The 114078-nt window shown below is 58.8% G+C and carries 104 protein-coding genes, 1 tRNA gene and 21 pseudogenes (2 of these 126 running past the window's edge); 79 read left to right on the top strand and 47 right to left on the bottom strand.

The window, feature by feature from the left end:
• A protein-coding gene (gene recA, locus C8024_RS01275) for a recombinase RecA (protein ID WP_173202670.1) crosses the window boundary here: on the top strand, nt 1-1027 show its 3' portion. 62 nt of this gene lie to the left of the window's left edge; only the last 1027 of its 1089 coding nucleotides appear in the window; the start codon falls outside the window, past its left edge; the stop codon is at nt 1025-1027.
• 12 nt (nt 1028-1039) lie between these two features.
• Here recA and C8024_RS22445 read toward each other — a convergent pair whose 3' ends face one another.
• A complete protein-coding gene (locus tag C8024_RS22445; RefSeq protein ID WP_302051569.1) occupies nt 1040-1171 on the bottom strand; it encodes a hypothetical protein in 132 nt (43 codons plus the stop codon).
• A 171-nt stretch (nt 1172-1342) separates the two neighbouring features.
• Here C8024_RS22445 and C8024_RS01280 point away from each other — a divergent pair.
• Both C8024_RS01280 and alaS read left to right on the top strand, forming a co-directional pair.
• Nucleotides 1343-1968 (top strand): annotated as a pseudogene (locus C8024_RS01280) (glutathione S-transferase family protein).
• A gap of 54 nt (nt 1969-2022) precedes the next feature.
• Nucleotides 2023-4671 (top strand): alanine--tRNA ligase, encoded by a 2649-nt coding sequence (gene alaS, locus C8024_RS01285; protein ID WP_173202671.1) that lies wholly within the window; start codon nt 2023-2025, stop codon nt 4669-4671.
• Here alaS and C8024_RS01290 read toward each other — a convergent pair.
• Nucleotides 4649-6476 (bottom strand): annotated as a pseudogene (locus C8024_RS01290) (cation:proton antiporter). The gene alaS and the pseudogene C8024_RS01290 sit on opposite strands and share 23 nt — an antisense overlap.
• A 110-nt stretch (nt 6477-6586) precedes the next feature.
• Between C8024_RS01290 and C8024_RS01295 the strand changes: the two are divergent.
• A complete protein-coding gene (locus C8024_RS01295) occupies nt 6587-7762 on the top strand; it encodes an FAD-dependent oxidoreductase (RefSeq protein WP_173202672.1) in 1176 nt (391 codons plus the stop codon).
• On the opposite strand, the pseudogene C8024_RS01300 reads toward C8024_RS01295, so the two are convergent.
• Nucleotides 7757-8982: pseudogene (locus C8024_RS01300) on the bottom strand (NADP-dependent isocitrate dehydrogenase). The gene C8024_RS01295 and the pseudogene C8024_RS01300 sit on opposite strands and share 6 nt — an antisense overlap.
• 192 nt (nt 8983-9174) lie before the next feature.
• Here C8024_RS01300 and C8024_RS01305 point away from each other — a divergent pair.
• The 16 genes and pseudogenes from C8024_RS01305 (at nt 9175) to rpmE (ending at nt 25099) form a co-directional block, all read left to right on the top strand.
• A pseudogene (locus C8024_RS01305) lies at nt 9175-9907 on the top strand (phosphatidylserine decarboxylase).
• 37 nt (nt 9908-9944) lie between these two features.
• Nucleotides 9945-10737, top strand: a pseudogene (locus C8024_RS01310) (phosphatidylcholine/phosphatidylserine synthase).
• 391 nt (nt 10738-11128) lie between these two features.
• Nucleotides 11129-13399, top strand: a complete 2271-nt coding sequence (locus C8024_RS01315) for a PAS domain S-box protein (RefSeq protein WP_217271912.1) — start codon at nt 11129-11131, stop codon at nt 13397-13399.
• 241 nt (nt 13400-13640) lie between these two features.
• Nucleotides 13641-14504: a 30S ribosomal protein S2 gene (rpsB, locus tag C8024_RS01320; RefSeq protein ID WP_100095233.1), complete on the top strand. Its 864-nt coding sequence runs from the start codon at nt 13641-13643 to the stop codon at nt 14502-14504.
• 108 nt (nt 14505-14612) lie between these two features.
• Complete coding sequence (tsf, locus tag C8024_RS01325; RefSeq protein WP_367947093.1) at nt 14613-15539, top strand: translation elongation factor Ts; 927 nt, start codon at nt 14613-14615, stop codon at nt 15537-15539.
• A 118-nt stretch (nt 15540-15657) separates the two neighbouring features.
• Entirely contained in the window at nt 15658-16380 is a 723-nt protein-coding gene (gene pyrH / locus C8024_RS01330) for a UMP kinase (protein ID WP_100095231.1), read from the top strand.
• A 23-nt stretch (nt 16381-16403) separates the two neighbouring features.
• A pseudogene (gene frr / locus C8024_RS01335) lies at nt 16404-16960 on the top strand (ribosome recycling factor).
• Nucleotides 16961-17013: 53 nt separating this feature from the next.
• Entirely contained in the window at nt 17014-17724 is a 711-nt protein-coding gene (locus C8024_RS01340; RefSeq protein ID WP_173202737.1) for an isoprenyl transferase, read from the top strand.
• Between the two features lie 2 nt (nt 17725-17726).
• Nucleotides 17727-18530, top strand: coding sequence for a phosphatidate cytidylyltransferase (locus C8024_RS01345; RefSeq protein ID WP_173202677.1), 804 nt, complete (start codon nt 17727-17729; stop codon nt 18528-18530).
• Complete coding sequence (locus C8024_RS01350; RefSeq protein ID WP_173202678.1) at nt 18527-19687, top strand: 1-deoxy-D-xylulose-5-phosphate reductoisomerase; 1161 nt, start codon at nt 18527-18529, stop codon at nt 19685-19687. Before C8024_RS01345 ends, C8024_RS01350 begins: the two co-directional genes overlap by 4 nt.
• 73 nt (nt 19688-19760) lie before the next feature.
• Nucleotides 19761-20806 (top strand): annotated as a pseudogene (gene rseP, locus C8024_RS01355) (RIP metalloprotease RseP).
• 140 nt (nt 20807-20946) lie between these two features.
• A complete protein-coding gene (bamA, locus tag C8024_RS01360; RefSeq protein WP_173202738.1) occupies nt 20947-23598 on the top strand; it encodes an outer membrane protein assembly factor BamA in 2652 nt (883 codons plus the stop codon).
• Nucleotides 23598-23981 carry a hypothetical protein gene (locus C8024_RS01365; RefSeq protein WP_173202679.1) on the top strand — a complete coding sequence of 128 codons (384 nt, stop codon included), beginning with the start codon at nt 23598-23600 and terminating at the stop codon, nt 23979-23981. Before bamA ends, C8024_RS01365 begins: the two co-directional genes overlap by 1 nt.
• Entirely contained in the window at nt 23960-24289 is a 330-nt protein-coding gene (locus C8024_RS01370) for a hypothetical protein (protein WP_367947085.1), read from the top strand. The genes C8024_RS01365 and C8024_RS01370 overlap by 22 nt, the downstream gene beginning before the upstream one ends.
• A gap of 10 nt (nt 24290-24299) precedes the next feature.
• Nucleotides 24300-24758 (top strand): 3-hydroxyacyl-ACP dehydratase FabZ, encoded by a 459-nt coding sequence (gene fabZ / locus C8024_RS01375; RefSeq protein WP_100095224.1) that lies wholly within the window; start codon nt 24300-24302, stop codon nt 24756-24758.
• A 110-nt stretch (nt 24759-24868) separates the two neighbouring features.
• On the top strand, nt 24869-25099 hold the full coding sequence (gene rpmE / locus C8024_RS01380; RefSeq protein WP_100095223.1) for a 50S ribosomal protein L31: 231 nt from the start codon (nt 24869-24871) through the stop codon (nt 25097-25099).
• Between the two features lie 33 nt (nt 25100-25132).
• Here rpmE and C8024_RS01385 read toward each other — a convergent pair whose 3' ends face one another.
• From C8024_RS01385 to C8024_RS01410, 6 genes and pseudogenes are all read right to left on the bottom strand, one after another.
• A complete protein-coding gene (locus C8024_RS01385) occupies nt 25133-26080 on the bottom strand; it encodes a biotin-dependent carboxyltransferase family protein (RefSeq protein WP_173202681.1) in 948 nt (315 codons plus the stop codon).
• Complete coding sequence (locus C8024_RS01390; protein ID WP_173202682.1) at nt 26077-26220, bottom strand: hypothetical protein; 144 nt, start codon at nt 26218-26220, stop codon at nt 26077-26079. The genes C8024_RS01385 and C8024_RS01390 overlap by 4 nt, the downstream gene beginning before the upstream one ends.
• Nucleotides 26221-26225: 5 nt before the next feature.
• A pseudogene (locus C8024_RS22700) lies at nt 26226-26747 on the bottom strand (allophanate hydrolase subunit 1); the annotation flags it as partial.
• The gene (pxpA, locus tag C8024_RS01400; RefSeq protein WP_173202683.1) at nt 26744-27502 is read right to left on the bottom strand and encodes a 5-oxoprolinase subunit PxpA; all 759 of its coding nucleotides are present in this window, start codon (nt 27500-27502) and stop codon (nt 26744-26746) included. The gene pxpA and the pseudogene C8024_RS22700, both read right to left, overlap by 4 nt.
• Entirely contained in the window at nt 27499-28677 is a 1179-nt protein-coding gene (locus C8024_RS01405; RefSeq protein WP_254305454.1) for an NRAMP family divalent metal transporter, read from the bottom strand. Before C8024_RS01405 ends, pxpA begins: the two co-directional genes overlap by 4 nt.
• Nucleotides 28678-28729: 52 nt before the next feature.
• On the bottom strand, nt 28730-29371 hold the full coding sequence (locus C8024_RS01410) for a 2OG-Fe(II) oxygenase (RefSeq protein WP_173202684.1): 642 nt from the start codon (nt 29369-29371) through the stop codon (nt 28730-28732).
• A 107-nt stretch (nt 29372-29478) separates the two neighbouring features.
• Here C8024_RS01410 and gspJ point away from each other — a divergent pair, with 107 nt between their 5' ends.
• From gspJ to C8024_RS01425, 4 genes and pseudogenes are all read left to right on the top strand, one after another.
• Nucleotides 29479-30093 carry a type II secretion system minor pseudopilin GspJ gene (gene gspJ, locus C8024_RS20700; protein WP_254305455.1) on the top strand — a complete coding sequence of 205 codons (615 nt, stop codon included), beginning with the start codon at nt 29479-29481 and terminating at the stop codon, nt 30091-30093.
• Nucleotides 30090-30887 carry a type II secretion system minor pseudopilin GspK gene (gene gspK / locus C8024_RS01415; protein WP_367947086.1) on the top strand — a complete coding sequence of 266 codons (798 nt, stop codon included), beginning with the start codon at nt 30090-30092 and terminating at the stop codon, nt 30885-30887. Before gspJ ends, gspK begins: the two co-directional genes overlap by 4 nt.
• A 286-nt stretch (nt 30888-31173) precedes the next feature.
• A tRNA-His gene (locus tag C8024_RS01420) sits at nt 31174-31250 on the top strand.
• Between the two features lie 129 nt (nt 31251-31379).
• Nucleotides 31380-32430: pseudogene (locus C8024_RS01425) on the top strand (Leu/Phe/Val dehydrogenase).
• Nucleotides 32431-32740: 310 nt separating this feature from the next.
• On the opposite strand, the gene C8024_RS01430 reads toward C8024_RS01425, so the two are convergent.
• The 3 genes from C8024_RS01430 to C8024_RS01440 form a co-directional block, all read right to left on the bottom strand.
• Complete coding sequence (locus tag C8024_RS01430) at nt 32741-33784, bottom strand: phytase (RefSeq protein ID WP_173202685.1); 1044 nt, start codon at nt 33782-33784, stop codon at nt 32741-32743.
• Nucleotides 33784-36621, bottom strand: a complete 2838-nt coding sequence (locus C8024_RS01435) for a TonB-dependent receptor (RefSeq protein WP_173202686.1) — start codon at nt 36619-36621, stop codon at nt 33784-33786. The genes C8024_RS01430 and C8024_RS01435 overlap by 1 nt, the downstream gene beginning before the upstream one ends.
• A gap of 297 nt (nt 36622-36918) precedes the next feature.
• Nucleotides 36919-37296: a DUF983 domain-containing protein gene (locus C8024_RS01440; RefSeq protein ID WP_367947087.1), complete on the bottom strand. Its 378-nt coding sequence runs from the start codon at nt 37294-37296 to the stop codon at nt 36919-36921.
• 124 nt (nt 37297-37420) lie between these two features.
• On the opposite strand from C8024_RS01440, the gene C8024_RS01445 reads away from it, so the two are divergent.
• The 14 genes and pseudogenes from C8024_RS01445 to C8024_RS01510 all read left to right on the top strand — a co-directional run bounded on the left by C8024_RS01445 (nt 37421) and on the right by C8024_RS01510 (nt 49733).
• Nucleotides 37421-37741, top strand: a complete 321-nt coding sequence (locus C8024_RS01445; protein ID WP_100095213.1) for a transcriptional regulator — start codon at nt 37421-37423, stop codon at nt 37739-37741.
• 11 nt (nt 37742-37752) lie between these two features.
• Complete coding sequence (locus tag C8024_RS01450) at nt 37753-39417, top strand: SulP family inorganic anion transporter (protein ID WP_173202687.1); 1665 nt, start codon at nt 37753-37755, stop codon at nt 39415-39417.
• 171 nt (nt 39418-39588) lie between these two features.
• A pseudogene (gene ccmC / locus C8024_RS01455) lies at nt 39589-40307 on the top strand (heme ABC transporter permease CcmC).
• Nucleotides 40304-40435 (top strand): heme exporter protein CcmD, encoded by a 132-nt coding sequence (gene ccmD, locus C8024_RS01460; RefSeq protein ID WP_123906359.1) that lies wholly within the window; start codon nt 40304-40306, stop codon nt 40433-40435. Before ccmC ends, ccmD begins: the two are co-directional and overlap by 4 nt.
• Entirely contained in the window at nt 40432-40881 is a 450-nt protein-coding gene (gene ccmE / locus C8024_RS01465) for a cytochrome c maturation protein CcmE (protein WP_173202688.1), read from the top strand. Before ccmD ends, ccmE begins: the two co-directional genes overlap by 4 nt.
• Nucleotides 40878-42815, top strand: coding sequence for a heme lyase CcmF/NrfE family subunit (locus tag C8024_RS01470; protein WP_173202689.1), 1938 nt, complete (start codon nt 40878-40880; stop codon nt 42813-42815). The genes ccmE and C8024_RS01470 overlap by 4 nt, the downstream gene beginning before the upstream one ends.
• Entirely contained in the window at nt 42812-43339 is a 528-nt protein-coding gene (locus tag C8024_RS01475; RefSeq protein ID WP_173202690.1) for a DsbE family thiol:disulfide interchange protein, read from the top strand. The genes C8024_RS01470 and C8024_RS01475 overlap by 4 nt, the downstream gene beginning before the upstream one ends.
• The gene (locus C8024_RS01480; RefSeq protein WP_173202691.1) at nt 43336-43752 is read left to right on the top strand and encodes a cytochrome c-type biogenesis protein; all 417 of its coding nucleotides are present in this window, start codon (nt 43336-43338) and stop codon (nt 43750-43752) included. Before C8024_RS01475 ends, C8024_RS01480 begins: the two co-directional genes overlap by 4 nt.
• Complete coding sequence (locus C8024_RS01485; RefSeq protein WP_100095206.1) at nt 43752-44405, top strand: tetratricopeptide repeat protein; 654 nt, start codon at nt 43752-43754, stop codon at nt 44403-44405. Before C8024_RS01480 ends, C8024_RS01485 begins: the two co-directional genes overlap by 1 nt.
• A gap of 153 nt (nt 44406-44558) precedes the next feature.
• A pseudogene (locus C8024_RS01490) lies at nt 44559-46498 on the top strand (potassium transporter Kup).
• Between the two features lie 214 nt (nt 46499-46712).
• Nucleotides 46713-47165 carry a ribose 5-phosphate isomerase B gene (rpiB, locus tag C8024_RS01495; RefSeq protein ID WP_173202692.1) on the top strand — a complete coding sequence of 151 codons (453 nt, stop codon included), beginning with the start codon at nt 46713-46715 and terminating at the stop codon, nt 47163-47165.
• Nucleotides 47162-48468, top strand: a pseudogene (gene glyA, locus C8024_RS01500) (serine hydroxymethyltransferase). The gene rpiB and the pseudogene glyA overlap by 4 nt, the downstream one beginning before the upstream one ends.
• Before the next feature lie 15 nt (nt 48469-48483).
• Nucleotides 48484-48945, top strand: coding sequence for a transcriptional regulator NrdR (gene nrdR / locus C8024_RS01505; RefSeq protein ID WP_100095202.1), 462 nt, complete (start codon nt 48484-48486; stop codon nt 48943-48945).
• Nucleotides 48942-49733: an RNA methyltransferase gene (locus tag C8024_RS01510; RefSeq protein ID WP_367947088.1), complete on the top strand. Its 792-nt coding sequence runs from the start codon at nt 48942-48944 to the stop codon at nt 49731-49733. Before nrdR ends, C8024_RS01510 begins: the two co-directional genes overlap by 4 nt.
• On the opposite strand, the gene C8024_RS22450 is transcribed toward C8024_RS01510, so the two are convergent.
• Nucleotides 49697-49825 (bottom strand): hypothetical protein, encoded by a 129-nt coding sequence (locus C8024_RS22450; protein WP_302051570.1) that lies wholly within the window; start codon nt 49823-49825, stop codon nt 49697-49699. The genes C8024_RS01510 and C8024_RS22450 overlap by 37 nt on opposite strands.
• The gene (locus tag C8024_RS20710) at nt 49813-50007 is read right to left on the bottom strand and encodes a chorismate mutase (RefSeq protein ID WP_254305456.1); all 195 of its coding nucleotides are present in this window, start codon (nt 50005-50007) and stop codon (nt 49813-49815) included. The genes C8024_RS22450 and C8024_RS20710 overlap by 13 nt, the downstream gene beginning before the upstream one ends.
• Nucleotides 50008-50092: 85 nt before the next feature.
• Here C8024_RS20710 and C8024_RS01520 point away from each other — a divergent pair, with 85 nt between their 5' ends.
• The 10 genes and pseudogenes from C8024_RS01520 to C8024_RS01555 all read left to right on the top strand — a co-directional run bounded on the left by C8024_RS01520 (nt 50093) and on the right by C8024_RS01555 (nt 58402).
• On the top strand, nt 50093-50362 hold the full coding sequence (locus C8024_RS01520) for a hypothetical protein (RefSeq protein ID WP_123906358.1): 270 nt from the start codon (nt 50093-50095) through the stop codon (nt 50360-50362).
• Nucleotides 50363-50563: 201 nt separating this feature from the next.
• On the top strand, nt 50564-51178 hold the full coding sequence (gene rpsD / locus C8024_RS01525; protein ID WP_100095198.1) for a 30S ribosomal protein S4: 615 nt from the start codon (nt 50564-50566) through the stop codon (nt 51176-51178).
• A 191-nt stretch (nt 51179-51369) separates the two neighbouring features.
• Nucleotides 51370-53044, top strand: a pseudogene (locus C8024_RS01530) (M28 family metallopeptidase).
• Between the two features lie 15 nt (nt 53045-53059).
• The gene (locus C8024_RS01535) at nt 53060-54043 is read left to right on the top strand and encodes an agmatine deiminase family protein (protein WP_173202693.1); all 984 of its coding nucleotides are present in this window, start codon (nt 53060-53062) and stop codon (nt 54041-54043) included.
• A 78-nt stretch (nt 54044-54121) separates the two neighbouring features.
• The gene (locus C8024_RS20715) at nt 54122-54574 is read left to right on the top strand and encodes a hypothetical protein (protein ID WP_254305457.1); all 453 of its coding nucleotides are present in this window, start codon (nt 54122-54124) and stop codon (nt 54572-54574) included.
• Nucleotides 54571-54867: a glutamate synthase-related protein gene (locus C8024_RS20720; RefSeq protein WP_254305458.1), complete on the top strand. Its 297-nt coding sequence runs from the start codon at nt 54571-54573 to the stop codon at nt 54865-54867. The genes C8024_RS20715 and C8024_RS20720 overlap by 4 nt, the downstream gene beginning before the upstream one ends.
• A pseudogene (locus C8024_RS20725) lies at nt 54798-55639 on the top strand (glutamate synthase-related protein). Before C8024_RS20720 ends, C8024_RS20725 begins: the two are co-directional and overlap by 70 nt.
• Nucleotides 55640-55717: 78 nt before the next feature.
• Nucleotides 55718-56572, top strand: a complete 855-nt coding sequence (locus C8024_RS01545; protein ID WP_173202694.1) for a class I SAM-dependent methyltransferase — start codon at nt 55718-55720, stop codon at nt 56570-56572.
• Between the two features lie 18 nt (nt 56573-56590).
• A pseudogene (aguB, locus tag C8024_RS01550) lies at nt 56591-57438 on the top strand (N-carbamoylputrescine amidase).
• A gap of 37 nt (nt 57439-57475) precedes the next feature.
• Nucleotides 57476-58402, top strand: coding sequence for an SRPBCC family protein (locus C8024_RS01555; protein WP_173202695.1), 927 nt, complete (start codon nt 57476-57478; stop codon nt 58400-58402).
• On the opposite strand, the gene C8024_RS01560 is transcribed toward C8024_RS01555, so the two are convergent.
• A complete protein-coding gene (locus C8024_RS01560) occupies nt 58397-58984 on the bottom strand; it encodes a uracil-DNA glycosylase (protein ID WP_173202741.1) in 588 nt (195 codons plus the stop codon). The genes C8024_RS01555 and C8024_RS01560 overlap by 6 nt on opposite strands.
• Before the next feature lie 117 nt (nt 58985-59101).
• Nucleotides 59102-59455: a DUF3597 domain-containing protein gene (locus C8024_RS01565; protein WP_173202742.1), complete on the bottom strand. Its 354-nt coding sequence runs from the start codon at nt 59453-59455 to the stop codon at nt 59102-59104.
• 264 nt (nt 59456-59719) lie between these two features.
• On the opposite strand from C8024_RS01565, the gene C8024_RS01570 reads away from it, so the two are divergent.
• On the top strand, nt 59720-60304 hold the full coding sequence (locus C8024_RS01570; protein ID WP_173202696.1) for a DUF937 domain-containing protein: 585 nt from the start codon (nt 59720-59722) through the stop codon (nt 60302-60304).
• Here the strand turns inward: C8024_RS01570 and C8024_RS20730 are convergent.
• Both C8024_RS20730 and C8024_RS01585 read right to left on the bottom strand, forming a co-directional pair.
• Nucleotides 60301-61179 carry an NfeD family protein gene (locus C8024_RS20730; RefSeq protein WP_254305459.1) on the bottom strand — a complete coding sequence of 293 codons (879 nt, stop codon included), beginning with the start codon at nt 61177-61179 and terminating at the stop codon, nt 60301-60303. The two genes, C8024_RS01570 and C8024_RS20730, sit on opposite strands and share 4 nt — an antisense overlap.
• Nucleotides 61180-61205: 26 nt before the next feature.
• A complete protein-coding gene (locus tag C8024_RS01585) occupies nt 61206-62171 on the bottom strand; it encodes an SPFH domain-containing protein (RefSeq protein WP_173202698.1) in 966 nt (321 codons plus the stop codon).
• Nucleotides 62172-62273: 102 nt separating this feature from the next.
• Here C8024_RS01585 and C8024_RS01590 point away from each other — a divergent pair, with 102 nt between their 5' ends.
• The 6 genes and pseudogenes from C8024_RS01590 to C8024_RS20740 all read left to right on the top strand — a co-directional run bounded on the left by C8024_RS01590 (nt 62274) and on the right by C8024_RS20740 (nt 67306).
• On the top strand, nt 62274-63776 hold the full coding sequence (locus tag C8024_RS01590) for a M28 family peptidase (protein WP_173202699.1): 1503 nt from the start codon (nt 62274-62276) through the stop codon (nt 63774-63776).
• A 50-nt stretch (nt 63777-63826) separates the two neighbouring features.
• Nucleotides 63827-65304: pseudogene (gene guaB, locus C8024_RS01595) on the top strand (IMP dehydrogenase).
• A gap of 18 nt (nt 65305-65322) precedes the next feature.
• Nucleotides 65323-65532 (top strand): hypothetical protein, encoded by a 210-nt coding sequence (locus tag C8024_RS01600; protein WP_173202700.1) that lies wholly within the window; start codon nt 65323-65325, stop codon nt 65530-65532.
• On the top strand, nt 65529-66707 hold the full coding sequence (locus tag C8024_RS01605) for an RsmB/NOP family class I SAM-dependent RNA methyltransferase (RefSeq protein WP_173202701.1): 1179 nt from the start codon (nt 65529-65531) through the stop codon (nt 66705-66707). Before C8024_RS01600 ends, C8024_RS01605 begins: the two co-directional genes overlap by 4 nt.
• Nucleotides 66708-66776: 69 nt before the next feature.
• Nucleotides 66777-67112: a tetratricopeptide repeat protein gene (locus tag C8024_RS20735; protein ID WP_254305460.1), complete on the top strand. Its 336-nt coding sequence runs from the start codon at nt 66777-66779 to the stop codon at nt 67110-67112.
• A 29-nt stretch (nt 67113-67141) separates the two neighbouring features.
• Complete coding sequence (locus tag C8024_RS20740; RefSeq protein ID WP_254305461.1) at nt 67142-67306, top strand: hypothetical protein; 165 nt, start codon at nt 67142-67144, stop codon at nt 67304-67306.
• Between the two features lie 19 nt (nt 67307-67325).
• Here C8024_RS20740 and C8024_RS01615 read toward each other — a convergent pair whose 3' ends face one another.
• From C8024_RS01615 to C8024_RS01625, 3 genes are all read right to left on the bottom strand, one after another.
• Nucleotides 67326-68276 (bottom strand): YdiY family protein, encoded by a 951-nt coding sequence (locus tag C8024_RS01615; protein WP_173202702.1) that lies wholly within the window; start codon nt 68274-68276, stop codon nt 67326-67328.
• Between the two features lie 22 nt (nt 68277-68298).
• A complete protein-coding gene (locus C8024_RS01620; RefSeq protein WP_367947094.1) occupies nt 68299-68784 on the bottom strand; it encodes an RNA pyrophosphohydrolase in 486 nt (161 codons plus the stop codon).
• A 215-nt stretch (nt 68785-68999) separates the two neighbouring features.
• Nucleotides 69000-69950 (bottom strand): alpha/beta hydrolase, encoded by a 951-nt coding sequence (locus C8024_RS01625; RefSeq protein WP_173202704.1) that lies wholly within the window; start codon nt 69948-69950, stop codon nt 69000-69002.
• 180 nt (nt 69951-70130) lie between these two features.
• Between C8024_RS01625 and C8024_RS01630 the strand changes: the two genes are divergently transcribed.
• From C8024_RS01630 to C8024_RS01665, 8 genes are all read left to right on the top strand, one after another.
• The gene (locus C8024_RS01630; RefSeq protein WP_173202705.1) at nt 70131-72020 is read left to right on the top strand and encodes a 2-oxoacid:acceptor oxidoreductase subunit alpha; all 1890 of its coding nucleotides are present in this window, start codon (nt 70131-70133) and stop codon (nt 72018-72020) included.
• On the top strand, nt 72017-73048 hold the full coding sequence (locus C8024_RS01635) for a 2-oxoacid:ferredoxin oxidoreductase subunit beta (protein WP_173202706.1): 1032 nt from the start codon (nt 72017-72019) through the stop codon (nt 73046-73048). Before C8024_RS01630 ends, C8024_RS01635 begins: the two co-directional genes overlap by 4 nt.
• Before the next feature lie 45 nt (nt 73049-73093).
• Nucleotides 73094-73483: a GxxExxY protein gene (locus C8024_RS01640; protein WP_173202707.1), complete on the top strand. Its 390-nt coding sequence runs from the start codon at nt 73094-73096 to the stop codon at nt 73481-73483.
• Between the two features lie 45 nt (nt 73484-73528).
• Complete coding sequence (locus C8024_RS01645; protein ID WP_173202708.1) at nt 73529-74509, top strand: metal-dependent hydrolase; 981 nt, start codon at nt 73529-73531, stop codon at nt 74507-74509.
• Nucleotides 74510-74523: 14 nt separating this feature from the next.
• The gene (locus C8024_RS01650; RefSeq protein ID WP_173202709.1) at nt 74524-75918 is read left to right on the top strand and encodes a deoxyribodipyrimidine photo-lyase; all 1395 of its coding nucleotides are present in this window, start codon (nt 74524-74526) and stop codon (nt 75916-75918) included.
• Between the two features lie 157 nt (nt 75919-76075).
• Nucleotides 76076-76858: an SDR family oxidoreductase gene (locus C8024_RS01655; RefSeq protein ID WP_173202710.1), complete on the top strand. Its 783-nt coding sequence runs from the start codon at nt 76076-76078 to the stop codon at nt 76856-76858.
• Between the two features lie 55 nt (nt 76859-76913).
• Nucleotides 76914-78164 (top strand): cyclopropane-fatty-acyl-phospholipid synthase family protein, encoded by a 1251-nt coding sequence (locus tag C8024_RS01660; RefSeq protein ID WP_173202711.1) that lies wholly within the window; start codon nt 76914-76916, stop codon nt 78162-78164.
• A 19-nt stretch (nt 78165-78183) separates the two neighbouring features.
• Nucleotides 78184-79476: a serine hydrolase gene (locus C8024_RS01665; protein ID WP_254305462.1), complete on the top strand. Its 1293-nt coding sequence runs from the start codon at nt 78184-78186 to the stop codon at nt 79474-79476.
• On the opposite strand, the gene C8024_RS01670 is transcribed toward C8024_RS01665, so the two are convergent.
• Together C8024_RS01670 and purF are read right to left on the bottom strand one after the other, a co-directional pair.
• The gene (locus tag C8024_RS01670; RefSeq protein WP_173202712.1) at nt 79396-80097 is read right to left on the bottom strand and encodes an SDR family oxidoreductase; all 702 of its coding nucleotides are present in this window, start codon (nt 80095-80097) and stop codon (nt 79396-79398) included. The two genes, C8024_RS01665 and C8024_RS01670, sit on opposite strands and share 81 nt — an antisense overlap.
• 2 nt (nt 80098-80099) lie before the next feature.
• Nucleotides 80100-81623 carry an amidophosphoribosyltransferase gene (gene purF / locus C8024_RS01675; protein WP_173202713.1) on the bottom strand — a complete coding sequence of 508 codons (1524 nt, stop codon included), beginning with the start codon at nt 81621-81623 and terminating at the stop codon, nt 80100-80102.
• A 186-nt stretch (nt 81624-81809) separates the two neighbouring features.
• Between purF and hisI the strand changes: the two genes are divergently transcribed.
• The 4 genes from hisI to C8024_RS01695 all read left to right on the top strand — a co-directional run bounded on the left by hisI (nt 81810) and on the right by C8024_RS01695 (nt 85024).
• Nucleotides 81810-82172 carry a phosphoribosyl-AMP cyclohydrolase gene (hisI, locus tag C8024_RS01680; protein WP_173202744.1) on the top strand — a complete coding sequence of 121 codons (363 nt, stop codon included), beginning with the start codon at nt 81810-81812 and terminating at the stop codon, nt 82170-82172.
• Nucleotides 82169-82693 carry a hypothetical protein gene (locus C8024_RS01685; RefSeq protein WP_100095170.1) on the top strand — a complete coding sequence of 175 codons (525 nt, stop codon included), beginning with the start codon at nt 82169-82171 and terminating at the stop codon, nt 82691-82693. Before hisI ends, C8024_RS01685 begins: the two co-directional genes overlap by 4 nt.
• Before the next feature lie 111 nt (nt 82694-82804).
• The gene (locus tag C8024_RS01690; RefSeq protein ID WP_367947095.1) at nt 82805-83167 is read left to right on the top strand and encodes a MerR family DNA-binding transcriptional regulator; all 363 of its coding nucleotides are present in this window, start codon (nt 82805-82807) and stop codon (nt 83165-83167) included.
• A gap of 54 nt (nt 83168-83221) precedes the next feature.
• Nucleotides 83222-85024 carry an acyl-CoA dehydrogenase C-terminal domain-containing protein gene (locus C8024_RS01695; RefSeq protein ID WP_173202714.1) on the top strand — a complete coding sequence of 601 codons (1803 nt, stop codon included), beginning with the start codon at nt 83222-83224 and terminating at the stop codon, nt 85022-85024.
• A gap of 9 nt (nt 85025-85033) precedes the next feature.
• Here the strand turns inward: C8024_RS01695 and C8024_RS01700 are convergent, their stop codons facing one another.
• Complete coding sequence (locus C8024_RS01700) at nt 85034-85813, bottom strand: aspartyl/asparaginyl beta-hydroxylase domain-containing protein (protein WP_173202715.1); 780 nt, start codon at nt 85811-85813, stop codon at nt 85034-85036.
• 272 nt (nt 85814-86085) lie between these two features.
• Here C8024_RS01700 and C8024_RS01705 point away from each other — a divergent pair, with 272 nt between their 5' ends.
• Nucleotides 86086-86358 (top strand): hypothetical protein, encoded by a 273-nt coding sequence (locus C8024_RS01705; RefSeq protein WP_100095167.1) that lies wholly within the window; start codon nt 86086-86088, stop codon nt 86356-86358.
• Here C8024_RS01705 and C8024_RS01710 read toward each other — a convergent pair.
• Genes C8024_RS01710 through C8024_RS01720 form a run of 4 tightly spaced genes read right to left on the bottom strand, consistent with a single transcriptional unit; the run spans nt 86355 to nt 89343 of the window.
• Complete coding sequence (locus C8024_RS01710; protein ID WP_173202716.1) at nt 86355-87131, bottom strand: dienelactone hydrolase family protein; 777 nt, start codon at nt 87129-87131, stop codon at nt 86355-86357. The genes C8024_RS01705 and C8024_RS01710 overlap by 4 nt on opposite strands.
• The gene (gene cysK, locus C8024_RS01715; protein WP_173202717.1) at nt 87128-88048 is read right to left on the bottom strand and encodes a cysteine synthase A; all 921 of its coding nucleotides are present in this window, start codon (nt 88046-88048) and stop codon (nt 87128-87130) included. Before cysK ends, C8024_RS01710 begins: the two co-directional genes overlap by 4 nt.
• Nucleotides 88049-88072: 24 nt before the next feature.
• The gene (locus C8024_RS20745; protein WP_254305463.1) at nt 88073-88360 is read right to left on the bottom strand and encodes a hypothetical protein; all 288 of its coding nucleotides are present in this window, start codon (nt 88358-88360) and stop codon (nt 88073-88075) included.
• Nucleotides 88330-89343: an MFS transporter gene (locus tag C8024_RS01720; protein ID WP_367947089.1), complete on the bottom strand. Its 1014-nt coding sequence runs from the start codon at nt 89341-89343 to the stop codon at nt 88330-88332. The genes C8024_RS20745 and C8024_RS01720 overlap by 31 nt, the downstream gene beginning before the upstream one ends.
• 159 nt (nt 89344-89502) lie before the next feature.
• Between C8024_RS01720 and C8024_RS01725 the strand changes: the two genes are divergently transcribed.
• From C8024_RS01725 to C8024_RS01740, 4 genes are all read left to right on the top strand, one after another.
• Nucleotides 89503-91254: a DUF885 domain-containing protein gene (locus C8024_RS01725; RefSeq protein WP_173202745.1), complete on the top strand. Its 1752-nt coding sequence runs from the start codon at nt 89503-89505 to the stop codon at nt 91252-91254.
• 234 nt (nt 91255-91488) lie between these two features.
• Nucleotides 91489-92157 carry a L,D-transpeptidase family protein gene (locus C8024_RS01730; RefSeq protein ID WP_367947090.1) on the top strand — a complete coding sequence of 223 codons (669 nt, stop codon included), beginning with the start codon at nt 91489-91491 and terminating at the stop codon, nt 92155-92157.
• 301 nt (nt 92158-92458) lie between these two features.
• On the top strand, nt 92459-92599 hold the full coding sequence (locus C8024_RS01735) for a hypothetical protein (RefSeq protein WP_164089269.1): 141 nt from the start codon (nt 92459-92461) through the stop codon (nt 92597-92599).
• 22 nt (nt 92600-92621) lie between these two features.
• Complete coding sequence (locus tag C8024_RS01740; RefSeq protein ID WP_173202718.1) at nt 92622-92852, top strand: hypothetical protein; 231 nt, start codon at nt 92622-92624, stop codon at nt 92850-92852.
• A 392-nt stretch (nt 92853-93244) separates the two neighbouring features.
• On the opposite strand, the pseudogene C8024_RS01745 reads toward C8024_RS01740, so the two are convergent.
• A pseudogene (locus C8024_RS01745) lies at nt 93245-95540 on the bottom strand (ATP-dependent helicase).
• Nucleotides 95541-95680: 140 nt separating this feature from the next.
• Between C8024_RS01745 and C8024_RS22455 the strand changes: the two are divergent.
• Nucleotides 95681-95806, top strand: coding sequence for a hypothetical protein (locus tag C8024_RS22455; protein WP_276308603.1), 126 nt, complete (start codon nt 95681-95683; stop codon nt 95804-95806).
• Here the strand turns inward: C8024_RS22455 and rsmD are convergent.
• A pseudogene (rsmD, locus tag C8024_RS01750) lies at nt 95803-96359 on the bottom strand (16S rRNA (guanine(966)-N(2))-methyltransferase RsmD). The gene C8024_RS22455 and the pseudogene rsmD overlap by 4 nt on opposite strands.
• A gap of 118 nt (nt 96360-96477) precedes the next feature.
• Complete coding sequence (locus C8024_RS01755; RefSeq protein WP_240616788.1) at nt 96478-97287, bottom strand: pseudouridine synthase; 810 nt, start codon at nt 97285-97287, stop codon at nt 96478-96480.
• A 94-nt stretch (nt 97288-97381) separates the two neighbouring features.
• On the opposite strand from C8024_RS01755, the gene C8024_RS01760 reads away from it, so the two are divergent.
• From C8024_RS01760 to C8024_RS01765, 3 genes are all read left to right on the top strand, one after another.
• Entirely contained in the window at nt 97382-98143 is a 762-nt protein-coding gene (locus C8024_RS01760; RefSeq protein WP_173202720.1) for a thioredoxin family protein, read from the top strand.
• 74 nt (nt 98144-98217) lie between these two features.
• A complete protein-coding gene (locus C8024_RS20750; protein WP_254305464.1) occupies nt 98218-98559 on the top strand; it encodes a hypothetical protein in 342 nt (113 codons plus the stop codon).
• Nucleotides 98523-99920, top strand: a complete 1398-nt coding sequence (locus C8024_RS01765) for an MFS transporter (RefSeq protein ID WP_254305465.1) — start codon at nt 98523-98525, stop codon at nt 99918-99920. Before C8024_RS20750 ends, C8024_RS01765 begins: the two co-directional genes overlap by 37 nt.
• Here C8024_RS01765 and C8024_RS01770 read toward each other — a convergent pair.
• From C8024_RS01770 to purB, 15 genes and pseudogenes are all read right to left on the bottom strand, one after another.
• Complete coding sequence (locus tag C8024_RS01770) at nt 99917-101239, bottom strand: folylpolyglutamate synthase/dihydrofolate synthase family protein (protein ID WP_173202721.1); 1323 nt, start codon at nt 101237-101239, stop codon at nt 99917-99919. The genes C8024_RS01765 and C8024_RS01770 overlap by 4 nt on opposite strands.
• A 116-nt stretch (nt 101240-101355) precedes the next feature.
• A pseudogene (gene accD, locus C8024_RS01775) lies at nt 101356-102209 on the bottom strand (acetyl-CoA carboxylase, carboxyltransferase subunit beta).
• Nucleotides 102210-102221: 12 nt separating this feature from the next.
• On the bottom strand, nt 102222-103100 hold the full coding sequence (trpA, locus tag C8024_RS01780; protein WP_173202722.1) for a tryptophan synthase subunit alpha: 879 nt from the start codon (nt 103098-103100) through the stop codon (nt 102222-102224).
• On the bottom strand, nt 103097-104020 hold the full coding sequence (locus C8024_RS01785; RefSeq protein ID WP_173202723.1) for a hypothetical protein: 924 nt from the start codon (nt 104018-104020) through the stop codon (nt 103097-103099). The genes trpA and C8024_RS01785 overlap by 4 nt, the downstream gene beginning before the upstream one ends.
• The gene (locus C8024_RS01790) at nt 103978-104244 is read right to left on the bottom strand and encodes a hypothetical protein (RefSeq protein ID WP_217271922.1); all 267 of its coding nucleotides are present in this window, start codon (nt 104242-104244) and stop codon (nt 103978-103980) included. Before C8024_RS01790 ends, C8024_RS01785 begins: the two co-directional genes overlap by 43 nt.
• 221 nt (nt 104245-104465) lie before the next feature.
• The gene (locus C8024_RS01795; protein WP_173202725.1) at nt 104466-104846 is read right to left on the bottom strand and encodes a hypothetical protein; all 381 of its coding nucleotides are present in this window, start codon (nt 104844-104846) and stop codon (nt 104466-104468) included.
• A gap of 106 nt (nt 104847-104952) precedes the next feature.
• Nucleotides 104953-105471, bottom strand: coding sequence for a hypothetical protein (locus tag C8024_RS01800; protein ID WP_173202726.1), 519 nt, complete (start codon nt 105469-105471; stop codon nt 104953-104955).
• 28 nt (nt 105472-105499) lie between these two features.
• Nucleotides 105500-105646 (bottom strand): hypothetical protein, encoded by a 147-nt coding sequence (locus tag C8024_RS01805; RefSeq protein ID WP_173202632.1) that lies wholly within the window; start codon nt 105644-105646, stop codon nt 105500-105502.
• Nucleotides 105643-106026, bottom strand: coding sequence for a hypothetical protein (locus C8024_RS01810; protein WP_173202727.1), 384 nt, complete (start codon nt 106024-106026; stop codon nt 105643-105645). Before C8024_RS01810 ends, C8024_RS01805 begins: the two co-directional genes overlap by 4 nt.
• Before the next feature lie 132 nt (nt 106027-106158).
• A complete protein-coding gene (locus tag C8024_RS01815; RefSeq protein ID WP_173202633.1) occupies nt 106159-106314 on the bottom strand; it encodes a hypothetical protein in 156 nt (51 codons plus the stop codon).
• 181 nt (nt 106315-106495) lie between these two features.
• Nucleotides 106496-107729: pseudogene (gene trpB, locus C8024_RS01820) on the bottom strand (tryptophan synthase subunit beta).
• An 87-nt stretch (nt 107730-107816) separates the two neighbouring features.
• Nucleotides 107817-108347: an N-(5'-phosphoribosyl)anthranilate isomerase gene (locus tag C8024_RS01825; RefSeq protein ID WP_367947091.1), complete on the bottom strand. Its 531-nt coding sequence runs from the start codon at nt 108345-108347 to the stop codon at nt 107817-107819.
• 228 nt (nt 108348-108575) lie between these two features.
• Nucleotides 108576-109248, bottom strand: a pseudogene (gene pyrF, locus C8024_RS01830) (orotidine-5'-phosphate decarboxylase).
• A complete protein-coding gene (locus C8024_RS01835) occupies nt 109245-109601 on the bottom strand; it encodes a LapA family protein (RefSeq protein WP_173202728.1) in 357 nt (118 codons plus the stop codon). The pseudogene pyrF and the gene C8024_RS01835 overlap by 4 nt, the downstream one beginning before the upstream one ends.
• Nucleotides 109602-109687: 86 nt before the next feature.
• Nucleotides 109688-110989, bottom strand: a complete 1302-nt coding sequence (purB, locus tag C8024_RS01840) for an adenylosuccinate lyase (protein WP_173202729.1) — start codon at nt 110987-110989, stop codon at nt 109688-109690.
• Between the two features lie 113 nt (nt 110990-111102).
• Between purB and C8024_RS01845 the strand changes: the two genes are divergently transcribed.
• Nucleotides 111103-112203 (top strand): 6-phosphofructokinase, encoded by a 1101-nt coding sequence (locus C8024_RS01845; protein ID WP_173202730.1) that lies wholly within the window; start codon nt 111103-111105, stop codon nt 112201-112203.
• Nucleotides 112204-112332: 129 nt separating this feature from the next.
• Entirely contained in the window at nt 112333-113073 is a 741-nt protein-coding gene (locus C8024_RS01850; protein ID WP_173202731.1) for an SDR family oxidoreductase, read from the top strand.
• Between the two features lie 12 nt (nt 113074-113085).
• Here C8024_RS01850 and radC read toward each other — a convergent pair whose 3' ends face one another.
• Nucleotides 113086-113784 carry a DNA repair protein RadC gene (gene radC, locus C8024_RS01855; RefSeq protein WP_173202732.1) on the bottom strand — a complete coding sequence of 233 codons (699 nt, stop codon included), beginning with the start codon at nt 113782-113784 and terminating at the stop codon, nt 113086-113088.
• 214 nt (nt 113785-113998) lie between these two features.
• Between radC and C8024_RS01860 the strand changes: the two genes are divergently transcribed.
• Nucleotides 113999-114078, top strand: partial view of a YdbH domain-containing protein gene (locus tag C8024_RS01860; protein ID WP_217271923.1) — the beginning only. 2998 nt of this gene lie beyond the right edge of the window; 80 of the gene's 3078 nt are visible here — the first part of the coding sequence; it begins with the start codon at nt 113999-114001; its stop codon lies beyond the right edge, outside the window.

Below are 114078 nucleotides of genomic sequence, written 5' to 3' on the forward strand. Positions count from 1 at the left end.
AGCTCTCGACGCCGCATTGGCGCAGATCGATCGTGCCTTTGGCAAGGGCTCGGCAATGAAGCTGGGCCAGCGCAAGGCACTGGAAGTAGAAGCCATTTCCACGGGTAGCCTGGGACTGGATATTGCGCTCGGCATCGGGGGATTGCCAAAGGGACGCGTGATCGAAGTTTATGGACCGGAAAGCTCGGGCAAGACCACGCTCGCGTTGCATGTCATCGCCGAGGCACAGAAAAATGGCGGCACCGCTGCTTTTGTCGACGCAGAACATGCGCTCGACCCCGTCTATGCCAAGGCGCTGGGCGTCAATACCGACGAACTCATCATCTCGCAGCCGGATACCGGTGAGCAGGCGCTGGAGATCACCGATACGCTGGTCCGTTCCAATGCGATCGACATATTGGTGGTCGACTCGGTTGCCGCCCTGGTGCCGCGCGCTGAAATCGAGGGCGAAATGGGCGATACCCATGTTGGTCTGCAGGCCCGCCTGATGAGCCAGGCTCTGCGCAAGCTGACCGGTTCGATCAGCCGTTCCAAGTGCATGGTGATCTTCATCAACCAGATCCGCATGAAAATCGGCGTGATGTACGGAAATCCGGAAACCACATCGGGCGGCAACGCGCTGAAATTCTATGCATCGGTCCGGCTCGACATCCGGCGTACCGGGCAGATCAAGGAACGCGACGATATTGTCGGCAACTCGACGCGGGTGAAAGTCGTCAAGAACAAGGTCGCGCCGCCCTTCAAGCAGGTGGAATTCGACATCATGTACGGTCAGGGCATTTCCAAGGTCGGCGAGATTATCGATCTTGGTGTGAAGGCCGGCGTGGTCGAGAAATCCGGTGCATGGTTCTCTTATGACTCGGTTCGCATCGGGCAGGGGCGCGAGAATTCAAAGCGCTTCCTTCTGGAGAATCCGGACATGATGGCGAAGCTGGAAAACCAGATTCGCGGCAAACAGGAAGAAGTGGCCGAAGAAATGATGACGGGCCCTATTGGCAAGGCCGATGACGGTGATGACGAAAAATAGGTGATTTTACCGTCAAACCGGCGACAGTTGCCGCCGGTTTGACGGACCTGCTTCTCGTACGACCGTGGCCGCTGCGGCTGCACGAAGAAATATATCAATCCCGAGCTTTGCCGGATCACTCTCCCCCGAGGCGATCTCTGGCATAGGGCCGTCCTTCTGTCCCCCGACATTGAGGACGGCCCATTTTTTTGCCTGTCATGTTAGACAACCCGGCATATCGCTCAATTGTGGAAACGATTGACATTTGGCGGTTCAAGAGGCTTGCTTGGGCCGAACTTTCACAAACTTTGCGCTTTCCGGAAGGCCAGTATAGCTATGACCATCATTCTCCATCATCTTGAAAACAGTCGCTCCCAACGGATCATCTGGTTGCTCGAGGAGCTCGGCCTGGACTATGAGATCAAACGCTACGAGCGCAATCCCAAGACCCAGAAAGCACCGGCCAGTCTGAAGGCGGTGCATCCGCTCGGCAAATCGCCGATGATCGAGGACGAGGGCGAGGTCATTATCGAGACCGCGGTGATCGTCGAATATCTGGTCGACAAGGCTGGCGGAAAATTGGGCGCGCCCGCTGATAAAAAGGGCTCTCGATTATATAATCAATATCTCCATTTGCCGAGGGTTCGATGATGCCGCCGCTCTATGGTCTGCTGGTGGTTGGCCGTCTCGGACTGCTCGGCCTGCCAGCCCGCAAGCCGGTGTCGCAGATGACCACTGACCTGCTGGTCTGGCTGGAAAGCGAGCTGGCCGACCGTGACTATTTCGCCGGTGATGAGCTCACCGCCGCCGATATCATGATGAGCTTCCCTCTCGAAGCCTGCCAGTCGCGCGCTGGCCTCGACGAGCGCTATTCCAATCTGCTGGCATTTCTGGAACGTATTCATGCGCGTCCCGCATATCAGACCGCGCTCGAAAAGGGCGGGCCCTATGCCTATGCATGATTTTCGGCCACGATCGGGATTGTCAACGGCAGATCGGTCGCCTAAGTCGATTTCATGCAAACAACCAACGATATAAGACGCTCTTTTCTGGACTATTTCGCGGCCGAAGGTCACGAGATCGTACCGTCCGCGCCGCTCATTCCCTATAATGATCCGACGCTGATGTTCATCAATGCGGGCATGGTACCGTTCAAGAATATCTTCACCGGTGCGGAGAAGAGCCCTTATTCGACGGCCACGTCGAGCCAGAAATGTGTTCGCGCCGGCGGCAAGCATAATGACCTCGACAATGTCGGCTATACCGCACGCCACCATACTTTCTTTGAAATGCTGGGGAATTTCTCGTTCGGCGACTATTTCAAGGAACAGGCGATCCTCCACGCGTGGACGCTGATCACGAAAACCTGGGGTATTTCGCCGGACCGGTTGACCGTGACCGTTTACCATACGGACGACGAAGCCTTTGATCTGTGGAAGAAAATTGCCGGCCTGCCGGACGAGCGGATCATTCGTATCGCCACCGACGACAATTTCTGGTCGATGGGCGATACCGGCCCCTGCGGTCCCTGCAGCGAGATATTCTACGACCATGGTGAGCATGTCTTCGGTGGTCCTCCGGGCAGCCCGGATGAGGACGGTGACCGGTTCGTGGAAATCTGGAATCTCGTGTTCATGCAATATGACCAGCGCGGCGAAGGTGATCGCGTTGACCTGCCGAAACCGTCGATTGACACGGGCATGGGGCTGGAACGCGTTGCTGCGGTCATGCAGGGCGTCCATGACAATTATGACATTGACCTGTTCAAGGCGCTGATCGCCGAATCCGGTTCGCTGACCGGCACCGCCACAACGGGTGACAACCAGGCCAGCCACCGGGTGATTGCAGACCATCTGCGCGCCTCGTCCTTTCTCGTCGCCGACGGTGTTCTGCCCTCCAACGAGGGCCGTGGCTATGTGCTGCGGCGGATCATGCGGCGGGCGATGCGCCACGCCCATCTGCTCGGCGCCAAGGACCCGTTGATGCACCGGATGGTTGGTTCCCTGGCCGGCGAGATGGGCAATGCCTTTCCCGAACTGATCCGGGCCCAGCCGTTGATAGAGGAAACCTTGCTGCGCGAGGAAACCAATTTCCGGCAGACGCTGGCCAACGGCCTGAAACTGCTCGATGCGGAAATCGCCGACATGAGCGAAGGCGATATCCTGCCCGGTGAAACAGCGTTCAAACTTTATGACACGTTCGGTTTCCCCTATGATCTGACCGAGGACGCGCTGCGCAACAAGGTGCTGGGTGTCGACCGGGAAGGCTTCGACAAGGCGATGGCGGAACAGAAAGCCGCTGCCCGTGCAGCTTGGAAAGGGTCTGGCGACCAGGCGTCCGACACCGTCTGGTTCGACATTGCCGAGCGGGAAGGCAGCACCGAATTTACCGGCTATACTTCAGAGGAAGGCGAGAGCGTTGTCGTCGCCCTGGTCAAGGATGGCGCCGAAATCGAAACCGCCGGGAGCGGCGATACGGTTACGTTGCTGACCAACCAGACCCCTTTCTACGGTGAAAGCGGCGGCCAGATGGGCGATGCTGGCGAGATATCCGGTGAAGACGGTTTTGCGGCCAGCGTGACCGACACCAGAAAACCGCTGGGACGGCTCCATGCCCACCAGATCGAAATCGGGTCGGGGTCTGTATCGGTCGGGGACAGGGTCCATCTGCAAGTGGACAAGGCTCGCCGCACGGCGCTGCGCGCCAATCACAGCGCCACCCATCTGCTGCACAAGGCGTTGCGCCACCATCTGGGTGACCATGTGACCCAGAAGGGTAGCCTGGTTGCACCGGACCGTCTGCGTTTTGACTTTTCTCACGTCTCCGCGCTGACCGATGCCGAAATACAGGCAGTGGAAGCGGACGTGAACGCGCAGATCCGGGGGAACAGCCCGGTCACGACGCGGCTGATGAGTCCGGACGACGCCGTCGCCGCGGGTGCGCTGGCGCTGTTTGGCGAGAAATATGGTGACGAGGTGCGTGTCTTGTCGATGGGGCAGGATGCCGATCTCGATTATTCGGTCGAACTGTGCGGCGGTACCCATGTCCAGGCGCTCGGCGATATCGGCCTGATGACGATCATATCCGAATCCGCGGTTGCCAGCGGCGTCCGCAGAATCGAAGCGCTGACCGGCGAGGCCGCCCGGCTGTGGCTGCTGGACCGGGATGCCAAGCTCAAGTCGATCGCCAGCGCGTTAAAAGCGTCGCCGGAAGATGCGGTGGACCGCGTGGCGGCTCTGGTCGATGAGCGGAAAAAGCTGGAACGGGAACTGACCGAGGCGAAGAAAGCTCTGGCGCTGGCCGGCAACGGCGGCGGCGCAAAGGCTGCCGAAACGGAAAGCGTCGGCGATGTGACTTTTTCCGGTCAGGTCATTCAGGGCCTGAATCCCAAGGAATTGCGGGGACTTGTCGATCAGGCTAAGAAAACATTGTCGAGCGGCGTGAGCGCATTGGTCGCGGTCAATGATGGCCGGGCAACCGTTGCAGTCGGCGTGACCGATGATCTGACGGAGCGGTTTAGCGCGGTCGATCTGGTTCAGGCCGGTGTTGCCGCTGTTGGCGGCAAAGGTGGTGGCGGACGTCCGGACATGGCGCAGGGCGGTGGGCCCGACGGCGCCAAGGCCGATGACGCGATCGCTGCTATCAGGTCTGTTCTTGCGGGCTGAGGCCGTCCGGCACCAGATCGTCGGCGGTCGCCTGACCGGTAGAAGTGGACATGGATTTCAGTTTGGGTTCGTGCTCCAGATCGCCTTCTTCCTGTATCCGTTTGCGGTAAATATCGCGCAGTTCGTGGATAGAGGCAATGACGGGTCCCATTGCCACGCCATTTTCGACCAGTACAGCCTCTGACAGTTGCAGCGAGCCCTCGAGCGCTTCGGGCACGGCATTGGTCGCCCCGGCCTGATAGAGTTCGGCGGCATGTTCGATGTCCCGCGCCTGGCGATGATCGGGAGATCGGGTACCCAGGCCCGGACCTTCTTGACGATCTGCACCGACAGCACAGGCTCGTCCATCGTTAGCACCAGCGCCTTCGCATGGCCCAGCCGCAACCGGTCGAGCATTTCGTTTCGCGACACATTGCCGAACATGATCGGATAGCCATCGCGCCGCGCCTTGGCGACAGTGTCAATATTCGTCTCGACGGCGAGATATTTTTGATTGTGGGTGGTTAAGAGATCGGCGATCAGCTTGCCGACCCGGCCAAAGCCGATGATGATGGTCTGCTGCGCCTCTACCGGCAATTCATCCGCCGCTGCACTACCGCCGCTGCGCATTTCCATACGCCGGGCGATGTCATGGCCAAAGCGGGCGAGCAATGGCGTGATGGTCAGGCCGATAGCCGTCACGATCTGCCAGAAAGCTGCCGTCTGGGGCTGGATCAGCTGCGCCTGAGTCGCCGCGGCCAATACGATCAAGGTTGTTTCGGACGGGCTGGACATCAGGACGCCGGCCTCGGTTGCGGTGCCGGGCCGTGCACCGGCAAATCGGAGCAGGCTGCTGGTGACGATCGCCTTGATCAGGACCACACCGACGACGGCGATCAGCAGGTCCGACCAGTTGGCCATGATCACGCGAATATCGATCTGCATGCCAACCGTGATCAAGAAAACGCCCAGCGCAAGGCCCTTGAAGGGCTGGGTGATGACTTCCACCTCGCCATGATATTCGGTTTCCGCGATTAGCAAGCCGGCCAGAAGAGCGCCGACGATCGGCGACAGGCCGGTTGCGGCGGTTGCGAGGCTGGCGAGGATGATCACCAGAAGGCTTACCGCGAGAAACAGTTCCGGGCTCTTGGTACGGGCGGCCTGCGCAAATATGCGCGGCAGCAGCAATCGACCAAGCACCAGCATGCCGATGATCACCGCGCCGCCCATCAGCAATGTGCGGCCCAGATCATCCCACCCGCCATCGGCGGTTATTGCTGGAGAGATAGCGCCGAGCAGGAAGATGATCGGAACAATGGCGACATCTTCGAACAGGAGCATGGCCAGTGCCGCTCGTCCGACCGGGCTCTTGGTGCCCGACATTGGCAGCACGAGAGCGGTTGAGGACAGCGCAAGCGCCAGTCCCAGACCCAGGCGCCGGCGGAATTCTGGCCAAGCAGATAGAGGACAGAGCCGATAATCAGGCCGGAAGCGAGCAATTCCGCCGCGCCGACGCCGAAGACGAGCCGGCGCAACGACCAGAGCCGCTTGAATGACAGCTCCAGTCCGATGGAAAAGAGCAGCAATATGATGCCCATCTCGGCAAAGGGCTCGATGGCCTCGCGATCATTGATGGTGACAAATTGCAGCCAGCTATATTGACCCTGCAGCGAGCCTAGTCCCGACGGTCCGAGCAAGACGCCTACCAGGATGAATCCGATGATCGGCGTGATCCGGAACCGGGCGAAGGCCGGAATAACGATCCCGGCGGCGCCGAGGATCACGATGGCATCGATAAAGGCTGGATTTTCAAGCGGACTGTGCATGGGGCGACTCTATACGCGATCAATGCTATTTGTCAGCAGGTTACGTGGCGGAGAAAGCGAATGTTGGAAAATAAGCATGATATCGTGATTGTAGGCGGTGGCCTGCGGGGATGATGGCCGGCTTGCTGTTCGCCCGCGCCGGGCTGAAAACTGCGGTGCTCGAGAAACATGCGGATTTTCTGCGGGATTTCAGGGGCGATACGGTTCATCCCTCGACACTGGAACTTTTCCATCAACTCGGCATGCTGGACGAGTTATTGCAATTGCCGCACAGCAGGCTGGAACAGGCATCGATCCACATTGCTGGCCAGCAGATGAAAGTACTGGATTTCCGTCATTTGCCGGTAGCGGCGCCTTATATCGCGATGATGCCGCAATGGGATCTGCTCAATTTCATCGCCGGCAAGGCAAAGCAATATCCCGGGTTTGACTTGCATATGAAAAGGGAAGCGGTCGATCTGGTCTATGACAAGGCTGATCGGGTGTGCGGTGTCGAGACGGCGGACGGGCAAGTGCTGGCGGCCAAACTTGTGATTGCCGCGGACGGCAGGCGATCGGTGTTGCGCGGCAAGGCCAAGCTGCCCCTGCAAAATATCGGCGCGCCGATGGATGTGTTCTGGTTCCGCATCGATAAACCCGAAGGCCAGGGTGGCGACGTGTTCGGAACGGTTCAGGCGGGCCGTTTCATGGTGATGATCGATCGCCAGGATTATTATCAATGCGCCTATATCTTCAACAAGGGGCAGGCCGGTCAGGTAAAAGCCGCCGGGCTGGAGGCCTTTCGCGCGGGCTTGCGGTCGCTCGTTCCCGACCTGCGGGAGGCTTTCGACCAGATAGTCAGCTGGGATCAGGTGAAGATGCTGGAGGTGGCGCTTGACCGGCTCGAGCGCTGGCATCGCCCCGGCCTGCTGGCGATCGGCGACGCGGCCCATGCGATGTCACCGATTGCCGGGGTCGGTATCAATATGGCTGTCCAGGACGCGGTCACGGCCGCCAATGTTCTGGCTGGTCCGATGGCGAGAGGAGATAATCCCGACCCGCTACTGGAACGGGTATATGTCCGCCGGATCAAACCGGTGCGCCGGATGCAGGCCTTTCAGAAAATCGCGCAGGACCGGGTCATCGCGCCGCTTTTGCGCCGAACGGAGCCAATCGACAAAGCGTTTTTCATGTTGAGGCTGTTGAACCGGGTGCCGTGGTTGCGGCGTATTCCCGGGCGTGTCGTTGGCTTGGGGTTCGGGCGAGAGGATATCCGCTCGCCCGAAATGCCCGTCGAACCGTTATGACTTCTGCCAGTTTTCCATTTCTGCTTCGAGATTGGAGCGAACCGCTTCGAAAAACTGCTCGGTCGTCATCCAGGACTGGTCGGGTCCGATAAGGATCGCGAGATCCTTGGTCATGTCGCCGTTTTCGACGGTCTGGATGCAGACGCGTTCCAGTGTTTCGGCAAAGCGCGTCACATCCGGCGTATCATCAAATTTTCCGCGATAGATCAGACCGCGGGTCCAGGCGAAGATCGAAGCAATCGGGTTGGTCGATGTCGCCTTGCCTTGCTGATGCTGGCGATAGTGGCGGGTAACCGTGCCATGCGCGGCTTCTGCTTCAACGCAGTCGCCGGTCGGGGTCATCAAAACCGAGGTCATCAGGCCGAGCGAACCGAAGCCCTGCGCGACGGTGTCCGACTGGACGTCGCCGTCATAGTTCTTACAGGCCCAGACAAATTTTCCGCTCCATTTCAGCGCGGAAGCGACCATGTCATCAATCAGACGATGTTCATAGGTGATTCCGGCCTTGTCGAACTTGTCCTTGAATTCTTCCTGGAAGATTTCCTCGAACAGATCCTTGAACCGGCCATCATAGGCTTTCATGATCGTGTTCTTGGTCGACAGATAGACCGGCCATTCGCGGTTCAGGCCATAGTTCATCGAAGCGCGGGCAAAATCGCGAATCGAGTCGTCCAGATTGTACATCGCCATGGCAATGCCGGGAGACGGGAACTGGAACACTTCTTCGTCAATTTTCGTGCCATCATCGCCGTCAAAGACCAGCCGCAATTTGCCTGGTCCGGGCACCTTGAAATCGGTGCAGCGATATTGATCGCCAAAGGCATGACGGCCGACGACGATAGGATCGGTCCAGCCCGGTACGAGCCGCGGGACATTGTCGATCACAATCGGCTCGCGGAAGACGACACCGCCCAAAATATTCCGAATGGTGCCGTTCGGCGATTTCCACATCCGCTTGAGGCCAAATTCCTCGACCCGGTCTTCGTCCGGTGTGATGGTCGCGCATTTGACGCCGACGCCGTGCTTCTTGATCGCGTTGGCCGCATCGACGGTAATCTTGTCATTGGTGTCGTCGCGCACTTCGATCGATAGATCATAATAATGCAGATCGATGTCGAGATAAGGTTCGATCAACCGCTCGCGAATCCACTGCCAGATGATCCGCGTCATTTCATCGCCGTCAATTTCGACGACCGGGTTTTGACCTTAATTTTCGACATATCGTTTATTTCTTTCCTGAAACGGGAACAAGAGGGAGGAATGATGTTGCCAGCCTCTTAGCAAAGATTGCCATTTGTTCAACCCAGAGTTGCGGGGGCGATTTGTTGCGCTCGGACAAAATGCCAATATTGAATTTCCAATATATCAACGGGAGAGTTGTCAGAGCAATGGCCCGTCACTAAGTAGCGGTCATGGCGATTGAAAAATATTCAAACAAGGGGCTGGGTGAAGCCAAATGGTCTTTCCCGCCGATCCATCCCGAAGGGCGGAAATTTGCCGTCATCGCCGGGGCCATCACAGCGTTTTTTGCGGTCATGGCATGGGAGACGCTGGCCTGGCCAATGGCTGGTATCACAATATGGGTATTGGCGTTTTTCGCGATCCCAAAAGAGTTACCCCGCTCAATGAAAATTATATCGTTGCGCCCGCCGACGGACTGGTGAACCTGATCATGCCGGTTACGCCGCCGCTGGAACTGCAGGGTGAGGGCGCCTCGGCAGCGAGGAACTGATCCGTGTCTCGATCTTCATGAGTGTGTTTGATGTCCATATCAATCGCACCCCGATTGAGGGTACGGTGAAACGGCAGGCCTATATTTCCGGAAAATTTCTCAACGCCGATCTCGACAAAGCCAGCGAAGAAAATGAACGACAGCATTTCATGGTTGAACGCAATGATGGCCTCAAGGTCGGTTTTACGCAGATAGCTGGTCTGGTGGCCCGGCGGATCATGGCCTTTGTCAAGGAAGGCGATTTTGTCGCAGCCGGACAGCGAATCGGACTGATCCGCTTCGGTAGCCGGGTTGATGTCTACCTGCCAAAGGGAACGGAACCGAATGTCGTGCTGGGCCAGCGGGCCATTGCCGGCGAAACAATTCTTGCCGTGATTGGCCAGACCAAGGAAATTGAGGGTGTAGGGCAATGATCTCCGCACTGCCCCCTTGCCGGATGGAGCAACGCTGATGGTCGGCAAAGGTTCGATGAAGCGTCCCGAACGCGGTATTCCGCTGCGCGCTTTTGTTCCGAACGCGGTGACCGCGCTGGCATTGTGCGTTGGCCTGAGCAGCGTTCGCTTCGCTTATCTGGATAATTGGGTGCTGGCAGCAGCGGCGATTGTTCTGGCAGGAATATTGGACGGTCTGGATGGCCGGATCGCCCGTTTGCTGAACGCGCAGAGCCGGTTTGGCGCGGAGCTCGATTCGCTATCCGATGTGATCGCCTTTGGCGTGTCTCCCGCGCTTGTCATGTTTCTATGGTCGACCCAATATATGCCGCAATTCGGCTGGGTGCTGGCGCTGACCATGGTGGTGGGTTGCGCCTTGCGCCTCGCACGCTTCAACGCCTTGATCGATGATCAGGACCAGCCGCACAAATCAGCCGGATTTCTTACCGGTATTCCGGCACCGGTGGGCGCGGGACTGGCGATGTTGCCGCTCTATCTGTGGTTGATTACCGGAGAGGAAATCTTCCGTCACTATGCTCTGGTGTCACCGTGGATCGTGCTGATCGCGTTTCTGATGATTTCGAATACGGCGACGTTCAGCTGGTCATCGCTGCGTTTGCGCAAAATATCAGGCTGGAGGGGATTGCCGTGGTGGCGCTGGTTGGTGTTGCCTGATCAACTCGCCGTGGATCATGCTCTCGGCAATCAGTATCGGCTACCTGATCCTCATTCCGTTCAGCATCAGAAGCTATGCGCGGGTCAAGCGGCAGCGCGCAGCGGAGCGGGCTGAAGCGAGCGGTGCGGGGTCATAGATTGTGGTGTCTTGACCTTCCGGTGGCGACAGGCTGTCGGCTGGATGACTGTCACGGGCCGCTGGCCATTGAATTCGTTCTGGATGACCGCAGAAATCCTGTCACGATATTGGGCGAACATCATCGCAATCACCGCGATAGAGCCGAATAGGGCAAGGGCAAAAAGGTCGAAATGGCGATAGCAAGCATGTGACAATCCCGTTTGTTCTTTTGATGAACTCTTAATGTTCCATTTATGTTCTCTTTGTCAAGCGCTATCTGAAATTTGTCAAGCGCTATCTGAAAATTGACGGAAATTCGGCAGTGTCATTGTTGCAACCGTGCGCGGGGGCGAAGAAACTGTTGCGGGAAGCGTGCGAACGTCTTAATGTTTTTCTTTGGGAACGGATCGATGGTTCAATTCACTCAGCCGGCAAAAAGCTCCGTTTCTTCCTTCCCGTCCATTCAGGCCAAATTGGCCTCCTGCTCTCAGGTCGTGGGAGAAGCATTTTTCCCGGTCATGGTAGAAGCGCTGGCGGAAACGCTTTCGGCCCGATGGGTGTTTTTGAGCACGCTCCATCCCGTTGATCGCGGTAAAGCCTGCACCGTAGCGGTATGGGATGACGGCCCCGGCGACAATTTCGAATATGATCTGAAAGACAGCCCTTGCGAGAATATCGTGGGGCAGGGCGCTTGCTGCTATCCCGAAAATATCATCGACCTGTTCCCGCGGGACCAGATGCTGAAAGACATGGGGGCTGTCAGCTATGTCGGAACGCCATTGCGTAGCGCGTCGGGGGAGGTGCTCGGCCTGCTTTCGGTGTTGGATGAGAAGCCATTTGAAGATGCCGACCAGGCTGCCGAGGTGATCGAGGTGTTTTCCGGTCGGGCAGCCGCCGAGCTGGAGCGATTGGCGACAGCCTCGCTCAACGAACGGCTTGGGCGTATCGTCGAGGATTCGGTCAGCGAAGTCTATATTTTCGATGCGAACAGCTATCATTTCGAACTGGTCAATCGCGGAGCGCGGGAAAATCTCGGCTATTCCATGGAAGAGCTGCGCCAGTTGACGCCCTGGGATATAAAACCGCAATTTTCCAGAGAGCAATTCATCAGTCATGTGACGCCGTTGCGGAACGGCGAGATCGCCAACCAGACGTTCGAAACGCAGCATCAGCGGAAGAACGGGTCCGTTTATGATGTTGCCGTCCAGCTGCAATATTTTCCCGGCGTGGAGAATCTCTTCTATGCGTCGATCAGCGACATCACTGATCGCAAGCGGGCGGAAGAAGCGCAGGCTCATCTGGCCGCGATCGTATCCTGCTCCAGCGAAGCCATTATATCCAAGACGCTGGACGGTACGATTAAAAGTTGGAACAGCGGAGCGCAGAAGATTTTCGGCTATACGGCTGAAGAGATGATCGGCAAATCCATTCGACTGCTCATTCCCGCCGATCGGCAGCATGAGGAAGAGAATATTCTCGCCCAGATCAGTCGCGCCGAGCAGGTCAACAATTATGAAACAATCAGGCTGTGCAAGGATGGGCGGGAAGTAGATGTTTCCGTCACCGTCTCGCCGATATTCGATTCCGGCGGTACTATCGTCGGCGCGTCGAAAATTGCCCATGACATAAGTGACAGGAAACTCGCAGAAGCCCGCGAGCAGCTGCTTATGGGAGAAGTCAACCATCGCGCGAAGAATATGCTGACGCTGGTGCAGGTGATCGCGCGGCAGACCGCCGCAAATGACGCGGAGACATTTGCGCAACGGTTCGACGAACGCATTCTCGCGCTGTCCGCAAGCCATGACGTTCTGGTCAACAGCTACTGGCAGAATGTTCCGCTGGATGAGCTCGTCCGATCGCAACTGGGGCATTTTCAGGACATATTCGGAGAGCGGATAAAATTGTCCGGCCCGTCACTCAAGATAACCGCTCCGGCTGCTCAGGCGATCGGAATGGCACTGCACGAACTCGCCACAAATGCGGCAAAATACGGAGCCTTGTCCAACGATGAGGGGGCGGTCGAGATCGACTGGAAGCTGGACGGGGAGGAGATTTCCGAACAGCGGCTGTTGCTGGACTGGATCGAGCGGGGAGGGCCGGAAGTCACGAAGCCGTCCCGCAACGGCTTCGGTTCCACGGTGATCGACCAGATATTGTCAGCGAGCATCAATGGCGAGGTGAGTCTGGACTGGTTCCCGACCGGTCTCGTGTGTCATGTGAATTGCCCCGCCGACAAGGTTCTCGACAATCTGGAAGTGTCGACCCAGAAATCGCGTGCTGCTGCCCATATGGGGCAATCCTCCACTTCGGATTCCGCGCGGATATTGGTCGTGGAAGACGAAATATTGATCGGCATGGAAGTCTCCGAAATATTGAAAGCCGCCGGATTTGAAATTTTCGGCCCCGTAGCGACGGCCTCGGGCGCGCTTGCGATATTGGAGAACCAGATGTGCGATGCGGCAGTGCTGGATATCAATCTGGGCAAAGAGACATCGGCGCCCGTCGCCGAGTTGCTGTCCCAAGCGGGTACGCCGTTTCTTTCGATCTCAGGGCGCAGCAGGGATGACCGACCAGCGATATTTGGTGGCTCCCCCCATCTGGCCAAGCCGATCCAATCCGCCCTTCTGGTTAGAGAACTCGGGCAATTGCTGGCGCCGGTGGCAAAGCCGAATCCGGCTTGAGCGGTGGGACGGTATAGGCCGGGCCGCTTGACTGTTGTTGCCATTCGCCGGACCGTCCGTCCGCGGTGGTTACGGGAGAAGTTCCTGTCGTGCTGCAAATTGTGGTTGCATTTGTGTCTGCTTCGCCTTAACGGCACGCTCATTCCACATGGAAAGCACTCATACCGGTGCCGATAGCGGTCTTTCAGGTCGTTTGAGGTTCTCAGCTTTCCAGAGGCATAACCGGATAAGGAGAAATATTATGGCGGCCCCTGTCGTCACCCTACAGCAATTGATTGAAGCCGGAGCGCATTTCGGCCACCAGACCCACCGCTGGAACCCGAAGATGAAACCGTACATCTTCGGCGCCCGCAACAGCGTCCATATTCTTGACCTTTCGCAGAGCGTGCCCCTGTTCGCACGGGCACTCGACTTTATCGCCAACGCCACTGCGGCTGGCGGCAAGGTCCTGTTCGTCGGCACCAAGCGTCAGGCGCAAGAGCCTATCGCTGAAGCAGCGCGCGCAAGCGGCCAGCATTTCGTAAACCATCGCTGGCTCGGCGGCATGCTGACCAACTGGAAAACGATTTCCAACTCGATCCGCCGGATGAAGACTTTGGAAGAGCAGCTCGGTGGCGACACCGCTGGCTTCACCAAGAAAGAAGTCCTGCAGATGACCCGTGAACATGCCAAGCTCGAGCTTTCGCTCGGCGGTATTCGCGACATGGGCGGCATTCCCGATGTTATGTTCGTGATCGATGCCAACAAGGAAGAGCTCGCCATCAAGGAAGCCAATGTTCTGGGTATCCCGGTTGTCGCGATTCTCGATTCGAACGTCGATCCCAGCAACATCGCTTTCCCGGTTCCGGGCAATGACGATGCGGCGCGGGCCATTCGCCTCTATTGCGAGTCCGTTGCTGCGGCAGCGACCAAAGGCGGCCAGGACGCTTCGGTTGCGGCTGGCGAAGATCTCGGCGCAGCAGTTGCTCCTCCGGTCGAACAGATTGTTTCGAGCGAAGCCAATGCAAGCGCAATGACTTCCGGTGAAGAAGCTGCGGTTGCCGATATTGCTGAGATCGCGGCAGAAGAACCGAAGGCTGACGAAAAGGCAGGCGAGAAAGCCTGAGCTTGAAGCTACTTTCTGCGGTCATATATTGACCGTATATTGAATTATAGGGGGCGGCATTATTGTCGCCCCACTTTCACATTTCCCGGTCAAGAAATTGAGGAACGAATAATGGCTATTACAGCAGCAGCAGTGAAAGAACTGCGTGAGCGCACCGGTGCGGGCATGATGGATTGCAAAAAAGCACTGAACGAAACCAATGGCGACGTGGAAGCAGCGGTTGACCTGTTGCGGACCAAGGGTCTTGCCGCAGCGCAGAAAAAATCGAGCCGCACCGCTGCCGAAGGTCTTGTCGGCGTCGCCGTCGAAGGCACCCGGGGCGTTGCCGTCGAAGTGAACAGCGAAACCGACTTCGTTGCGAAAAACGACCAGTTTCAGGATTTTGTCTCCAATGTGACGCAGGTTGCTCTTGGCATGGACAGCGACGACGTGGAAGCGCTGTCGGCTTCGGCTTACCCTGCCGGCGGCACCGTTCAGGAAGTTCTGACCAACAATATCGCGACCATTGGTGAAAACCAGGCCATTCGCCGGATGAAGACCGTTGCGGTATCCAGCGGGCTTGTCGTGCCTTATATCCACAACGCCGTCACCCCTTCGATGGGCAAGATCGGCGTTTTGGTTGCTCTGGAAAGCACCGCTGGTGCAGACGTTCTGGAGCCACTCGGCAAGCAGATCGCGATGCACATCGCCGCTGCATTCCCGCTGGCGCTCAACGCTGATGGCCTGGATCAGGAAATGATGGAGCGTGAACGCGCTATTGCTGCGGAAAAGGCTGCCGAATCCGGCAAGCCCGCAAATATCGTCGAAAAAATGGTCGACGGTGCGATGGCAAAATTTGCCAAGGAAAATGCACTGCTCAGCCAGATTTTTGTAATGGATAACAAGACGCCTATCGCTCAGGTCGTCGAGCAGGCCGGAAAAGACGCAGGCGCGGACATCAAGCTTACCGAATATGTCCGTTTCCAGCTTGGCGAAGGCATCGAGAAGAAAGAAGATGATTTCGCAGCGGAAGTCGCCGCCGCAGTTGCCGGCTAATCGAGCAACCGATTGAATATTTCAGGCGGTAACGCTTGGCAGCATGGCGCGGACTATCTATGGTCTGCGCCATATCTGTTTTGGGGCCGGGCATTGATTCCGGCAGGATGGGATTTGCATGAAACGACCGGCGTTCAAACGCATTTTGCTGAAGCTTTCCGGTGAGGTCCTGATGGGCTCCAGCGAATTCGGTATCGATCCGGAAACGGTCAATCGCATCGCGACCGAAGTGAAATCTGCCAAAGAGGCCGGATTCGAGCTTTGCCTGGTTGTCGGCGGAGGCAATATTTTCCGGGGTCTGGCTGCGGCGGCAAAGGGCTTCGAGCGAACCAGTGCAGACTATATGGGCATGTTGGCCACGGTAATGAATGCGCTGGCCGTCCAGAATGCACTCGAGCAGATGGGCTGCGACACGCGGGTCCTGTCCGCGATCCCGATGGCAAGCGTGTGCGAACCCTATATCCGACGCAAGGCCGTGCGCCATCTGGAAAAGGGCCGGATCGTTATCTTCGCTGCGGGAACCGGCAATCCCTATTTTACGACCGACACCGCCGCTGCACTACGCGCTGCGGAGATGGGTTGCGAAGCCCTTTTCAAAGGCACCAGCGTCGATGGCGTCTACAATGCCGATCCGAAACTCGATTCCGATGCCACGCGCTATGATGAATTGAGCTTTGACCAGGTTTTAAGTGATAATCTGAAGGTCATGGACGCCAGTGCCGTGGCGCTGTGCCGGGAAAACAAGATACCGATCGTGGTGTTCTCGATCCGGGAGCAGGGCAATCTCGCAACCGTTTTGGGTGGCGGTGGAACCGCAACCATGGTCGGAACAACCGAATAAAATAAAATCTAGAGGAAACAGCAATGGCACAATATGACAAAGCCGATCTGCAAAAAGGATGAACAGTACGCTGGAGGCGCTCAAGCATGACCTGAGCGGCCTGCGTACCGGCCGGGCCAATATCGCGCTGCTGGATACCATAACGGTCGAAGTTTACGGCTCCAAGATGCCGCTTAATCAGGTTTCTACGGTATCCGTGCCGGAACCGCGGATGCTGTCGGTGCAGGTTTGGGACAAGGCAAATATCCAGCCGGTGGAAAAGGCCATTCGCTCGGCCGGTCTCGGGCTGAATCCGATGACTGACGGTCCCAATATCCGGCTGCCTATTCCTGATCTGACCGAAGAGCGCCGCAAGGATCTGGCAAAACTCACCGGACAATTCGCAGAAAAGGCCCGCATCGCCATTCGCAATGTCCGTCGGGACGGCATGGACGACCTGAAAGCGGACGAGAACAAGAAGGAAATCAGCGAAGATGACCGGAAGCGGCTCGAAACGGAAGTCCAGAAGCTGACCGACGAGATGATTGCTGAGGCCGACAAGCTGGCGGATGCGAAAGAACAGGAAATTCTGACGCAGTGAAGCTTGCGCGTTCCAAGAACGGTTCTGCAGACCCGGTGCAAGCTGCGGCGGGGATATCCGACCCGACTTACGGTGCCCGCCACGTCGCGATCATCATGGACGGCAATGGACGCTGGGCGAAGCGCAAGCATCTACCCCGTGCCCTCGGCCACAAGAAGGGTGTCGAAGCGGTCCGCAATATTGTTCGAGTAGCCGGAAAAATGGGCATAGAAGCGATGACGCTTTACGCCTTTTCTTCCGAGAACTGGAACCGGCCGGAAGAGGAAATAAGCGATCTGATGGGATTGCTGCGGCAATATATCCAGTCGGACATCGATGAATTTGTCGAAAATGGCGTGCGGTTGAAGGTCATTGGCAATTACAGGGCGCTCGACGCCGATATCGTCGCGATGATCGACAATGCGATCGAGAAAACGGCCGGAAACGAGAAGATGACGCTCGCAGTCGCGCTCAACTATGGCGCGCAGGACGAAATGCGCCGCGCGGTCCAGCATATCGCGAGCAGAGTGAGGCAGGGCGAGATGGAGCCGGACGCGATAGGTCTCGACCATATCGCCGGTGCGCTGGATACCGCAGATCTGCCACCTCTGGATTTGCTGATCCGGACTTCCGGGGAATTGCGCCTGTCCAATTTCCTGCTGTGGCAGGCGGCTTATTCTGAACTTTATTTCACCGACACGCTGTGGCCCGATTTTGACAAGGCCGAACTGGAAAAAGCATTGCAGTCCTTCGGTGCGCGCGAACGACGCTTTGGTGGGCGCTGAATATGGCTGACCCCTCTGCTCCGGCGCCCGGCAAGGGCAGTGAACTGCAGACCCGCATAATCGTTGGTATTCTCCTGATCGGAGCGGCGCTACTGGCGGGCTATTTTGGCGGGATGACGCTCTGGTTGCTGGCCGTGCTGATGTCGCTGGGAATTATGAGCGAGTGGGCAGGGCTGACCGACCGTCGCGACAAGCGGCTGCTCGCGATGTATGCGCTGTCCGTGCCTCTCGCGATCATGTCTCCGTGGGCCGCGGGACCATCGTTTCTGGCTTTCGGCCTTATCCTGGGCGCGGCGATGTTTGTCGCGATATTCGATCGCTCGATCAAGCTTGCCGCGGGCGTGATGTACGCAGGCCTTCCGGCTCTTGCAGTCCTCTATTTGCGCGAGATCGATAATGGTATTCTTGTGATGCTGTGGACGCTCGCTCTGGTCTGGGCCACGGATATTGGCGCCTATTTTTCCGGTCGCGCCATCGGCGGACCCAAACTGGCGCCGCAATATAGTCCAAACAAGACCTGGGCAGGCCTGATTGGCGGTGTCATTCTGACAGCGGCGCTGAGTTTCGCCCTCCATGTCTATTGGGGGCTTCATTTCGGTCTGGTGCTGCTCAGCATCCCTCTTGCCGTTCTGGCGCAAATGGGCGATCTGTTTGAGAGCTGGCTCAAGCGAAAGGCAGGGGCCAAGGATAGCGGAACGATTTTCCCCGGCCATGGTGGCGTGATGGATCGTCTCGACGGCCTGATGCCCGTGGCGCCGGTCGTCGCACTGATCATGCTGGTCGATCGCTGGCCCGCATTGTCATGACCAAGTCGATCTCGATATTCGGAGCGACAGGATCGGTTGGTCTGTCGACGCTGGATCTCGTCCGTCAGCACCGCGATCAATATGAGATCATTGCCCTGACCGCCAACGGCAATGCTGCCCAGCTGGCCGCTCTCGCCAAGGAATTCTCGGCGCAGATAGCGGTGGTTGCCGACGATTCCGCCTATTCCGAACTCCGCCAACAACTGGCTGGAACATCGATCGAGGCTGCGAGTGGCCCCGATGCGCTGATTGCCGCGGCCGCGCTTGGTGCTGACTGGACAATGGCGGCGATTGTCGGTTGTGCCGGCCTGCCGCCAACGCTCGAAGCCTTGCGCTGCGGCAAGACCGTGGCTCTGGCCAATAAGGAAGCCCTGGTTTCTGCCGGAGCGCTGATGATCAACGAGGCCAGGCAAGCCGGCGCAACCTTGCTGCCCGTCGATTCCGAGCATAATGCGATCTTCCAGGCGCTGCAGGGCGGCCGGATCGATCAGGTTCGCAAGATCACCCTGACGGCCAGCGGTGGACCGTTTCGCACATGGACCCGCGACCAGATGGCCAGCGTGACGCCGGAGCAGGCGGTCGCGCATCCCAATTGGGACATGGGAGCAAAAATATCCGTCGACAGCGCGACGATGATGAACAAGGGACTCGAACTGATCGAGGCCCATCATCTCTTTCCGGTTGGTCTCGAGAATATCGAGATACTGGTGCATCCGCAATCCGTGATTCACTCAATGGTCGAATATCACGACCGTTCGACTCTGGCGCAGCTCGGATCTCCGGATATGCGGATACCGATTGCCAGTGCTCTGGCCTGGCCGGACCGGATGATGAGCAATTGCGAACCCCTTAATCTGGCAGAGATTGGCAGGCTGGATTTCGAACTCCCCGACGAAAGCCGCTTCCCGGCGACCGGCATAGCAAGAGCCGCTATCATGGCAGGCGGTGCCAAGCCTGCGATGCTCAATGCAGCCAATGAAGTCGCTGTCGCTGCATTTCTGGATGGGGCGGTTCAGTTTCTGGACATCACAGACATTGTATCACGGCTGTTAGACAGTTATAGCCCGCCAGACCCGAGCGAGTTGGCGGATATTTTTGCGATAGACAAGGAAACCCGCGTTCGGACCGAACAGCTGGTTGAGGAATTGAAGGTTTGACGGACAATCCCGGTTTTTGATTTATTTATTCTCCTTTCTGATCGTCATTGGCGTGCTCGTTTTTGTGCACGAAATGGGACATTATCTGGTCGGGCGCTGGTGTGGCGTCAAAGCAGAGACTTTCTCCATCGGCTTTGGCAAGGAAATTGCCGGTTGGACCGACAAGCGCGGAACGCGCTGGAAACTCAGCATGTTGCCCTTGGGTGGCTATGTCCAGTTCGCCGGAGACATGGATCCGGCGGGGGCCAAGAGCAAGGAATGGCTGAGCCTGCCGGCGGCGGAGCGCAATCAGACTTTCCAGTCCAAATCGCTCTGGAAGCGTGCCGCAATCGTATTTGCCGGGCCGGCGATCAATTTCATCTTTGCCATATTGATCATCATGGGTTTCGTTATCGCTTATGGTACCAGCGCAACTCTGCCGGTTGCAGATGCAATCGCTCCCAACTCAACCGCCGCCGCGATCGGCATGAAACCGGGCGACCGGATCATATCCGTCGACGGTGATGAGATTGATCTGTTCGAGGACCTGCGGCAGAAAATGATCCTGATCCCCGATCAGAATGTCGAAATTGTCTATGAGCGGGATGGTCAGCATATTGCCAAGCAGGCCACGATCGGCGTCCATATGCTGAAGGACCGGTTCGGCAACGAATATCGGCTCGGTATGCTGGGCATGTCATCCAGCAAAGTCGAATGGCGGGAGGTTAGCCCGCTTGAAGCGCCAGCCGTTGCTGTGGAAAAACGATTGGCATCGTCGACCAGATCATCACCACCCTCGGTCAGGTGATTACCGGCAAGCGTTCCATCAAGGAACTCGGCGGGCCGCTCAAAATTGCACAGGTTTCCGGCGAACAGTTCAAGCTGGGGCTGGAAAGCTTCATTCTTTTCGTCGCCCTGATTTCAATTAACTTGGGGTTCATCAACCTGCTGCCAATCCCGATGCTCGATGGAGGGCATTTGATGTTCTATGCATTGGAAGCGGTTCGGAGGAAGCCTGCCAGCCCGAGGATACAGGAATGGGCATTCCGTTCCGGCTTTGCCTTGGTCATGGTGTTCATGCTGGTGGTGACTTTCAACGATTTATCGTCATTTGGCCTGTTCCGGGCTATCTCTGGCTGATTGGCCATTGATTGACGGGCTGCATTGGGGCAGGGGGTTGCCGAAGTTGATACCTTGGTGTCGGTTTCATTTTAATTCTGGTTTATGCTGTGAAAGCGAGTTTGTCTGTGAATCATAAAAAGCGGCTTTTGCCCTTGTTAATGTGCGGCACGATTTTGAGTGGCGCAGCGGTTTCTTCGCAGGCGCTCGCGCAGGAAGCGGCGCAGGCCGTGCCAGCGGCTCCTGCCGATGATATTATCCGCTCGATTGTGGTCAATGGCGCCCAGCGACTGGAGCCGACCACGGTCCTCTCCTATATGAAATTGCGGACCGGACAGCCCTACACCCAGGAATCTGCCGACCAGGCGCTGAAGGATTTGTTCGAGACCGAATTGTTCAAGGATGTCAGCATCCGGAACAACCAGGGTGCCGTGATCATCGAGGTTGTCGAAAATCCGGTGATCAACCGTATCCTGCTGGAGGGCAACAAGCGGATCAAGGAAGACAAGATCTATCCGGAAATCCGGCTGGCGCCGCGTCAGATCTTCACCCGTTCAAAGGTGCGCGCCGACGTGGCCCGGATCGTCGAGCTTTACAAGCGCAAGGGCCGCTTCGCGGCCAATGTCGAACCGAAAATGGTGCAGCTGGACCAGAATCGCGTCGATATCGTTTTCGAGATCAATGAAGGACCCAAATCCAAGGTCCAGCAGATCAACATCATTGGCAACGAAGAATTTTCCGACGGCAAGCTGCGCGGGGAAATGGTAACCAAGCAGTCGCGCTTCTACCGTTTCTTCAGCTCCAGCGACACTTATGACCCGGATCGCCTGGCCTTTGACCAGCAGAAGCTGCGTCAATTCTATCTGACCGAAGGCTATGCCGATTTTCGCGTCATCTCGGCTGTAGCCGAACTCACGCCCGACAAGCGGGATTTCATCATCACCTATGTCGTGGAAGAGGGCGAGCGGTACCAGTTTGGGGAAGTGTCGGTCGAAAGCGACATCCGCGATTTCACGCCCGAGTTCCTGACGCCACAGCTGCCGATGAAGACCGGAGACTATTACGACGCAAAGCAGGTCGAAGACACGGTCGAGCGCTTGTCGGAAACCGCCGGCCTGTTCGGCTATGCCTTTGCCGACGTTCGCCCGCAATTTACGCGGAACAAAGAAACGCTGACCATGGATATTCTCTTCCAGGTTGCGGAAAGCGATCGCGTTTACGTCGAGCGGATCGATATCAACGGCAATACATTAACTCAGGACAAGGTCGTGCGCCGGGAATTCCGGCTTAACGAGGGCGATGCGTTCAACAGTTTCCAGGTCAAGCGCTCGGCCAACCGGATCAAGTCGCTCGGTTTCTTCCAGGAAGACCTCGAGATCGAGCAGAAGCAGGGCAGCGCCCCGGACCGGATTATCTTGGAAGCCAATGTCGAGGAAAAGGCGACCGGCGAACTGCAGCTTTCCGCCGGTTTCTCCAGCGTCGAGAATTTCATCCTCCAGGCGTCCGTGCGACAACGCAACTTCCGCGGCAAGGGTCAGGAATTGCGCGCCAGTGTCAGCTATTCGAGCTATTCACAGTCGATCGAGCTTGGTTTTACCGAACCCTATCTCTTTGACCGGAATATCGCGGTTGGTGCCGACGTCTTTCGTCGCGATCTGAACAGCTTCAACTATGTCAACAGCGACCGCCAGACCACTTTCGAGCAGCTCACGACAGGCTTCCAGATTCGTGCCGGCGTACCGATTACCGAATATCTGTCCGCCTCTCTTCGCTACGGTCTCAGTCAGGACGATGTGACGCTGGAGCCGAGTCTGTTCTTTACCGATAGCAATGCCGATGGAATTCGAGGCAACAGCGAAGCTGATGATTGTGATCCGCTGCTCGCCGGGCGTTACCTGTGTGATGCACTGGGCACGCGTACAACATCGTCGCTGGGCGCATCGCTGATTTACGATGACCGTGATAATCGTATCCGGCCAACCCGGGGTCAGTCCATCGTTGGTAGCCTCGATTTCGCCGGATTGGGCGGGAGTGTCAAATATCTCCGCGGCCGTTTGAATGCTTCCAAACATTGGCGCGTTCTGGGTGATTTTATCTTCACGGCGAAGGCAGAAGGCGGATATATCCATCCTCTGGAAAACCGTGGAAGTGAAGCGGACGGCATTGACGATATCCGTCTGACAGATCGCTTTTTCCTCGGTGAGCCACAAATTCGCGGCTTCGATATCCGCGGTGTGGGGCCACGCGTCGTACGTTCATCTACAATTCCCGGGCTGGATACCAATGGTAATCCGATCAACGAGATTGTCGAGTTGACCAACGGTACCCAGACGGACGATGCCATCGGTGGCCGTGCCTATTATCTGGGACGGGCAGAGCTGGAAATCCCGCTCGGTTCGGGCGCCAGCGAGCTTGGCCTGCGGCCTTCGATCTTTGTCGACGTGGGTGCCGTCTTCAATGTGGTTCAGCCTCTGCTTCTGACAGATGCGCAAACCCAGGCATTCAGCACCCAGGACAGTCAGGGCAACGCGTCGCCCACAGGCGCTGCGGCACCGCTCTATCTGACCACCGATACCAACGGGGCGGCTGCAACCACGTTCGATGCGACGACCAACGGGGTCGCCAACCCGATCGCTACCAGCTTCACCGAGCGCTTCTTCGGTGATTCGATCAGCCCACGCTTGTCCGTGGGTTTTGGTGTAAACTGGAATTCACCATTCGGTCCATTCCGGATCGACATAGCCAAGGCTCTGCTGAAAGAGCCGGGCGATGACACAAAACTATTCACCTTCAACGTAGGAACACAATTCTGATGACACGTTTTTTGAAAACTGCACTCACCGTTCTCGCTGTAACTGCTGCGCCCCTGGCCGTTGGTTCGGTCGCGAACGCGCAAGTTTCGGGCATTGCTACGGCAAACCCGACCCTGGCTATTGCAAAGACAAAAGCCCTTTCGGCTGCCTATGCGCAGATTGGAACGCAATATAAGTCTTATTTCGACCAGATCGATACCCGCAACAAAACCCTGAACGGACTGCGCGCACAACTGGATACGAACAACGACAAGCAACTGACGCAGGAAGAGCTCGATGCGGCGGTGAAAGCAAAAACCCCGTTTTGCAGACCATTCAGGCCGAAGAGGCCGAAATCCAGAAACTGCAGACTCCAGCCGTCATGGCCCAGATGTTTGTGGTAGAAGGCATTTTCGCCGAATATGGCAATGCCCAGCAAAAGGTGGTCTCGGACAAGAAGATCAGCGTTATCCTGGACCCGGAAGTATTTCTCTATGCTCCGTCCCAGGTTGACGTAACCAACGATATCACGGCAGCTCTTGATGCAAGAGTTCCGTCCGTCAGCACGACACCCACGGCAGGCTGGCAGCCGCAGCGTACCACCGTAGCGCTGCACCAGCAGTTGCAGCAACTTCTGGTTGCCAGTGCTCGTAATCAGGCCGCTCAGCAGCAACAGCAGCAGCCTCCCGCAGCGCAGCCGGCCAGTCGCTAGTTGATCGCTAATGACAGAGCTTCTGGATTATGATGTAACCAAGGTGATGGCGGTACTGCCGCATCGCTATCCCATGCTTCTCGTGGACCGGGTGGAAGAGCTCGTGAAGGACGAGTCGATACGGGCGGTCAAGGCGGTCACGATCAACGAAGGCTTTTTCCAGGGTCATTTCCCTGGTCGACCGATCATGCCCGGTGTGATGATTGTCGAGGCGCTGGCGCAGGCCGCCGGCGTTCTCGCCATGGAAAGCTTCGACATGGTGGGGTCAGGCAAGCTGGTTTATTTCATGGCGATTGACGGAGCAAAATTCCGTCAGCCGGTTGAGCCTGGCTGCTTGTTGTCGCTGAATGTCAAATTCGAACAAAAGCGCGCGCGCGTGTGCAAATTTTCAGGGCAGGCAATGATTGGCGACAAGCTGGCTGCAGAGGCAAGCTTTACCGCCATGATTGCGGACCCTCCCGCGGCATAGGCTTTTTCAAAAGAATCTTGCCCTTTTGTCATTCGGCGGTTAATGGGCCGCTTCCGTTAAATTTATTCGCTTTGGGTCTGGTCGGTAACCAGCCTGTTTAGGAGCCGAAAATGAAATCCGATACGCATCCAGACTATCACATGATCACCGTTCAGATGACCGATGGCACGACTTTCGAAACCCGCTCGACCTGGGGCAAGGAAGGCGACACGCTGCAACTGGACATCGATCCTTCCTCGCACCCTGCATGGACTGGCGGCAACCAGCGCCTTATGGATCAAGGTGGCCAGGTGGCCCGCTTCAACAAGCGCTTTGGTGGTCTGTCGCTCAAAAAGAGCTGATTGTTCTCGAGGCTGTTGAACAGCCTCGATATATCACCACAATTTTATCCGGCCGAGCCATGGAGACAGCAGGGAAAGCTTTTCCCGGTAAATGTCCATGGCCTTTTCCGGCGTGGTTCGGACAAATCGAATCCGCGACCCCGTAGCCAGCTGACCGATCAGATGACGGTCGGCGCGGATCACTTGCGCAATCCGGGGATAGCCTCCGGTGGTCTGGGCGTCCGGACCGAGCAGATAGGGTTGCCCGCTAGGCGGCAATTGTATTGTGCCGGGAAAAACTGCTGCGCTGGGCATATCGGCCGATTCGCTCGCGCTCAGTGCTGTTCCCTCAAGAGCGATGCCCATACGGTTGGCGCGACCGCCCGCTATATAAGGGGCAAGGCACAGGTTATCGAGCAGGCTTTCGCTGATTTGGTCCGTTTCCGGACCCGGTGTGATTCTCAAAACATGATCATAACTGAAATGCGGCCTGAGATGCTCCGGCGTGATCCGCTCTCCCGCCGTCTCCGGCGAATCCGGTGAAAATGTGATGACATCGCCATTTCCAAGCGCCCGTCCCTGAAAGCCGCCGAGCCTTGCTGCCAGATAGGTTGAACGGCCTCCAAGCAAGCTCTCTGCATGAATAGCTGCCGATATCGCCAGATAGGTCCGGCATCCCGGGCGGCTGGGGCCGATATCGATCCTGTCCCCGGCCTTGATCTCCAGCGTCCGATGCAACGGTTGCTCGTCGCCATTGATCCGGAGATATTCCGCTGCGCCGACCACCGCGAGGGAGCAGGGCTCGTTGAACCGGAAACTGGCATCGGTCAGCGCGATCTCGATTGCGGATTCGCCAAAGGATTTGGCGACCAGAAAATTCGCCAACGCCAGTGAAAGACAATCGGCGGCGCCCGCAGCGGGCATACCCAGATGCCGGTGGCCGGTATAGGGAGCACCTTGCAACGTTGTTTGCAGGCCCGCTTTCAGAACGGTGATGCTCATTCTTCCGCTTCCGTCTCCCAATTGTCGAACATGTCTTTCGAAATCGGTTCAAAGCGCACGGTTGCTCCGGCGGAGAGTAGAGCAGGCTTTTTCTGGCCGGATCGAACAGGCGAAGCGGTGTCCGGCCGATAATGGGCCATCCGCCCGGGCTGTCAAAGGAGTAGATGCAACTCTGGCGACCGATGATTCCGATCGAACCGGCCGCTACTGATTGGCGCGGAGTTGCCAGCCGCCCGATTGTGTCGCATTCCTCCATGCTCTGGAGATAGGCAAAGCCCGGCATGAAACCCAGCATGGCCACCCGCTGGGTCCGGGCTGCATGCCATTTTGGCAATATATCCAGGTCTATCCCGATTTTGTCCGCTACGAATTCCCGATCCGGGGCAAATGCCCCATCGTAGCACACGGGAATCGCCACTGTGGAGGAAGATTCGCTGGCCATGGGGGCCAGCCTTTCCATTCGTTCCGATGCTATCCGGACCGCTTCGGCGGGCGAGAGGAGGGCAGGGTCGAACTGGGCCGCTATGCTGTCGATACCAGGGACAATTTCCGTCCAGTGACCGTCGGTCGATAGCGCGGATTGTGCTGCCAGGATCATATCCCAACCGGGCAGAGAAATACTGATCCAGTCATCGCAAATATGAATAGAGTAAGTCTGTCCGGTCATAGCCCGAGCGTGCCGATCACAATGCCAGCCTGTTCCAGCGCCCTGCGCATTTTTGTCGCTGTTTCCAGAGCTCCGTCGCTGTCCGAATGGAGGCAGAGGCTTTGCGCAGGGACGGTCAGCGTTGATCCGTCCTGCGTGGTCAGTGCGGCACCGCGGGCCAGATCAAGGCCTTGCCGGATTCGCTGGTCCTCCTGTGCAATGACTGCCCCTGCTTCGCTGCGCGGAACCAGTCTACCCTCGCTTGTATATCGCCGGTCAATGAATGCTTCGGTGATAAAACCGATATTTCCCTCTGATGACGCCTGCTGGATTAGCGATCCGGCCATGCCCATTAGCGGAAGTCTGGATTGCGACGCGATGCCGACCAGCAGTCTGGCCAGATCGGGATCATCCTGGGCATCATTGTACAGAGCGCCATGCGGCTTGATATGGGTAAGCGCCACACCGACTTCTGCTGCAATCGCGGCGATGGTACGCAACTGCTCCGTCAGGCTCACAACCAGATCCGTGAGCGTGATATTCATGGAGGTACGGCCGAAACCTGCCCGGTCCGGATATGAGGGGTGCGCGCCCGGAGCGATCGCCTTGGCCTTCGCGGCGGATAGCATGGTGCGCATGCTTTTTTCCGAACCGGCATGGCCGCCGGTCGCGATGTTGCAGCTGGAGACGACATTCATGATAGCGATATCGCGAGCGATGCCGTCAGGACTTTCGTCTTCGCCAAGGTCGGCATTCAGATCGATGACACGGGTCATGGCCAGAAGCCTAGCGCGCGGGCGATCAACCGGAAACCCAAAGCGGTGGTGATCAGCAATATTGCTGCCCCGAGAATATTGGCCCGGACACCGTTGGCATATGTTCCGAGTAGCGCGCGGTTATTCGCGAGCCGAAGCAGGAAAATCGCGATGATGGGGAGTAGCAGACCATTTGCAATCTGGGCCACGAAGATCAGTTCGACCGGGCGATAGCCGAGCAACGCAGCAAACATTCCGGAGAGAATCACGATAAGTGCACCGATCCGGAAGGGCCAGCGCGAGTTGGAGGTGGTGAAAATTTCCTGCACGATATAGCCGGTGGCCAGCGGAGCGGTGATCGCAGAGGTCAGGCCCGCTGCAAAGAGCCCCGCGCCAAGCGTGATCGTTGCCAGGTTCCCGAAGAGCGGGGTAAGCTGATGGGCCATGTCGACCGCATTTTCGATCGTCTTGCCGCTGCCGAAAAGACTGGCCGCGGCGGTGGCCATTATCGTCATCGATACCAGCCCGCCGATACCGATGGAAATCCTGTTGTCCAGTTGCGCTTCGGGCATTTGTTCCTTGTTCCAACGGTCGCGCACGCTCGCCGCATGCAGGAACAGGTTATAGGGCACGATGGTAGTGCCGATGAGCGCGATTGCGGTCAACAGGCCCCCCTCCGGTACCGCAGGCACAAAACCTCGCAGCAAGGCACCGAGATCGGGTCGGATGAGCAGAAAGGTCAGGATGAAGGCCGCGCTCATCAGCAGCACCAATGCTATCAGTATATTCTCCACCCATCGCGGTTTCGAAAATATCAGCATGGCCGATGCGACGAGGGCGATGGTGATGATCACCGGCGCCATGCCGAAGGGAAGCGAACCGCCGTTTATCGCTTCAAGCCCAAGCGCAGCTCCCGACATATTGCCCGCTTCATAGGCTGCATTCCCGAGGACGAGCGCGGAAATCAGCAACAAGGCCGCCAGTGCGCGGACTATCGGTGATGTCACGGACTTCAGCATCGCCTCGGCCAGCCCAAGCTGGGTAACCAGCGCGATGCGGATGGCAAAGGACTGGAGGACGATCGTGGTAATGGTGGCGAACAGCAGTGCCCAGAGCAGCGCGAAGCCGAAATTTGCTCCGGCCAATGTGCAGGCGGTGACCGTTCCCGGGCCGATAAAGGCAGCGGAGACCATCATGCCGGGGCCGGGGCGGTAGCGAGTCAGTTTTATTGATTTGAAGGCAATAGGCTTATCCGTTCCAAGGCCAGGGTTTCTCCCGAAACCATTTGGTGATTACATATTTCGTGCCGCGCCGGACTTTCATGCCGTGGTGCAATGTCCATTCGTTGACGCTGCCATCAACATTCCGGTTGTTCCAGCACAGCAATGTACCGGTTTCCGGGGTGAAGCTCTTCTTGAACCGGGTGAAGCGTGTAGCCCCGCCGGCGTCGGGTTCGTTAAGATAGAGCATGAAGGTCCAGGTGCGCTGTCCGGAGATCGAGCAATATTTGATGAAATCCTGACCGGCGGGATCGAAAAAATCCGTATGTGCCTTGAATTCCTGACCCACCGCATAACGCTGGCCCTGCAGTGGTTCGCCATATTTCCTGTCGATATTGGCAAAGCCGCAGATCTTCGCGTCGATTTCCGCTACGAACCGGTCTTGATGATCGAGATCACAGGTTTCGCTGGTTCGAAAATAGTCGTCACCGTTCGGATCGGCAATGGTGGAGGGGCGCCGCTGCTCGTCGATCATGGCCACCAACCTGCTGCATTCATCGGAGTCTAGAAAGTTCCTGACGATGCACAATTCTATTTCCTTGCGCGGAAAGCGCTGCACCTTTCCCAGTGCGACAAGATAGTCAGCCGATGTATTGTTGGCTTGTGTCATATCACCGTCCAAAATTGCCACTAACTATCCCGCTTCACGATAAATGAATCCCTGTTGATCGCAACCGCTGTTTGCGGTTCAGGCCAGTCTGAATATAAGCGAGGACGATGGACAAAATTCCTGCCAATTCCCGCGATCGCAACGGCTTCACTCTGGTCGAGATGATGGTCGCGCTGTTCATTTTCGCGATGCTCTCGGTCGCCGGGGTGATCATGCTGCGCTCGGCTGTCGACAGCGACGAGATAACCGCAGAGAATCTGGGGCAGATGGCGGAAATGCAGCGCTTTGTTTCCTTGATGGAGGCTGACCTGAGCCAGGCCTTGCCGCGGACCTATCGCGATGATCGCGGCGACCGGATGCCGGCTTTTGCCAGCGAGAGTGGTGGAGCCGAGGCGGCCTTTTTGAAATTCACGCGGGGCGGCCAGAGCAATATCAACGGTCAGGCGCGATCCAATCTGGAGCGGGTCGAATATCGGCTGACGGACGGCAATCTGGAGCGCTGGCGATACCGGATGACCGACGGCGGGTCGATTGATCAGCCGGCGGTTCTGATCTCGAACATCGATGCGCTGGAGCTCCGCTTTCGCGACAAGCGCGGAATATGGTCGGATCGCTGGGCAACCGAGCGGCTGGCAGACTTGCCAAGGGCGATCGAGATCCGCTTCGAACAACGGGGTCGCGATTATCGCCATCTGTTCCTGGTCGGGGCCGGCTATCTGTGAACGATGTTCGGGAGATAGGAACCGCAAGAGAGCGGGGGGCGGCGCTGCTGACGGTCCTGTTGCTGGTCGCCGTGATCGCGATACTGGCGGCGCACGGGATTGACCGGCTGGCTGGCGCGACCAAGCTGGCCTCCAACGCGCGGGAACTGTCACAGGCCAAGGCCTATCTGATAGCCGCCGAATCGATCGGCATGCGTTCCGCCGAAGAGATCGTATCGCTATCGCCGGGCCGGACGATCAATGTCGGCGGCTGGAACGGCAAGGAGCAAAGCTTTCCCGTGCCGGGCGGAATCATTACGGCATCGCTGTCCGACGGCGGCAATTGCTTCAACATCAACAGTCTGGTCACGCAGCAGCAGGACGTCCTGACGGCAAGGCCGGAAGGGCTGGCGCAATTTTCGCGGCTGATGGTGATGCTGGGCATATTGGACGGCGATGCCGTTGATATTGCGGAGTCGGTCGCGGACTGGATCGACAGCGACATGGTGGCGGCCCCCCGCGGTGCGGAGGATCAATATTATCTGCAGCAGGAGACGCCCTTCCGCACGGCCAACGCATTGATCGTCGACATCAGCGAGTTGCGGACCATCAAGGGCGTGACCGACGATGTCTATGTCCGCATCGCGCCGTGGCTGTGCGCGCTGCCGACCACCGATCTGTCGCCGATCAATATCAACACGCTGCGGCCGGAGCAGGCGATATTGCTGGCCATGCTTGGCGCGCTGCCGTCCGACCTGACACCCGCCCGCCAGTTTCTCGGGGCGTCCGGAACTGGGCTATGCCAGCCTCAATGACTTCTGGGCGCAATCCTATCCGGCGAGCCTCGGCGCGACGTCCGAAGTCCAGAGCCAGGTCAAGCTGACCACCCGCTGGTTCCGCGTCGATCTCGCGGTCGAGATGCAAAGCGCGCTGGTCGAGGAGCGCGCCCTGATCGATGCGGCGCGGCAACCGGCCCGGCTGGTCCACCGCCAGCGTGGCGATGCGTTTTAATTCCAGATTGCCCCGCTAAATGCTTGACGATTGCCACCGCCTATCCCTATGGACCCCATCGCAATGCGGCTATATAGTGCGCGGCTTGTGGCGATCGTAGCTCAGTTGGTTAGAGCGCCGGTTTGTGGTACCGGAGGTCGGGGGTTCGAGACCCCTCGATCGCCCCATTTTTCCCTGAAGACGACGATGCGTTACCAGGCCATCACCACATGGCCGGGCTGCAAAGTCTTTCTTTATTTGTAATTAAATTACAGCTATGGGATATTTAATTACTCCAATTGCCAGGGATAACCGCCATGAGCGTGATGTGGGACTTGCCGGATTTTGACGACCATGAAGCGGTCCATTTTTCCATGATGCCGACAGTGGCCTCAGCGCGATTATCGCGCTGCACAGCACCCATCTCGGCCCCGGTGCCGGCGGCACCCGCTTCTGGCACTACGAAAACCGCGAAACCGCAGTAACCGACGCGCTGCGCCTGTCGCGCGGCATGAGCTTCAAAAACGCCATGGCCGGACTGCCACTGGGCGGCGGCAAGGCGGTGATTCTCGCCGACCGCAACCGGACCAAGACACCCGAAATGCTCGCCGCTTTCGGCCGGATGATCGAGTCGCTCGGCGGCCAATATGTCACCGCAGAAGATGTCGGAATCACCGCGGCAGACATGGTCGCTTTGACCAAGGAAACCAAATATGTCTCCGGCCTGCCGGTCAGCAACAGCGGAGAAGCCGGCGGCGATCCCGGACCTTTACCGCCATGGGCGTCTATCTCGGCGTGAAGGCCGCTGTAGCGCACAAGCTTGGACGCGACACTATGGACGGCGTCCATGTGGCGATCCAGGGCGTAGGCAGCGTTGGCGGCGGTCTTGCCCGTTTGCTGGCCAGGGATGGCGCGAAGCTGAGCATCGCCGATATCAACAAGGACCATGCAGCAGCGCTGGCAAAGGAAATCGGCGCAACCGTCGTCGGCCTTGACGAGGTCATGCGGATCGAGGCAGATGTATTCAGTCCCAATGCCTTGGGCGCGATACTGGATAAAGTCTCTATCGCCCATCTCAATGTTCCGATCGTTGCCGGTGGCGCCAACAACCAGCTAGCGACTCCCGGAGACGGCCAGCGAATCTTCGACCGCAACATCCTGTTTGCACCGGATTATGTCATCAACTCCGGCGGCATCATCAGCGTCGGTCTGGAATATCTCGGCGACGGCGACGTCAAGGAAGTCAATCGACGGGTCGCGATGATTCCACAGCGGCTGACCGAGATCTGGGAACAGAGCGCGGCACAAAAACTTCCGGATTCAGATGTCGCCGACAATATGGCAATGGCGTTGATCGGCCGGGGCTAGGCCCAGGCTGAACTTTACACAGTTCAATGCTTTTATTTTCTGTGACCTTTGCCTGAAAGGAACAGATTTCTGCCATTTCTGGGCCGCCATGCCGGCGCCTAGTGTGACCTTTGGATTTTCCGCCCCGGTGCGCGGAGTTTCAAAGGTCGTGTGAGCATCCTCCTTCCGTTCAAATATCAAAGAGCCTGTCCCGCGCATGGCGAAGGACAGGCCGGAAGATAGAGGATAGGGTCGACTGTAGGAAAGCAGTTTTGACGGGATGACGGAAGAGAGGCCGCGGCGACGCTCCCTTCCGTTCCATTCGTCAATATTATGGCGCGACGGCAGCCTTGATCTTCGACCAGCTGACCAGCTTGAAATTCTGCGTGCCGCCTTCATTTGCGCCATCCTGCATCACCATCAGGCCTTCGGGATAGGCCGGACCGAAATCGCCCAATATGACTTCGATCCCGTCCGTTTCCGACGTGCCGTCTATGGCGCCATCGACCAGGCGGAAGCGGTTCACATAGGCGCCCGTGATCAGGTCATAGAGCACATAGGCATTGTCGCCTTGGCTGGAGGCGACCAGATAGCCGCCGGTTTCTCCGCTTGGCGCGAGTGCCAGTCCTTCGACATCGGCGACCAGTTCTTTGCCATTGATATTGGCAAAGCGCTGCGGCTCGAAATTGTCGGCATTCAGATCGAACAGCCATATGCCGCTATTCTCTTCGCCGACATAAAGCCGCCCGGTGCGGTCATCGACGACGCAGCCCTCTGGTTGCGTCGCCAGCTTGTGTTCGCGGCTGATGGTCGCGCTCGGCGTGCTGCCTTCAAAGGAGAGGGTGATCTCGCGGACAAAGCCGCTTTTCTCGATCATATAGGCGAAGGTCTCGCCGCCGCTGTCTTGACCGAAGCAGAACCCATAAGCTTCGCCGGGACCGGCGGGATATTTGCCTAGCAAAGTCAGTTCCGCGGATTCGGGATCGAGCCGGTAGAGACCGATATGCGCGTTGGCGCGGTCGTTGCGGATGCTCGCGCCGACCAGCACAGTCTTCTCGCCACCGATCATGACTTCGCGCAGATCGACATTGTTCAGTTCGCCTTCCGGCAGGAAGGATTTCTTGCTGCCATCCAGACCGTAGACATAGAGACCGGCGCGCTTGTCGGTCCCGATGATCAGGCTGTTTGCCGGGTCCCCGGCATTGCGCCAGATCGCCGGATCGTCGGCTGCATCGCGGTTGACGGTGCCGACCGGAACGGTTTCCGCGTCGGCCGTCAGTGCGAGCGTCGGCGCTGAAGAGACTGTACCGGAGGGGGTTGCGCAACCGGACAGAGCGAGGCTGCCGAGCAGCAGAGGGGAGAGTATATTTTTCATCACATCGTTATCTTTGCGCCAAATTTGAAGGTCGAGCCATATTCTTCATATTGCAACAGCCGCTTGCGCGTATCGAAATTCTGATAGGCGAAATATTTGGCATTGTTGATATTGATCCATTCGGCGAACAACCGGATATTCTTGTTCAGCTTGAACTTCACGCTGGCGTCGAGCTGGAAATGATTGTCGACATAGCGGTCCTCGCTGGCTTCCGCGCCGAGTTCGTCGAGATAGCGGTCCCGATAGGTGCCTGCGAGACGAAAATCGAACGGGCCTTTCTCGTAACCCAGTACCGCGTTGAACGTGTGCTTGGAGCTGCTCGGCAGAGTGATGCTGCGCAGATCGGTGATATCACCGTCCGTCGGCACCGTGCCGGTGGCATCGGTATAGGTATAGTTGAAGTTGACGAGAAAGCCGTCGAGCGGATCGGGCAGGAAATTGAGTGCCTGCGCAAAGCCTAGTTCGATACCGAAGACTTCGGCGCTGCTACCGTTGATCGGGATGGTCGCCTCGTCAAAGTCTATGCCGAAGCGGGTGCCGTTCTCCTCAAGCGATTCGACGATGAAATTCTTGATATCCTTGTAGAACAGGTTCGCCGTCAGCGCGCCGTTCGAGCTGAAGTAAAATTCGGCGGACGCATCGAAGTTCCAGGCTTCGTAAGGCAGCAGGTCGGGATTGCCGAATTCGCCTTCGCGCTCGTCATCGTCATTCTGTTCGACAGCGAAACGGGGGGCCAGATCGGACAGATTGGGTCTCACCACGCTGCGATAGCCGGCGGCGCGCAATACCAGATTGCGCTGCGGTTCGAAGCGGATATTGAGGCTCGGCAGCCAGTCGTCATAGCTGCGCGAGAAGCTGTTGGGCGCGACCACGACTGTGTCTTCGGTAAAGGTCACGCCGCCAAAGGTTGCGTCTTCCTCGACCAGGGTCACCGTGTTGGCGGAAATGACATTTTCCGTGCGTTCGAAGCGCACACCGCCGATGACGCGCAGCTTGTCGCTGTCCCAGCGACCGAGCAGATAGCCGGCGTAAATATCTTCTTGGTTCACATAGTCGGAAACAGCCGAATCAAACTGGCTGTCGATTTCCTGAAGTTCGAAATCGCCGAAATTGGCGCGGAAATATTCGGTCGGACCGCTATGGCTGGCAACCGGACCGAGATCGGTGATACGATAGGTCTGGGTACCCAGCACATCGGCCAGTGTGTAAGTGCCGGTGCTGTCTTCGTAAAATTCAACGTCATTGTCGTAGCGTTTTTCGCGCCAGCGGCCCTTGAAGCCGGCCTGCACGGTGAAATCACCATTGCCCATCGCGAACTGGCGGGAGACGTCCAGCTTTGCCGAAAATTCCTCGTCCTCTGCCGCCGACAGAGCGGTCAGTTCGACATCGTCCAGCTCATATAGACCAGGGTCGTTGGCCAGGGCAGAACCGGAAGCGTAGCTGTAAGTCGGGATGCGACCGTCCGCATAATCGAACAGGACGCTGAGCCCGTCGTCTTCGAACTTGTTGGAAAAGGTCGTGGGGTCGAGCGAACCATCTTCATTCTCGCTCGATTTCGACCAGCTGCCCGAATATTCAACTTTCCAGGGACCGGTTTCGGTCTTGCCGCCGAGCACGACGGAACGGATCTTCTGGCTTTCCATGCGGTCCTTGATGTCCCGTTCGATCTCGATTTCACCGTCGGCGTCGTCGAACAGAGCGCTGTTGGCGTCGCCGCTGCTGGCTTCCTCGTCGAGCTTGAAGGTCGTGCGTCCGCGAAATTCCTGATCATCGAACTGGCTGTAGATGCCGCGCACATAGAGTTCGGTGCTGTCGCTGGCGCGGAAATCGAAGGACAGCGAGGCGCTGATCCGTTCGCGTTCGACGTCATAGTCGCGGTACTGGACCTCCTCGGCATAGACGACGCCGTCATCATTGACGTCCCAGCCTTCGGCTTCGATATTGTCGGTCTCGAACTTGCGCTTGTAATAGGACAGGCCGCCCGCGACGCCGATATTGTCGGTCAGACGGGTCGAGAAATCGATGCTGCCCTTTGGTGAAACATGGCCGGCATAATCATTGTAGCTGCCTTCGATCTTGCCGGTCAGCAGGTCTTTCTTGCGGTCAAAGGCGCTGACCGTCTTGATCTCGATCGAGGCGCCGATCGTGTCGCCGTCCATGTCGGGGGTCAGTGATTTCTTGATTTCGATCGATTCGATGAGGTCGCTGGAAATGACGTCGAGCGCGACCGAGCGGACATCGCTTTCGGGCGAGGGGATGCGCACACCGTTGAGCGAGGACGCGTTCAGATTGGGGTCGAGGCCGCGGACCGATACGAAGCGGCCTTCGCCCTGGTCGTTGAGGATGTTGACACCTGGAACGCGGCGGAGCGATTCAGCGACATTCTGGTCGGGAAACTGGCCGATCGCATCCCGGGTCAGGACCGAGGAAACACCATCGGCCTCGCGCTTGCGGGAAAGCGAACTGGCCTGGTTGGCACTCTGGCCGATGACCAGGATTTCCGTGCCTGCACCGCTTTGCAGCAGTATATTGGCGACAGTGGGGCTGGCGTCGCTGATCGTGATGCTGGTCTGGCTGGTGTCCGCGCCGATATAGCGGGTCTCCAGCGTATAGGTGCCGGCCGGCACATCGGGGAAGCGATAGCTGCCGTCGCGACCGGTGGTGACCACCCGGTCCAGCTCGACGATGCGGACCTGGGCCGCCTGCAAGCCTCTGGTTTCGCTGGAGTCGCTGACCACGCCGCTCACCGTACCCGCCGTAGCGACGCCCGGCAGAGCCAGCAGGACAGCCGCCGATCCGATTAGTAACTCTTTGCGAAACTTAGATATTCTGGCCATGATGCCCTCCGGTAAATCTGATGTACCGGGCCTCTAGGCGCTAATTGTGAAGGGAAATGACCGTTTCGAAGACTCCGGGATGAATCTTTATTGACGGTTTCGTGACACGCGCGGAAAAGCCTGCGCCATATCGCTGCTGCTGGCCTTTTCGGAACGGCGGTCCGGGCTGTCAGCGATCCTGGCCAGTGTCGGACAGAAGCGCTGCGCGCGGACGGGGAGGTTTTTCAAATCCGTTCAGGCCCAGCCACCATTGCAGGGCGATGATCGCGCCTTTGGCCGGTTGCAGCAGGGCGGCTATCAGGCAAGCGCCATGATGATTATGATCAGCAGATTGGTCCACATGGAGAAGGCAGTCTCGTTGATCATGAAGATGATGACGGGCGCGAGTATATGGCCGGTGACGATGATCGCCACATAGGCGGGGAAATCATCGGCCTGTTGCGCGGTCCAGTCCTGGCCACATAGCGGGCAACGGTCGACCGGCTTGAGCAGCCGGGGAAACATCTTGGCTTTACCGCAGCTGGGGCAGCGGCCGAGCAGGCCGCGCGTGAAGGCCTCGGACGCCGATTTCGGCAGCGCCGGGGCGACAGATGCTTCCGGTAGCGTGGGAGAGGCTTCGTCGCGGTTGCTCATGTCGTCGACGATCCTGTCGAGCAAAGTCTCAAATCCGGCCATTCACCTTGTCCTGTCTATATGTCTGAGCCGCAGAGGCCGGCGTTGATGAATATTCTCTATACACCATCAGGATAAATTGTTAATACTGATATTTGATGTATAATATATCAATAGGGATAGATTGATGATCACGTCACAACAGATGCGGGCCTCTCGCGCCCTGCTGGGGATCGATCAGCGGCAACTGGCCGGCCTGGCTGGCCTGTCATTGCCGACGATCCAGCGCATGGAAGCCTCGGACGGGCAGGTGCGCGGCGTGGTCGACACGCTGGTCAAGGTCATCGGCGCACTGGAAAACGCCGGGATCGAGCTGATCGGGGAAAATGCGCCAAGCACCGGTATCGGTCGCGGCGTGCGGCTGCGCGAGACGACGGGAGGCAAGGCGGCAAGCGCAGTGGGCTCGATCCTGTTCGATCAGGCGGGGTCGGACGCGGCAACCGAATAGAGGCTCGGCCGATGAACAGCTTCACGCCCAAAATTTTCACGACGATGCGCGAAGGCTATGATTTCGGCCTGTTCAAGGCTGATGCGGTCGCCGGTCTGACCGTCGCGATCGTGGCGCTGCCCCTGTCGATGGCACTGGCAATCGCCAGCGGTGCCTCGCCCGACAAGGGGCTGGTCACCGCGGTTATCGCCGGCTTCCTGATCTCCTTCCTCGGCGGTTCCCGGGTGCAGGTTGGCGGGCCGACCGGCGCCTTCGTCGTGGTCGTGTTCAATGTCATCGCCCAGCATGGCTATGACGGCCTGCTGATCGCGACATTCATGGCGGGGCTGATCCTGATCGCCGCGGGGGCGTTCAAGATCGGGCGGCTGATCAAGTTCATCCCGCATCCGGTGGTCACCGGCTTCACCGCCGGGATCGCGGTGATCATTGCCTCCAGCCAGGTGAAGGATTTTCTGGGCCTGTCTCTGGAGACGGTTCCGTCGGAATTTCTGCCGAAATGGCAGGCCTATTTTGGTGCCATGTCGACGGTGCACATGGCGACCCTGCTGATCGGTCTCGGTGCTTTCTGCGTGATTATCGCGCTGAAACGATACGCGCCGAAGCTGCCGGGTTTCCTGATCGCGCTCGTGCTGGCCTCGATCGTGGTCGCGCTGCTCAAGCTGCCCGTCGATACGATCGGGACGCGCTTTCCGGATATGCCGGTGACCCTGCCGATGCCCTCGCTGCCCGTCGTGACCTGGGCAAGGGTCGCGGAATTGCTGCCTTCGGCTTTCACCATCGCCTTTCTCGCGGGAATCGAAGCTTTGTTGTCAGCTGTGGTCGCTGACGGGATGACCGGCACCCGCCACCGGTCCAACCAGGAGCTGATCGGGCAGGGCGTCGCCAATCTCGGTTCGGTGGCCTTTGGCGGACTGCCCGCGACCGGGGCGATTGCGCGGACCGCGACGAATATCAAGGCGGGCGCGAAGACGCCCGTGGCCGGCATGATGCACGCGCTGTTCATTTTGCTCTTCATCCTGCTGGGCAGCAGCCTGATGGCCTTTGTGCCAATGGCCGCGCTGGCGGCGATCCTGTTCGTCGTCGCCTGGGGCATGTGCGAGATCGACCGGTTCATCGCGCTGCTGCGCATGCCCAACAGCGACCGCGCGGTTCTGCTGCTCACTTTCGGGCTGACGATATTGGTCGATCTGACCGTGGCGATCGGCGTCGGGGTCACCTTGGCGTCGCTGTTGTTCATGGCGCGGATGAGCGAGACGGTGCAGCTGGAGAACGGCAATGGACCCGATCCGGATGATGATGCCGATGACCTGAGCCAGCGCGACGATCTCCCGAGCGGCGTCGAGGTGTTCCGGATCAGCGGACCGGTGTTTTTCGGGGTGGCGGGTGAATTGCTCGACGCGATGCGCAAGATCGGACGGACGCCCAAGGTCATCATCTTGCGGATGCGGCTGGTGCCGATGCTCGATGCCAGCGGCGTGACGATGATCGAGGAATTTATCGAGCAGGCCCGCGTCTCCGGCGCCAAGATCATCCTGTCCGGCGTGCAAGCGCAGCCGCGGGAAATGCTCGGGCGGATCGGCCTGGTGAACGACGATCTGGCGGGCGTCTATTTTGAAGATGATTATGCTGCCGCGCTCCGCCTGGCCGAGCAATTGACGATGATCACTATCCACTAGCCGGGCAGGCGGAAAAGGCGAGGACGGTCTCCGGGACCCGTCTCGTTACCGGTTTTGCGACCGCGCAGCTGCCCGCAATACGGAAAAACGCTTGTCGCCTTGCCGCGCTTCTGCCATCGAAAGCCGCGATTGATGTTGAACATCCGTAACCGAGGCAATATCGCTTTACCCATGCACGCCTATGCCAATCCCACCCGCTTCCTGTCACTTGCCAGGCCGCTGACGCCGTTTTTGCTTTTCGGCGGGATCGCCATGGTCCTGCTTGCCTGCATCTGGGGTCTGTGGGCGACGCCGGCCGAGCGGTTGCAGGGCGATACGGTGAAGATCATCTTTGTCCATGTGCCAATGGCGTGGCTCGGCATGGCCGGATGGTCCGGCATTGCGATTGCCAGCATCTCCGAACTGATCTGGCGGCATCCGCTGGCCTCGCACGCGGCGCGCGCGATTGCGGTCCCCGGAGCATTATTCACTCTGCTATGCCTGATCACCGGCGCGATCTGGGGGCGTCCGGCATGGGGCACCTGGTGGGTCTGGGACGGCCGCCTGACCTCGATGCTGGTGCTGTTCTTTCTCTATCTCGCCTATATCGTGCTGGCCAACGAGACCAGCAAAGGCAAGGGACAGAGCCGGATTGCCGCAATTTTTGGCGTCGTCGGCATTATCAATCTGCCGATCATCCGTTTTCGGTTGAATGGTGGGAGACCCACCATCAGGGCACGAGCATCAGTATCATGGGCAAATCCACGATCGATACGCTCTATTTATGGCCTCTATTGGTTTCGGCTATAGGTTTCTCTCTCTTGTTCGGCGCGATTGTGCTTATGCGGATGCGAGCCAGTCTGGCGCAAACCAAAGTCGATGCGCGGCTGAAAAGGATGGCAGCAGAATGAATCATTTGCCCTTTGTGATTGCATCCTATGCGTTTGTGCTGTTGGGCACAGCCTTGGTCGTGGCGCATAGCTATCTGGCGATGCGCAAAGCGGAAGCAAAGGCAGATCAGTTGAGCAAGCGGAAATGAAAGCAAAGCATCAAAGACTGACACTGGCGCTGCTGGCGGTGGTTGCACTGGTCGGTGCCGGGTTGCTGGCGGCTTATGCGCTGCAGGATCAGGCCAGCTATTTCTACACGCCATCCGATATTGCCCAACAACAGCCGCAAGCAGGCGCGGCCATCCGTCTGGGCGGCATGGTGGAGGAAGGTTCTATCCAGCGATCGGCCGATGGGGTTACCGTGCAGTTCATCGTGCAGGATGCCGGCGCCCGTCAAAAAGTCACCTATACCGGCATCACCCCGGATCTGTTTGTCGAAGGATCGGGCGTTGTCGCCGATGGCCGGCTCGATGCCAATGGCATGTTTGTCGCCGAGACCTTGCTCGCCAAACATGACGAAAATTACATTCCGCGCGAGCTGGAAGGCATTGATATGACATCCAGCAAACAAGTAACCGAGACGCTGGTCCAATGATCGCCGAAACCGGTCTGATCGCGCTCTGGCTGGCCGCCGCGCTGGCGCTGCTGCAATTTGCGCTCGGGGCCATTGGCCTGCGGGCGGAGCGGGACGATTATTTTGCCGCGATCCGTCCGGTTGCGGTGGCCCAGGGCCTGTTTGTCAGCCTCTCCTTCCTGCTGCTGATTTGGCTGTTCCTCCGCTCCGACATGTCGGTCCGGCTGGTGGTGATGAACAGCGCTTCGGTAAAGCCGTTGCTCTACAAATTTGCCGGGACCTGGGGCAATCACGAAGGATCGATGCTGCTCTGGGTCACGGTCATGGGGCTGGCCGGTGCGTTTATTGCGCTATTCGAACGGTCGCTGAACAAAAGAACCCTCGTGGCGACGCTGGCGGCGCAGGCATTTATCAGCCTGGGCTTTTACGCATTTCTGCTGGTGTCTTCCAATCCGTTTGAGCGGATGTTCCCGGTACCGGCGGACGGGCAGGGGCTTAATCCGCTGCTGCAGGACCCCGGTCTCGCCTTCCATCCGCCGACGCTCTATTTCGGCTATGTCGGACTCTCCGTAGCATTTTCCTTCGCGGTCGGCGCGATGATTACCCGCGATGTCGGAGCGGCTTTCGCCAAGGCAATGCGGCCCTGGGTGCTGGGCGCCTGGATATTCCTGACGCTGGGCATCACGGCGGGCAGCTACTGGGCCTATTACGAGCTGGGCTGGGGCGGCTGGTGGTTCTGGGACCCGGTCGAAAATGCCTCGCTCATGCCGTGGCTGGCGGCGACCGCCCTGCTTCATTCGGTCACAGTGCTGGCAACCCGCGACAGTCTGCGCGCCTGGACGCTGATGCTGGCTGTGGTCGCATTTTCCATGTCGATGATCGGGACTTTCCTCGTGCGCTCCGGTATATTGACCAGCGTGCATGCTTTTGCGGTTGATCCCGAACGCGGCAGCTTCATATTGGCCTTGCTCGCCATCTATATTGGCGGAGCCATGGCCTTGTTCGCGCTGCGCGTCGGTACGGTGAAGGAAGGCAAGCGGTTTGAACTGGTCAGCCGGGAAGGCGCGCTGGTTGCCAATAATCTGCTTCTGTCCGTGATTTTGGCGCTGGTGTTTATCGGCACGCTCTATCCTTTGCTGGTCGAGGCGGTGACGGGGGACAAGCTGTCGGTCGGGCCGCCCTATTTCAATCTCGCAACGGGTCCGCTGGCGCTGCTACTGGTCGCCGTCATGGCGGCAGGGCCGTTGCTGCGCTGGCGACGCGATAATCTGAAAGCCTTACTGAACCGCATTTCGATACCGATATTGGTCACTGCCGCCGCTCTCTTTGCGCTGGCCCTGTTCACCACCGGCATGTCGATCCTCGCGCTGCTCGGGCTGGCGCTGGCTGCGGGTGTTGCCGTTGCCAGCTTCGCGCCGCTGTGGAAGCGCAATCTGCGCCGCACGCCGCTGCACACTTATGGCATGGTCATCGCCCATTTCGGTATCGCGGTGGCGCTGGTCGGCATGGCGTGCGAAAGCAGCTTTACCGAAGAGCGACTGGTCGCGGCACAGCCGGGTGACGACATCACCGTCAACGAGTGGAAATTGAAATTCGAGGCCATCGAGCCGATGGCCGGACCCAATTGGACCGCGCTCGAAGGCCGGATAACGGCGCAATATGGCGATGGAGCGATTCACGAGATCACGCCGCAAAACCGGATGTTCGCCGCGGCCCAGACCCAGACCAGCGAAGCGGCGCTGCTGACTCGCTGGAACGGACAGCTCTATGTCGTGCTCGGTGATGGCGACAGCGAAGGACGCTGGCAGATACGGGTCTGGTGGAAGCCGTTCGTCACCCTGATCTGGTATGGCGGCATATTGGTCGCGCTGGGCGGCTTTCTGGCGATGGTCGGCCGTTTGCGGCGCGGCTATAAACAGCGCAAGCAGCGCGAATTTGTCGAGGCGACACTGTGAATCGCTGGCTGCTCTGGCTGCCGCTGGTGCTCTTCGGCCTGTTCTTCGCCGCGGTTGCGACCGGCCTGATCATGCCGAAGGATAATATTATCGAGAGCAAGATGGTCGGCAAGCCGATGCCCGCCTTCGCTTTGCCAGCGGCAATCGAGCAGCGACCCGGCTTGAGCAGCAATGATCTGGTAAAAGGCAAGCCGACCTTGCTCAACATCTTCGCCAGCTGGTGTGTGCCCTGCATCGCCGAGGCGCCGCAGTTGCTGGAATTGCAGAAAGCCGGCGTTGAAATCAACGCGATTGCCAGCCGAGACACGCCGGAAGATATCGCCAATTTCCTGAACCGCTGGGGCAATCCCTATACGCGGATCGGCACCGACACGACCAGCAAGGTGCAGCTCGAACTGGGCTCATCCGGTGTGCCCGAGACCTTCGTCATCGACGGCAATGGTATCATCGTTCACCAGCATATCGGTGATATCCGGCAAGAAGATATCGACAAGCTGCTGGAACTGCTGGAGGATGCGGGATGACGAGATTTCTGGTCCTGCTCTGCCTTTGCCTGGCCGCTCCGGTTGACGCGCAAACCGGCCTGCCGCCCGCACCTTATGCCGACCGGCAGTTGGATGATCCCTCGAAAGAGGCCGCCGCGCGCGATCTGATGGAAGAATTGCGCTGCCTGAAATGCCAGAGCCAGTCGATTGCCGACAGCAATGCACCGATGGCGGGCGATATGCGCAGTCAGGTGCGGGAACGCATCGCCGCTGGCGAAACGCCCGAGCAGGTCCGCAGCTGGCTGATTGAACGCTATGGAAACTGGGTATCCTATGATCCGCCGATATCCTCGGCCGTAACCTGGCCGCTGTGGATCGCGCCGATCATTCTGCTGCTGGCTGCCCTGTGGCTGGCGCGCGGACGGTTCCGCAAACATCGGGGCGACGAATAATGGGCTGGATCATTCTTCTTCTGCTGGTGCTTGTTTGCGCCGGCGCCTTGATCGCATTGGGCAAAATGTCCCGCGCCACCTACGAAATAACCGGTGCGGCACTGTTGCTCGGGGTGGCCGGATACGCCTGGCAGGGGCATCCCGGCATGGCCGGCGTGTCGGTGGAGCCGACGGAAAAACCCAATAGCTTCGATGACGACAGCATCGATGCGCGCAACGACATGGGCGAACGTTTCGGAACCGCGCGGGAATGGCTGGTCTTTTCCGACTCCCTCAACCGGGCCGGAAAACATGGTGCGGCTGCCAATTATCTGCGCAACGGGGTGAAGGAACATCCCGAGGATCCCGATCTATGGGTCGGCCTCGGCAATGCGCTGGTGGTCCATGCAGACGGCGTCATTACGCCGGCGGCGCAATTCGCCTTTCAGAAAGCCGCCGATCTGTCGCCGGAACATCCCGGCCCGCCATTCTTCCTCGGACTGGCATATGCGCAGTCGGGCAAGATCGATCAGGCCCGGGCTATCTGGACCGAATTGCTGGAAAGAAGCAGTGCGGACGCGCCTTGGCGCGCGGATCTCGAGTCGCGGCTGGCGACCATGGAAAAGTTGCAACCATCGCTTCCGATGCCGCCGGAGACCCCTGCAGGGCAGTAAAAAGCTTGCATTTTGAATGGGTTGATATTCGCGGGCAGTCGGTTTGTTGCACCTGCTAAAAGCCGGTGCTAAGCGCTCGCGCTTGCTGAAAACAATGTCAGTAAACAGTTTGTTGTGTCCAAATTGATCGGGGTACGCCTTAACGGCCAACCAATGTCTGCAGAACCAACCGAAAGCGCAGCAGCGCAAGGCAGCACGGTGCAAACCCATGGCTCGCCCCAGCGCAACACTGCCATTGCAAAACTGGCCGCGGGCGCGATTGGCATCGTGTTCGGCGATATCGGCACGAGTCCGCTCTACGCTTTTCGCGAGACGTTTATCGGAGCCCATCCGCTGGAGCTGGACCGGATCCATGTTCTCGGTGTCGTCAGCCTGATATTCTGGTCGATGACGCTGGTGGTGACGATACAATATGTCAGCATCACCATGCGCGCGGACAACAAGGGGCAGGGCGGCAGCCTTGCGCTGGTTGCGCTGATTTCCGGCGCCATGCGACGATCGAAATATGGTTGGCTGGCGATTTTGCTGGGCGTATTTGCGACGGCGCTGTTCTACGGCGACAGCATGATCACGCCGGCGATTTCGGTGCTCTCGGCGGTCGAGGGTCTGACGGTCGTGCAGCCGGGCCTCGGCCATCTGGTCATTCCGATCGCGCTGACGCTGCTGATCTTCCTGTTTCTGTTGCAGTCTCGCGGGACCGCGAAAATCGGCGCCTTGTTCGCGCCGGTGATGTTCGTCTATTTCACCGTGATCGGCACGTTGGGGATCATCCAGATTGTCCAGCATCCCTCGATTCTGATGGCGTTCAATCCCTGGTATGCGGTCCAGTTTTTCATAACCGATGGTATCAAGGCATTTCTGGCGCTCGGTTCGGTGGTGCTGGCGGTTACCGGTTCGGAAGCGCTGTTTGCCGATATGGGGCATTTTGGCAAAAACCGATGCGCGTCGCCTGGTATGGGTTCGTCATGCCGGCCTTGCTGTGCAATTATTTCGGGCAGGGCGCGATGATCCTCTCGCTCGATGCCGCCGGGGCCGCTGCAGCCATTGAAAGCCCGTTCTTCATCATGGCACCCGAAGTGCTGCGCCTGCCGCTCGTGATATTGGCGACCATGGCGACCTTCATCGCCAGCCAGGCCGTGATATCCGGATCCTTCTCGGTCACCCACCAGGCGATCCAGCTTGGCTTCATTCCCCGCCTGACGATCAAGCATACCAGCGCGTCGGAAGCCGGCCAGATTTACATCCCGTTCGTCAACTGGGCGATCATGATCGCGGTGATCCTGCTGGTGCTGACCTTCCAGAGCTCTAGCAACCTGGCCTCGGCTTACGGAATCGCGGTTACCGGCGCGATGTTCATCGACACCTGCCTGCTGGCCATCGTGATGATCGTGCTGTGGAAATGGAAGCTGTGGATCACCATCCCGTTGCTGGCGGTATTCTTCATCGTCGACGGTGCCTATTTTGCCGCCAACCTGACCAAGGTTCCGGACGGCGGCTGGTTCCCGCTGGCTGTCGGCGGCGTCGCCTTCATCATCCTGACGACCTGGGCCAAAGGGCGCCAGATCATGCGCAAGAATATGGCGGAAGCAGCCATGCCCATCGAAATCTTCACGAAATCGGCCGCCAACAGCGCGACGCGGGTGCCCGGCACGGCCATTTTCATGGCCTCCTCTTCCGCAGGTGTGCCCTCGGCGCTGCTGCACAATATCAAGCATAACAAGGTCATCCACGAGCGGGTTGTGATCCTGACCGTGAATATCAAGGACGTGCCGACCGTGGCGCCGCACAAACGCTGCGAGGTGAAGGATCTGGGTCATGGCTTCTATCGCCTCATCCTCCATTTCGGATTCATGCAGGAAACCGACGTTCCCGAGGCGCTGAAACAGGTCAAGGGCTGCGGCATGGAATTCGACATGATGACCACCAGTTTCTTCCTGTCCCGTCAGACCTTGCTGCCGTCGAAGAAACCGGAAATGATGATCTGGCGCGAAAAACTCTTCGCCTGGCTGCTGCGCAACGCGGCGACCGCGATGGAATTTTTCAAACTGCCCAGCAACCGCGTGGTGGAACTCGGCAGCCAGATGGAAATCTGACGGGCGGACAAGCTGGTATCTTGATGCTATTTCAGGACGTTATTGGACACGGTTAAGGCCGCATATTTTTTCTTCCGGAAAGAGCCCCCGCCCTTCGCAGGGACAGGCTGCTTCGTCACGCTGCGCATGACGCGGCGCGTCAAATATTTGGTGGCCTATCATGGCGCTCTCTACTAAATAGCGGCCATCCCGATTCTAACGACAGGAACAGCCCATGCGCGTTGCCATTGCCTCCGATCACGCCGCCCTCGATATGAAGGCCGTGCTGGTGGACTGGTTGCAGGAGGCAGGCCACGAAGTGAGCGATCTGGGACCGATGACCGCCGACAGCGTGGACTATCCCGATTATGGCTACAAGCTGGCCCAGGAAGTGGCGTCTGGCCGTGTTGAACGCGGCGTGGCGCTGTGCGGATCCGGGATCGGCATTTCGATGGCGGTCAACCGCAATCCGGCCTGTCGCTGTGCGCTGGTCTCCGAAGGCCTTTCGGCGAAACTCTCGCGCGAGCATAATGACGCGAATGTCATCGCCATGGGCGCAAGGCTCGTCGGTATCGAAATCGCGAAAGACTGTCTCGACATCTTTCTGAATACCCCATTTGGCGGCGACCGGCACCAGCGCCGGGTCGATAAATTGTCCGCCCCCCAAGCCCAAGGAGCAAGCGCATGAGCAACGTCGCCGATATTCAGGATATCCGCCAGACCGGTTTCTTCGACTTTTCGGTGGACGAGAGCGATCCGGCGATTGCCGGAGCAATCAACTCGGAACTGGTCCGGCAGCAGAACCAGATCGAGCTGATCGCTTCTGAAAATATTGTCTCCAAGGCGGTTTTGCAGGCACAGGGGTCTGTCTTCACCAACAAATATGCCGAGGGCTATCCCGGCCGCCGCTATTATCAGGGCTGTGCGCCATCGGATGATGTCGAGACGCTGGCAATTGAACGCGCGAAGCAATTGTTCGATTGCGGCTTCGCCAATGTGCAGCCGCATTCGGGCGCGCAGGCCAATGGCGCGGTGATGCTGGCGCTGGTCAAGCCGGGCGATACGATCCTTGGCATGTCGCTCGACGCGGGCGGTCATCTGACCCATGGCGCGAAACCGGCGCAATCGGGCAAATGGTTCAACGCCATCCAATATGGCGTCAATGATGACGACCATCTGATCAATTACGAGGAAGTCGAGGCTCTGGCCAAAGAGCATCAGCCGAAACTGATCATCGCCGGTGGCTCCGCCTATCCGCGTGAAATCGATTTTGCCAAGTTCCGGGCGATCGCCGATGCTGTCGGAGCCATGTTCATGGTCGACATGGCCCATTTCGCCGGACTGGTTGCCGCCGGACTGCACCCCAGTCCGCTGGATCACGCCCATGTCGTTACGACCACCACCCACAAGACCCTGCGCGGGCCGCGTGGTGGCATGATCCTGACCAACGACGAAGCGATTGCCAAGAAGATCAACTCTGCGGTTTTCCCCGGTCTGCAGGGCGGCCCACTGATGCACGTGATTGCGGCCAAGGCGGTTGCCTTTGGCGAAGCGCTGCGTCCGGAGTTCAAAAGCTATTCGGCAGCAGTTATCGAAAATGCCAAGGTCTTGGCGGCCACACTCAAGGAACGCGGCGCCGATGTCGTCGCTGGTGGCACCGACACTCATCTGGCTTTGATCGATCTGTCGCCGCTGGGGATCACCGGGCGTGACGCCGACGAAGCGCTCGAACGGGCCGGCATCACCTGCAACAAGAACAGCATCCCCAACGATCCGCAGCCGCCGATGAAGACCAGCGGTATCCGCGTCGGTTCTCCTGCCGGTACCACGCGTGGTTTCGGTCCGGCGGAATTCCGGATGATCGGCGACATGGTTGCCGACGTGCTCGACGGACTGCGCGAAAAAGGCGAGGGCGGCGACCCTGCCGTCGAAGCGACGTGCGCGAACGGGTGCAGGAGCTTTGCGACCGTTTCCCGATCTACCAGGATTGATCGGAAAGCCAGACCATGCGTTGCCCCTTTTGTGCCCATGACGACAGCCAGGTAAAGGACAGCCGTCCGACCGAGGATAATACCACGATCCGACGCCGGCGTCAGTGCGAGGGCTGCGGCGCGCGGTTCACGACCTTCGAGCGAGTGCAGCTTCGCGAGATCACGGTGGTCAAGAGCGAGGACCGCAAGGAACCTTTTGACCGGTCCAAGATCGACCTTTCGGTTTCGCTGGCTTGCCGCAAACGCGGACTGGCACAGGAACAGATGGACCAGCTTGTCTCCGGCATCCAGCGCCAGCTGGAAACCAGCGGTGAAACCGAGATCCCCTCGCAGAGGATTGGCGAGATGGTGATGGACGGCCTCAAGGCGCTCGACAGCGTCGCCTATATCCGTTTTGCCTCGGTCTACAAGGATTTCACCGAGGCCAAGGATTTCAAAGAATTTGCCGGCAGCGTGAAAGACGTCGGCGGCGCGTGAAAAACCAGCCCGCCATCATCCTGGTGAACCCGCAGCTCGGCCAGAATATCGGAAAAGCGGCGCGGGCCATGCTGAATTTCGGGCTGACCGAGATGCGCATCGTCAAGCCTCGGGACGGCTGGCCCAATCCGGACGCCGGTCCCGCCGCTTCCGGTGCAGACCGGATATTGGAAGACGCCCGGGTCTTTGAGACGACGGCGGAGGCGGTTGCCGACTGCGCTCATGTCTATGCTACGACGGTTCGCAAACGCGGTATGACCAAGACGGTGCTGACCCCCTGGGAAGCCGCAGAAGATATGGCGCAGGCCAGCGGTAAATGTGCGATATTGTTCGGGCCTGAGCGCTCCGGGCTGGAGGTCGTCGATGTCGAACTGGCGCGCAAGATCATCACCGTGCCGATCAATCCCGAGTTCGGCTCGCTCAATCTGGCGCAGGCGGTCATTCTGGTCGCCTATGAAATATCGAAAATCGACAGCACCGCCCATGTCCAGCCGACGCTGGAGAAGAAAAAGGCCGAACCGGCTCCGCAAAAGGAGCTGGATATGTTCTACGAGCATCTCGAACGGGCGCTGGACAAAAACGGCTATTTCTATCCGCCCGAGCGCGCCGTGGCGACCAAAGTCACGCTTCGCAATATGCTGACCAAACCGGCATGGACGGGCGAAGAGGTCAAGACCTGGCGTGGCGTGATTTCTTCACTGGAACGGCCTCCGCGCAAGGATAAAGCCGAAAAAAATAGGCCTGAAAAAGGCTATTTGCGACGCTGGTCCCATTTCTGCATTTCGTAGCTGATCGATGTCTCCACCAGCATTTCCCAGATCGCGGCCATGGTCGGAACCGGTATGGCTGCTTTCTCCGACAGGCTTTTCACGTTCGCCAAAACCTCTGCCTTGCGACCTTCATCCCTGACGCGCCCCGGTCCTGCTTGATTCGCGCCGCCGCGTCCATGCAGGCAAAGCGGAGCCGGAACAGATCGATCAACTCGGCATCAAGTTGATCGACTGCTTCTCGCAATTGCTTCATATCGCGAATTTGATCAATGGTTTCAGTGGTTACTGTCATGGAAGCGCGGATAATTTACTATGATCAAAATGTCGAGCAGGAAGGCGGTTTGAAGTAGCTTTTCTGCGTCGCACTGGTTATATTTGTGACAATATTCAAATTATTCGGAGTTATCATGCTTACATTATTTTTATCCTTGGCATTGGCCGGCGATGCCGCGGCGGCAACCGGCGATGCCCAGTCTGCGAAAGAAGACAAGGTTGTATGTCGTTCTGAAGCCGTCCTTGGTTCGAAGATTCCGGAGCGCATCTGCCGCACCAAACGCGAATGGAAGCAGGTTGAAGAGGAAAATGCCCTTCAGTTGCAGAACCGGTCGAATTACAGCCGCGGAACGCAGAACCGCAACGATCCCTGACAGGATTGCCGGTCGGCTTAATCTTTTCCAGACATTTCCTGAATCACGCGCCTTGACAGATTTAAAGAAATCTGTTCAAGCGCCTCAGCAATTGGCCCCGCACCCCGGTGAAGCGGTGGCCGCATCATGACCTGTTACATGAGAGGTTTTGATGGTGCGCTCCGGGAAGACCAAAGAAACAGCAAATTAGGAGTCATTCATATGACCAAACGTACCAGTTCCAAATATAAGCTCGATCGCCGTATGGGCGAGAATATTTGGGGTCGCCCCAAATCTCCCGTCAATCGTCGCGACTATGGCCCGGGCCAGCACGGTCAGCGCCGCAAGGGCAAGCTGTCCGACTTCGGTATCCAGCTCCGCGCCAAGCAGAAGCTCAAGGGCTATTATGGCGACGTGACGGAAAAGCAGTTCCGCCGCGCCTATAAGGAAGCCGCAGCGATGAAAGGCGATACCAGCCAGAACCTGATCGGCCTGCTCGAACAGCGTCTCGACATGGTTGTCTATCGCGCCAAGTTCACCCCGACCATCTTTGCTGCCCGTCAGCTCGTGAGCCACGGCCACATCCGCGTGAACGGCGTCAAATGCAACGTTGCATCGCGCAAGGTTGTGCCGGGCGACGAGATTTCGCTGAGCGACAAGGCAAAGGAAATGCTGCTGGTTATCGAAGCACAGAGCCTGCCAGAGCGTGACATCCCGGAATATGTAAATCCAGAAGGCACCGACAAGGTAACCTATGTCCGTATCCCGACACTGGACGAAGTGCCTTATCCGGTGACTATGGAACCCAATCTGGTTGTCGAATTCTATTCGCGCTGACTATTTCCAGCCATTTTCAAAAAAAGGCGGCTCGCAACGGCCGCCTTTTTTTTGCCCGGCGTTCCGGTGAAGAGACCTGCGCGGAGCCGGAGCGGATGCGGCGTCTTCAAGGCTTCTTGCCTTGCCGAATATGGTCTGCCATTGAGTGTATAACGATTTTCGGAACTGAGAATTTCAGAAGGAAAAGCATGATGTTGAAACGGTCTCTCTGGGTGCTGTTGGCGCCGTCTCTGGCACTGGCTGGCTGCACGAAGATTGAAGAGGGCGATACGGCAGCAGCGCTGCCCGAAATCGCGGCGCCTGAATTGTCGGTTGAAACGATGAAGTCGATCACCGAGGAGCTTTCCTCCGACGCCTATGAAGGCCGCGCGCTGGTACGCCAGGTGAGGAAAAGACGCTGGCGCTGCTGACCAGCAAATTTGCCGAAGCCGGACTGGAGCCGGGCAATGGCGATAGCTGGTTTCAGGATGTGCCGTTGGTCGGGATTACCGCAAAAACATGTCTCCCCTGAAAATCAGCGGTGGAACGAGCGACCTGTCTTTTGCTTTTGGCAGTGACTATGTCGTTTCGAGCTATCGGGAGCAGCCGAAGATCGATGTTGCCGGCAGCGACATGGTGTTTGTCGGCTATGGCATCAACGCTCCCGAGCGCGGTTGGAACGATTATGCCGGGGTCGATGTCAAAGGCAAGACGGTCGTCATATTGGTGAATGATCCCGATTTCGGTACCGAAAGCCTCGAAGGTGAATTTGGTGGCCGGGCGATGACCTATTACGGGCGCTGGACCTATAAATATGAAGAAGCGGCACGGCAGGGCGCTGCGGCGGCTTTGATCATCCATGATACCGAGCCAGCGGCTTACGGCTGGAATGTTGTCGAATCGAGCTGGACGGGTGAACAATTTTACGCCCAGTCGGCGAACGGCGGCGCGGACCAGACCAAATTGAACGGCTGGATCCAGAAGGATGCGGCAGCCAAGATTATGGCGGCGGCTGGTCAGGATTTGGCCACGCAAATGGCGGCGGCGAAGAAAAAGGGCTTCAAGGCGGTCGATCTGAAGCTGAAAGCATCCGCTTCGCTCGAGAATGACATCAAGAAGACCGACAGCAAGAATGTCGTCGGCATTTTGAAGGGCAAGACCCGTCCCGACGAATATGTGCTCTACACAGCGCATTGGGACCATCTCGGTCGCTGCAAGCCGGCAGCCGATGGTGATGATATCTGCAACGGCGCGGTTGACAATGCTACCGGTACGGCGGCTCTGGTCGCTCTGGCCGAAGCTCATGTGAAGGCCGGTGCGCCGGATCGCAGCATCATCTTCCTGGCTGTGACGGCCGAAGAATCCGGGCTCTTGGGATCCAAATATTATGCTCAAAATCCGATCTATCCGCTCAGCCAGACAGTCGGCGGCGTGAACATGGATGCGTTCGGCATGGCGGGGCCGGCCAAGAATGTGATCGTCGTCGGCAAAGGCAAATCGCAACTCGACCGCTATCTCGAAGCGGCGCTGACCGGCGATGGCCGCGTCGCCGAAGCCGAGCCGACACCGGAGAAGGGCTATTATTATCGCTCCGACCATTTCAGCTTTGCCAAGCTCGGCGTGCCGATGATCTATTTCGAAGGCGGCGAGGATCTGGTCGAGGGTGGCCGGGAAGCCGGGGAAGCCATTTCGAAAGATTATGGCGACAACCGGTATCACGGTCCGAAGGACGAATATGATCCTAACTGGAACTGGGACGGCGTGATGGGCGATCTGAAAGTCTATTATACCGTCGCGCGGATGCTGGCGATGACCGAAGACTGGCCCAACTGGAACGAAGGCGACGAATTCCGCGCTACGCGGGACGAGAGCCGCGCCGGCAACTGATTCCGGACGCCACGCATGACAAGATGGCCCGCAGAGTGGGAACCGCATCAGGCGGTCTGGATCGGCTTTCCCGGTGATCCGGCGGAATGGCCGCAAGGCCGCGATGCCGCGCAACAGGAAGTGGCAGCCTTTGCCAATGCCGTGGCGGACGAGGGTGCCGGCGAGACGGTGGTGCTCGTGTGCCGGGACGCTGCGGACGCGGATATCGCGCGTGGATTGGTTCAGTCCTGTGTGGAAGTGGTCATCGAGCCTTTTGGCGACATCTGGCTGCGCGATACCGCACCGATTTTTGTGCTCGGGCCGGATGGCTTCATCGGGCGCAATTTCGGTTTCAACGGCTGGGGCGGAAAATATGAGATGGCGGGCGATCAGGATATCGGCCAGCGTCTGGCTGGGCGCTTCGGCCTGACCGACAGCGCGCAGGGCTGGATATTGGAAGGCGGAGCGATTGACGGCGACGGCGCCGGCCGTTTGGTCAGCACTGAGCAATGCGTACTCAACGCCAACCGTAACCAAGGTCTGGACAAGGATCAGGTTGGCGCGCGCTTGCGCGAAGCTCTGGCGGTGGAAGATATCTGCTGGTTGGGCGACGGATTGGCCGCCGATCATACCGACGGCCATGTCGACAATCTCGCCCGCTTTGTCACGCCCGGCACGCTGGTTATTCCCGAGGCCGAATCCGCCGCCGATCCGAACGCAGAGATTTTTGACGATGCCGCACAGCGAGCCCAGTCGTCGGGTTTGAAGGTGGTCCGGCTGGCGTCGGCTGGACGTTATGAGGTTGACGGCGACATCGCGCCGGCCAGCTATATGAATTTCTATATCGGCAACAGGGTCGTAGCGGTCCCGCAATATGGGGCGGCGAACGACGCCAGAGCGGTGGAGCAGATCGCGGCGCTTTTTCCGGACCGTAAGGTGATCGGACTGTCCAGCCAGGCGCTGCTGCGCGGCGGCGGCAGTTTTCACTGCATTTCGCAACAGATACCGTTGCCGGCGTAACCCGGCCGGGCGTTCGCCCGAACCTTTGTCAGGGGCGCACAAGCTGCTAGGCTGTCAGGCCTGTTTAGGGGACGATTGATGACCGACGGAATTCTCGGCGTATTGAGCGCACTGACCTATATCTTCATCCTTCTGCTCGGGCTGGGACTGGCCGCTGTGATCGTCCTGTTCATCATCGACATCAACCAGAAGCAGGATGCGGTGCGGCGCAACTATCCGGTCATCGGCCGCTTCCGGCATCTTTTCTCCGAACTGGGCGAATTTTTCCGGCAATATTTTTTCGCCATGGACCGCGAGGAAATGCCTTTCAATCGCGCCGAGCGGGAATGGGTGGAGCGGGCCGGCAAGGGCATCGACAATACGATCGCTTTCGGCTCGACCAAGAGCCTGGATCCCCCCGGCACCGCGATTTTGTCAATGTTCCGTTTCCCACGCTGGAAAGCGATGCGGCGGAAACGACGACCTGCATCATCGGGCCGCACGCGCGACAACCCTATGAAGCCGGATCCTTCTTCAATATTTCCGCGATGAGTTTCGGGGCCTTGTCGGTTCCCGCCATAAGGGCCTTGTCGCACGGGGCGAAACTGGCCGGATGCTGGCTGAACACCGGGGAGGGCGGTCTCTCGCCTTTCCATCTCGAAGGCGGCTGCGACATCATCTTCCAGATCGGCACCGCCAAATATGGCGTGCGCGACCAGGACGCAGCCTCAGCGAGGACAAGCTGCGTGCCATCGCTGCGCACGAACAGGTCCGGATGTTCGAGATCAAGCTGTCGCAAGGCGCCAAGCCCGGCAAGGGCGGCATATTGCCCGGCGAGAAGGTGAACCGCATGATCGCGGAAATCCGCGGCATCACCGAGGGTCAGCCGAGCATCTCGCCCAACCGCCATCCCGAGATCAACAGCGTCGAGGATCTGCTCGATTTCATTCACCGTGTACGTGAAGTGACCGGAAAGCCGACGGGGATCAAGGCGGTGGTTGGCGCCTATGGATGGCTGGAGGAATTGTGCGAGGCGATTCACAAGCGCGGGATCGAGAGCGCGCCGGATTTCTTCACGCTGGACGGCGGAGACGGGGGACCGGCGCCGCTCCCATGCCGCTGATGGACAATGTCGGGCTGCAGCTGAAGGAAAGCCTGCCGATGCTGTCCGACATCTTTCATCGCTACGGCCTGCGCGACCGGATCAGGATCATTGCCTCGGGTAAGCGGATCACGCCGTCGAGCGCAGCCTGGGCGATTTGCGCGGGAGCGGATTTCGTCAACACGGCGCGCGGTTTCATGTTTGCACTCGGCTGTATCCAGTCGCTGAAATGCAACAAGAATACCTGTCCGACCGGCGTTACCACGCATAATCCGCGTCTGCAGCGCGGTCTCGATCCGCAGGACAAGAAAGTCAAAGTGGCCAATTACTGCAAGAATATTGTCCACGAGGTCGAGGTGATCGCGCATAGTTGCGGCGTCGACGAGCCGCGCAAACTGGGCAGGAAGCATGTCCGGATCGTCCAGGACACTGGCAGGTCGGTACCCTATGACGAACTTTATCCGCGACCGGAGGTCTTGCCGCAATACAGGTCCTCTATGGAAACCGCCCCTTAATATATATTGCGTCCTGTCTGACCGCGACTAGGATCAAGGGCAGACAAAAATCCCCGGAAATCTGAGAGGAATGACAAGATGAAGAAATTACTGATGGCAAGTGCCGCGCTGGCAATGCTGGGCGCTGCGGTTCCCGCCACGGCCAAACATCATGAAAAAGACGGCGCCGCGATGACCGACGCAAGTCTCCAGACGGTTCTGAACCATGAGCGCCGCGCTGACGACAAGGCCCGCGATGTCTATCGCCATCCGGCCGATACGCTCGGTTTCTTTGGCGTCAAACCGGATCAGACAGTCGTCGAATATGGTCCTGGCGGCGGCTGGTACACCCGGATATTGGTACCCTATCTGGCCGGCAGCGGTCAGTATATCGCGGTCAACGCGGACAGTGCCAATGCAAGCTTTTCCGACCGTGCCCGCGAGGCGCGGACCAAGGGCTGGCCGGAAAATTTCCCTGAAACTGCAGCAAAATGGACGGGCGTCGAAGCCAAGAAGATACTGGCCTTCGAAAGCGATGAAATGCCCGACGACATGAAGGGCAAGGTCGACCGGATTTTGATCTTCCGGTCGCTGCACGGGATGCTGAACGGCAACCGGGCAGACTCCGAGTTGCGCGCTTTGCGTGACATGCTGGTCGATGACGGCATGGTCGGGATCGTCCAGCACCGCGCCAAGGCCGACGCACCCTATGCCATGTCCAATGGCAGCAAAGGCTATCTAAAGCAGGCATCGGTCGTGGCCCTTTTCGAACTCAACGGTTTCGAGCTGGTCAGCGAGTCCGAAGTCAATGCGAATCCCAAGGATATGTCCGACTATGAGCGCGGCGTCTGGACATTGCCTCCGGTGCTGGCATTAGGCGACGCGGACAAAGCGAAATATCAGGCGATCGGCGAATCCGACCGGATGACATTATTGTTTAAGAAGCGTCCCTAAACCGCTATCAGGGCTGCTATGACCAATTTAAGCGTAGCGGCCCTGCAGCTGTCTCTGGGCGGCGATGAACAGACGAATATTTTTGCCGTCAGCGGCCTCGTTGCCGAGGCGGCGGAAAAGGGCGCGCAGATCATCCTGCCGCCGGAGCTGTTTGCCGGCCCTTATTTCTGCAAGACCGAGGATGAAGCTCTGTTTGCGCTGGCCCAGCCGGTTGGCGAGAGTGCGCCGGTGCTGGCGATGCAGAAGCTTGCGAAACAATATGCTGTGGCGATCCCGGCCAGCTTTTTCGAACGCGACGGGCAGCATTATTATAATAGTCTCGCAATGATTGATCCCAATGGCGAGATCATGGGCGTCTATCGCAAAAGCCATATTCCCGACGGACCCGGTTATGAGGAGAAATTCTACTTCCGCCCGGGCAATTCGGGTTTCAAGGTCTGGGACGTGTTCGGCACCCGGATCGGCGTCGGGATCTGCTGGGACCAATGGTATCCGGAGACCGCGCGGGCTATGGCGCTGATGGGCGCGGAAGTGCTCTTCTATCCCACCGCAATCGGGTCTGAACCCTATGACGCGGATCTCGACACCAGCCGCATGTGGCGCCGGGCGATGCAGGGCCATGCAGTGAGCAACTGCATGCCGGTGATCGCGAGCAACCGCATTGGCGTCGAAGAGGGGCAGGCTTTCTACGGCCACAGTTTCATCACCAATGAATGGGGTGATCTGGTGACCGAATTTGGCTCGCAGGAAACCGGCGTGCTGACGGCATCACTCGATCTGGAACAGGCGCGCAAGCACCGTGCCGGCATGGGGTTTTCAGGGACCGGCGGCCGGAGCTTTATGGGCGGCTGGCGGAGGATGTCTAAGAAAACGCGCCAAAAACTTACGACGAACCAATGGTTCATGGTTTCTCTTGCCGTGCTGGCGGCGGGGCTGGCCTATGCATCCATCGTCATACATGGAGACGGGACACTTTGGTCGGGTTTTACCTTCATCATGATCCTGCCGATCCTGATCGGAGCCATATTGTCTCTGGCAACCCCCGGCGATTACAAGAATCAGTTCAAATCCTTTTTCGCCATGCAATTTTCCGCGTTCGGCGCTCTCATTCTCGTTTTTGCCATCTGGATGCGCGAAGGCGTTATTTGCATCTTGATGATTGTTCTGCCGTGGCTGTTATTCGCGATGATAGGCTCCTTCATCATATCTCTTGTGCGACACAAAATGCAGACCGGGCGCTTCTTTTCCGTGCCGCTTTTGTTGTTGCCACTCATCGGGCTCCAGATCGAAGCTTCCTATGACCCACCGGTGTCGAATTATACGGTCACCCGGCAGATCGAGATCGCTGCGGCACCCGAAGAGATATGGCCGCTGCTTCTGTCCGTTGATGATATTCAGCAAGATGAAGGGCGCTGGAATTTCACGCAGGATATCGTCGGGATTCCCCGGCCTCGTTCTGCCCTTGTGGTCGGGAGCGGTGTCGGTTCCGTCCGGTTCGCGCAATGGGGAGACGATATCCGGTTCGAGGAGCATGTGACCGCGTGGAAACCCGGACATGAAATCGCATGGGATTTTCATTTTACCGACGATTCGATCAGCCGGTATACCGACCGACATATTTCGCCGGACAGCAGCCTTCTGCAGATCGAATCCGGTGGATATTCGCTCGAGGATATGGGTGATGGTCGGACCCGGTTGACCCTGTCGACGCATTATCAAACGCAAAGCTGGATGCATCACTATTCGTCATTCTGGGGCAACGTTTATCTTGGCGACATCCAGAAAAACATACTCTGGACGATCAAGGACCGGGTCGAAAGCATATCATAAGCGCTCTCGTGCTTTCTCGAAAATATCTTCAAACATTGCCACGGTAAGGCGCCGCGTATTCAGATTATAACGGCTGCAGTGATAGCTATCGATCAGGGTGCGGCCATCGGGTAGAGTGTGCTCCGCGCCATGCGCGAACTTGTGGTCCGCCAGTCTGAGGCCTTCCATCCGGATGATGCTGTCATGGGCGATTTTTCCCAGCGCCACGATTGTGCGTAGATTGGGCAGGGCGCGGATCGCTTTCTTCAGATAATCGCGGCAATTGTTGATCTCGGCGCCGGTCGGCTTGTTTTCCGGCGGCAGGCATTTGACCGCGTTGAGAATGATCGTGCTGTTCAATGTGATACCATCGGCGGGGTCATTGGCAAACTCGCCGGTGACGAAGCCATATTTGGTGAGAGTGGCAAACAGCGTTTCGCCCGAGGCGTCGCCGGTAAACGGCCTGCCGGTCCGGTTGGCGTCCTCCATGCCCGGAGCGAGGCCGACGATGGCCAGCCATGATTCCGGGTCGCCAAAGGCCGGAACCGGGGCGTTCCACCAGTCCGGATGGTCCTTGCGCAATGATTTGCGCAGGCCGACCAGTCGCGGACAGCGCCGGCAGCCTTTCGGGGCTTCCGCAGCGGGAAGCGGGGAAAAAGAAGGGGGCCATGATCGCTCACAGCCCCCGCCTAAATTCTAACGGACATATCGTCCAGCGGCTTAGTCTTTCAGATCAGCCGGAACGATACCGCCGGCGGCGGCGATCTTGTTCATGACCTGCTTGTGGAGCAGGATATTGTCTTCGGCAGAACCGCTGTAATCGCTGTTGCCGAGTTCCTGTGCCAGTTCCTTGCGATTGCCATAGCTGGCGTCGATCTGGACCAGTTTCATCAGGTCGACAATCGACGTGCGCCAGTTGAGCTTGTCGGAGCCCGGGATGCTGTCGAGCCGCGCTGCAACGTCGACTTCGCTGATTGCCGCGCGCTCGGCTGGAGCCGCTGCTGCAGGCGCCGGTGCCGCCTTGGTTTCGGGTTCTGCGGCCTTGGCTTCGCCGCCAAAGATCGCGTTCTTGATTTTCCGAAAATACTCATGTCATGCTCCTCGTTATGATGCGGGGCTTGTTGTCCGGCTTGTGCCGTTCCTTACCCTTGCAAACAACCTCGGTGTTCACGGGCAATGAGTCAATTGCCCTTCTCCCGTCCCCACGGATATGCGCCGCCCACACCGTGTAAACACTCGTAAAGTGCCCGATTAGGCGGTTTCTCGCCCGAAAATATGCTAGAGACATCGCAAGCGAGGAATCAAAATGTGCCGGTTTGGCATTGAAGGAGAGTGATTATGAATATGTTGGATATGTTGCAGCAGTCGGGTGGTATCGGCACGATGGCCAAGGAACTGGGCATCAACGAGAGCGTTGCCGAAGCCGGTGCCGCAGCCCTGTTGCCTGCCATCTTGGGCGGTTTCAAGAAAACCACCCAGGCCCAGCCCAGCGGCCTCGACGGTCTGGGCGGATTGCTCGGCCAGCTCGGCGGTGGCGGCCTGCTCGACAGCGTACTCGGCACACAACCGACTCCGGTGGAAAAGGGCAATGAAGTGCTTGGCCAGATATTCGGTTCCAAGGAAGTCAGCCGTACTGTCGCCGCGGGCGCGGAACAGCAGACCGGGATCAGCAGCGACCTGCTGAAGAAAATGCTGCCGGTCGTCGCGATGATGGTGACGGGTTATATGGCGAAGCAGGGTGGCGACAGCGCTGGCAGTGCCGGCAACGGCGGTGGTATCGGTGGTCTGATCGGTGGCCTGCTGGGCGGCGGCAACAAGGCATCATCGGGCGGTCTGGGCGGTCTGGCTTCGATGCTCGACCTCAACGGTGATGGCAATCCGCTGGACGATATCATCGGCATGGCCGGCAAACTGACCCGCTAGACTGTCCCGAACCGGAGGAATTTGAATATGAGCATGCTCGAAAAATCATGGATATGTTGCCCGAGAATTTCAGCATCGACGATATCGCGGAAAAAGCCGGGATGACGGCCGATGAAGCGAAAAAGGGCGGCGAGGCCCTGTTTGCGAAATTGCGCGACGGCAGCACAGACAAGATGACCGCGATCAGGGAAGCCGCCGCCGAAGCGGGTGTGGATCCCGAGAAACTCAAGGGGCTGTTGCCCGCGATGGCGGAGAAAGCCGGCCTGGATGGCGAGGGCGGCCTGATGGACAAGCTGACCGGCGATGATGGACTGCTCGGCAAGGTTACCGGCCTGTTTGATCGCGACGGTGACGGCAATCCGATCAATGACCTCACCAATATGGCGAAGGGTTTCTTCAAGAAATAGCTTTGGTTTCCGGTTGGACGGGGTCCTCCAGCGCTTCCAGCAGCAGGACTCCGCCTTCGACCGAAGCGACTTTCGCCACCGTGCCTTTTTCATGTCCGGTCCCCTGGCCGGCCATACGCCGTCGGCGACCTTGGCGCGACCACTGGTTGGCGAAACCGTCTCCACAATCGTCACGGTTCTGCCGATCAGCTGCGCCGAACGGTTGTTGAGCAGCGGATTTTCGCTTTCGATATTGTGGGTCAGATACCAGCGTCGCCCGCCGAGCACCGCCGCTATTGTGGCGAGCCCAAATACTGTCAGCTGGCCGGCAAGCGTCATGTCGATGAACAGCGAGAGGATTCCGGTCGCAGCGGCGGCTGCGGCTACCCAGATCAGGAAGACGCCGGGTACGAACAATTCCGCCAGCGCGAGCAAAGCGGCCAGCCCGAGCCAGACATATTCCGGATTGTTCAGCGTGAAATCATCCATGGCTCATGCTCCGCTTTGTCCCGGGCTCACTTGTCCTGATCGTCGAACGGACCCTTGCGCTTTGGCGGCGCGAAGGTCTCGTGACTGTCGCCCAGCGCTTCCTTGGCCAGCGCGCCGATGCCGCCCAATGTGCCGATAAGCTGGGTGGCTTCGACCGGGAATAATATGGTCTTGGCATTGGGCGAAGTGGCAAATTTCTCGACCGCCTTCACATAATCCTGGGCGACGAAATAGTTGATCGCCTGGGCATTGCCGCTGGCAATGGCTTCGGACACCATCTGGGTCGCCTTGGCTTCGGCCTGGGCTTCGCGCTCGCGGGCTTCTGCGTCGAGGAAGGCTGATTCCTTGCGGCCTTCCGCCTGCAGGATCTGGCCCTGTTTCTCACCCTCGGAACGCAGGATCTCGGAAGCGCGGGCGCCTTCGGCATCGAGGATATTGGCGCGTTTCTCGCGCTCGGCCTTCATCTGCCGCGCCATCGCGTTGACGATATCCTGTGGTGGCCGGATGTCCTTGATCTCGACGCGGGTGATCTTGATGCCCCAGGGGGTGGTGGCATCGTCGATCACGGTCAGCAGCCTGGCATTGATCTCGTCGCGTTTCGACAGCGTCTCGTCGAGGTCCATCGAGCCCATGACCGTGCGCAGGTTGGTGGTGACGAGGTTGAGGATCGCGTTGTAGAGATCGTTGACCTCGTAGGCCGCCTTGGCTGCATCGAGAACCTGGAAGAATACCACGCCGTCGGTGGAGATCATCGCATTGTCCTTGGTGATGATTTCCTGGCCCGGAATGTCCAGCACCTGTTCCATCATGTTGACCTTGCGGCCGACGCGATAGAGAAAGGCGGGATAGAAATTGAAACCGGGCTGGGCGGTTGTGGTGAACCGGCCGAAATATTCGATCGTATAATGATAGCCCTGCCGGACTATCTTGATGCTCGCAAAAAGATAGATGATGGTGACCAGTAGCACCAGCAGTAACAGTGAAACGCCCATTTCCATTCTCCTCCGCAAACCGTCGCATAGTCATTGATTATTTGCAGGATGTTGCCAAGGAAAAAGCGAATTATTCAGGTTAACACAAGGATTGTTGCTGCGATGCGTTTTGTTGCCCTTCTGATATTCTCCGGTCTGATCTTCACGGTAGCGGCTCGCGCGGAGCCGACAAGCGAAGCCGATCTGCTCCGGCATATCGAGATATTGGCGAGCGATGCTTTCGAGGGGCGCAAACCCGGCACGGCGGGTGAAAACAAGACGGTCAACTATATCGCCAGCCAATGGTCGGCGGCAGGCCTGCAGGCGGCAGGAGAACAGGGTTCGTGGTATACGCCCGTGGCCCTGGCGGAGCGTACACCGGAGAGCTACCGGATGTTTGTCATCGACAGCAACCGGGGCAACACCGTGCGCCTGCCGCAGGATGAGATCATCCTGCGCGGGCGGGATTCGTCCTTCCGCCAATTGAACATGCCGCTGGTCCTCGCCGGCTATGCGGATGATGGATCCGGGGGGGCTGATGTCCCGGTTGCGGGCAAGCTGGTGTTTCTGCCGCGGAACCCGCCGGAAGATGAAACAGGCCTGCCCGATTATCGCGACCGCAAGCTTCAGCTCATCCGGAACGGCGCGGTCGGAGTGATCACCATTATCGAGGACGAGGGACTCTGGCCGCGATATTTCCGGGCCTTCCAGCACGGCGCGACCGCCTTGGCCGACCCGGAAAATCACGCCGAGCTGGAGGGGGCGATCAGTTACGACCAGTTCAGAAAGCTGCTTCGGCCATCGGGCAGGGATGCGGAAAGATTGCTGCTGGAAAGCGGCGGATTTGCCGCTATCGCGCTGGGCATGACTGCGGACGCCGTGGTCGAAACCTCTGTCCGCAACTATGTGTCGCATAATGTCATCGGCAAGATCCCCGGTAGCGACCCGCAAAGCGGTGCCTTGCTGTTTCTCGGGCACTGGGATCATTTCGGCATTTGCCGGAGCGAAGATCCGGACGACCCGGAGCGGGACCGGATCTGTAACGGTGCGGTCGACAATGCCAGCGGCATCTCGCTGCTGATCGAGACCGCCCGGCGCCTCGCCGCGGATCGTCCCGAGCGGGACATCTATTTTCTTGCCACCACCGCCGAGGAAAAGGGGCTGCTCGGCGCACGGGCCTTTGTCCAGGCTCCCCCGGTCGCGCTCGACAATTTTGTGGCTGTCTTCAACGCGGACACGGTCGCATTGTCCGACAAGCGCAAGCAAATCGCCGTGGTCGGGCTGGGCGAAACAATCCTGGACGGCGATATCGAGATTGTCGCCGCGCAGGAGGGACGGGAGATCGACCGCAGCGGCAAGGCTGACGCCTATCTGAGACGGCAGGACGGCTATGTATTTCTCGAGCGCGATATTCCTGCCTATATGATCACCAGCGCCTTTGCCGACGAGGAACGGCTGACAACCTTTATCAACGGGCCTTATCATGACGTTAGCGATGAAGTGAACGATAGCCTGCTGTTGGCAGGGGCCGCTGCCGATGCCGATTTCCACGTCGCGCTGGGGCGTTATTTTGGCTCGACGGCCACATATCCCGGAAAAGCCACTAGCGGCGGGGCCGATAACTGATTACATGGGCCGCCACAGAATCAAATTCACGACATCGGAAAGTGGCGATCATGAGCAGGTCAGGCAAACATAAAGAAATTCGGTTGGGACTGACCTTTGACGATGTCCTTTTGCAGCCTGCTGCATCCGAAATCGTTCCCAGCCAGGCCAATACCAAGACCCAGTTGTCCAAACTGATCGGTCTGAATATCCCGATCCTGTCCTCCGCAATGGATACTGTGACGGAATCCGACATGGCGATTGTCATGGCGCAGATGGGCGGAATCGGCGTGTTGCATCGCAACCTCACCGTTGAGCAGCAAATTGCCGCCGTACGTCAGGTTAAGCGTTTTGAATCCGGGATGGTGGTCAACCCGATTACCATTGCACCGGACGCGACGCTGGCCGAAGCGCAGGCGACGATGGAGCAGAACCGGATATCCGGTATTCCCGTGGTCGAGAAGTCGGGCAAGCTGGTCGGCATTTTGACCAACCGCGACGTCCGCTTCGCCGAAAATCCGGAACAGCCGGTTTCCGAATTGATGACGAAAGACAATCTGGCCACGGTTCCGGCAGGTGTCAGCCAGGAAGAGGCGCGGCGGACCCTGCACCAGCGGCGGATCGAGAAATTGCTCGTCGTCGACAATGATTATCGCTGCGTCGGGCTGATCACGGTCAAGGATATCGAGAAAGCCGTGACCTATCCCAACGCGACCAAGGATGAAACCGGCCGGTTGCGGGTCGCTGCGGCCTCGACCGTCGGCGACAGCGGACTGGAACGGACGCAGGCGTTGATCGACGCGGAATGCGATCTGATCGTCATCGATACCGCCCATGGCCATAGCGCGATGGTCGCGCGGGCCGTCGAGGAAGTGAAAAAGCGGTCGAACGGCGCGCAGATCATTGCCGGCAACGTTGCGACAGCCGCAGCCACGCGGGCGCTGATCGATGCCGGCGCGACGGCATCAAGGTCGGCATCGGACCCGGTTCCATCTGCACCACGCGGGTTGTCGCCGGTGTTGGTGTTCCGCAGCTCACCGCGATCATGGATTGTGCGGAAGAAGCGGAAAAGTCGGGCATCCCCGTGATCGCCGATGGCGGCCTGCGGACATCTGGCGACGTCGCCAAGGCACTGGCCGCGGGCGCATCTGCGGTGATGATCGGATCCTTGCTCGCAGGGACCGAAGAAGCGCCGGGCGAGACTTTCCTCTATCAGGGCCGCGCCTATAAGAGCTATCGCGGCATGGGTTCGGTCGGCGCCATGGCGCGCGGGTCGGCGGACCGCTATTTCCAGCAGGATATCAAGGACCAGATGAAGCTGGTGCCGGAAGGAATCGAGGGGCAGGTGCCGTTCAAGGGACCGGCGCGCGATGTCATCCACCAGCTGGTTGGCGGCGTGAAAGCGGCGATGGGTTATACCGGAAGCGCTACGCTGGAAGATTTGCGGGAACGGGCCGAATTTATCCGGATCACCAATGCCGGATTGCAGGAAAGCCATGTCCATGATGTTGCTATCACCCGGGAAGCGCCCAATTATCCGACGCGATAGCGCCTCGGGCGGTCTCTCATGATCGAGGCCAAGATAATCCTGATGATATTCATCTGGCCTGCGGGGCAGGGGGCCGATACGCCGCGTTGGACAAGCGATGCCTATCTGACCGTCGAAAGCTGCGAAAGGGAAGCTGTGCTGCTGAAGACCAGAATTGCCGCGAAATACGGTCCGGCCACCCGGATGGAGCATCATTGCATGCATCTGGACGATCGGGTGGACGCATGACCCCCGCAGCGAGACTGCAGGCAGCGATAGAGATGCTGGACTGGATCATCGCCGCCGCGCGGGACAATGGGGCGTCAGCGGACAATATCGCCAAGAAATTCTTCAAGGAACGGCGCTATGCCGGATCGGGTGACCGTCGCGCCATTCGCGAGCTGGTCTATTCTGCCATCCGGCGCTGGGGCGACCGGCCGGAAAGCGGCAGACAGGCCATGCTCGGTCTGGTAGCCGAACAGCCGGAATTGCGCGAGCTTTTCAGCGGTTCCAACTATGGTCCGGCAGCGATTGCAGACGGGGAAGCGGTTGCCAGCGGCGCGCAAATTCCCGATTGGCTGAGCGACCGCTTTGCCAGCCTGATCGACGAGGATGAGCGCAAGGCGCTGTTTGATCGCGCCCCGCTTCATGTCCGGGTCAATGGCCAGCGTTCCAGCGAAGCGGAGGTCAGGTCGGCCTGGCCGGAAGCCGTCCCTCTGGCCTTGCCACACGGCTATGAACTGCCCGCCGGCAGCCAGCTGGAAGACAAGGCGCTGTTCCGTGAAGGCGCAATAGAGATTCAGGATCTTGGTAGTCAGGCGATTGCCATGGCGGGCGCTGCTTCCAAGCCGGAACTGGCTCTTGACCTATGCGCGGGCGCAGGCGGCAAAACGCTTGCTCTAGCGGCGATGCTTCCTGACGAAAGCAAGATTATCGCGGCGGATACCGATCGCAATCGGCTGAGCCGGATCGAACCCCGCAAGCGGCGGGCCAGCGCGCGGAATATCGAGACGATTTTGCTCGGTCCGGGCAAGGAAATGGAATCGCTGGACCATCTGAAAGGCCGCTGTGATCTGGTCCTGATTGATGCGCCTTGCAGCGGCACCGGAACCTGGCGCCGCAATCCCGAACTGCGCTGGCGGATGACCGCCAAGCGACTGGAACATACGACAGAACTGCAGCAAAGGCTGTTCGCGCTCGGCAGCGAGCTGGTAAAACCGGGAGGACGTCTGGTTTACGCCGTGTGCTCGCTGCTTGATGCAGAGGGCTGCGACCAGACCGACAGCTTTCTGGAAAGCCATCCGGGGTGGCGGGAAATATCGATTGATTTGCCGATTGGCCGCCCATATCGTAAAGGCCTTCTTCTTTCACCGCATCATGACGGAACGGATGGCTTTTATTTTACCTGTCTCGAAAAATTGTGATAGCAAAGCATGTTAAGCCAGCATGCAGATGAGTCTGGCTATGGTCGAGAGACTTTATTGGAGCTGATTATGCGTTTTTCACCGGCTGTCGTGGCCTTGTCTCTCGTCTTTGCCACCGTTTCCAGCGCCAGTTTCGGCCAGTCCGCGGATATCGAGATCAAGCCCCGCTCGATCGAATATATGCAAATGGGTGAGGCGGCGCAGAAGCGCGGCGAACTCGATCTGGCTGCCGATCTTTACGAAACATCTCTCGTCGTCGATCCGCGCAACGGCTCTGCCTTCATCGCGCTGGCGCAAATTGCCCGGGTGCAGGAATTGCCCGGCAAGGCTATCCGTCTTTATCGCGAGGCGCTGATACTGGATCCGAACAATCTGGATGCCTGGCGGGGCAGGGCGAGGCCCTGATCCAGCGCGGCGCGCTGGAAAAGGCGCGGGTGAATCTGTCGCGGATCGAAACCCTGTGCCGTTCGCGCTGCGCGCAGAATGACCAGCTGGCTTCGGCGATCAAGATCGCCGAAAAGAAGCCGGTGCTTTCGGCCGAAGCAGTGACGCCCAAGCCGCAAATCGGGGACGAAGAACCGGCCACCGAAATACCGTGAAGCGGGCTTCCGCTAAAATCTAGAAATCATAGACCAAAGTCGCGCGGCTCAGCGTATCGGTCTTGATCCGGCCGGTCGGCGGATTGGTCTCGTGCTCGATCGTGTAAGAGAGGCGCGCCGAAAGCGCGCCGAGCAGTTTTGCTTCGAGCGCCGACGTGGCTGTCAAGCTGGTGTTGTCGCTGTCGACGACGACCACCGCCGAGCTGAAACCCTGCGCGTCGCTGGCATAGGTGCCACCGGCATCCTGCGAAAATTTCAGATGATCGGAAATCTTCCAGTCGAAATCGAGACCGGCCAGCGCGGCCAGACTGCTTTTCGATCCACCGCCTGTAAAATTCGTGGTGCGAAATGCAGGGCCAGCCTTTATGGCCAGCCGAATGTCTTTGGTCTTGACCAGTTCATAGCCCAGCCCACCGGACAGGGTGTAGCGGGCGGAAAATCCCTGGAACCGGTCCCGTTCAAACTGGGCCAGGCCATAAGCGTAGAAGCTTTCATCAAATTTGTAATTGGGTTCGATGGTCGCGCTCAGCTGGTCGCGGGTCGTACTGCCAGCGTTGCGCTCATAATCGGCGCGGGCCTTGATGTTCAGCCGCCACTTGACCGCATCCTTGACCAGTTTCAGTCCGCCCGAAAGGCCCAGATTCCGGGTGTTTCCGGTCGAGCGGAAACCGCCGATCTCGCCTTGTCCCTTCCAGTTTTCAAAGAAACCCGCTTGTTGCTTTTCGCGCAGGGCCTCGGCCGCCGCTTTCACCTGCCGGGCATTGAAGTCGGCCATCAAAGCATCGATCTCGGCATGGTCATCGGGGTTTGTTGCCTTGGCGATTTTCACAATGGCGGCAACGTCCTGCTTGTCGTCCGATGCAATGGCGGCCTCGATCATCGCCCTGACCGGATCGGGCAGCGCTGCGGCGGCTGGCGTGGAGGCGCTTGCCGCAACGAGAATTGCGGCCGCTAGTGCTGTTCTGGTCATAGAGAAATCCCGCTTACTGTTACTAGATCAGCGGTAGGAACTCTTTCAAAACCGCCCGATACAGGTCCCTTTTGAAGGGAACGATCAAATCTGGCAAGCCCTGCGGATCGGTCCATTTCCAGTTCTTGAACTCGGGATGTTCGGTCCGGATATCGATATGGTCATCCTCGCCGGTGAAGCGCATCAAGAACCAGCTCTGCCGCTGGCCGCGATATTTGCCTTTCCAGATCTTGCCGAGCAGCTCGTCGGGCAGATCATAGAGATATTCTTCTGTGCTGCGGCCGATGATCTGGACGAAATCTTCGACCACGCCGGTTTCCTCGCGCAGCTCGCGCAAGGCTGCCGTTTCCGGCTCTTCGCCCTTGTCGATCCCGCCTTGCGGCATCTGCCAGGCGTCGGGATAGTGGCTGTCCGCCGCATCGAGACGCTGGCCGACAAATACTTGCCCAGAACGGTTGGCGAGCATGATTCCGGCGCACGGGCGGTAGGGGAGATGGGAGAAGTCGATCTTATATACCTTTCCAAAATCATTCGTGGTGCGGCCCCGTCGGTCAGCCGTGCTGTCGATCGTCGGGGTAGCAGGCGGGACGTTTCGGCGCGCCTTTAGCGCATAAGCGCGGACTTACCTAGCGACTCCTTGTAGGGAATCTAGTTATCCAACATGCGTTCGGCAATAGGTGGACCATCACCAAAATCCGGAAATCCGGCGGCGATCGATCCCGTCTAGGATTCCAGCGAAGCGAGCAGGGTTTTCCACGCGGCAATCATCCTGTCGACATCCTGCTGCGCGGAGGGCACGGCTTTGCGGATATTGATGAAGCCGTGGACATTGCCCGCCATTTCCATGAAATTGGTGTTCACGCCGTGGCGGATCAGATCGGCGGCATAATCACGCCCCTGATCGCGCAGCGGATCGAGGCCGGCGGTAACCAGCACCGTCGGCGGTGATTTCGCCAGATCACCAAGATAGGGCGACACGCGAATGTCGTCATCCTTTGCCGCATAATGGCTGTTGAAATAGTCCATACTGTCCCTGGTCAGCAGAAACCCTTCGGCAAATTCGTCCATCGATCCGCCCTTCGCATCCATCCGGCTGGCGGGATAGATAGGGAATTGCGCGACCACGGGGACGGACGCCGGTTCGCTGGCCAGCACCTGTCCGACCACCAGCGCCAGATTGCCGCCGGCGCTGTCGCCGCAGGGGATCATGCCGCTGATCTGCAGCTTGAGCTGGGCCTGATTGTCGGCGACCCAGCGCGTCGCGGCTAGGCTGTCCTCGGGAGCGGCGGGGAAGGGCGCTTCCGGGGCCAGGCGATAATCGACCGCGATCACCGGCAGGTCCATCTCGCGGGCTATATAGGTGCAGAAACTATGGTGGGATTCCAGATCGCCGATCACGAAGCCGCCGCCATGATAGAAGATGATGGCGGGCGTTTCGGCGCTGCGTTCGGCCTGGCTGTCGTAGAGCCGCAGCGCGATATCGCCGGCCGGGCCGGGGCAGGTGAGATCTTCGATCCGCGGGATTTCAACCGCGTCCGCTTCGAGCATTGCTGCCATGACATTGTACATTTCGCGAGCCGCTGCGGGTTCGACTTCCGACATCAGCGGCTGGTCGGATTGGGCCATCATCGTCAGAATCATCTGCACATCGGGGCGTACATAAGCGTCAGTCATCTCTCATCTCCCAGCTTTTAATTGACCGATTAGATCAGGCCGCGCGCACTAGGCAAGCGCTAATCGGGACGAACGTCCCAAACAAATGCTTTATCCCTATTAGTTTTGTGGTTTGAAGCGGGGCGCATTGCTGCTCTAGGGCGGGATGCGTAATAATAATAAAGGCACGGAAAATCCATTATGGCCACCGCATTGAAGCAGGAAGAACCGAATAGTCCCAATAGTGATGGCGCAGAAAATGTCGTCGTCCGCTTCGCCGGAGACAGCGGCGACGGGATGCAGCTGACCGGAGGGCAGTTCACGCTGTCAACCGCGCTGGCGGGCAGCGATCTTGCGACCTTCCCCGATTTTCCGGCTGAAATCCGGGCGCCGCAGGGAACCCTGTTCGGTGTGTCCGCCTTCCAGATCAATTTCGGCAGCCGCGCGATTGAAACCGCTGGCGACCAGCCGGATGTGCTGATCGCGATGAACCCCGCCGCGCTGAAAACCAATGTCGAGGCCTTGCGTCCCGGCGGTCTGATCATCGCCGACTCCGGCGAGTTCGGAAAACGGAATCTCGACAAGGCGAAATATGAGAATAATCCGCTGGAAGACGGGTCGCTGGCGAAATGGCAGTTGCTCAAGCTTGATATTTCCGCGCTGACTCTGGAGGCCGTGAAGCCGTTCGGGCTGGGCAACAAGGAAGCGCTGCGTTGTAAGAATATGTGGACGCTGGGTCTCGCTCTCTGGATGTTCGAACGCGACCGCCAGCCGATTATCGACTGGTTGCAGGGCAAATTCGCGAAATTGCCGGATGTTGCGGAAGCCAATATCGCGGCGCTCAATGCCGGCCATGCTTATGGCGAAACCGCCGAACTGTCGGGTGACGGGCTTGGCAGCGGGCATTTGACCACTCGCAAGGTCGGTGCGGCGCCATCTGCGCCAGGCAAATATCGGACGGTAACCGGTGCGGAATCGCTGTCGCTGGGTCTGGTGGCCGGTGCGCAGCTGGCCGGCTTGCCGATGTTCTTTGGCGGCTATCCGATCACGCCGGCTTCGGCGATCCTGCACCATTTGTCGCGCCTGAAAGAATTTGGCGTGACCACATTCCAGGCAGAAGACGAGATCGCCGCGATCGCAGCCGCGATTGGTGCGAGCTATGCCGGGAAACTGGGTATCACGTCGTCGTCTGGTCCTGGCATTGCGCTGAAAGGCGAAGCGATCGGGCTGGCGATCATGACCGAGCTTCCGTTGGTCATCGTCAACTCCCAGCGCGGCGGACCTTCGACAGGTCTTCCAACCAAGACCGAGCAATCGGATCTCTATCAGGCTGTTTACGGCCGCAACGGCGATGCGCCGATGCCGGTCATTGCAGCGCGCTCGCCGAGCGATGCCTTTGAATGCGCAATCGAGGCGGTGCGGATTGCGGTGCAATATATGACTCCCGTCATGCTGCTTACCGACGGCTATATTGCCAATGCGGCGGAGCCCTGGAAAATCCCGGATGTTAGCGGTCTGGAACCATTCCCGACGACCTTCCTGGAAACAATGCCTGCAGGGGGATTGAAACCTTATGCGCGCGACGCAAAGCTGGCGCGGCCATGGATCAAGCCGGGTACGCCGGAATTGATGCACCGTATCGGCGGCATCGAGAAGGGCGTCGATACCGGCCATATCGATTATGGCGCGGCCAATCACCAGAAAATGACCGAAATCCGTCGCGACAAGGTATTGGGCGTCGCCGACAGCATTCCCGATCAGGATGTTGCGCTCGGCAATACAAGCGGCAAGCTGGCGGTGGTCGGCTGGGGTTCGACCTTCGGGCCGATCCATCAGGCGGTGCGACGTGCCGTGGAAGCGGGCAAGGATGTCGCCCATATCCATATCCGCAATATCTGGCCGATGCCGAAAAATCTCGGCGACTTGCTGAAAGGCTATGACCGCGTGATCGTACCCGAAATGAACACCGGACAGCTGAAAACCGTATTGCGCGACCAATATCTGGTCGATGCCAAGCCGGTGAACAAGGTTTCCGGCCAGCCCTTTACCATTGCCGAAATTGAAGCGGCGATTGAGGAGAATCTGTCATGAACGAGATGACAAAAATCACGACCACGCTGAAAGACTGGGAAACCGATCAGGAAGTCCGTTGGTGCCCTGGCTGTGGCGATTATGCCATTTTAAAGGCCGTACAGCGTACCATGCCCGATCTTGGGGCTGACCCGTCCAAGACGGTCTTTGTCAGCGGTATCGGCTGCTCCTCGCGCTTTCCTTATTATATGGAGACTTATGGTTTCCATACGATCCACGGCCGTGCGCCGGCAGTGGCTACCGGTGTGAAGCTCGCCAATCCGGAGCTCGACGTGTGGATCATCACCGGTGACGGTGACGCGCTGTCGATCGGCGGCAACCACACGATGCATCTGCTGCGCCGCAATCTCGATTGCCAGGTGATGCTGTTCAACAATGAAATTTACGGACTGACCAAGGGGCAATATTCGCCAACCAGCCGTCAGGGTACGCAAAGCCCGTCGACGCCTTATGGTTCGGTCGATCGGCCCGCTTCGCCCTGTGCTTTTGCGCTGGGTGCCGGTGCGCGCTTCGTGGCGCGCGGTATCGATATCCACAAAGGACTGCCCGACGTACTCAAGGCGGCCCATGCCCACAAAGGCACGTCCTTCATCGAGATTTTCCAGAATTGCATCGTCTATAACAAGGATGTGTTCGAGGAATTTGCGGCGAAGAAAACCGCAGCAGATACGCAGCTGCATCTGGTCGACGGGGAGCCCATGCTGTTCGGCAAGGGCACCAAGGGTATCACGCTCAATCGCAAGACCCTGCAGCTGGAAGTGGTCGACGTCGTCGATGGTGACTGGGAAGCGGCCGATGTGATTGTTCATGATGTCACCAACCGCTCGGTCGCGCATATGCTGATCGAAATGCAGTTCGGCGAATTCCCGATGGCACTGGGCGTGCTCTATGACGATCCGCGGCCGACGTTCGAAGCGGCTGTGATCGCTCAGAATGAAGCAGCAGCGGCTGGCAAGAAGCCGGATTTGCAGGCTTTGCTGAGCAAGGGGCAGACCTGGACGGTGGCTGAGGGTGGGCCGGAACTGTAAAGGTTTTGGACTCGCACGAAGACACGAAGGCACTAAGATGTCGGCGTGGAACGTATTGAAGAGTTCGCCAAAGTCTGTGTTGATTGTGGTTTCTGGCTGCACAAGGAATTGGGCCCGGGACTGCTTGAATCCGCCTATGAAATATTGCTTTGCGAGAGTTTGAAAGAGAAAGGTCTTTCTGTCGAAAGACAGAGGATCATTCCTACTGTCTTCAAGGGGCGAGTTTTGGACGAGGCCTTTCGGGCTGACCTGATCGTCGAAAACAGACTGTTGATTGAGCTGAAGTCTACCGAACGCTACGCACCTGTGCACGCCAAACAGCTATTGACCTATCTCCGTCTGATGGATTTGCCTCTTGGTTTCCTGATGAACTTTGGCGCAGCCACTTTCAAAGAGGGCGTAAAACGGATAGCCAATGATTATTATGCAAAATGAAAACCCCTTCCTTTGTGCCTTCGTGGCTTCGTGCGAGATAAAATTTTGGATAACCTGACCCACAGCCTGGCCGGTGCCGTTCTCGGCCAGATGGGCCTGAAAAAGAAAACCGGTCTCGGTATGGCGACGCTGATCATTGCCGCCAATATTCCCGATATCGACGCGGTGACGACCTTGCTCGGCGGGGTGCAGCATCTGGCGCTCCGGCGGGGTATCACCCATGGGCCGATCGCGATGCTGGTGCTGCCACTGTTGCTGACCGGGATCATGATCGGCTTTGACCATTGGCAGACGAAGCGCGGAAAACGGCCTGCGGACCGGTTGCCGATCCACAAGGGCTGGCTGCTGGCTTTGGCCTATATCGGCTGTCTCAGCCATCCAGCGCTGGACTGGCTGAACAGCTATGGCATCCGCCTGCTCGAGCCGTTCTCGTCGCAATGGTTTTATGGCGACAGCATCTTCATCATCGACATCTGGATCTGGGTGGCACTGATCGCTGGCCTGTGGCTTTCGAGACGGCGTGAGAAGAAGGGCGCTGGCAATTGGCAGCGGCCCGCCTGGATCAGCTTCGCTGCGATCTGCGCCTATATTTTTGCCAATGGCGTGATAACCGGCAAGGCTGAAGCGGAGACCAAGTCGCTGCTCGCGAGCAACGCTGCTCAAACCGAGGAGAAGGGCGAAGACAATATGGTCGTGGCCAACCCGGTGCCGCTCCAGTTCTGGAAACGGGAGATGCTGTGGCGCAATGAATTTGCTTACGGGTCAGGTGCTTATGATCTGTTTGACGGACTGGTTCTCAGTGAAAAGCGGGCCATGCCTGAATCCAGCCGGGCGCTGCTTCCCGTCCTGACAACGGCCAGCGATGACGCCGCCGCTTTCCTGTTCTGGTCAAGAATGCCGGTTATTGAAGGGGATGGCAGCAATATGACCGTGCGAGACCAGCGCTTCATGGACCCGCTGGTCGGAGACCGCTTCTCGGTCCGGGTCAATGTCCGAAAAGACAGGTTGGAACGAGCGGCTCCCTGAGGGATGGGTGGGATATGACAAAGCCCAAAATCATCTGGTTCCGCCGCGATCTTCGTCTGTCCGATCAAGCCGCTCTCGCCGCCGCTGCGGCCGGTGACGGCCCCGTCATTCCGGTCTATATTCTCGACGACGAAACGCCGAAACACCGCATCATGGGCGGGGCGTCGCGCTGGTGGCTGCATCGGTCATTGGAAGAATTGGAAGCATCTTTAATGAATCTGGGGTCGCGGCTGATCCTGCGCCACGGGCCAGCTTCAGAGCATTTGGCCGAAATTGTCAAATCGACGGGCGCGGATGAAGTGCATGCGCTGCAACATTACGAGCCTTGGTGGATCAATGCCGAACGAATGTTGGAAAAATCCCTCGGCGATCAGGCGCGGTTGATCCTGCATGACGGCAATTATCTGCTGCCGCCGGGGACGGTGACGACCGGATCGGGCACGCCCTATAAAATCTACACACCCTTCTGGAAGGCGCTGCGCCAGCATATGCCGCCGGGGGAGCCTGCTGCGGCTCCTGATAGTCTCGATACCCCGGACAGTTGGCCGGATAGCGATGCGCTGGACGATTGGGACCTGTTGCCGACCAAGCCGGACTGGGCCGCGGCTTTTGGTGACCACTGGCAACCGGGGAGTGCCGGAGCGGAAGACAATCTCGAAGAATTTGCGGACAAGGCGGCGGAATATGACGAAGGTCGCAATCTGCCTTCGGAAGAGCTGGTATCGCGCCTTTCACCGCATCTGCATTTTGGCGAGATCAGCCCGGCGACGGTCTGGAACCGGCTGGCGGGGCAGGGCAGCAAGGTCGAGACCTATCTCAAGGAACTGGTCTGGCGCGACTATGCGCAAAATGTGATCGACCAGTTCTCGCAATATGGTGGCGAGAGCTATCGCGAGAAAATGCGGGCGCTGCCGTGGCGCGACATGGGTGACGATAGGGTGAAAGCCGACTTCAAGGCGTGGTGCGAGGGCAGAACCGGCTATCCTATTGTCGATGCCGGAATGCGTGAACTCTGGGCGACCGGCTGGATGCACAATCGCGTCCGGATGATCGCCGCCAGTTTCCTGATCAAGCATCTGCTAATCGACTGGCGCGAGGGCGAGCAGTGGTTTTGGGATACGCTTGTGGATGCCGATTACGGCTCCAACAGCGTCAACTGGCAATGGGTGTCGGGCACCGGCGTCGACAGCAATATGTTCGTCCGGATCATGGCGCCGCTGACCCAGTCGGAGAAATTCGACGCCGGCGACTATATCCGCCAATGGGTCCCGGAACTGGCGGATATTGACGATCCCTATATCCACGATCCGGAAGACCACGGCTGCAAGCCCAAGGATTATCCGGCCAAGATCATCGGGCACAAGGAAGCGCGCGAACGGGCGCTGGACGCCTATGCCAAGGTGAAATGATCTCGGGGATTGAAATGCGCGCGGCAAGCCGATATTGTTGGCGCGCAAATCAAAGGATATCAGGTCGATGAACAAGTAGGTCGCCGTCAGGCAATATCAGAATATTCTCGCCAGTCCGACGGGCTGGACATTTTGACACCTATATTCAGGACCTCTTATGCACAGACTATCAGGAAAATTTTGCATCATCACCGGTGCCGCCCGCGGCATCGGCAAGGCTATTGCCAAGGCCTTTGTCGATGAAGGGGCGACGGTTCTGCTCACCGACTGCGATGCCGACATGCTGCAGGTCGCCGGGGAAGAACTGGGCTGCGACACATTTTTGCTGGACGTGGAGCAGGAAGCGGACTGGGACCGGCTCGCCAGCTTGCATCCTGCCGCCGATGTCGTCGTCAACAATGCCGGGATCACCGGCTTCGAAAAGGGCGTCGGCCCGCATGATCCGGAAAATGCCTCGCTCGAAGACTGGCGGGCGGTGCACCGGGTCAATCTTGATGGGACCTTCCTCGGTTGCCGCTACGCGATCCGGGCGATGAAGGACAAGGGCGCGGGATCGATCATCAATATATCGTCGCGCTCCGGGCTGGTCGGGATACCGGGGGCTGCGGCTTATGCCTCGTCCAAGGCCGCGATCCGCAATCACAGCAAGTCGGTCGCGCTTTATTGCGCGCAGCAGGGCTGGCAGATACGCTGCAATTCGATCCACCCCGCAGCGATCATGACACCGATGTGGGAGCCGATGCTGGGCGAGGGTGACGCGCGGGAGGCCTCGGAAAAGGCGCTGGTCCGCGACACGCCGCTGCAGCGGTTCGGCAAGGACAGCGAAGTGGCCGCGATTGCGGTGCTGCTGGCATCGGATGAAGCGGGCTATATCACCGGATCGGAACTGAATATCGATGGCGGCATTCTCGCTGGCTCTGCGGCGGCGCCGGGTTCGTGAATGAACGGATAGTTCTACGTTGCCAAGCGCTTAGCGCTGGTCCATATTTGCGCGCATGAACGTCGAAACCCCCAAACGCGGCCAGCATCTGCTGGACAGGCGCAAAAGATTCGCCACCGGCGGGGGCTTTTTCGCGCGCCTGTTCGCGCCCGGCTTTCACCATATTCTCGACCGCATCGATGCCGGGCTGGATCATGGCACATTCGAGGGCAAGCTGCCCGACGGGACGACGCGGATATTGGGCGGGCGCGGCGAAGGGCCGATGGCAGAGGTCAATCTGCATAGCTGGAACGCGTTGCTGCGGCTGATCAACAGCGGTTCGGTCGGCTGGTACCGCGCATGGGAACTGGGCGAATGGGGCAGTCCCGATCTGGTGCCGGTCTTTGACCTGTTCACCCGCAACCGCGACGGGCTGAAAAGCACCGGACGGGCCTCCGGTCTGTTCAACTGGGTGGTCCGGCGGCGGCACACGAAACGCGACAACGACAAACGCCGGGCGCGGCAGAATATCCAATATCATTATGATCTGGGCAATGATTTCTACCGGCTCTGGCTGGACGAGAACATGATCTATTCCAGCGCGATTTTTGCCAGCGAAACGGACAGTCTGGAGCAGGCCCAACGCAACAAGATCGCTGCCATAGCGCAGCGGCTGGCAACGCGGTCGGGCGATAGCGTGCTGGAAATAGGCTGCGGCTGGGGTGCGCTGTCGGGCAGTCTGGCGCGCGATCACGGGCTGGACGTGACCGGCATTTCGCTGTCCGACGAACAGACCGCCTGGGCGCGGGAGCATCATCCCGAGGCGGGCTATCTGATCCAGGATTATCGCGATATCGACGGTCAATATGATGCCATTGCCAGCGTCGAGATGGTGGAGGCGGTCGGCCAGCAATATTGGCCTGATTTTCTCGACTGCATCGCCCGCAACCTGAAACCCGGCGGGCGAGCGGCGCTGCAATATATCGCGATCGCCGACGATATTTTCGAACAATATGCGAGCAGCGCAGACTTCATCCAGACCTATATTTTCCCCGGCGGCATGCTGCTGTCGGAGAGCCGGTTCCGGGCGCTGGCCGAGGAACGCGGCCTGCGGTGGACCGACCAGAAGAATTTTGGCCTCGATTATGCGAAGACATTGAAAATCTGGCGCGAGCGGTTTGATGACGCGGTCGAGCGCGGCGATCTGCCTTCCGGGTTTGACGAGAAATTCGTCCGTCTGTGGCGTTTCTATCTGACCTATTGCGAAGGCGGTTTTCGTGGCGGCGGCATTGATGTCGCGCAGGTGACGCTGATAAAAACAGAATAAGAGTGGGAGAACGGAAATAATGAAATTTATCGGAAAACTGGCGATGCTGGGCGTCGCCTGTATCAGCCTGACGGCTTGCGAACAGGTGCAAAAGGTCGCGGCCGACGCGGCCGGCCTGCCGACCGACAAGAATATCCTGTTCTGGACCGATGCACAGCGCGACAAGGCTTTCCGGATGATGGACGTGCTGGTGCCCTCCAACACCATCGCCGCCGGCGATAATCCGCGGGAACTGGAGGCTGGAAATCCGCTGCCGGACAGTTTCGAGGTCGCTGGCGAAAGGCTGTCGATCGACGACTATATGGAACAGCAAAGGCTGGCCGGCATGGTCATTCTGCAGGATGGCAAGATCCGCAAGGAAGAATATCGGCGCGATTTCGAACAGGACGAACGCTGGACTTCCTTCTCTGTCGCCAAATCGCTGGTCTCGACGCTGGTCGGCGCCGCGATCAAGGACGGTTTTATCAAGTCGATCGACGATCCGCTGACCGCTTATATCCCGGAGCTGAAGGGCAGCGGCTATGACGGGGTAACGGTGTTGCAACTGCTGACCATGACATCGGGCGTGAAATGGAACGAGGATTATGCCGATCCGAAATCCGATGTGGCGCTGTTCAACAATACCAAGCCGGTCGACGGAATGGATCCGATCATCGTCTATATGAAGACGCTGGAGAATGAAGCGACGCCGGGCACCCGCTGGCAATATAATACCGGTGAAACCAATTTGATCGGCGTGCTGGTGGCCAAGGCAACAGGCAAGACTTTGTCTGAATATCTGTCCGAAAAGGTTTGGAAACCTTATGGAATGGGGCAGGATGCCGAATGGCTGCTCAACGAGGGCGGCAAGGAAATCGGCGGCTGCTGTATCTCCGCGACGGTGCGGGATTATGCCCTGTTCGGGCAGTTCGCGATGAATGGCGGCAAGGTCGGCGAGACGTCGGTTGTGCCCGAGGGCTGGTTCGAAAAGGCCGGCACGAAACAGGCGGACATCGGCGTGCCGGGTCGTGGCTATGGCTATCAGTGGTGGACCTTTGACGACGGCAGTTTCGGCGGCCAGGGCATTTTCGGCCAGGGCATTTTCATCGATCCGGCGCAGAAACTGGTCATTGCGACCAACGGCAACTGGCCCAGCGCATCACCAGACACGCAGAAGAACCAGCGGATCGCCTTTTTCGAAGCGGTGAAAAATATGTGGCAGCCGAGCCGCCGCAGAGCTGATCCGAGCCCGTCAGCTGATCTGGAAATGCTCGCCGGTGTCGAAATCGCTGGCGAGTATTTCGACCAGCCGCTCGGCGACGACCGAGGGTAGTTTGACACTGGCCGGATCCTTGCCCGGATAGGCGCTGGCCCGCATTTCGGTGCGGGTCCGGCCGGGGTCGACAATGGCTGTGCGAATCTTGCCCAAATTGCGCATTTCTTCACCATAGCTGAGCAAAAGTGTCTCAAGCGCGGCCTTCGATGCACCATAAGCGCCCCAGAATGCCCGCGGCTTGCGGCCGACGCTGCTGGTCATGGCAACGACCCGGGCATCATCGCTCTTGCGCAGCATCGGATCGAAGCCGGCGATCAGCGCCTGCTGCGCGATCAGGTTGAGCGTCAGAACGTTATTGAATTCCTTGCCGTCAATCGCCGGCACCGGTGCGAGCGTTCCCAGCATGGCGGCGTTGAGCACGAGAATGTCGAGCCCCTCCCAGCGGCCGGCAATTGCGGTGGCCAGACGCCCGATACTGTCGCCATCGGTCAGGTCGAGCGGCGCGATCGTGGCGCTGCCGCCGGCATTGTGAATCTGCTCCTCGATCTTTTCCAGACCATCGGCGCTGCGCGCGGTGATCACGACATGGGCGCCTTCGCGCGCCAGTGCCAGCGCCGTTGCCGCACCGATACCGCGGCTTGCACCCGTAACGAGCGCCAGTTGGCCTGCAAATTTCATGGTCAGTTCGCTGATTGCTTGAGGCGGGGCAGATCGCCGGACGGTTCATGGTCCCGCGCGGTGCCCGAGGAGTCGGAACGCTCGTTGAGCATGCTGAGCTGGTCGGGTTCTTCCTCGCCATCGCGATCGGTGAGGACGGTCGGATAGGCGCCGGTAAAGCAGGCATCGCAATATTGCGGCTGGAGATCATGGCGCGTGTCTTCGCCGGCCGCGCGGTAAAGACCGTCGATGGAGACGAAGGCCAGGCTGTCCGCCTGGATGAACTCGCGCATTTCCTCGATCGATTTGCGGGCCGCGAGCAGTTTTTCCCGCTTCGGCGTGTTCACGCCGTAAAAGCAGCTGTGCATGGTCGGCGGGCTGGCGATCCGCATATGGACTTCCGAAGCGCCAGCTTCGCGCATCATCTGCACGATTTTCAGACTCGTGGTGCCGCGGACGATTGAATCATCGACCAGCACGATCTTTTTGCCGTTGACCAGAGGCCGGTTGGCATTGTGTTTGAGCTTTACCCCGAGGTGGCGGACGCCGTCGCCCGGCTGGATGAACGTCCGGCCGATATAATGCGAGCGGATGATGCCCAGTTCGAAGGGAATGCCCGATTCTTCGGAAAAGCCCAGCGCTGCCGGGGTGCCGCTATCGGGCACCGGGATGACATAATCGGCGGTGACCGGGCTTTCGATGGCGAGCTGTGCACCGATTCCCTTGCGCACGCTGTAGACCGAACTGCCGTCGACAATCGAATCGGGGCGTGAGAAATAGACATGTTCGAAAATGCAGGGCCGTGCCTGATTATCGGGAAAGGGGCGGTGCGAGCGCAGTTCGCCGTTGGTGACGACGATCAGTTCGCCGGGATCGACGCTGCGAACATATTCCGCGCCGACCAGATCAAGGGCGACGGTTTCGGAAGCGAAAACATAGGCTTCGCCGATCCTGCCCATCACCAGCGGGCGGATGCCGAGCGGATCGCGGCAGGCGATCATCCCTTCGGCGGTCATGCAGATCAGCGAATAGGCGCCTTCGACCTGTTTCAGCGCGTCGATAAATTTGTCGAGCAGGGTGCGATATTTGGATGTGGCGACCAGATGGATGATGACTTCGGTATCGCTGGTCGACTGGAATATCGAACCGTGGCGGACGAGCTCGTCCCGCAAGGCCAGCGCGTTGGAAATATTGCCATTATGGGCGATCGCAAAACCGCCGGACGCGAGGTCGGCCTCGAGCGGCTGGACGTTGCGCAAGGTGCCGGCACCGGTGGTCGAATAGCGGACGTGGCCGCAGGCCGAATCGCCCTGCAGACGGTTGATCACTTCCTCGCTGTCGAAATTGCCGGCCACCGGGCCGAGCGCGCGGTGGCTGTAGAATTCCTTGCCGTTGCGGCAGGTAATCCCGGCGGCTTCCTGGCCGCGATGCTGGAGAGCGTGCAGACCGAGCGCGACCATGGCGGCGGCGTCGTCGATACCGGCGACGCCAAAAACGCCACACTCTTCCCGCAGCTTGTCATCTTCAAACGGGTGGGTTGTCAGCATATCTCACCTGGCATGTAATTGGTCGGGCGCGCGATGCCTGCCATATAGGTTTGAAAGGTGGCTTTGTCTGCCCCCAATGTCATAAAATCATAATATTGCGTGATCGGGCATCTGCGGGCTGGATCAATTGCGCCTTTAGCCGTTGCGCGCGACCGGATCGGGTCTTAATCCACTGGCATGAGCAAAATTGAAGATGATCCCGAGACCGGAAGCCTGCTGCAGCCGAAATATGATTCGAACGGCCTGATCACCGCTGTTGTCAGCGACGATTCGTCCGGCGAGTTGCTGATGCTCGCCCATATGAATGCCGAGGCCCTGCAACTGACCCAGGAAAGCGGTGTGGCGCATTTCTACTCCCGGAGCCGGCAGTGCCTCTGGAAGAAGGGCGAAACTTCGGGCAATATTTTGACGGTGACCGAGATGCGCATCGATTGCGATCAGGATGCGCTGTGGATCAAGGCGGTGGCCGCTGGTCCGGCCTGTCACACGGGCCAGAGAAGCTGTTTTTACCGCAAGATTGTCGACGGCAAGCTGGAGCCGATCGCTTGAGTCGCTTCGCCGCAATATTGTTGCCGATATTGCTGGCGGGCTGTGGCCAGCAGCAACCGAAGGCCGAACAGGCCGATACCGAACTCCCGCCGCTGGAGCAGGCGGCGATCGATGCCGGCGTTATTCCCGATGTACGCAATGTCACCCTGTCCGGCGCTTTCGAACGGCGCAGCGATCTGGGGACCGACCGGTTCTGCGCGGTCGGCAATGACGAGAATGGCTATCAGATCGGCATGATCGCGGTGTTCGGGCCGGAGACCAAATGCGAAGGGCTGGGCGAGGCCGAGCGGGAAGGGGAAACGGTCCGGATCACCCTCAACAGCGAAGAAACCTGCCGCTTCTCGGCCCGGTTCGACGGGGTCGAGCTGGAATTGCCGGGCAGCCTGCCGGAGACCTGCTCAAGCTATTGCAGCCCCCGTGCCGGTTTCGAAGGCGTCAGTTTCTATATGGTCGGCGAGGGCGACGCGGTGGCCCGTTCCACCAGCGGTCGCGATTTCGAGAATCTTTGTCCCGGCGGCTAACATTGACGTTTACGTTAGCGTAAGCTATACGGCGACCATGTCACAGCAACAAAGCCATGCCGAAATCGACACGCCCGACCTGAAAACCGGGAAACCTATACAATATCCGACCTGTCGGACGAATTTGGTGTTACCGCACGGGCCTTGCGATTCTACGAGGACGAGGGGCTGATCGCCCCGCACCGCAAGGGTCTGTCGCGCATTTATACCAAACGCGACCGGGCCCGTCTGGCCTGGATCATGCGGGCCAAGAATGTCGGGTTCAGCCTGACCGAAATCCGCGACATGATCGATCTCTACGATCTCGGCGATGGCCGGAAGACACAGATGCAGGTCACCATCGCGAAATGCCAGGAAAAGGTCGACACGCTGAAGAAACAACGCGCCGATATCGACAGTTCGATCAAGGAACTGACCGGCTTCATAAAGACTGTGCAGGAGGCCATGGCCGACGCCAAAGCACAGCAGCAATAGAGGATAGACGCCGGTAATGTCCGGCACCCCCATTTGAGTAGAAAGTAAAAAATCATGCCCAGTTATACCGCGCCGGTCGGCGAAGTCCGGTTCATCCTGAACGAGGTCCTAGGCCTTGAAAATTATTCCGGTCTCCCGGGCTTTGAAAATGCCACGCCGGAAATGGTCGACGCGATCCTGACCGAAGCGGGCCGTTTTTCGGCCGAAGTCCTGCATCCGCTGAACCAGTCGGGTGACGAGGAAGGCTGCACCCGTCATGAAGACGGATCGGTCACCACGCCAAAGGGTTTCAAGGAAGCCTATCAGCAACTGACCGATGGCGGCTGGACGACCTTGTCCTCGCCGGAAGAATTCGGCGGCCAGGGCCTGCCGCGCGTGGTCGGCAACGCGGTCATGGAATTCATGGTCTCGGCCAACCAGGCGCTGGAAATGTACAGCGGCCTGACGCAGGGCGCGATTGCCTCGATCCTCACCGAAGGCAGCGAAGAGCAGAAGCAGACCTATGCGACCCAGATGATTTCCGGCAAATGGACCGGAACGATGAACCTGACCGAGGCGCATTGCGGCACCGATCTGGGCCTGATCCGGACCAAGGCCGAACCCATGCCGGGCGGCCATTATGCGATCACCGGCCAGAAGATTTTCATCTCTGCCGGCGAACATGACATGGCGGAGAATATCATCCACCTCGTGCTGGCGAAGACTCCGGGCGCTCCCGACAGCTCCAAAGGCATCTCGCTGTTCATCGTACCGAAATTCCTGGTCAACGAAGACGGCTCGCTGGGCGAACGCAACGGCGTTAGCTGCGGCTCGATCGAGGAAAAAATGGGCATCCACGGCAATGCGACTTGTGTGATGAACTATGACGGCGCGACCGGCTATATGGTCGGCGAAGAGAATAAGGGCCTGCGCGCGATGTTCATCATGATGAACGCGGCGCGGCTGGGCGTTGGCCTGCAGGGTCTGGCGCAGGGCGAAATCGCCTATCAGAATGCCGTGATCTATGCCGGTGACCGCCGGCAGGGCCGGGCGCTGACCGGTGCCCAGGATCCGGAAGAAAAAGCCGATACGCTGTTCGTCCATCCGGACGTTCGCCGGATGCTGATGGACGGCAAGGCCTTTACCGAATCGATGCGTGCGCTGGTACTCTGGGGTGCGTTGCAGGTTGATCTGGCCGACAAGGCGGAGACCGAGGAAGAACGGCAGATGGCCGACGATCTCGTCAGCCTGCTGACCCCGGTCATCAAGGGCTATGGCACCGACAAGGGCTATCAGGTCGCCACCGATTCGCAGCAGGTCTACGGCGGACATGGCTATATTCAGGAATGGGGTATGGAGCAGTTCGTGCGCGATGCGCGGATCGCCATGATCTATGAAGGCACCAACGGTATCCAGGCGATGGATCTGGTCGGCCGCAAGCTCGGCCAGAACGGTGGCCGGGCGGTACAGGCCTTTTTCAAGGTGGTTGCCGAAGAAATTGCCGAAGCCAAGGGACACGAGAAACTGTCGGGATTTGCCGAAGCGCTGGAAAAAGCCAACGGCGAACTGCAGAAAGCCACCATGTGGTTCATGCAGCATGGCATGGCCAATCCGAACAACGCCGGCGCCGGTGCTTATCATTATATGCACATCATGGGCATCGTCTCGCTGGGTCTGATGTGGCTGCGGATGAGCAAGGCGGCGCAGGCTGCTCTCGACGCCGGCACCGACAATCCGAAATATTACGAGGCCAAGCTGGTCACCGCGCAATATTTCGCCGAGCGGTTCATGCCGGACGCGGGCGCCTTGCGTCGCAAGATCGAAGGCGGTGCCGAATCGATCATGGCGCTCGACCCGGACATGTTCGCGGTTGCCTGAACGCGTTGATCAGGCGGCTTCGTTCCGTTCCGCCTGCTGATAGGCATTTTCCCACATATGAAGGTTTCGCCGGGCATCCTGTACAAAGGGTGACCGGCGAATGCCCCATAATGCCAGATCATTGGCGAGCCGGCCCAGCAGTCGCATCGGACGCTTTACCTGCAGCAGCAGGATGACCCGGCGCTGATCCGTTGCATTGTGCACCTCGTGAAAATAGCTGTCGTCAAAGATCAGCCATTTGCCGGCTTCCCAGTGGAGATCGATATCCTCGACCTGCATCGCGCATTGCTCCGCCCGGTCGGGAATGATCAGGCCGAGGTGGCAGGTCACCAGACCACGGGTTACCCCGCGATGGCGGGGGATGGTCGCTCCGGGCTCCAATATCGAGAAGAAAGCCGAGTTGAGATCGGGTATCTGGCGCACCAGTTCCGCCGTGACCGGCGCGCGGGCGCAATTTTCTGCCACTTCATAGCCATAGCCGACCAGAAAGAAGGACCTCCAGTTGCCGTCACCGGCAATCCGCGCGTGATCGGGTGAAATTTCCCGGAGCGGTGGTACGGCATCGCGATGGCGCAGGATGGCGGCTGCTTCCGCGGCGATGGTCTGCCACTTTTCGGCGAGGCGGTTGGTCCATGGAAAGGCGCTCGCCGGGAGAACCGGCTCGGTCGGGATTTTCGACTGGTCCCTCGATATCCGGTTCATCGTGCCGCGCAGCCTCTTGCCGATCCTGATGATAAGCGGACGGTCTGTGGTGGCGGGGGAAGCGGGGCGCTGGTCCTGAATAGACATGGCTAGCAATCTTTCAGTTGAAAAATTCCGGACCCCTTTTTCCAATTATATTGCAGAATGTGACGATAATTCGACAAACTGTTGCCGAAATTCTGTCAAAAGCGAGCTTGTGGATCTGCCACGACGAATGGTGTTTATTTGTCGATAGCTGGCGGTAAATCAGCTATTTAGCGCCGCTTTCGAACATATGGTCGAAGGTTGCTGGACCCGCCGCGCCAAATCCGTCAGCACATTTCGTGACAGGGGAATGATATGCATAAGGAGTATATGCAATGCATTCCAACAATAGCCAGAAACGTCTGCGCCGGATGACACCATTTCTGATCGGCGCCGGACTGGGACTTTCGGTTGCAGCCCATGCGGCCGAACCGGAAACCACCGACGAGACGCCATCGGAAATCCCGGCACCGACCATCGACACTGATGGTGACGGTCTGATGGATGCGTGGGACCGCAGCGGTGACGGACAGCCCGATGCCTGGGACAGCGATGGCGATGGTCAGCCCGATCTGCTCGACAATGACGGCGACGGCGAGCCGGACTAGATGAACCGTCCGAAAGCAACTGGAACACCGGGCCTAATATTGGTCCGGTGTTTTTTATTCTCGAAAAGCTCGTCGAACATGCTGAGCATGGCCGCCTTGCTTTGCCGATCGGCCGAAGCGTTATAGCGGACCGCCTCGACGGCTCGGGAATTGCTGCTGATGTCAGTGAATCCGTGGAGCACGCCGGAATAGATATGCATGTGGCAATCGGCCCCGGCGATATCCATTTCCTCGAGAAAATCCCGCACCTGCTTCGGCGGAACGAGCGGGTCGGCCCGGCCGTGGCAGACCAGAAGGCGCGCCTTGATCGTCCCACGCTTGGCCGGAAGCGGTGTGGCCAGCAGTCCGTGGAAGCTGACCACCAGCGCGATATCCTCGCCGCCGCGCGCCATTTCCAGAACGATTTCGCCGCCCATGCAATAGCCGATCGCGGCAATCCGGTTGTTCGCCAGCTTTGAGCGCGTACGCAATTCGGCGAGCGCGCAGCGGAAGCGGTCGCGATAATATTCGGCATCGGCGCGCAGCTCGTCGGCCAGTTTGCGGGCTTCACGCATGTCCTCGACATGGCCCTTGCCATAGAGGTCGCAGACCATCGCGCTATAGCCCAGGGAAGCGAGCCAGCGGGCGCGATCATGCATCAGCTTGGTCGGTCCGGCGATGGTCGGCACGATCAATATGCCGGCCCGCGGATAGCGGCTGGGTTGCGCCATATAGCCGGCCAATTCCACATCACCATGCCGGTAGGTGAATTGCTGGACCTCTATCGAGCTCATTCTTCGGGCAAAAACTCTGGCACGGAGAGATAGCGCTCGCCGGTGTCATAATTGAAACCGAGGACTTTCGCTCCGTCGCCCAGTTCCGGAAGTTTCTGCGCGATCGCCGCCAGAGTGGCGCCTGAGGAAATGCCGACCAGCATACCTTCCTCGCTGGCCGCTCTCAGGGCCATGGTCTTGGCATCGGCGGGGTCGACCTGGATCGCGCCGTCGATGCTCTGCGTGTGCAGATTGCCGGGGATGAAGCCGGCGCCAATGCCCTGGATCGAGTGCGGGCCGGGCTGGCCGCCGCTGATCACCGGGGATGAGGTCGGCTCGACCGCATAGACTTTCAGGCCGCTCCAATGTTCTTTCAGCACTTCCGCCACGCCGGTGATATGGCCGCCAGTGCCCACGCCGGTGATGATCGCATCCAGCGGGTTGTCTTTGAAGTCATTAAGAATTTCGATCGCTGTCGTGCGTTTGTGCACTTCGAAATTGGCCGGATTTTCAAATTGCTGCGGCATCCAGGCGCCCGGTGTCTGGTCGACCAGTTCCTGCGCCCGCTCGATCGCGCCCTTCATGCCCTTTTCCTTCGGGCTGAGGTCGAAGGTCGCGCCATAAGCCAGCATCAGGCGCCGGCGTTCCAGCGACATCGATTCGGGCATCACCAGCACCAGCGTATAGCCCTTGACCGCCGCGACCATCGCGAGGCCAACGCCGGTATTGCCCGATGTCGGTTCGATGATCGTACCGCCGGGCTTGAGCGCGCCGGATTTCTCGGCCGCCTCGATCATCGCCAGACCGATGCGGTCCTTGATCGATCCGCCGGGGTTGGAGCGTTCGGACTTGATCCAGACATTGGCGTCGCCGAACAGCCGCTGCATCTTGATATGCGGTGTGTTTCCGATGGTTTCGAGAATATTATTGGCAATCATTATCCTGCGCTCCTGTTTATCTTCTCATTCTTTTGCCGGTTCCCTCTGCAGGTCCTCCGGCGGATCAAAAGTCTTGGCAGCGCCCAGTTGCGGAAACAGGCGAGACCAGAGTCCGGTGACCACTATAGCACCGGCACCGCCTGCTACAATGGCGGCAATCGGGCCGACCAACACGGCCAGGCCGCCGGACAAGGCGTCGCCCAGTTCATTGGATGCGCTGATCGTCATCTGGCTGACCGCGCCGACCCGTCCGCGCTTGGCGTCCGGCGTGTGCAGCTGGATCAGCGAACCGCGGACATAGACGCCGAACATGTCGGCGGCGCCGCAGAGGCCGAGACAGGCCATCGACAGGTAGAGATTGGTGCTGAGGCCAAAGCCGATCGTGCCGAGACCGAACACCGCCATGGCCACGAGCATGCTGTTGCCGACATTCTTGCTGAGCGGGGCGAAGGAAAAATCAGCGCGACTATGACCGCGCCGACCGCCGGCGAGGCAGCGAGCAGCGACAGGCCGATTTCTCCGGCATTCAATATATCCTTGGCAAAGACCGGGATCATCGCCGTGGCGCCGGCGAGGAACATGACCAGCAGATCGAGCGTGATTGCGCCCAGCACCAGCTTGTTGGTCCAGACATAGGCCATGCCGTCGCTGACCTGCTGCAAAGGGCCTCTCGTCTTGTCCGCTTCCGGGCGCGGCACCGGCCCGATCATGCACATCGCCAGCGTTGCCAGGCTGTAGAGACCTGCGCAGACGAAATAGGGCAGGGCGGCATCGACCTTGTAGAGCGGCCCCGCCATGCCCGGACCGGCAATGACGCCGACCTGCCAGGCTATGGTCGACAGCGCGATGGCACGCGGCAGCGACGCTTTCGGGACCAGATTGGGTGCGAGCGAGCTGATCGCCGGGCCGAGAAAGGCGCGGCAGATGCCGAGCAGCACCGCGATGATATAGATGGTCCAGAGCGTGATCCCGCCAGTCGCGGTCAGCAGGCCGAGGGCCAGCGCTATCAGTGCCTGGGCCGCCAGCACGATGCGCGCGATCCAGCGGCGGTCCATATGGTCGGCGACCCAGCCGACCAGCGGCGTCAGAATGAACAAGGGCACGAATTGCAACAGCCCGAGCAGCCCCAAAATCCCGGCAGAGGCGCTGACCCCCATGCTTTCGCGCGCCAGATTATAGGCCTGCCAGCCGAGGATCAGCATCATCGCGTAAAGCGCAAACATCGATGCCAGTCGCGAGAACCAGAGGTAGCGATAATTGGCGATAGTGAAGGGATGCGGTGCGGAGCTGATCACCGGATGCTGCTAGCGATTGCGGCTGGGTGCTGCAATCAATTCGTGCGCCGGCACTGGAATTTTGCCGATTGCCTTTCGTCGAATAGCGCTGGCCAAGCCGCTGGCGATTGTGCCAGTCTGTCGTCGGCAGACATATTCCCCGGGGAGACAGAAATGAAGATGCGCAATCTGATGCTGGCGGTATCGCTGGCGGCTTTGACGGTGACCGGCTGCAAGAAGGTAGAGGATGCACCGGTTGCCGCGATGGAGATTGACCAGAGCAGTGTCTGGGGCAGCTATTTGTCCCGCTTTCTGGACGGCTATTTCCCCGCCAACCCGACATTTGCTGTCTATCAGGGCAAACATGAATTTGACGGTCAGTTGCCCGACTGGAGCGAGGCAGGCCTGAAAAAGGCAATTGATATTCGCAAGCAGGCGATAGCGGAGGCGCAGGCGATCGACGCGGCAGAGCTCAGTGAAGCGGAGCTGTTCGAGCGGGACTATCTGGTCAGCGTGATGGAGGGCGAGCTTTTCTGGCTGGAGACCGCCGATGCACCGCACCGGAATCCCGCCTATTATGTCGGCGCGCTGGACCCCAATGTCTATATTGCCCGGCCCTATGCCGATGTCGAAACGCGGATGAAGGCCTTCATCCAATATGCCAATGCCGTCCCGGCGGCAGCCGCGCAGATCAAGGGCAACCTGCAATTGCCTTTGCCGGAAACCTATCTGAAATTCGGGCAGGCCGCTTTTGGCGGATTTGCGGATTATTTCACCGGCGACGCCAAGGCCGCCTTTGCCGAGGTGAAGGACAGCGAACTGCAGCAGCAATTTGATATCGCTGCCGCCGCTGCTGCTGCGGCGATGAAGGATCTGGCTGGTCATATCGGTTCGGTCCCGGCGACCAGGGACGGCTATGCGCTGGGCGCCGAGACATTCGCGGCGATGGTGAGCAAGACCGAGGGTGTCAATATCTCGCTCGACGAGCTGGAGGCGATCGGCCGGGCCGATCTTAAGCGCAATCAGGCGGCTTTGGCCGAAGCATGCGGCACATTCGCGCCCGGCGCGAGCATCGTCGACTGTTTTGCAAAAATGGCGGCGAACAAGCCGGAAAAGGGTCCGGTGCAGGAAGCCCGTGACCAATTGCCGCCGCTGCGCGCATTTCTGATCGAGAAGGATCTGGTGAGCATTCCCGGCACGGAAGTCGCGCAGGTCGAGGAATCGCCGCCCTATAACAGACAGAATAGCGCCTATATCGACATTCCGGGCCCCTATGAAACCGGCCTGCCGAGCGTCTATTATATCTCGCCGCCGGACCCGTCGTGGGACGAAGCCACAAGAGCCGCCTATATTCCCGGCAAGATGGACCTGCTCGGCACCTCGATCCACGAAGTCTGGCCCGGCCATTTCCTCAACTTCCTGCACAGCAACCGGGCGCAATCGGTCTTCGGCAAGCTCTTTGTCGGCTATGCCTTCGCCGAGGGCTGGGCGCATTATACCGAAGAGATGATGATCGAAGCCGGATTGCACGATGGCGATCCGGAGACCAAAATCGGGCAGCTGTCCAACGCGCTGCTGCGCAATTGCCGCTATCTGTCGGCCATCGGCCTGCACGCACGCGGGATGACGGTCGAGCAGAGCCTCGATATGTTCCGGAAGGAATGTTATCAGGATCTCGGCAATGCGACCCAGCAGGCGGCGCGCGGAACCTATGATCCGGCCTATCTCAATTACACAATGGGCAAGCTGATGATCCGCAGGTTGCGCGAGGACTGGACCGATGCCCATTTTGCCGAGCAGAAGGCCGGTGAAAATGGTGCGACCGCCGGCTGGAAGGAATTTCATGACGAATTCCTCAGCTATGGTGGCCCGCCGATACCGATGGTGCGCAAGGCGATGATGAAGGAAGCCGAAGCAAAAGCGGTCTTCTAGACTCACTAATCCCTGTCCAGCGGAAGGACTTTTCCGCGCGAGAGAGCAAAATCATGGGCACCTGCCGGTGCGGGTGCCCCAATGATCGGCCCGTTAACGCTGCCCCTTAATAAACCGGAAACCATCGTACCGCTGCGGGACGGCGGAAAAATCGAACGTTTGTCGCCGCGAATCCATGGTAAACACTCCGTTAACTTGCGGAGTATGAGCGATGGTCGAAAAATAGCCTATCGGGTGAGCGCCTCGGTTTTGCTGCTGACGGCATTGGCGATATTCGCGATGCTGGTCATGGGGCTGACCCGCGCCGACGCCGAATCCTCTTCCGCGCGTCCGGCGCCGGTGGCCAGCGAGAATGCGGTGGCCGAACCGGTTGTCCAAAATGCTGCCCTGGTCGAACCAGAGATTGCCGAGCCTGTGGACATTGCCGAAAAACTGCCGCTGAGCGACAGGTTCGTGGTCAAGCGCATCCTCCAGATCGACGAGCCTTTCGTCCATGGCTATTATAAATGGGACGACGAGGGCGTGCCGGATGGCGAACTGGTCGTCACCGTCGATCTCAAGGCCGAGAGCATTTCCGTCTTCCGCGCCGGCTATGAAATCGGTGCCGCGGTGATCACCTTTGGCGATTCCAGAAAGCCGACTCCGACCGGCGTCTTCCCGATCACCCAGAAGAACAAGGACCATGTCTCCAACATCTATGGCTCGCCGATGCCTTATATGATGCGGCTGACCAATGACGGCGTCGCCATCCATGCCTCCGACGTCAAATGGGGCTGGGGGACGCGGGGCTGCATCGGTGTGCCGCTGGAATTTGCACGGCTTCTGTTCGAACAGGCAAAGCTGGGCGACCGGGTGATTGTCACCAATGGCAAGATGATGGGCCTGGGCGACGCTATACTGTAGCATTGCTGCCAGCCGCCACGGTCACCAGCTTTTCGGTCGCAGACGGGCTGTTTCTGTCATCGCGCCTTACAATAGCCCCTATCCCTCCCTATATCGGGAACAGGCCCGTGCGACCGCGCAATCGCGCTCCGCACCGGCATTGTCTCTTCACGGTCAGAAATAACTCTGAGCGGCTTTCCTGAGGCAGGACCTATTCGCAGCCCATTTGTTTGACGTTGTTCGCCGACAGCCGACCCGCCGATTCCTCTGTTGGAGCGAAGCTGGCGGCTGCCGTCCGCAAAACCCTCTGGAAGGAAATATCATGGCCAAGTCGCAGAAGAAATCGAACAAGGAAATCCGCAAGCCCAAGGCCGCCAAGGTCAAGAACAACGCTTCCAACCCGTCGGGTAAGGCGGGTGTCGTCGCCGGTCTTGAGAATATCAAGAGCAACCGCGGGAAATGACCGGACCGGAAGGGCACCCCTTATGCGTGTAAAAGCATCCACCTGCCGTGAACAGGAAGCGCGCCAGCTCGATCTGGCCACCAATGACCCGCTCGAAAGCCGCCGCAAGGTCGCTGCCGCGGCTGCAAAGGCGTGGGGTCTCGAAGCGATTCAGGCCGAAAAGCGCGAGGCTGGTCACGTCAGCCCGCGCGACAGGCTGGACGCGGAAATCGCGCTGGAATTTGCCGAAGAGGGTGATGGCGACGGAGAATAGGGTGCTATTCCGGATGATGGTCGCTTAAGGTTGGATTGCGTAAAACGGGTCTTGGAAGATTGCCTTTTCGAAGCGAACTGTCCATTATAGTGAACATCAAATTTTGACGAAAGTCCCCCTAAACAAAGCCCCTCCTCTTCAGAGGAGGGCTTGGGGTGGTGGCGAGGCGAAGCCGAGCTTGCGCGACCGAGCCACTCACCGGCATCGAGCCGGTTCGCGGCTGACCCACCCCTTGATCCCCTCCCTTTAAAGGGAGGGGCTGGGTGCAAACCCGTTCGTGGTGAACCTGTCGAACCACTGTTCCCGTTGCTAGACGTCGTTAGCTGCGCTGGCCTTCGGCTCGACAAGCTCAGGACGAATGGAAAACCCGGCTCAGCCCGAACGGCAAGTGCTCAAGCCACCTCGACAAAACTGTCCAGAACCCGCTTGTCGCCTGACTTCTCGAACGCGATTTCCAGCTTGTTGCCTTCCTTCACCTTCACTTCGCCATAGCCGAATTTATTGTGGAAGACGCGCATGCCGACCTTTACATCGTCGCGGCCCTTGTTGCCGAGAGAGACGGCGCTGCGGCGGGCTTCCTTGATGACGCGGGGTTTCTTGTCAAAGCCCGACGAGGCCGCGCGTTGCCAGCCGGGGCCGCGTTTGCCGGCTCTGGTGGCGTTGGTGGCGGCGAGATGGGCGAACGGGTCGCTATTCTCGGTCCAGTTGGCGCGCCACAGGCTTTCGCCGCCGCTCATACTGCTTTCATGCTCGACATGGTCCTTCGGCAGCTCGTCGATGAAGCGCGAGGGAATTGAGCTGGTCCACTGGCCGTAGATCCGCCGGTTTGCGGCGTGGAAAATCGTGCATTTCTTTTTCGCCCGGGTGATCGCGACATAGGCGAGGCGGCGTTCCTCCTCGAGGCTGGCATTGCCGCCCTCGTCGAGGCTGCGCTGCGAGGGGAAGACGCCTTCTTCCCAGCCGGCGCAGAACACATGGTCATATTCCAGGCCCTTGGCACCGTGCATGGTCATGATCGTGACCTGGGGCTCGTCGTCGCGGGCATCATTGTCCATGACCAGAGAGACATGCTCAAGGAAATCGCCGAGCGTTTCATATTCTTCCATCGCGCGGGCCAGTTCGGTCAGATTCTCCAGCCGACCGGCGGCCTCGGTCGAGCGGTCGGCCTGTAGCATCGTCGTATAGCCGCATTCGTCGAGCACGATCCGGGTGAGTTCGGCATGGTCGGTATCCGCCGCCATTTCGCGCCAGCGGCCGAAATTGCGCATCAGCTCGAGCAAAGTGTTGCGCGCGCGCGGTGGCAGTTCATCGGTATCACAGATGCTGAGCGCCGCTGCGGCTAGCGGAATGCCTTGGTTGCGGGCGAGGCGGTGGACTTTTTCGACCGTCTTGTCGCCCAGGCCGCGCTTTGGCGTGTTGACGATCCGCTCGAAAGCGAGATCATCCGCAGGTTGCGTGATCACCCGCAGATAGGCGAGGGCATCGCGGATTTCGGCGCGCTCGTAAAAGCGGAAACCGCCGATGATCTTGTACGGCATGCCGATCGAAATGAAGCGGTCCTCGAACTCGCGGGTCTGGAACTGGGCGCGGACGAGGATTGCGATATCGTTGAGCGAGACCTGTTTGATCTGCTGCAGCGCCTCGATCTCGTCGCCGGTGCGCCGGGCTTCTTCCGGACCATCCCAGACGCCGATCACCTGCACCTTGTCGCCTTCGGTTTCTTCGGTCCACAGGGTCTTGCCGAGGCGACCGCTATTGTGATTGATCAGTCCCGATGCGGCGGCGAGAATATGCGGCGTCGAGCGGTAATTCTGCTCCAGCTTGACCACCGTGGCTTCGGGAAAATCCTTTTCGAATTTCAGGATATTGGCGACTTCCGCGCCGCGCCAGCTATAGATCGACTGGTCGTCATCGCCGACGCAGCAGATATTCTTGTGGCTTTGCGCGAGCAGCCGCAGCCAGAGATATTGCGAGCTGTTGGTGTCCTGATATTCGTCGACGAGGATATATTTGAACTGTCTCTGGTAGCGTTCCAGAATTTCGCGGTGGTTTTTGAGCAGGTTCAGCGAATGCAGCAGCAAGTCGCCAAAATCGCAGGCGTTGAGCGCTTTCAGCCGCGCCTGATAGAGCGCGTAGAAATGCTGGCCCTTGCCATTGTCATAGCGCTCGGCCTCGTTGGCATCGAGATCCTGCGGATTGAGGCCGCGGTTTTCCACTGGTCGATCAGGCCGGCGAGCATCCGGGCGGGCCAGCGCTTGTCGTCCACGTCCTCGGCCTGGATCAGCTGCTTGAGCAGCCTTATCTGGTCATCGGTGTCGAGAATGGTGAAATTATTCTGCAGGCCGACCATCTCGGCATGGCGGCGCAGCATTTTGGCGCCGATGCTGTGGAATGTACCAAGCCACGGCATGCCTTCAAAACTCTCACCCACAATCGTCGCGATCCGCTCCTTCATCTCGCGGGCGGCCTTGTTGGTGAAGGTCACCGCCAGAATCTCGCTTGGCCAGGCCTTGCGGGAATAGACGATATGGGCGATCCGGCGGGTGAGGGCGGCGGTCTTGCCAGTGCCTGCACCTGCCAGCACCAGCACCGGCCCTTCGCTGGTCAAGACGGCCTGACGCTGTGGCGCGTTCAATCCCCGGACATAGGGGGATCATTCTCTTGCGGTTGTTTGACAGGTTCGGACATGGGTGAACAGTTAGGGAACATCGGCGCGGGCGGCAAGGCCAATATCATTTTGACATGACCGAAAGGGCAGGTTGCAATTTTTGCTGCGCCGCACCATTTACGTCTCAAATGCCGGAACCGGCACGCCAATGGAGCAGAACATGAGCAAGAGACTTTTTACCAGCGCGATTGTCGCCACCCTGATGATGGCTGGCGCCAGCATCTATTCGACGGTCCACCAGGATCATGACGAAACGGCGTCGGTCCTGACGATGATGGGCGGCTAATCCTCCGCTTGTGACGATGGAGCGGGGCGCAGGAGATGAATTCGCGCCTTGCCGCTGTCGCGGACGCAATCCAGATCAAATCCCTTGACCTCGACATTTTCATGGCGTGATGTTTCCACCGCTATCCAGCTTGATGGCGCGAACCAGCCATGCCTAGCGAGCTTGTCCAGCGCCACCGCGCCGGCTCCCGATTCATAAGGCGGGTCCATCAGGATCAGGTCATAAGGCTTGCGGGCGGCGCCGAGATGCAGGACCGATCCGATCCGCACATCGGCATCGGCGCCGAGCGTTTCGATATTTTTTCCAGCGCCCGAACCGCATCGGGATCCTGCTCGACGAAGGTGCAGTGCGCCGCGCCGCGTGACAGCGCTTCCAGTCCCAGCGCGCCCGAGCCGGAAAACAGGTCCAATATCTGCAAATCCTCAAAATCGCCCAGCCGGCTGGTCAGCATGGAGAACAGCCGCTCGCGCGTGCGGTCGGCGGTCGGGCGGGTGGTTTCGCCTTTCGGAGCGACGATTTTCCGGCCGCGCCAGGTTCCTGCAATTATGCGCATGTCTTTTCCGGGAGGCAAAGCACCGTTCGTGCTGAGCTTGTCGAAGCACGCTTCTCGGAGGAGAGATGTCCTTCGACAGGCTCAGGACGAACGGATTTTATAACGCACGCGCGGTCGCTCATTTTAGTGATTTTCTGAACTGCACCAGATCATGCTGGCGCACGACCTCGATCTGGCCTTTTTCCAGATCGCCGAGCACGAACGGGCCGTAGCGGGTGCGGATCAGGCGGGAGACTTCCAGACCGAAATGTTCCAGCACGCGGCGGACTTCGCGGTTCTTGCCTTCGGTCAGCGTCAGCTCGATCCATTGGTTGCGGCCGGTGCGCCGTTCGAGATTGGCGGTGATCGGACCATAATGCATGCCCTCGATGGTAATGCCGCGATACAGCTCTTCCAGCTGGTTCTGGGTGATATCGCCGAAGGTCCGCGCCCGGTAGGACCGTTCGATGCCGTTTTTCGGCAATTCCATCTGCCGCTTGAACTCGCCGTCGGTGGTCATCAGCAGCAGGCCCTCGGTGTTCATGTCGAGCCGGCCAATCGGCATGATCCGCTCCATTTCGGGAAGCACGTCATAAATCGTCTTCTTGCCGGAAAAGTCGCGTTCCGCGGTCAGATAGCCATTGGGCTTGTGAAAGCGATAGAGTTTGGCCGGGGCCGGTTCGGCAACCGGGTTGCCGTCCACCGTTATCCCCGTCAGGTTCTTGAGCAGTAGCGAGGGATGTTCCACCAGATTGCCATTCAGCTCGATCCGTCCGGCCTCGATCATCCGCTCGATTTCGCGGCGCGAGGCCACGCCGGCGCGGGCCAGGAGTTTGGCAATGCGCTGCCCTTCGCGCACATCGCTCGCAGGCGCTTTGGCGGCTGCAGGGGCCTTCGCTCCGGGGGTCGGTTTTGCGCGATATATCTTGGCTGGTTTCTCTTCGGTCATGGGCGGTTCCATGGCGGAAAAATGCGCTGGCTGCAATCTGTAACCTCTGGTTTCATGGCCGCGAACAGCTATTGTCACCCGTTCGGAGTTGGAAATGAGCAAGATCATCATGGGCGCGTTAATTGGCGGATCGGCATTTGCCGGCATCGTCGGCGCGCAACTGGCGCCGATCGCTGCCGCCAGCGCGGTTGCGGTGGCCGATGATGGCGAAAGCTCCAATCCCGTCGTCATCGAGCTGTTCACCAGCCAGGGATGCTCGTCCTGTCCCCCCGCAGATATGCTCGCCAGACGGCTGGCAAAAGACGGCTCCCTGCTGGTGATCACGCGGTCGGTGACCTACTGGGACCGGCTCGGCTGGAAAGACACGCTGGCCCGTGAGGAAAATACGCGCTTGCAGCGGGCCTATGCGGCAAAGGGCAATGAAGGATCGGGGGTCTACACCCCGCAAATGGTGGTCAACGGCGCCGGCAGTGCGGTTGGATCGCGGGAAAATGACGTCCGCTCGCTGGTCCGGCGGGCCGACCGGAACGGGCCACGGATCGGCACTTCGACCGACAGCAAGGGCCGGATGATCGTCACGATCAGCGGCCGGTCCGCCTATCTCGCCGGCGTATCCCTGATTGCGCTCAGCTCGTCGGAGATCGTGCGCGTGGGGCGGGGCGAAAATGGCGGGCGGACGATGCATTATGTCAATGTGGTCAAGGCGGAGCGCAATCTCGGCAGCTGGCGTGGCAAGCCGGCGCGATTTGTCCTGTCGCGCGAGGATCTGAACATCAGTGGCGCGGACCGCTATGCGATCATCGTGCAGCGGCCGGGGGCTGGACCGATTGTCGCCGCGAAGCTGGTTGGAGGGTGAGGGGCAGCGAATTCATTTTGGACTTCCCGAGATAACCGTTAAGTGGCGATAGTTAACGGGTTAAGGAGTACCGGGTGACCGCATCGGAAACAAACGAAAAGCCGGGTTGGCGCAAAGTCATTGCATCGCTGGGCAATCGCAAAACGCTGTTCATGACAATCTTTGGTTTTGCAGCAGGCTTACCTTACGCGTTACTTCTCGGGACTCTCTATGCGTGGCTCTCCGATGCCGAGGTTGATCTAGAAACAATGGGCGTTTTTTCGCTCATCGGATTGGCCTACGCATTCAAATTTCTTTGGTCGCCAGCGCTTGACCGGATCGACGTTCCGCTTCTAAAAAGCTGGGAAAGCGCAAGCAATGGATCGTTACGGCGCAACTATTGCTCGGTGCGATTCTGGTTATTCTCGCGATGCTGAATCCAGTTTCGTCCATCGGATGGTTTTCCTTGCTGGCGGGAATAGGTGCTTTTGCGTCAGCTACGCAGGATGTTGTCATCGATGCATGGCGGGTCGATGTCGCAGATGAAGTCGCAACCATAGATATACTCTCGACCGTTTATCAAATGGGGTACCGGATCGCCGCACTCGTGGGTGGTGCTTTCGCCCTCTTTCTTGCGGAGCGGACCGACTGGCCTACCGTTTACCTGACGATGGGAGCGGTCATGCTTCTGATCGGTTTTGCCGGCCTGTTTGCGCCCGATGCAGAGACAAAGGTTCAGACCGCCACTGAAATGGCCGACGAGCACGGCCTGCGGAAAGCCGGCCAGCTTGATCCACGTGTTCGTGGATGGGCGCTGCTAGCTGTGGCAATCCTGTGGGGCTGGGCCTTGCTGACGGTCGGAACCTTCATGGTCAGGTCGCTGGGAAGCGATCCGGAGACGCGACCGGATTCCGTCGCATTCATCTCAACGATGGGGCCGTTGATCGTAGTGGCAACGGTTGTCATTCCCGTCCTCATTTCGGCATTTCTGGTGCGCCTGGAACGCAAGGGCCAATATCTTCTGACCAAGGATGTCCCCGCTGAATCGACCGCCGGACGGTTTCTTGATCATGGCTATCGCGCGCTGGTACTTCCTCTCACCGAATTTGTCGGTCGGCTGGGCTGGGCGCTGATCGTCATATTGGGTCTGGTTCTGACTTATCGCATCACGGATTCTATCTGGGGTAGCTTTGCCTATCCGTTCTATCTGGGCGAGCTTCAATATACCAAGGACGAAGTGGCCGTGGCGTCGAAGTTCTTCGGAATCGGCGCGTTGATGATCGGTCTCGCGGCTGGTGGCTATATGCTCACCACTCTGGGCCGCATGTTGACCCTTACCCTGGGCGCTGTGCTCGCAGCTGCGACCAACTTGCTCTACGCCGATCTGGCTAGAGGCGGGGCAGTGGTGCAATCGGTCAGTGATTTAACCGGCTTTACCTGGCTGGTTGCCAATCTTGGCGGGGATGCCGGGCTTGCGAAGCTGATGATGGCGATTGCCGGTGAGAATATTGCGGTCGGTATCGCCGGAGCAGCCTTTGTCGCCTATCTGTCGTCGATTGTCGCCAAGGGCTATAGCGCGGTCCAATACGCGCTTCTTTCATCGCTTACGATGCTGATCGGGACCTTGGGCCGCGGTGCACTGGGCCAAATGATCGAGGAGCAGGGTTATTTCCAGGTATTCATCCTGACCACGCTCATGGGTGGAATCGCAGTGATAATCTGCATTATCGAATGGATACGCATTTCGCGTCTTGGGGCCAGGTCGGGGATTGATCAGACCGCGTTGAAGGGCGCCTAATCGGGGATTTGTTCATTCGCTTTCAGCACTTCGCCCGCCAGATAGAGCGAGCCTGCAATCAAGACTGTCTTGCCGGATCCTTTTGACAGGGACTGGAGCGCAGCCGTAATGTCGCTCGCGTCCTTCATCGGCGCACCCGCTTCCGGAAAATCAGCGAGAACATGCGATTCATGGCCGGGCACTGGGATCACCGTCACGCTGGCCAGCTTTTCGTGCAGCGGCGCGATGATCGCCGCCGGGTCCTTGTTGGACAGCATGCCGATGACCAGATCGATTGATCCCGCTTCATAGTCGGCAAAATATTTGCCGAGCGCCAGGCCGGCGCTGACATTATGGCCGCCGTCGACCCAGACTTCCGCGTCGGATGGCAGGAGATGGGTGACCGGTCCGGCGATCAGGAAATGCATGCGGCCGGGCCATTGCGCCCAGCCCATGGCCGCCTTGAGCGCGGCATCGGAAATCTTGACCTGGTCCTGATGGCGCAGCATCGCGATGGCGAGCGCGGCATTGTCCGCCTGATGGGCGCCGACCAGCGCGGGCAGGGGCAGGTTGAGTTTTCCTGCATGATCCCTGTAATGGAGCTGGCCTTCGTAAATCGCCGCATCCCATTCCTCGCCGCGGGGAAAATGTCGCGCCCCGACATCTGCAGCATGGTCGGCGATGGCGTGCAGCATTTCCGCCGCATATTTTTGCGTGAGCAAAGGCGCGTTCTTCTTGGCGATACCGGCTTTTTCCCACGCGATGCGGGTCATCGGATCGTCCGGCGTGCCCTCTTCGGGACTTAGCAGAAAACCCTCATGATCGATGCCGAGCGCAGCTATGCCGGTTGCGACCGGGCTGGTGATGACATTGGTGGCGTCGAGCCGGCCGCCGAGGCCGACTTCCAGGATGCAGGCATCGGCGGGTGTTTCGGAGAAGGCGAGAAAGGCGGCGGCGGTGGTGGCCTCGAAGAAGCTCGGGTTGATATCCTCACTGCTGTCGAGAACCCGGGCGAGCACAGTGGCGAGATAGTCGTCCTCGATGAGCTTGCCGGCCAGCCGGATCCGCTCGTTGAACCGGACCAGATGCGGGCTGGTATAGACATGCGCCTTGAGCCCTTCCGCCTCGATCGCCGCGCGCAGAAAGGCGCAGGTCGAGCCCTTGCCATTGGTGCCGGCGACGTGGAAAACGGGGGGCAATCCATCCTGCGGATTGTCGAGGCGCGCCAGAATCTCGCGAATCCGCTCCAGCCCCAGCACATCGCGCCCGGGAGAGAGCATTTCCAGCCGGTCGAGCTGTTTCTGGACCGCCGGGCAATCGGAACGGGCGCCGTCTGCCATCTACTCCCCTCCCGCTCGCGGGAGGGGGCGGGGGTGGGCCCGAATATTCGAAAAAGCTGCCATGGTCATGGAGGATGCTCCCACCCCTAACCCCTCCCGCGAGCAGGAAGGGGGAGTTAGGCCGCGTCTTTCCATGCCATCAGATAGCCCATGACATGGGCCAGCTTCTCGCGCAGTTCCTTGCGGTGCACGACCATGTCGACCATGCCGTGCTCGAGCAGATATTCCGCCGTCTGGAACCCTTCCGGCAGCTTCTCGCGGATCGTATTCTCGATCACCCGCTGGCCGGCAAAGCCGATCATCGCGCCGGGCTCGGAAATATGCACATCGCCGAGCATTGCATAGCTGGCGGTGACGCCGCCGGTGGTCGGATCGGTCAGCACGACGATGAACGGGATACCCGCTTCGCGCAGCATCGAGATCGCCACCGTGGTCTTGGGCATCTGCATCAGCGACAAAATGCCTTCCTGCATCCGCGCGCCGCCAGCAGCGGTGAAGATGATATAGGGGCACTGGTCCTTCAGCGCGCGCTTGGCCCCGTCAACAAAGGCCTGTCCGACGGCCAGCCCCATCGAGCCGCCCATGAAGGCAAAATCCTGCACGCCGACGACGCAGGGGATCGACTCGATCGTTCCCTTGACGTTGATCAGCGCATCCTGTTCGCCGGTCTTGGCGCGGGCCTCTTTCAGCCGGTCGGTATATTTTTCTGGTCCTTGAATTTCAGCGGGTCTTCCTGCACCGGTGCCCAGGGAATCAGCTTCCAGCTGCCTTCATCCATGATCTGGGCAAAGCGGGTCATCGGCCCGATACGGCCGTGATGGTCGCATTTCGGGCAGATAGACATATTGTCCTGATATTCCTTGAGGAACACCATCGCTTCGCATTTCTTGCACTTGTGCCAGAGATTATCGGGCGTTTCGCGCTTGGTGATCGAAGCGATCTTGTTGCGGACATTGCTTAGCCAGCTCATATTATCATTCCTCTATTCCGTTCGCATCGAGCGCAGTCGAGATGTCTGCGTGTGCCGCCTGTGTCTCGACTGCGCTCGACACGAACGGTGTGCGATTTCAATTTTTCCGGCGGCCCTGATAGCATCGGAAAGCGACTTTACATAGTCCCTGACATGGGGCGCGGCATCCTTGCCATGTTCGCCGACAATCTCGACAATCGCCGAGCCGACGACGACGCCATCCGCGACGCGGGCGATATCGGCAGCCTGTTCGGGCGTCCGCACGCCAAAGCCGACCGCGACCGGCAGGTCGGTGCCCGCTTTCAGCCGCGTGACGGCTTCTTCGATGCTTGCTTGTGCCGCCTGTTGCTGACCGGTGATCCCGGCGACGGAGACATAGTAAAGAAAGCCGCTGGCGTTGCTCAATATCTGTGGCAGACGCTCCGCATCGGTGGTCGGCGTCGCAAGCCGGATAACCGCGACATCCTTGGCGCGCAGCGCGTCGCCGAGGCTTTCATCTTCCTCGACCGGAATATCAACGCAGATCACGGCGTCGACACCGGCGTCGACACAGGCATCGGCGAACCATTCGGAGCCTCTGATCGTCATCGGATTGGCATAGCCCATCAGCACCAGCGGCGTGTCCGGGTGACGCTGACGAAATTCCTTCGCCATGTTGAAGATGTCAGCGGTCTTGGTGCCCGCTGCAAGGCTACGGATATCCGCTTCCTGGATCGAGGGGCCATCGGCCATCGGATCGGTGAACGGCATGCCGAGTTCGATGATATCCGCACCGCCTTCGACCAGCGCGTCGAGTATGGCACCGGTATCGGCCGGGGTCGGATCGCCAGCGGTGACGAAGGTGACGAGGGCCGCGCGGTCGGCGGGGAAGGATTGGGAGAGACGGGTCATGATATTGGAATGTGCCTTCGTCTGGACAGAATGATTCTCACAATACCGCTAGACAGGACGAGTAAGAGTAACAAGATGTTTACGACCCGGTGGGTGATTTCACTCGTCGGGCATTTGTGAAGCTCGAACAGGGAAACCTTCCCTGAATATGGGAATGTATCACAAAGGCTGTCAAAATGCGGCAGAATTGGAAATATGGACGTCGCAGTCATCCCCCATATTATGATGAAGGAAACTGTCAGAAGCAGGTTGGCCGATTTGATATCATCTATGCGACCTTTGCCAAGCAAACCGGAAAATATCCAGTAAATGGCGAAGATTATGATGCATATCGTTGCTCGGGAAATTGCGCTTTTCCGGAAAAACTCTCCCAACCACCGGGCGTCAGAAACGGTGTGAAGATCCGCCAGCATGTCTGATGCCAGAAAAATCAGGGCGAAGGGGAAAATGACTACGGCAAGGGATATCGCAAGCCCGCGCAGACCACTGGTGACAGTATCGCTATTCAATCCGTCCTCCCTGTTGCCTCCGCAATGATCTGGTCCCGATCCATTTTCACCGCTTTGCTGAAAAGCGCTGCGCGGTTGCCAGGAAGGGGTAGGGAGAGGCGGGTCATTTGCCGAGTATTTTGGTAAAGGTAGAAAGCAAGGCAAAAGCCACCGCCATAAACGCTGCCCAAATGATATATTTTGCAGGTTCTCGACATCGCCGATCACAAACTGGCCAGCCAGCCGCAAAAGGAAAAATATGGGAAATCCAGCCAATAGCCAGAATAAACCCTCTTTCGGCGCAAATCTCAGTCTCGATTCTCGGGACATATCCACGCCAGACGATTCATTCTCCCTAGCCCTTTTCTGAGCTGCTTTGCGGCGGCGGCTCATAAAGAATTTTGCCTGTTGCGATGCCGTAAGATCGAGCATTCGATCAAGATTATGACGGAACAAAGAAGCAGTATGAAAAATGGCACATTCAGGTCCCATTTTTCGATTGCCAGGCCGGTGTCAAGGAAACTGGCGAAGGCCCAGCCTCCCGCCCCGAACAGCGCAGTTTTACCACTTCGCCGGATAGAAGCTTGATAGGACTCCGGTAATTCATATTTGCCTTGTGTGGAATAGAAGAACGCCAGCATCAGGACGACGACCATGACCAAAAGTAGACAGAGACGAAATCTATTGCTTCCATCACTTTTGCATCCTCGTCATTTTTCCCCTCTCCCAACCCTCTCCCTTGAAGGGGACAGGGCTATTAGGCTGTCATATCTCCGCTGCTAAAGCCTCGGTGACAGTAAAAATATCGTTCTCGCCGTCCCGGACAAGTGTGACGAGCGCTGCGTGGTGGCGGTGGCGAAGGTCGTGGCGATGCGATTCATGTGGGACTCCGGTACGCGGTAGAATAAAAGCTCAGGACCAGTGCTGGCACAATTGAGTGAATGAGTGTATCCGCAAAATTATATTCCATCTCAGAAAAGATTGCCCATGCGCCAAAGCGTAATGCAGCGAACGCAGCAAAGTATGCTGGCATGAGCTTGAGCGCATTCCACGGTCGGAGACGCACATCGCCCTTCGCCAGACGGGTCACGCTGGAAATCATCCACAGAATGAAACCAAGCGAAAATGCAGATACTCCGCCGGCTGTAATGATGTCGGCCGTATCGCCTCCAACAGTATAGCGAATGCCAACCGCGATCGACGTTAGGACAAATGCCAGCCCAAGTAAAACCCATCCGATACGCCTGACTCGCTTCAAATCTCGGTCCCCAGCGCTTCCGCGACGGTGAAAATATCCTTGTTGCGACCCTCGACAAGCGCACCGCGCGCTGCGCGGTTTGCGGGGAAGGATTGGGAGAGACGGGTCATATGACCTTCTTGAGATAGGTTCGAATGGAGAATATTGCTTTACTGATGCAGAGCAAAAATGAAATCAGCAAGGGCATGTAGAAAAGGAAGTTTAGCCAAGTAGCGGGTCCATGAAAACAATGCTGGAATCCAAACTCGGGACCCATTGGCTCGGGGCAATGCATAACTGTGAATTCGCCAGAGGAGATCAGAATGAATGCAATCCCTGATATTGCGATACTTGCCAAGAGGGGCGGATAAGAACTAAGGTTTGCTGCCCAACGGGAGTTGGGTTTTTGCTCTTGTATGAAGTCAAATGAATGCCAAACCAATAGCGGTAGAAAGAAAATGGGATAAGCTAAAAAAGCCTCCCCCATTGGACCGGCAATATCAGCAAACTTGTCAGTGGTATTGACGCTGGTCATCATCCATAAACCCAGAAACCATTTTGCTGCTAACGAAAATACAGTCACTGCCATCAAAATGGCCATACTGGTCAACCAGTTCAAAAGCTTCTGTCTGTATTCTGAGGTCATGCGTCAGAATGCCGAAGTCTGGGCCGATTCATATCTCCGTCCCCAGCGCTTCCGCGACGGTGAAAACATCCTTGTCACCGCGCCCGCACAGGTTCGCCAGGATGATCTGGTCCCGATCCATCTTGACCGCTTCGCTGACGAGTACCGCGCGGTCGGATGGGAAGGGACGGGTCATGGGTTTTTCTTGAAAATAGAACGGGTGGAGACGATTGCTTTGATGAGGCACAGGATGGCAGCAATTCCAATTGCAATTATCCAGGGTATCATAAGCCAGAGCGACGGCCCAACAATGCACTGATGGTAGAGTACGTCATCCAGTCGATCACAGCTATTATACTGAAGGAATCCCAAATCCATCAACAAGAACAACAAGATCACAGCGATCATCAGCCACAAGAAAGTCCGATATTTTGTTAGTTTGGCGACCAGCGATATCTCTGGCATTCCTCGTTGTGCAAAATCAAACATGTGCCAAAATAAAAACAGGGGAAGCAAAACAGCATAGAAAAGAAGGGATTCCCCGAACGGTCCAGCTATATCGGCGAGATTAATCAAAATACCTCGTTCAGCCAGATCAGGGAGATCAATAAGCCAAAAAACAACGGCGGTAACGAAGCAGCGAAGAGCGAAAGCGTTACACTGCAAAACCAGTTGAGCAGTTTTTGATGGAAGCCCTCGCTCACTGGACTAAATCTCCGTTCCTAGCGCTTCCGCGAGGGTGAAAATATCCTTGTCGCCGCGACCGCAGAGGTTCGCCAGGATGATCTTGTCGCGATCCATCTTGATCGCTTCGCCGCCGAGTACCGCGCGGTCGGACCGGAAAGATTGGGAGAGACAGGTCATGATGCCCTCTCCCTCAAGGGAGAGGGTTGCGCAAACTTGGCAGCTTGCTGCCTAGTTGGAGCTGGGTGAGGGTCTGCCAACTCTCGATGGCAGTGCACCCTCATCCAACTGCGCCTAGCTTCGTTCCGAAGCAAGGCTCCGTATCCTTCTCCCTCAAGGGAGAAGGTGTGTGCGTTCAACGTCATATCTCCGTCCCCAACGCCTCGGCAACGGTGAAAATATCCTTGTCGCCACGCCCACACAGGTTCGCCAATATGATCTTGTCGCGATCCATCTTCACCGCTTCGCGGACCACCGCAGCAATCGCGTGGCTGGGCTCGAGCGCCGGGATAATCCCTTCGGTGCGGCAGAGCAGTTGGAAGGCGTCGAGGGCTTCGGTGTCGGTGGCGCTGTCATAGTCGACGCGTCCGGATTCTTTCAGCCAGCTATGTTCGGGGCCGATGCCGGGATAGTCGAGGCCGGCGCTGATCGAATGGGCTTCGGTGATCTGGCCGTCTTCGTCCTGCAGCAAATAGGTCTTGTTGCCGTGGAGGATGCCGGGACCGCCGCCTGCGAGACTCGCCGCATGCTCCTTGTCGAGACCATGGCCCGCCGCTTCGATACCCAGCATTTTGACGTCCGGATCATCGAGAAACGGATGGAACAGGCCGATGGCATTGGAGCCGCCGCCAATCGCCGCGACCAGCATGTCCGGCAAACGCCCGACGCGGTCGAGCATCTGGCGCGGGCTTCCTTGCCGATCACGCTCTGGAAATCGCGGACCAGTTCAGGGTAGGGATGGGGACCGGCGGCGGTGCCGATGATGTAGAATGTGTCGTGGACATTGGCGACCCAGTCGCGCAGCGCCTCGTTCATCGCGTCTTTCAGCGTCGCCGCGCCGCTGGTCACCGGCACGACTTCCGCGCCGAGCAATTTCATCCGGAACAGATTGGGTTTCTGCCGCGCGACATCGGTTGCGCCCATGAAGATGGTGCAGGGCAGGCCGAAGCGGGCGCAGACGGTTGCCGTCGCCACGCCATGCTGGCCGGCGCCGGTTTCGGCGATGATCCGGGTCTTGCCCATGCGCATGGCGAGCAATATCTGGCCGACGCAATTGTTGATCTTGTGCGCGCCGGTGTGGTTGAGCTCGTCGCGCTTGAACCAGATTTGTGCGCCTTTGCCCTCGGGCGCATCCTTGCGGACTTCTTCGGTCAGGCTTTCTGCATAATAGAGCGGCGAGGGGCGGCCGACATAATTTTGCAGCAGGTCGTTGAATTCTTCCTCGAACGCCGGGTCGGCCTGCGCCGCGCGATAATGTTTTCCAGATCAAGGATCAGCGGCATCAGCGTTTCGGCGACATAGCGTCCGCCAAATTCGCCGAAATGGCCGCGGTCATCCGGCATGTTGCGGAAGCTGTTGGGGGGTGTGTCGTTCATGGGTTCGATATTTCCGTTCGCATCGAGCGAAGTCGAGATGCATCTGCGGGTGGCCTGTGTCTCGACTGCGCTCGACACGAACGGATGCTATCCGGCTTCATCAAAGTCCCGCACCGCTTGGCAAAAGGCGGCGATTCTGTCCACCTGTTTGACGCCGGGCGCCGATTCCACGCCGGAGGAGACGTCGACCAGCGGGGCATGGGTGGCGGTCAGCGCGTCGGCCACATTGTCCGGGTCGAGGCCGCCGGCGAGGCCCCAGTCGATCTGATGGTCATGACCGGCGAGCAGCGACCAGTCGAACGAGGTGCCGGTGCCGCCGGGCAGCGCCTTGGCTGGCGCGTCGAACAGAAGCCGGTCGGCAGCGCCCACATAGCGGCTGGATTTCGCCAGCGTCGGCTTGTCCTTCACGCCCAGCGCCTTCCAGATTTCCAGGTCGCTGTTGTCCGCAACCAGTTTCAGCCATTCCGGCGTTTCGCTGCCGTGGAACTGAATGACGTCCGGTTTGACCACGCTGATTGCCATACCGGTGGCCTTGGGGTCGGCGTTGACGAGCAGCAGCACCGTCTTGACTCGCTGTGCCGCATAGGTGCGCAATGCGGCGGCTCGTTCGAGCGACACATGGCGCGGGCTTTTGCGAAATGGACGAAGCCGATATAGTCGGCGCCCGCATCGATAGCAGCGTCAATGGCGGCTTCGGTGGAGAGGCCGCAGATCTTGATTTGGGTTTTCATGCGAGGGGTCTTAGCGAGGCAAGCGTTAATCGTCATCCTGAACTTGTTTCAGGACCCCGTGAGAATGCGTTGCGCCGGTGGAGGTCCTGAAACAAGTTCAGGATGACGAGATTGATTAAAGCGTCCCCTCGATCGCCCGCGCGGCGGCGTTGGGATCCTCTGCGCCGGTAATCGGCCGGCCGATCACCAGCACGCTCGCGCCATTGTCGCGCGCCTGCCTTGGCGTGACTGCCCGTTTCTGGTCGCCCATCGCGCCACCCTTGGGGCGCAGGCCGGGGACGACGAAAAAGCCGTCTTTCCAGATATTATGCGCCGCTTCGACTTCATTACCGGAGCAGACGATGCCATCCAGTCCGGCCTCGCGGGCAAGCCCGGCCAGCCGTTCGACCTGATCATGCGGGGTGCCGGCATAGCCGATCTTGGCCATGTCCCGTTCGTCGAGCGAAGTCAGCAGGGTAACGCCGACCACTTTTGTATGTTCGTTCGCAGCCGCTTTGGCATCTTCCATCATCGCGCGGCCACCCGAAGCGTGAATCGTGACGATCGCGGGCTCCAGCACATTGATCGCCTGCATCGCCTTGGCGACGGTGTTGGGAATGTCATGCAGCTTGAGGTCTAGAAAGATCGGCAGGCCGAGCTTGTGAATTTCGTGCACGCCATGATGGCCATGGGCGCAAAAATTCGAGACCGAGTTTCAACCCGCCGACATGGCCCTTGACCGACTGGGCAATCGCGATGGCCCGGTCGAGGTCGGGTGTGTCGATTGCGACGAAAATCGGGTTGGTCATGCGCCGGTTGCTTTCTCGCTATCGACCGGAGATATGGCCGGTGCGGGTTCTGCCACCGTCTTCGGCGCTCGTGCGGGGGCTGGTGTCGGGCTTGGCGCGGCTGTTGGAACAGCGGCCGGTCTTGCCGCATTTTCCAGCGTCTTGATCCGCCGCAACAGCCGCCATTTCGATCCTCTCAGCAGCAACCACGTCGGCACGAAGCCGAGCAGGAAGGCACCAACGACGAAGGTAGAAACCCTCGCTTCGACAATGGCAGCTCCTAGATCAAGCGACGCGCGGGCCTCATTGGTCCACCAGAAGATGAAGGTTGCGACGAGCAGGAGAACCCAGAACAGGATTTTGATAAATTGCATGCTTCACCTTATATTCCGTGTGGCAACTATCCTAGTCCTAAAAAAGCCGGGTGGCCAGACAGCATATAGAGGCCTGGAATAGCGCGCTATTCGCCGAACACGCGGGCGAAGATCGTGTCGACATGCTTGAAATGATAATCGAGGTTGAACCGTTCCTCCAGTTCAGCGTCAGACAGTTTGGCGGTGACGTCGGGATCGGCCTTGAGCAGGTCGAGCAGCGCGATTTCGCCGTCCGATTCCCAGACTTTCATCGCGTTGCGCTGGACGATGCGATAGCTGTCCTCGCGACTGATGCCGGCCTGGGTGAGGGCAAGCAACACGCGTTGCGAGTGGACCAGACCGCCCATGCGATCTAGATTTTTCTGCATCCGCTCGGGATAGATCAGCAGTTTCTCGATCACGCCGGTCAGCCGTCCGAGGGCAAAGTCCAGCGTGATGGTCGCGTCGGGACCGATCATCCGTTCGACCGAGCTGTGCGAAATGTCGCGCTCGTGCCACAGGGCGACATTTTCCATCGCCGGCAGAGCGTAGCTGCGGACCATACGGGCGAGACCGGTCAGGTTTTCGGTCAGGATCGGGTTGCGCTTGTGCGGCATTGCGCTGCTGCCCTTTTGGCCCGGCGAGAAATATTCCTCGGCCTCGAGCACTTCGGTGCGCTGCAGATGGCGGACTTCGACGGCCAGCCGTTCGACCGACGAGGCAATCACGCCCAAAGTCGCGAAATATTGGGCGTGGCGGTCACGCGGAATGACCTGGGTGGAGACGGGCTCGACTTCCAGACCCAGCTTCTCCGCCACATGTTCTTCGACCTTGGGGTCGATATTGGCAAAGGTGCCGACCGCGCCGGAAATGGCGCAAGTGGCAATTTCCTTACGCGCCGCAACCAGCCGTTCGCGGTTGCGTTCGAATTCGGCATAGGCCTGCGCCAGCTTCAGACCGAAGGTCACCGGCTCGCCGTGGATGCCGTGGCTGCGGCCGATGGTCGGGGTGAACTTATGCTCGTAGGCGCGTTTCTTGATCGCGGCGAGCAATGCGTCGATATCGGCGAGCAGGATATCCGAGGCGCGCGCCAGCTGCACCGCGAGACAGGTGTCGAGAACGTCGCTGGAAGTCATGCCCTGATGCATGAAGCGCGCTTCTTCGCCAACATTTTCCGCAACATTGGTCAGGAAGGCGATGACGTCATGCTTCACTTCGCGTTCGATCTCGTCGATCCGCGCAACGTCAAACTTGCCCTTGGCCCAGATCGCTTCTGCCGCTTCCTTCGGCACCACGCCCAGTTCGGCGAGAGCATCGGTGGCGTGCGCCTCAATCTCGAACCAGATTTGGAATTTGGATTCGGGTTCCCAGAGGGCAACCATTTCGGGGCGGGAATAGCGTGGAATCATTTTTGGTCCTTGGACAAAGAGGATGATTACGGCAATGAAGTGCCTTGATTTGCCGTCCCGCTAGCACCTACGAATTGAGTCGGCAATGCAGCGGCGGAAACAGGGAGAATAAAATGCGTCTGGCTATACTCACCGGCGGCGGCGATGTCCCGGGCCTTAATCCCTGCATCCAGTCGATCGCGACGTCGGCCTGGCAACGCGGCTGGGATGTGGTCGGTCTGCGCCGCGGCTGGGAAGGCGTGCTGGAAATCGATCCTGCCGATCCCTGGGCCAATGAAAACAGCGTGATGATGCTGGACAAAGAGCGGGTGCGCGGCATCGACCGGCAGGGCGGCACGATATTGCACAGCTCTCGCTGCGACCCGCGGGTGACCGACAAGGGCGACCAGACGCAAAAGGTGCTCGATATTCTCGACGCTCTCGCGGTCGATGTCCTGATCACCATGGGGGGCGACGGGACGCTGCGTTTCTCGGCCTATCTGTCGAGCCTCGGTCGCAATGTCATTTCGGTGCCCAAGACGATGGACAATGATGTCTATGGCACCGACTATTGCATCGGTTTTTCAACGGCCGTCACCCGATCGGTGCAGGCGATCAATTCGCTGCGGACGACGGCGGCGAGCCACGAGCGGATTGCCGTGATCGAATTGTTCGGTCGCCGGTCCGGCGAGACGGCGCTGTTGTCCGGCTTCCTCTCGCAGGCCGACCGGACCGTGATTGCCGAAGTGCCGGCGGATATGGACGTGCTCCTGCCCCTGCTGCTCGGTGACAAGGAGGCCAATCCTGAATCCTACGCGATATGTCTGGTCTCGGAAGGCGCCAGACTGTCCGGCGCGACGGATTTCGCCGACGAGATCAACAAGTCGAACACCAGTCGCACGGGCCTCAATATCGGCACCCAGCTGGCGCGGGAAATCGAGGCGCGCAGCGACGAGCGGACGATCGTGCAAGAACTGGCCTATCTGATGCGGGCAGGGGAACCGGACGCGATGGACCGGATGGTCGGCTTTGCCTTTGGCGCGCTGGCGGTCCAGCTGATCGAGCAGGACCGGATGGCCAATATGGTGTGCCTGACCGACGGCAATTACGGCGTCGTGCCGATCGGCACGCTGCTGGAAGATAGCAAGGGCGTCAATGTGTCGGGCCTCTATGACGCAAATCTGTATCGCCCCAATCTGATCCAGGTCGAGGGCATGCCGATGTTCCTTTATTAAAGGCGTTCCTATATAGATGAGGGAGCCCGCTATCTATCGGCGACGGTGTCGGTCCAATGGCTGATACCGGCGACCCGCAATCATCGATAGTCTGGCCCGGACCCACTTTACTTTAACAGGAACAACATGATGAGCATTTCATCCGATCGCGTCGCAATCATAACGGGCGCGTCCCGCGGCATCGGCGCTTCCATAGCCCGTCGTTTGGCAAGCGATGGCATGGCAGTTGTCGTAAACTATGCCGGCAGCGAAAAAGCCGCGGCCGAACTGGTCGACGAAATCGTAAACGCAGGGGGACGCGCGATCTCTGCGCAGGCGGATGTCGCCGATCCGCGGGCTGTCAGAAATCTTTTCGATACCGCTGAGGCGGAATTTGGCGGTGTCGATGTGCTGGTGAACAACGCCGGCATCATGAAGCTCGCGCCGGTCGCGCAAGTCGATGACACAGATTTCGACGAATTGATGGCGGTCAATCTCAAGGGCACGTTCAACGGGCTTCGGGAGGCTGCGAAGCGGCTGCGAGATGGTGGTCGTATTGTAAATATTTCTACCAGCGTCGTCGGACTATATCTGCCTGCTTATGGGGTGTATGCGGCGACCAAGGCGGCAGTGGAGGCTCTGACGCATATTCTGGCGAAGGAGCTTGGACCCCGGTCGATTACGGTCAATTCCGTGGCACCGGGGCCAGTCGCGACCGAGCTGTTTCTCGAAGGCAAGGCCCCGGCAATGATTGAGCGGCTCGAGCAGATGATCCCGCTCGGTCGGCTGGGTGAAGTCGATGACATTGCCCGTGCCGTTTCCGTGCTGGTCGGGCCGGACGGCTGCTGGATCAATGGCCAGATAGTGCGCGTCAACGGGGGCGTGATCTGAGCGCCCGTCAAATCAGCCTTTCGAACGGAAGGATGTGTGGCCGTCCCGGCCGATGATGATATGGTCATGAACGGCAATGCCCAATGTCGCCCCGGCGGCGCAAATGTCCCTTGTGATCGCAATATCCTGCCGGCTGGGGGTGCTGTCACCGCTGGGATGATTGTGGACCAGGATGATCGCTGCTGATCCGAGGTCCAGCGCACGCTTGATGACTTCTCTTGTATAGATGGCGGCCTGGTCAATCGACCCTTCGCTGACCAGCTCGTCGCGGATCAGCCGGTTCTTGCTGTCGAGATGCAGGACCCGCACCCGTTCATGGGCCAGATGCGCCATGTCGGCGCGCAGATAGTCGAGCAAGGCCTGCCAGCTGGAAAGGATCGGCTGGGTCCGCACCGGCTCGGCGAGCAGGCGCAGCGCCGCCAATTGCACGATCTTCAGCGCAGCCACGCTGGTTTCTCCCATGCCGGGCAGATTCCGCAATGCGTCGGCGTCGGACACCAGCAGGCGCGACAAGCCGCCGAACTCGTCGATCAATCGCTTGGCCAGAGGCTTCGTGTCGCGGCGCGGGATGGCCAGCGCGAGCAGATATTCGACCAGCTCGTGATCGTGCAGACTATCGCCCTGACCGGTCAAAATACGGTGGCGCAGCCGGGCGCGATGCCCGCTGCCCGCCTTTGGCGGTCCTGACCGGGTTTCCTGTGCCTTGGTCATGGGCTAGCCATTACCAGAACAAATCAGGAACTTCGCCGATAAGCGGACGGCAGGCCGAAAATGTCCAATTTCCCGGCCGGCTGGAAAAACCGCGCGCGCCGACACTTGTACATTGCAACTTAAGGCAGACTTCTGCATTTCATCTGCGATGGAAGAAGAAATCGCCAATGACCCCGTCGGTCGCCGCTCCCGGTTTCGACTGTTCGGCGGGATTTTGCTTGTTCTGATTCTGCTTGGCCTGATTGCCCTCTGGGTCAGTCGAACGACGCTGGCCGACAATTTCGTCAAATCGCA

The organism is Sphingopyxis sp. BSNA05 (assembly GCF_013265645.1).
Lineage (GTDB): Bacteria > Pseudomonadota > Alphaproteobacteria > Sphingomonadales > Sphingomonadaceae > Parasphingorhabdus.

Excerpts from the sequence above, each read along its gene's own strand:
- C8024_RS22445 (WP_302051569.1), bottom strand. The coding sequence starts at position 1,171 with ATGCCAGAGATCGCCTCGGGGGAGAGTGATCCGGCAAAGCTCGGGATT.
- alaS (WP_173202671.1), top strand. The coding sequence starts at position 2,023 with ATGCAAACAACCAACGATATAAGACGCTCTTTTCTGGACTATTTCGCG.
- C8024_RS01295 (WP_173202672.1), top strand. The coding sequence starts at position 6,587 with ATGATGGCCGGCTTGCTGTTCGCCCGCGCCGGGCTGAAAACTGCGGTG.
- C8024_RS01315 (WP_217271912.1), top strand. The coding sequence starts at position 11,129 with ATGGTTCAATTCACTCAGCCGGCAAAAAGCTCCGTTTCTTCCTTCCCG.
- rpsB (WP_100095233.1), top strand. The coding sequence starts at position 13,641 with ATGGCGGCCCCTGTCGTCACCCTACAGCAATTGATTGAAGCCGGAGCG.
- pyrH (WP_100095231.1), top strand. The coding sequence starts at position 15,658 with ATGAAACGACCGGCGTTCAAACGCATTTTGCTGAAGCTTTCCGGTGAG.
- C8024_RS01345 (WP_173202677.1), top strand. The coding sequence starts at position 17,727 with ATGGCTGACCCCTCTGCTCCGGCGCCCGGCAAGGGCAGTGAACTGCAG.
- C8024_RS01350 (WP_173202678.1), top strand. The coding sequence starts at position 18,527 with ATGACCAAGTCGATCTCGATATTCGGAGCGACAGGATCGGTTGGTCTG.
- bamA (WP_173202738.1), top strand. The coding sequence starts at position 20,947 with ATGTGCGGCACGATTTTGAGTGGCGCAGCGGTTTCTTCGCAGGCGCTC.
- C8024_RS01365 (WP_173202679.1), top strand. The coding sequence starts at position 23,598 with ATGACACGTTTTTTGAAAACTGCACTCACCGTTCTCGCTGTAACTGCT.
- C8024_RS01370 (WP_367947085.1), top strand. The coding sequence starts at position 23,960 with ATGGCCCAGATGTTTGTGGTAGAAGGCATTTTCGCCGAATATGGCAAT.
- fabZ (WP_100095224.1), top strand. The coding sequence starts at position 24,300 with ATGACAGAGCTTCTGGATTATGATGTAACCAAGGTGATGGCGGTACTG.
- rpmE (WP_100095223.1), top strand. The coding sequence starts at position 24,869 with ATGAAATCCGATACGCATCCAGACTATCACATGATCACCGTTCAGATG.
- C8024_RS01385 (WP_173202681.1), bottom strand. The coding sequence starts at position 26,080 with ATGAGCATCACCGTTCTGAAAGCGGGCCTGCAAACAACGTTGCAAGGT.
- C8024_RS01390 (WP_173202682.1), bottom strand. The coding sequence starts at position 26,220 with ATGGCCCATTATCGGCCGGACACCGCTTCGCCTGTTCGATCCGGCCAG.
- pxpA (WP_173202683.1), bottom strand. The coding sequence starts at position 27,502 with ATGACCCGTGTCATCGATCTGAATGCCGACCTTGGCGAAGACGAAAGT.
- C8024_RS01405 (WP_254305454.1), bottom strand. The coding sequence starts at position 28,677 with ATGATGGTCTCCGCTGCCTTTATCGGCCCGGGAACGGTCACCGCCTGC.
- C8024_RS01410 (WP_173202684.1), bottom strand. The coding sequence starts at position 29,371 with ATGACACAAGCCAACAATACATCGGCTGACTATCTTGTCGCACTGGGA.
- gspJ (WP_254305455.1), top strand. The coding sequence starts at position 29,479 with ATGGACAAAATTCCTGCCAATTCCCGCGATCGCAACGGCTTCACTCTG.
- C8024_RS01430 (WP_173202685.1), bottom strand. The coding sequence starts at position 33,784 with ATGAAAAATATACTCTCCCCTCTGCTGCTCGGCAGCCTCGCTCTGTCC.
- C8024_RS01435 (WP_173202686.1), bottom strand. The coding sequence starts at position 36,621 with ATGGCCAGAATATCTAAGTTTCGCAAAGAGTTACTAATCGGATCGGCG.
- C8024_RS01440 (WP_367947087.1), bottom strand. The coding sequence starts at position 37,296 with ATGGCCGGATTTGAGACTTTGCTCGACAGGATCGTCGACGACATGAGC.
- C8024_RS01445 (WP_100095213.1), top strand. The coding sequence starts at position 37,421 with ATGATCACGTCACAACAGATGCGGGCCTCTCGCGCCCTGCTGGGGATC.
- C8024_RS01450 (WP_173202687.1), top strand. The coding sequence starts at position 37,753 with ATGAACAGCTTCACGCCCAAAATTTTCACGACGATGCGCGAAGGCTAT.
- ccmD (WP_123906359.1), top strand. The coding sequence starts at position 40,304 with ATGAATCATTTGCCCTTTGTGATTGCATCCTATGCGTTTGTGCTGTTG.
- ccmE (WP_173202688.1), top strand. The coding sequence starts at position 40,432 with ATGAAAGCAAAGCATCAAAGACTGACACTGGCGCTGCTGGCGGTGGTT.
- C8024_RS01470 (WP_173202689.1), top strand. The coding sequence starts at position 40,878 with ATGATCGCCGAAACCGGTCTGATCGCGCTCTGGCTGGCCGCCGCGCTG.
- C8024_RS01480 (WP_173202691.1), top strand. The coding sequence starts at position 43,336 with ATGACGAGATTTCTGGTCCTGCTCTGCCTTTGCCTGGCCGCTCCGGTT.
- C8024_RS01485 (WP_100095206.1), top strand. The coding sequence starts at position 43,752 with ATGGGCTGGATCATTCTTCTTCTGCTGGTGCTTGTTTGCGCCGGCGCC.
- rpiB (WP_173202692.1), top strand. The coding sequence starts at position 46,713 with ATGCGCGTTGCCATTGCCTCCGATCACGCCGCCCTCGATATGAAGGCC.
- nrdR (WP_100095202.1), top strand. The coding sequence starts at position 48,484 with ATGCGTTGCCCCTTTTGTGCCCATGACGACAGCCAGGTAAAGGACAGC.
- C8024_RS20710 (WP_254305456.1), bottom strand. The coding sequence starts at position 50,007 with ATGACAGTAACCACTGAAACCATTGATCAAATTCGCGATATGAAGCAA.
- rpsD (WP_100095198.1), top strand. The coding sequence starts at position 50,564 with ATGACCAAACGTACCAGTTCCAAATATAAGCTCGATCGCCGTATGGGC.
- C8024_RS01535 (WP_173202693.1), top strand. The coding sequence starts at position 53,060 with ATGACAAGATGGCCCGCAGAGTGGGAACCGCATCAGGCGGTCTGGATC.
- C8024_RS20715 (WP_254305457.1), top strand. The coding sequence starts at position 54,122 with ATGACCGACGGAATTCTCGGCGTATTGAGCGCACTGACCTATATCTTC.
- C8024_RS20720 (WP_254305458.1), top strand. The coding sequence starts at position 54,571 with ATGAGTTTCGGGGCCTTGTCGGTTCCCGCCATAAGGGCCTTGTCGCAC.
- C8024_RS01545 (WP_173202694.1), top strand. The coding sequence starts at position 55,718 with ATGAAGAAATTACTGATGGCAAGTGCCGCGCTGGCAATGCTGGGCGCT.
- C8024_RS01555 (WP_173202695.1), top strand. The coding sequence starts at position 57,476 with ATGGTTTCTCTTGCCGTGCTGGCGGCGGGGCTGGCCTATGCATCCATC.
- C8024_RS01570 (WP_173202696.1), top strand. The coding sequence starts at position 59,720 with ATGAATATGTTGGATATGTTGCAGCAGTCGGGTGGTATCGGCACGATG.
- C8024_RS20730 (WP_254305459.1), bottom strand. The coding sequence starts at position 61,179 with ATGGATGATTTCACGCTGAACAATCCGGAATATGTCTGGCTCGGGCTG.
- C8024_RS01585 (WP_173202698.1), bottom strand. The coding sequence starts at position 62,171 with ATGGGCGTTTCACTGTTACTGCTGGTGCTACTGGTCACCATCATCTAT.
- C8024_RS01590 (WP_173202699.1), top strand. The coding sequence starts at position 62,274 with ATGCGTTTTGTTGCCCTTCTGATATTCTCCGGTCTGATCTTCACGGTA.
- C8024_RS01600 (WP_173202700.1), top strand. The coding sequence starts at position 65,323 with ATGATCGAGGCCAAGATAATCCTGATGATATTCATCTGGCCTGCGGGG.
- C8024_RS01605 (WP_173202701.1), top strand. The coding sequence starts at position 65,529 with ATGACCCCCGCAGCGAGACTGCAGGCAGCGATAGAGATGCTGGACTGG.
- C8024_RS20735 (WP_254305460.1), top strand. The coding sequence starts at position 66,777 with ATGCGTTTTTCACCGGCTGTCGTGGCCTTGTCTCTCGTCTTTGCCACC.
- C8024_RS01615 (WP_173202702.1), bottom strand. The coding sequence starts at position 68,276 with ATGACCAGAACAGCACTAGCGGCCGCAATTCTCGTTGCGGCAAGCGCC.
- C8024_RS01625 (WP_173202704.1), bottom strand. The coding sequence starts at position 69,950 with ATGACTGACGCTTATGTACGCCCCGATGTGCAGATGATTCTGACGATG.
- C8024_RS01630 (WP_173202705.1), top strand. The coding sequence starts at position 70,131 with ATGGCCACCGCATTGAAGCAGGAAGAACCGAATAGTCCCAATAGTGAT.
- C8024_RS01635 (WP_173202706.1), top strand. The coding sequence starts at position 72,017 with ATGAACGAGATGACAAAAATCACGACCACGCTGAAAGACTGGGAAACC.
- C8024_RS01650 (WP_173202709.1), top strand. The coding sequence starts at position 74,524 with ATGACAAAGCCCAAAATCATCTGGTTCCGCCGCGATCTTCGTCTGTCC.
- C8024_RS01655 (WP_173202710.1), top strand. The coding sequence starts at position 76,076 with ATGCACAGACTATCAGGAAAATTTTGCATCATCACCGGTGCCGCCCGC.
- C8024_RS01660 (WP_173202711.1), top strand. The coding sequence starts at position 76,914 with ATGAACGTCGAAACCCCCAAACGCGGCCAGCATCTGCTGGACAGGCGC.
- C8024_RS01665 (WP_254305462.1), top strand. The coding sequence starts at position 78,184 with ATGAAATTTATCGGAAAACTGGCGATGCTGGGCGTCGCCTGTATCAGC.
- C8024_RS01670 (WP_173202712.1), bottom strand. The coding sequence starts at position 80,097 with ATGAAATTTGCAGGCCAACTGGCGCTCGTTACGGGTGCAAGCCGCGGT.
- purF (WP_173202713.1), bottom strand. The coding sequence starts at position 81,623 with ATGCTGACAACCCACCCGTTTGAAGATGACAAGCTGCGGGAAGAGTGT.
- C8024_RS01695 (WP_173202714.1), top strand. The coding sequence starts at position 83,222 with ATGCCCAGTTATACCGCGCCGGTCGGCGAAGTCCGGTTCATCCTGAAC.
- C8024_RS01700 (WP_173202715.1), bottom strand. The coding sequence starts at position 85,813 with ATGTCTATTCAGGACCAGCGCCCCGCTTCCCCCGCCACCACAGACCGT.
- C8024_RS01705 (WP_100095167.1), top strand. The coding sequence starts at position 86,086 with ATGCATTCCAACAATAGCCAGAAACGTCTGCGCCGGATGACACCATTT.
- C8024_RS01710 (WP_173202716.1), bottom strand. The coding sequence starts at position 87,131 with ATGAGCTCGATAGAGGTCCAGCAATTCACCTACCGGCATGGTGATGTG.
- cysK (WP_173202717.1), bottom strand. The coding sequence starts at position 88,048 with ATGATTGCCAATAATATTCTCGAAACCATCGGAAACACACCGCATATC.
- C8024_RS20745 (WP_254305463.1), bottom strand. The coding sequence starts at position 88,360 with ATGTTCGGCGTCTATGTCCGCGGTTCGCTGATCCAGCTGCACACGCCG.
- C8024_RS01725 (WP_173202745.1), top strand. The coding sequence starts at position 89,503 with ATGCGCAATCTGATGCTGGCGGTATCGCTGGCGGCTTTGACGGTGACC.
- C8024_RS01735 (WP_164089269.1), top strand. The coding sequence starts at position 92,459 with ATGGCCAAGTCGCAGAAGAAATCGAACAAGGAAATCCGCAAGCCCAAG.
- C8024_RS01740 (WP_173202718.1), top strand. The coding sequence starts at position 92,622 with ATGCGTGTAAAAGCATCCACCTGCCGTGAACAGGAAGCGCGCCAGCTC.
- C8024_RS22455 (WP_276308603.1), top strand. The coding sequence starts at position 95,681 with ATGAGCAAGAGACTTTTTACCAGCGCGATTGTCGCCACCCTGATGATG.
- C8024_RS01755 (WP_240616788.1), bottom strand. The coding sequence starts at position 97,287 with ATGACCGAAGAGAAACCAGCCAAGATATATCGCGCAAAACCGACCCCC.
- C8024_RS01760 (WP_173202720.1), top strand. The coding sequence starts at position 97,382 with ATGAGCAAGATCATCATGGGCGCGTTAATTGGCGGATCGGCATTTGCC.
- C8024_RS01770 (WP_173202721.1), bottom strand. The coding sequence starts at position 101,239 with ATGGCAGACGGCGCCCGTTCCGATTGCCCGGCGGTCCAGAAACAGCTC.
- trpA (WP_173202722.1), bottom strand. The coding sequence starts at position 103,100 with ATGACCCGTCTCTCCCAATCCTTCCCCGCCGACCGCGCGGCCCTCGTC.
- C8024_RS01785 (WP_173202723.1), bottom strand. The coding sequence starts at position 104,020 with ATGCTCGATCTTACGGCATCGCAACAGGCAAAATTCTTTATGAGCCGC.
- C8024_RS01790 (WP_217271922.1), bottom strand. The coding sequence starts at position 104,244 with ATGGTCGTCGTCCTGATGCTGGCGTTCTTCTATTCCACACAAGGCAAA.
- C8024_RS01800 (WP_173202726.1), bottom strand. The coding sequence starts at position 105,471 with ATGACCTCAGAATACAGACAGAAGCTTTTGAACTGGTTGACCAGTATG.
- C8024_RS01805 (WP_173202632.1), bottom strand. The coding sequence starts at position 105,646 with ATGACCCGTCCCTTCCCATCCGACCGCGCGGTACTCGTCAGCGAAGCG.
- C8024_RS01815 (WP_173202633.1), bottom strand. The coding sequence starts at position 106,314 with ATGACCTGTCTCTCCCAATCTTTCCGGTCCGACCGCGCGGTACTCGGC.
- C8024_RS01835 (WP_173202728.1), bottom strand. The coding sequence starts at position 109,601 with ATGCAATTTATCAAAATCCTGTTCTGGGTTCTCCTGCTCGTCGCAACC.
- purB (WP_173202729.1), bottom strand. The coding sequence starts at position 110,989 with ATGATTCCACGCTATTCCCGCCCCGAAATGGTTGCCCTCTGGGAACCC.
- C8024_RS01845 (WP_173202730.1), top strand. The coding sequence starts at position 111,103 with ATGCGTCTGGCTATACTCACCGGCGGCGGCGATGTCCCGGGCCTTAAT.
- C8024_RS01850 (WP_173202731.1), top strand. The coding sequence starts at position 112,333 with ATGAGCATTTCATCCGATCGCGTCGCAATCATAACGGGCGCGTCCCGC.
- radC (WP_173202732.1), bottom strand. The coding sequence starts at position 113,784 with ATGACCAAGGCACAGGAAACCCGGTCAGGACCGCCAAAGGCGGGCAGC.